Annotated in this window: 123 protein-coding genes and 3 pseudogenes (1 of these 126 running past the window's edge); 74 read left to right on the forward strand and 52 right to left on the reverse strand. The window is 40.6% G+C overall.

Features of this window, described 5'->3' with window-relative positions:
- Positions 1-48 precede the first annotated feature (48 nt).
- From ACRCA4_RS00005 to ACRCA4_RS00050, 10 genes and pseudogenes are all read left to right on the forward strand, one after another.
- A complete protein-coding gene (locus ACRCA4_RS00005) occupies positions 49-459 on the forward strand; it encodes a hypothetical protein (protein ID WP_166838093.1) in 411 nt (136 codons plus the stop codon).
- Between the two features lie 556 nt (positions 460-1,015).
- Positions 1,016-1,318 (forward strand): hypothetical protein, encoded by a 303-nt coding sequence (locus tag ACRCA4_RS00010; protein WP_433182350.1) that lies wholly within the window; start codon positions 1,016-1,018, stop codon positions 1,316-1,318.
- A gap of 112 nt (positions 1,319-1,430) precedes the next feature.
- A complete protein-coding gene (locus tag ACRCA4_RS00015) occupies positions 1,431-1,853 on the forward strand; it encodes a hypothetical protein (protein ID WP_433182352.1) in 423 nt (140 codons plus the stop codon).
- A 410-nt stretch (positions 1,854-2,263) separates the two neighbouring features.
- Positions 2,264-2,722, forward strand: a complete 459-nt coding sequence (locus tag ACRCA4_RS00020) for a DUF6174 domain-containing protein (protein ID WP_433182355.1) — start codon at positions 2,264-2,266, stop codon at positions 2,720-2,722.
- An 88-nt stretch (positions 2,723-2,810) separates the two neighbouring features.
- Positions 2,811-3,287: a hypothetical protein gene (locus ACRCA4_RS00025; RefSeq protein WP_433182358.1), complete on the forward strand. Its 477-nt coding sequence runs from the start codon at positions 2,811-2,813 to the stop codon at positions 3,285-3,287.
- A gap of 103 nt (positions 3,288-3,390) precedes the next feature.
- Positions 3,391-3,912, forward strand: coding sequence for a hypothetical protein (locus ACRCA4_RS00030; protein ID WP_433182361.1), 522 nt, complete (start codon positions 3,391-3,393; stop codon positions 3,910-3,912).
- 123 nt (positions 3,913-4,035) lie between these two features.
- On the forward strand, positions 4,036-4,359 hold the full coding sequence (locus ACRCA4_RS00035) for a hypothetical protein (protein ID WP_433182364.1): 324 nt from the start codon (positions 4,036-4,038) through the stop codon (positions 4,357-4,359).
- A 172-nt stretch (positions 4,360-4,531) separates the two neighbouring features.
- Entirely contained in the window at positions 4,532-4,831 is a 300-nt protein-coding gene (locus tag ACRCA4_RS00040) for a hypothetical protein (protein ID WP_433182367.1), read from the forward strand.
- Positions 4,832-4,946: 115 nt separating this feature from the next.
- Complete coding sequence (locus ACRCA4_RS00045; RefSeq protein WP_433182370.1) at positions 4,947-5,654, forward strand: polysaccharide deacetylase family protein; 708 nt, start codon at positions 4,947-4,949, stop codon at positions 5,652-5,654.
- A 232-nt stretch (positions 5,655-5,886) separates the two neighbouring features.
- Positions 5,887-6,300, forward strand: a pseudogene (locus ACRCA4_RS00050) (transposase); the annotation flags it as partial.
- A 106-nt stretch (positions 6,301-6,406) separates the two neighbouring features.
- On the opposite strand, the pseudogene ACRCA4_RS00055 reads toward ACRCA4_RS00050, so the two are convergent.
- Positions 6,407-6,894 (reverse strand): annotated as a pseudogene (locus ACRCA4_RS00055) (transposase); the annotation flags it as partial.
- A gap of 51 nt (positions 6,895-6,945) precedes the next feature.
- On the opposite strand from ACRCA4_RS00055, the gene ACRCA4_RS00060 reads away from it, so the two are divergent.
- The 4 genes from ACRCA4_RS00060 (at position 6,946) to ACRCA4_RS00075 (ending at position 8,724) form a co-directional block, all read left to right on the forward strand.
- On the forward strand, positions 6,946-7,140 hold the full coding sequence (locus ACRCA4_RS00060) for a L,D-transpeptidase family protein (RefSeq protein ID WP_433184375.1): 195 nt from the start codon (positions 6,946-6,948) through the stop codon (positions 7,138-7,140).
- A 169-nt stretch (positions 7,141-7,309) separates the two neighbouring features.
- Entirely contained in the window at positions 7,310-7,714 is a 405-nt protein-coding gene (locus ACRCA4_RS00065) for a DUF1761 domain-containing protein (RefSeq protein ID WP_433182373.1), read from the forward strand.
- Positions 7,715-7,823: 109 nt separating this feature from the next.
- Positions 7,824-8,135, forward strand: coding sequence for a DUF2798 domain-containing protein (locus ACRCA4_RS00070; RefSeq protein ID WP_433182375.1), 312 nt, complete (start codon positions 7,824-7,826; stop codon positions 8,133-8,135).
- 49 nt (positions 8,136-8,184) lie between these two features.
- Positions 8,185-8,724: a manganese efflux pump MntP gene (locus ACRCA4_RS00075; protein ID WP_433182378.1), complete on the forward strand. Its 540-nt coding sequence runs from the start codon at positions 8,185-8,187 to the stop codon at positions 8,722-8,724.
- A gap of 157 nt (positions 8,725-8,881) precedes the next feature.
- Here ACRCA4_RS00075 and ACRCA4_RS00080 read toward each other — a convergent pair whose 3' ends face one another.
- Positions 8,882-9,862, reverse strand: coding sequence for a BsuPI-related putative proteinase inhibitor (locus ACRCA4_RS00080; RefSeq protein ID WP_433182381.1), 981 nt, complete (start codon positions 9,860-9,862; stop codon positions 8,882-8,884).
- A gap of 663 nt (positions 9,863-10,525) precedes the next feature.
- On the opposite strand from ACRCA4_RS00080, the gene ACRCA4_RS00085 reads away from it, so the two are divergent.
- The 10 genes and pseudogenes from ACRCA4_RS00085 to ACRCA4_RS00130 all read left to right on the forward strand — a co-directional run bounded on the left by ACRCA4_RS00085 (position 10,526) and on the right by ACRCA4_RS00130 (position 16,863).
- Entirely contained in the window at positions 10,526-10,777 is a 252-nt protein-coding gene (locus ACRCA4_RS00085; protein WP_433182384.1) for an MliC family protein, read from the forward strand.
- Positions 10,758-10,967, forward strand: coding sequence for a GMC oxidoreductase (locus tag ACRCA4_RS00090; protein ID WP_433182387.1), 210 nt, complete (start codon positions 10,758-10,760; stop codon positions 10,965-10,967). The genes ACRCA4_RS00085 and ACRCA4_RS00090 overlap by 20 nt, the downstream gene beginning before the upstream one ends.
- 162 nt (positions 10,968-11,129) lie before the next feature.
- A complete protein-coding gene (locus ACRCA4_RS00095) occupies positions 11,130-11,336 on the forward strand; it encodes a cold-shock protein (protein WP_433182390.1) in 207 nt (68 codons plus the stop codon).
- A 98-nt stretch (positions 11,337-11,434) separates the two neighbouring features.
- The gene (locus ACRCA4_RS00100; protein WP_433182393.1) at positions 11,435-12,337 is read left to right on the forward strand and encodes a diguanylate cyclase; all 903 of its coding nucleotides are present in this window, start codon (positions 11,435-11,437) and stop codon (positions 12,335-12,337) included.
- Positions 12,338-12,789: 452 nt separating this feature from the next.
- Positions 12,790-12,978 carry a hypothetical protein gene (locus ACRCA4_RS00105; RefSeq protein ID WP_433182396.1) on the forward strand — a complete coding sequence of 63 codons (189 nt, stop codon included), beginning with the start codon at positions 12,790-12,792 and terminating at the stop codon, positions 12,976-12,978.
- A 184-nt stretch (positions 12,979-13,162) separates the two neighbouring features.
- On the forward strand, positions 13,163-13,618 hold the full coding sequence (locus ACRCA4_RS00110; protein ID WP_433182399.1) for a YbjN domain-containing protein: 456 nt from the start codon (positions 13,163-13,165) through the stop codon (positions 13,616-13,618).
- Between the two features lie 264 nt (positions 13,619-13,882).
- On the forward strand, positions 13,883-14,131 hold the full coding sequence (locus tag ACRCA4_RS00115; protein WP_433182402.1) for a hexameric tyrosine-coordinated heme protein: 249 nt from the start codon (positions 13,883-13,885) through the stop codon (positions 14,129-14,131).
- A 91-nt stretch (positions 14,132-14,222) separates the two neighbouring features.
- Positions 14,223-15,665 (forward strand): annotated as a pseudogene (locus ACRCA4_RS00120) (catalase); the annotation flags it as partial.
- Between the two features lie 332 nt (positions 15,666-15,997).
- On the forward strand, positions 15,998-16,357 hold the full coding sequence (locus tag ACRCA4_RS00125) for an NINE protein (RefSeq protein WP_433182404.1): 360 nt from the start codon (positions 15,998-16,000) through the stop codon (positions 16,355-16,357).
- A gap of 161 nt (positions 16,358-16,518) precedes the next feature.
- Entirely contained in the window at positions 16,519-16,863 is a 345-nt protein-coding gene (locus ACRCA4_RS00130) for a DUF805 domain-containing protein (protein ID WP_433182407.1), read from the forward strand.
- 91 nt (positions 16,864-16,954) lie between these two features.
- Here the strand turns inward: ACRCA4_RS00130 and ACRCA4_RS00135 are convergent, their stop codons facing one another.
- Entirely contained in the window at positions 16,955-17,908 is a 954-nt protein-coding gene (locus tag ACRCA4_RS00135; RefSeq protein ID WP_433182410.1) for a hypothetical protein, read from the reverse strand.
- Positions 17,909-17,921: 13 nt separating this feature from the next.
- On the reverse strand, positions 17,922-18,254 hold the full coding sequence (locus tag ACRCA4_RS00140) for a PadR family transcriptional regulator (protein WP_433182412.1): 333 nt from the start codon (positions 18,252-18,254) through the stop codon (positions 17,922-17,924).
- Between the two features lie 165 nt (positions 18,255-18,419).
- Here ACRCA4_RS00140 and ACRCA4_RS00145 point away from each other — a divergent pair, with 165 nt between their 5' ends.
- The 9 genes from ACRCA4_RS00145 to ACRCA4_RS00185 all read left to right on the forward strand — a co-directional run bounded on the left by ACRCA4_RS00145 (position 18,420) and on the right by ACRCA4_RS00185 (position 24,550).
- Positions 18,420-18,782, forward strand: coding sequence for a VOC family protein (locus tag ACRCA4_RS00145; RefSeq protein WP_433182415.1), 363 nt, complete (start codon positions 18,420-18,422; stop codon positions 18,780-18,782).
- Positions 18,783-18,903: 121 nt separating this feature from the next.
- Positions 18,904-19,350, forward strand: a complete 447-nt coding sequence (locus ACRCA4_RS00150) for a potassium channel family protein (protein ID WP_433182418.1) — start codon at positions 18,904-18,906, stop codon at positions 19,348-19,350.
- Between the two features lie 97 nt (positions 19,351-19,447).
- Positions 19,448-20,767 (forward strand): mechanosensitive ion channel family protein, encoded by a 1,320-nt coding sequence (locus ACRCA4_RS00155; protein WP_433182421.1) that lies wholly within the window; start codon positions 19,448-19,450, stop codon positions 20,765-20,767.
- Between the two features lie 171 nt (positions 20,768-20,938).
- Positions 20,939-21,370, forward strand: coding sequence for an MgtC/SapB family protein (locus ACRCA4_RS00160; protein ID WP_433182424.1), 432 nt, complete (start codon positions 20,939-20,941; stop codon positions 21,368-21,370).
- An 83-nt stretch (positions 21,371-21,453) separates the two neighbouring features.
- Positions 21,454-21,720: a DksA/TraR family C4-type zinc finger protein gene (locus ACRCA4_RS00165; RefSeq protein WP_433182426.1), complete on the forward strand. Its 267-nt coding sequence runs from the start codon at positions 21,454-21,456 to the stop codon at positions 21,718-21,720.
- Between the two features lie 62 nt (positions 21,721-21,782).
- Positions 21,783-21,998 carry a DUF2945 domain-containing protein gene (locus ACRCA4_RS00170; RefSeq protein WP_433182429.1) on the forward strand — a complete coding sequence of 72 codons (216 nt, stop codon included), beginning with the start codon at positions 21,783-21,785 and terminating at the stop codon, positions 21,996-21,998.
- A gap of 130 nt (positions 21,999-22,128) precedes the next feature.
- Complete coding sequence (locus tag ACRCA4_RS00175) at positions 22,129-22,374, forward strand: DUF6868 family protein (protein ID WP_433182432.1); 246 nt, start codon at positions 22,129-22,131, stop codon at positions 22,372-22,374.
- A 197-nt stretch (positions 22,375-22,571) separates the two neighbouring features.
- Positions 22,572-24,056, forward strand: a complete 1,485-nt coding sequence (locus ACRCA4_RS00180; RefSeq protein WP_433182435.1) for a phospholipase D family protein — start codon at positions 22,572-22,574, stop codon at positions 24,054-24,056.
- A gap of 20 nt (positions 24,057-24,076) precedes the next feature.
- Entirely contained in the window at positions 24,077-24,550 is a 474-nt protein-coding gene (locus ACRCA4_RS00185; RefSeq protein ID WP_433182438.1) for an NYN domain-containing protein, read from the forward strand.
- Between the two features lie 11 nt (positions 24,551-24,561).
- Here the strand turns inward: ACRCA4_RS00185 and ACRCA4_RS00190 are convergent, their stop codons facing one another.
- Positions 24,562-25,038, reverse strand: a complete 477-nt coding sequence (locus ACRCA4_RS00190) for a redoxin family protein (RefSeq protein ID WP_433182441.1) — start codon at positions 25,036-25,038, stop codon at positions 24,562-24,564.
- Positions 25,039-25,110: 72 nt separating this feature from the next.
- On the opposite strand from ACRCA4_RS00190, the gene ACRCA4_RS00195 reads away from it, so the two are divergent.
- On the forward strand, positions 25,111-25,518 hold the full coding sequence (locus ACRCA4_RS00195; protein WP_433182444.1) for a VOC family protein: 408 nt from the start codon (positions 25,111-25,113) through the stop codon (positions 25,516-25,518).
- Between the two features lie 71 nt (positions 25,519-25,589).
- Here ACRCA4_RS00195 and ACRCA4_RS00200 read toward each other — a convergent pair whose 3' ends face one another.
- Entirely contained in the window at positions 25,590-26,537 is a 948-nt protein-coding gene (locus ACRCA4_RS00200; RefSeq protein ID WP_433182447.1) for a hypothetical protein, read from the reverse strand.
- Positions 26,538-26,691: 154 nt separating this feature from the next.
- Here ACRCA4_RS00200 and ACRCA4_RS00205 point away from each other — a divergent pair, with 154 nt between their 5' ends.
- The gene (locus tag ACRCA4_RS00205; RefSeq protein WP_433182450.1) at positions 26,692-27,324 is read left to right on the forward strand and encodes a trimeric intracellular cation channel family protein; all 633 of its coding nucleotides are present in this window, start codon (positions 26,692-26,694) and stop codon (positions 27,322-27,324) included.
- 56 nt (positions 27,325-27,380) lie between these two features.
- On the opposite strand, the gene ACRCA4_RS00210 is transcribed toward ACRCA4_RS00205, so the two are convergent.
- Positions 27,381-28,337 (reverse strand): hypothetical protein, encoded by a 957-nt coding sequence (locus ACRCA4_RS00210; protein WP_433182452.1) that lies wholly within the window; start codon positions 28,335-28,337, stop codon positions 27,381-27,383.
- Positions 28,338-28,591: 254 nt separating this feature from the next.
- Between ACRCA4_RS00210 and ACRCA4_RS00215 the strand changes: the two genes are divergently transcribed.
- The 8 genes from ACRCA4_RS00215 to ACRCA4_RS00250 all read left to right on the forward strand — a co-directional run bounded on the left by ACRCA4_RS00215 (position 28,592) and on the right by ACRCA4_RS00250 (position 40,364).
- Entirely contained in the window at positions 28,592-32,263 is a 3,672-nt protein-coding gene (locus ACRCA4_RS00215) for an ATP-binding protein (RefSeq protein ID WP_433182455.1), read from the forward strand.
- Positions 32,263-32,883: a condensin complex protein MksE gene (locus ACRCA4_RS00220; protein ID WP_433182457.1), complete on the forward strand. Its 621-nt coding sequence runs from the start codon at positions 32,263-32,265 to the stop codon at positions 32,881-32,883. Before ACRCA4_RS00215 ends, ACRCA4_RS00220 begins: the two co-directional genes overlap by 1 nt.
- A complete protein-coding gene (locus ACRCA4_RS00225) occupies positions 32,880-34,151 on the forward strand; it encodes a hypothetical protein (RefSeq protein WP_433182460.1) in 1,272 nt (423 codons plus the stop codon). The genes ACRCA4_RS00220 and ACRCA4_RS00225 overlap by 4 nt, the downstream gene beginning before the upstream one ends.
- Positions 34,148-35,014 (forward strand): DUF7281 domain-containing protein, encoded by an 867-nt coding sequence (locus ACRCA4_RS00230; RefSeq protein ID WP_433182463.1) that lies wholly within the window; start codon positions 34,148-34,150, stop codon positions 35,012-35,014. Before ACRCA4_RS00225 ends, ACRCA4_RS00230 begins: the two co-directional genes overlap by 4 nt.
- A gap of 99 nt (positions 35,015-35,113) precedes the next feature.
- Complete coding sequence (locus ACRCA4_RS00235) at positions 35,114-35,746, forward strand: hypothetical protein (RefSeq protein WP_433182466.1); 633 nt, start codon at positions 35,114-35,116, stop codon at positions 35,744-35,746.
- Between the two features lie 171 nt (positions 35,747-35,917).
- Positions 35,918-36,106: a hypothetical protein gene (locus ACRCA4_RS00240; protein ID WP_433182469.1), complete on the forward strand. Its 189-nt coding sequence runs from the start codon at positions 35,918-35,920 to the stop codon at positions 36,104-36,106.
- A 172-nt stretch (positions 36,107-36,278) separates the two neighbouring features.
- Positions 36,279-38,336 carry a tetratricopeptide repeat-containing diguanylate cyclase gene (locus ACRCA4_RS00245; protein WP_433182471.1) on the forward strand — a complete coding sequence of 686 codons (2,058 nt, stop codon included), beginning with the start codon at positions 36,279-36,281 and terminating at the stop codon, positions 38,334-38,336.
- 36 nt (positions 38,337-38,372) lie between these two features.
- A complete protein-coding gene (locus ACRCA4_RS00250) occupies positions 38,373-40,364 on the forward strand; it encodes a diguanylate cyclase (RefSeq protein ID WP_433182474.1) in 1,992 nt (663 codons plus the stop codon).
- 64 nt (positions 40,365-40,428) lie between these two features.
- Here ACRCA4_RS00250 and ACRCA4_RS00255 read toward each other — a convergent pair whose 3' ends face one another.
- On the reverse strand, positions 40,429-41,178 hold the full coding sequence (locus tag ACRCA4_RS00255) for an endonuclease (protein ID WP_433182477.1): 750 nt from the start codon (positions 41,176-41,178) through the stop codon (positions 40,429-40,431).
- Between the two features lie 74 nt (positions 41,179-41,252).
- Positions 41,253-44,456 carry an SNF2-related protein gene (locus ACRCA4_RS00260; RefSeq protein WP_433182480.1) on the reverse strand — a complete coding sequence of 1,068 codons (3,204 nt, stop codon included), beginning with the start codon at positions 44,454-44,456 and terminating at the stop codon, positions 41,253-41,255.
- Between the two features lie 244 nt (positions 44,457-44,700).
- Here ACRCA4_RS00260 and ACRCA4_RS00265 point away from each other — a divergent pair, with 244 nt between their 5' ends.
- Positions 44,701-46,203: a YifB family Mg chelatase-like AAA ATPase gene (locus ACRCA4_RS00265; RefSeq protein ID WP_433184378.1), complete on the forward strand. Its 1,503-nt coding sequence runs from the start codon at positions 44,701-44,703 to the stop codon at positions 46,201-46,203.
- Between the two features lie 16 nt (positions 46,204-46,219).
- Here ACRCA4_RS00265 and pyrC read toward each other — a convergent pair whose 3' ends face one another.
- The gene (gene pyrC, locus ACRCA4_RS00270) at positions 46,220-47,251 is read right to left on the reverse strand and encodes a dihydroorotase (protein ID WP_433182483.1); all 1,032 of its coding nucleotides are present in this window, start codon (positions 47,249-47,251) and stop codon (positions 46,220-46,222) included.
- Positions 47,252-47,403: 152 nt separating this feature from the next.
- Here pyrC and ACRCA4_RS00275 point away from each other — a divergent pair, with 152 nt between their 5' ends.
- Positions 47,404-47,559, forward strand: coding sequence for a hypothetical protein (locus tag ACRCA4_RS00275; protein ID WP_433182486.1), 156 nt, complete (start codon positions 47,404-47,406; stop codon positions 47,557-47,559).
- On the opposite strand, the gene ACRCA4_RS00280 is transcribed toward ACRCA4_RS00275, so the two are convergent.
- From ACRCA4_RS00280 to ACRCA4_RS00365, 18 genes are all read right to left on the reverse strand, one after another.
- Positions 47,556-48,731 (reverse strand): multidrug effflux MFS transporter, encoded by a 1,176-nt coding sequence (locus tag ACRCA4_RS00280; protein WP_433182489.1) that lies wholly within the window; start codon positions 48,729-48,731, stop codon positions 47,556-47,558. The genes ACRCA4_RS00275 and ACRCA4_RS00280 overlap by 4 nt on opposite strands.
- Before the next feature lie 82 nt (positions 48,732-48,813).
- Complete coding sequence (locus ACRCA4_RS00285; protein WP_433182492.1) at positions 48,814-50,046, reverse strand: ATP-binding protein; 1,233 nt, start codon at positions 50,044-50,046, stop codon at positions 48,814-48,816.
- Between the two features lie 9 nt (positions 50,047-50,055).
- Complete coding sequence (locus ACRCA4_RS00290; protein ID WP_433182495.1) at positions 50,056-50,748, reverse strand: winged helix-turn-helix domain-containing protein; 693 nt, start codon at positions 50,746-50,748, stop codon at positions 50,056-50,058.
- On the reverse strand, positions 50,748-51,119 hold the full coding sequence (locus tag ACRCA4_RS00295) for a DUF3019 domain-containing protein (protein WP_433182498.1): 372 nt from the start codon (positions 51,117-51,119) through the stop codon (positions 50,748-50,750). Before ACRCA4_RS00295 ends, ACRCA4_RS00290 begins: the two co-directional genes overlap by 1 nt.
- The gene (locus ACRCA4_RS00300; RefSeq protein ID WP_433182501.1) at positions 51,119-51,976 is read right to left on the reverse strand and encodes a MipA/OmpV family protein; all 858 of its coding nucleotides are present in this window, start codon (positions 51,974-51,976) and stop codon (positions 51,119-51,121) included. Before ACRCA4_RS00300 ends, ACRCA4_RS00295 begins: the two co-directional genes overlap by 1 nt.
- A gap of 119 nt (positions 51,977-52,095) precedes the next feature.
- On the reverse strand, positions 52,096-52,821 hold the full coding sequence (locus ACRCA4_RS00305; protein ID WP_433182504.1) for a SulP family inorganic anion transporter: 726 nt from the start codon (positions 52,819-52,821) through the stop codon (positions 52,096-52,098).
- Positions 52,790-53,047 carry a SulP family inorganic anion transporter gene (locus tag ACRCA4_RS00310; protein WP_433182507.1) on the reverse strand — a complete coding sequence of 86 codons (258 nt, stop codon included), beginning with the start codon at positions 53,045-53,047 and terminating at the stop codon, positions 52,790-52,792. The genes ACRCA4_RS00305 and ACRCA4_RS00310 overlap by 32 nt, the downstream gene beginning before the upstream one ends.
- A gap of 8 nt (positions 53,048-53,055) precedes the next feature.
- Positions 53,056-54,282, reverse strand: coding sequence for a threonine/serine ThrE exporter family protein (locus tag ACRCA4_RS00315; RefSeq protein WP_433182510.1), 1,227 nt, complete (start codon positions 54,280-54,282; stop codon positions 53,056-53,058).
- A 200-nt stretch (positions 54,283-54,482) separates the two neighbouring features.
- On the reverse strand, positions 54,483-55,364 hold the full coding sequence (locus ACRCA4_RS00320; protein ID WP_433182513.1) for a hypothetical protein: 882 nt from the start codon (positions 55,362-55,364) through the stop codon (positions 54,483-54,485).
- Between the two features lie 86 nt (positions 55,365-55,450).
- Positions 55,451-56,212: a 3'-5' exonuclease gene (locus tag ACRCA4_RS00325; protein ID WP_433182516.1), complete on the reverse strand. Its 762-nt coding sequence runs from the start codon at positions 56,210-56,212 to the stop codon at positions 55,451-55,453.
- Between the two features lie 3 nt (positions 56,213-56,215).
- Complete coding sequence (locus ACRCA4_RS00330; protein ID WP_433182518.1) at positions 56,216-58,081, reverse strand: DUF294 nucleotidyltransferase-like domain-containing protein; 1,866 nt, start codon at positions 58,079-58,081, stop codon at positions 56,216-56,218.
- Between the two features lie 57 nt (positions 58,082-58,138).
- Positions 58,139-59,764 carry a BCCT family transporter gene (locus ACRCA4_RS00335; RefSeq protein ID WP_433182521.1) on the reverse strand — a complete coding sequence of 542 codons (1,626 nt, stop codon included), beginning with the start codon at positions 59,762-59,764 and terminating at the stop codon, positions 58,139-58,141.
- Positions 59,765-59,786: 22 nt separating this feature from the next.
- Positions 59,787-61,163 (reverse strand): porin, encoded by a 1,377-nt coding sequence (locus tag ACRCA4_RS00340; protein WP_433182524.1) that lies wholly within the window; start codon positions 61,161-61,163, stop codon positions 59,787-59,789.
- A gap of 168 nt (positions 61,164-61,331) precedes the next feature.
- A complete protein-coding gene (locus ACRCA4_RS00345; RefSeq protein WP_433182527.1) occupies positions 61,332-62,102 on the reverse strand; it encodes a TrmH family RNA methyltransferase in 771 nt (256 codons plus the stop codon).
- Positions 62,099-63,748: an amidohydrolase gene (locus ACRCA4_RS00350; protein ID WP_433182530.1), complete on the reverse strand. Its 1,650-nt coding sequence runs from the start codon at positions 63,746-63,748 to the stop codon at positions 62,099-62,101. Before ACRCA4_RS00350 ends, ACRCA4_RS00345 begins: the two co-directional genes overlap by 4 nt.
- Positions 63,749-63,820: 72 nt before the next feature.
- Positions 63,821-64,873 carry a M48 family metallopeptidase gene (locus tag ACRCA4_RS00355; protein ID WP_433182533.1) on the reverse strand — a complete coding sequence of 351 codons (1,053 nt, stop codon included), beginning with the start codon at positions 64,871-64,873 and terminating at the stop codon, positions 63,821-63,823.
- Positions 64,873-65,967, reverse strand: a complete 1,095-nt coding sequence (locus ACRCA4_RS00360; RefSeq protein ID WP_433182536.1) for a YjgN family protein — start codon at positions 65,965-65,967, stop codon at positions 64,873-64,875. Before ACRCA4_RS00360 ends, ACRCA4_RS00355 begins: the two co-directional genes overlap by 1 nt.
- A 149-nt stretch (positions 65,968-66,116) precedes the next feature.
- Positions 66,117-67,496: a class II fumarate hydratase gene (locus tag ACRCA4_RS00365; RefSeq protein WP_433182539.1), complete on the reverse strand. Its 1,380-nt coding sequence runs from the start codon at positions 67,494-67,496 to the stop codon at positions 66,117-66,119.
- A gap of 323 nt (positions 67,497-67,819) precedes the next feature.
- Here ACRCA4_RS00365 and ACRCA4_RS00370 point away from each other — a divergent pair, with 323 nt between their 5' ends.
- From ACRCA4_RS00370 to ACRCA4_RS00395, 6 genes are read left to right on the forward strand one after another with little or no spacing between them, the layout of a single operon-like run.
- The gene (locus ACRCA4_RS00370) at positions 67,820-70,615 is read left to right on the forward strand and encodes a monovalent cation/H+ antiporter subunit A (RefSeq protein ID WP_433182542.1); all 2,796 of its coding nucleotides are present in this window, start codon (positions 67,820-67,822) and stop codon (positions 70,613-70,615) included.
- Positions 70,615-70,959 (forward strand): Na+/H+ antiporter subunit C, encoded by a 345-nt coding sequence (locus ACRCA4_RS00375; protein ID WP_433182545.1) that lies wholly within the window; start codon positions 70,615-70,617, stop codon positions 70,957-70,959. The genes ACRCA4_RS00370 and ACRCA4_RS00375 overlap by 1 nt, the downstream gene beginning before the upstream one ends.
- A complete protein-coding gene (locus tag ACRCA4_RS00380) occupies positions 70,959-72,476 on the forward strand; it encodes a monovalent cation/H+ antiporter subunit D (RefSeq protein WP_433182548.1) in 1,518 nt (505 codons plus the stop codon). Before ACRCA4_RS00375 ends, ACRCA4_RS00380 begins: the two co-directional genes overlap by 1 nt.
- Entirely contained in the window at positions 72,476-73,000 is a 525-nt protein-coding gene (locus ACRCA4_RS00385) for a Na+/H+ antiporter subunit E (protein WP_433182551.1), read from the forward strand. The genes ACRCA4_RS00380 and ACRCA4_RS00385 overlap by 1 nt, the downstream gene beginning before the upstream one ends.
- Positions 72,994-73,263: a K+/H+ antiporter subunit F gene (locus ACRCA4_RS00390; protein ID WP_433182554.1), complete on the forward strand. Its 270-nt coding sequence runs from the start codon at positions 72,994-72,996 to the stop codon at positions 73,261-73,263. Before ACRCA4_RS00385 ends, ACRCA4_RS00390 begins: the two co-directional genes overlap by 7 nt.
- 8 nt (positions 73,264-73,271) lie before the next feature.
- On the forward strand, positions 73,272-73,670 hold the full coding sequence (locus ACRCA4_RS00395; RefSeq protein WP_433182556.1) for a Na+/H+ antiporter subunit G: 399 nt from the start codon (positions 73,272-73,274) through the stop codon (positions 73,668-73,670).
- 44 nt (positions 73,671-73,714) lie between these two features.
- Here ACRCA4_RS00395 and ACRCA4_RS00400 read toward each other — a convergent pair whose 3' ends face one another.
- From ACRCA4_RS00400 to ACRCA4_RS00450, 11 genes are all read right to left on the reverse strand, one after another.
- A complete protein-coding gene (locus tag ACRCA4_RS00400; RefSeq protein WP_433182559.1) occupies positions 73,715-73,984 on the reverse strand; it encodes an HPr family phosphocarrier protein in 270 nt (89 codons plus the stop codon).
- 6 nt (positions 73,985-73,990) lie between these two features.
- A complete protein-coding gene (gene rapZ, locus ACRCA4_RS00405; RefSeq protein ID WP_433184380.1) occupies positions 73,991-74,854 on the reverse strand; it encodes an RNase adapter RapZ in 864 nt (287 codons plus the stop codon).
- A 2-nt stretch (positions 74,855-74,856) separates the two neighbouring features.
- Positions 74,857-75,324, reverse strand: coding sequence for a PTS IIA-like nitrogen regulatory protein PtsN (gene ptsN, locus ACRCA4_RS00410; RefSeq protein ID WP_433182562.1), 468 nt, complete (start codon positions 75,322-75,324; stop codon positions 74,857-74,859).
- Between the two features lie 7 nt (positions 75,325-75,331).
- A complete protein-coding gene (gene hpf, locus ACRCA4_RS00415) occupies positions 75,332-75,619 on the reverse strand; it encodes a ribosome hibernation-promoting factor, HPF/YfiA family (protein WP_433182565.1) in 288 nt (95 codons plus the stop codon).
- A 23-nt stretch (positions 75,620-75,642) separates the two neighbouring features.
- The gene (locus ACRCA4_RS00420; RefSeq protein WP_433182568.1) at positions 75,643-77,124 is read right to left on the reverse strand and encodes an RNA polymerase factor sigma-54; all 1,482 of its coding nucleotides are present in this window, start codon (positions 77,122-77,124) and stop codon (positions 75,643-75,645) included.
- 83 nt (positions 77,125-77,207) lie between these two features.
- Positions 77,208-77,930, reverse strand: coding sequence for an LPS export ABC transporter ATP-binding protein (lptB, locus tag ACRCA4_RS00425; protein WP_433182571.1), 723 nt, complete (start codon positions 77,928-77,930; stop codon positions 77,208-77,210).
- Complete coding sequence (gene lptA / locus ACRCA4_RS00430; RefSeq protein ID WP_433182574.1) at positions 77,927-78,418, reverse strand: lipopolysaccharide transport periplasmic protein LptA; 492 nt, start codon at positions 78,416-78,418, stop codon at positions 77,927-77,929. The genes lptB and lptA overlap by 4 nt, the downstream gene beginning before the upstream one ends.
- A complete protein-coding gene (lptC, locus tag ACRCA4_RS00435) occupies positions 78,408-78,962 on the reverse strand; it encodes an LPS export ABC transporter periplasmic protein LptC (protein ID WP_433182577.1) in 555 nt (184 codons plus the stop codon). The genes lptA and lptC overlap by 11 nt, the downstream gene beginning before the upstream one ends.
- The gene (gene kdsC, locus ACRCA4_RS00440; protein ID WP_433182579.1) at positions 78,959-79,513 is read right to left on the reverse strand and encodes a 3-deoxy-manno-octulosonate-8-phosphatase KdsC; all 555 of its coding nucleotides are present in this window, start codon (positions 79,511-79,513) and stop codon (positions 78,959-78,961) included. Before kdsC ends, lptC begins: the two co-directional genes overlap by 4 nt.
- A gap of 1 nt (position 79,514) precedes the next feature.
- The gene (locus tag ACRCA4_RS00445; RefSeq protein WP_433182582.1) at positions 79,515-80,483 is read right to left on the reverse strand and encodes a KpsF/GutQ family sugar-phosphate isomerase; all 969 of its coding nucleotides are present in this window, start codon (positions 80,481-80,483) and stop codon (positions 79,515-79,517) included.
- A 10-nt stretch (positions 80,484-80,493) separates the two neighbouring features.
- Positions 80,494-81,468, reverse strand: coding sequence for a calcium/sodium antiporter (locus ACRCA4_RS00450; RefSeq protein ID WP_433182584.1), 975 nt, complete (start codon positions 81,466-81,468; stop codon positions 80,494-80,496).
- Positions 81,469-81,763: 295 nt separating this feature from the next.
- Here ACRCA4_RS00450 and ACRCA4_RS00455 point away from each other — a divergent pair, with 295 nt between their 5' ends.
- The 7 genes from ACRCA4_RS00455 to murA are packed head-to-tail and all read left to right on the forward strand — an operon-like array spanning position 81,764 to position 86,297.
- Positions 81,764-82,567: an ATP-binding cassette domain-containing protein gene (locus tag ACRCA4_RS00455; protein ID WP_433182587.1), complete on the forward strand. Its 804-nt coding sequence runs from the start codon at positions 81,764-81,766 to the stop codon at positions 82,565-82,567.
- Positions 82,564-83,346, forward strand: a complete 783-nt coding sequence (gene mlaE, locus ACRCA4_RS00460) for a lipid asymmetry maintenance ABC transporter permease subunit MlaE (protein WP_433182589.1) — start codon at positions 82,564-82,566, stop codon at positions 83,344-83,346. The genes ACRCA4_RS00455 and mlaE overlap by 4 nt, the downstream gene beginning before the upstream one ends.
- A 1-nt stretch (position 83,347) precedes the next feature.
- A complete protein-coding gene (mlaD, locus tag ACRCA4_RS00465) occupies positions 83,348-83,812 on the forward strand; it encodes an outer membrane lipid asymmetry maintenance protein MlaD (protein WP_433182592.1) in 465 nt (154 codons plus the stop codon).
- A gap of 2 nt (positions 83,813-83,814) precedes the next feature.
- Positions 83,815-84,474, forward strand: a complete 660-nt coding sequence (locus tag ACRCA4_RS00470; RefSeq protein ID WP_433182595.1) for an MlaC/ttg2D family ABC transporter substrate-binding protein — start codon at positions 83,815-83,817, stop codon at positions 84,472-84,474.
- Positions 84,471-84,764, forward strand: a complete 294-nt coding sequence (locus tag ACRCA4_RS00475; protein ID WP_433182598.1) for an STAS domain-containing protein — start codon at positions 84,471-84,473, stop codon at positions 84,762-84,764. The genes ACRCA4_RS00470 and ACRCA4_RS00475 overlap by 4 nt, the downstream gene beginning before the upstream one ends.
- A 9-nt stretch (positions 84,765-84,773) precedes the next feature.
- Complete coding sequence (locus tag ACRCA4_RS00480) at positions 84,774-85,031, forward strand: BolA family protein (protein ID WP_433182601.1); 258 nt, start codon at positions 84,774-84,776, stop codon at positions 85,029-85,031.
- 6 nt (positions 85,032-85,037) lie between these two features.
- Positions 85,038-86,297 (forward strand): UDP-N-acetylglucosamine 1-carboxyvinyltransferase, encoded by a 1,260-nt coding sequence (gene murA, locus ACRCA4_RS00485; RefSeq protein ID WP_433182603.1) that lies wholly within the window; start codon positions 85,038-85,040, stop codon positions 86,295-86,297.
- Between the two features lie 63 nt (positions 86,298-86,360).
- Here murA and ACRCA4_RS00490 read toward each other — a convergent pair whose 3' ends face one another.
- The 3 genes from ACRCA4_RS00490 to ACRCA4_RS00500 form a co-directional block, all read right to left on the reverse strand.
- On the reverse strand, positions 86,361-87,443 hold the full coding sequence (locus ACRCA4_RS00490) for a trypsin-like peptidase domain-containing protein (RefSeq protein ID WP_433182606.1): 1,083 nt from the start codon (positions 87,441-87,443) through the stop codon (positions 86,361-86,363).
- Positions 87,444-87,534: 91 nt separating this feature from the next.
- On the reverse strand, positions 87,535-88,887 hold the full coding sequence (locus ACRCA4_RS00495; protein WP_433182609.1) for a DegQ family serine endoprotease: 1,353 nt from the start codon (positions 88,885-88,887) through the stop codon (positions 87,535-87,537).
- 82 nt (positions 88,888-88,969) lie between these two features.
- Positions 88,970-89,416: a YhcB family protein gene (locus ACRCA4_RS00500; protein ID WP_433182612.1), complete on the reverse strand. Its 447-nt coding sequence runs from the start codon at positions 89,414-89,416 to the stop codon at positions 88,970-88,972.
- A 125-nt stretch (positions 89,417-89,541) separates the two neighbouring features.
- On the opposite strand from ACRCA4_RS00500, the gene zapE reads away from it, so the two are divergent.
- The 8 genes from zapE (at position 89,542) to ACRCA4_RS00540 (ending at position 95,648) form a co-directional block, all read left to right on the forward strand.
- Positions 89,542-90,633, forward strand: coding sequence for a cell division protein ZapE (gene zapE / locus ACRCA4_RS00505; protein ID WP_433182615.1), 1,092 nt, complete (start codon positions 89,542-89,544; stop codon positions 90,631-90,633).
- Between the two features lie 205 nt (positions 90,634-90,838).
- Positions 90,839-91,267: a 50S ribosomal protein L13 gene (rplM, locus tag ACRCA4_RS00510; RefSeq protein ID WP_433182618.1), complete on the forward strand. Its 429-nt coding sequence runs from the start codon at positions 90,839-90,841 to the stop codon at positions 91,265-91,267.
- Positions 91,268-91,279: 12 nt separating this feature from the next.
- Positions 91,280-91,672: a 30S ribosomal protein S9 gene (gene rpsI, locus ACRCA4_RS00515; protein WP_433182621.1), complete on the forward strand. Its 393-nt coding sequence runs from the start codon at positions 91,280-91,282 to the stop codon at positions 91,670-91,672.
- Between the two features lie 241 nt (positions 91,673-91,913).
- Positions 91,914-92,504 (forward strand): ubiquinol-cytochrome c reductase iron-sulfur subunit, encoded by a 591-nt coding sequence (petA, locus tag ACRCA4_RS00520; protein ID WP_433182624.1) that lies wholly within the window; start codon positions 91,914-91,916, stop codon positions 92,502-92,504.
- On the forward strand, positions 92,504-93,778 hold the full coding sequence (locus ACRCA4_RS00525) for a cytochrome b (protein ID WP_433182626.1): 1,275 nt from the start codon (positions 92,504-92,506) through the stop codon (positions 93,776-93,778). Before petA ends, ACRCA4_RS00525 begins: the two co-directional genes overlap by 1 nt.
- The gene (locus ACRCA4_RS00530; RefSeq protein ID WP_433182628.1) at positions 93,778-94,515 is read left to right on the forward strand and encodes a cytochrome c1; all 738 of its coding nucleotides are present in this window, start codon (positions 93,778-93,780) and stop codon (positions 94,513-94,515) included. Before ACRCA4_RS00525 ends, ACRCA4_RS00530 begins: the two co-directional genes overlap by 1 nt.
- A 75-nt stretch (positions 94,516-94,590) precedes the next feature.
- Positions 94,591-95,229: a stringent starvation protein SspA gene (sspA, locus tag ACRCA4_RS00535; RefSeq protein ID WP_433182631.1), complete on the forward strand. Its 639-nt coding sequence runs from the start codon at positions 94,591-94,593 to the stop codon at positions 95,227-95,229.
- Positions 95,229-95,648, forward strand: coding sequence for a ClpXP protease specificity-enhancing factor (locus ACRCA4_RS00540; protein ID WP_433182634.1), 420 nt, complete (start codon positions 95,229-95,231; stop codon positions 95,646-95,648). The genes sspA and ACRCA4_RS00540 overlap by 1 nt, the downstream gene beginning before the upstream one ends.
- Before the next feature lie 41 nt (positions 95,649-95,689).
- Here ACRCA4_RS00540 and ilvY read toward each other — a convergent pair whose 3' ends face one another.
- Entirely contained in the window at positions 95,690-96,577 is an 888-nt protein-coding gene (gene ilvY / locus ACRCA4_RS00545) for an HTH-type transcriptional activator IlvY (protein ID WP_433182637.1), read from the reverse strand.
- Between the two features lie 145 nt (positions 96,578-96,722).
- On the opposite strand from ilvY, the gene ilvC reads away from it, so the two are divergent.
- A complete protein-coding gene (gene ilvC, locus ACRCA4_RS00550; RefSeq protein ID WP_433182640.1) occupies positions 96,723-98,204 on the forward strand; it encodes a ketol-acid reductoisomerase in 1,482 nt (493 codons plus the stop codon).
- Positions 98,205-98,813: 609 nt separating this feature from the next.
- On the forward strand, positions 98,814-99,737 hold the full coding sequence (locus ACRCA4_RS00555) for a Dyp-type peroxidase (RefSeq protein ID WP_433182643.1): 924 nt from the start codon (positions 98,814-98,816) through the stop codon (positions 99,735-99,737).
- 6 nt (positions 99,738-99,743) lie between these two features.
- Here the strand turns inward: ACRCA4_RS00555 and argR are convergent, their stop codons facing one another.
- Complete coding sequence (argR, locus tag ACRCA4_RS00560) at positions 99,744-100,211, reverse strand: transcriptional regulator ArgR (protein ID WP_433182646.1); 468 nt, start codon at positions 100,209-100,211, stop codon at positions 99,744-99,746.
- 184 nt (positions 100,212-100,395) lie between these two features.
- Here argR and mdh point away from each other — a divergent pair, with 184 nt between their 5' ends.
- A complete protein-coding gene (gene mdh, locus ACRCA4_RS00565) occupies positions 100,396-101,334 on the forward strand; it encodes a malate dehydrogenase (protein ID WP_433182649.1) in 939 nt (312 codons plus the stop codon).
- Positions 101,335-101,399: 65 nt separating this feature from the next.
- On the opposite strand, the gene ispB is transcribed toward mdh, so the two are convergent.
- On the reverse strand, positions 101,400-102,371 hold the full coding sequence (gene ispB / locus ACRCA4_RS00570; RefSeq protein WP_433182652.1) for an octaprenyl diphosphate synthase: 972 nt from the start codon (positions 102,369-102,371) through the stop codon (positions 101,400-101,402).
- A 212-nt stretch (positions 102,372-102,583) separates the two neighbouring features.
- Between ispB and rplU the strand changes: the two genes are divergently transcribed.
- The 5 genes from rplU to ACRCA4_RS00595 all read left to right on the forward strand — a co-directional run bounded on the left by rplU (position 102,584) and on the right by ACRCA4_RS00595 (position 105,291).
- A complete protein-coding gene (gene rplU / locus ACRCA4_RS00575; protein WP_313910252.1) occupies positions 102,584-102,892 on the forward strand; it encodes a 50S ribosomal protein L21 in 309 nt (102 codons plus the stop codon).
- 15 nt (positions 102,893-102,907) lie between these two features.
- On the forward strand, positions 102,908-103,165 hold the full coding sequence (gene rpmA, locus ACRCA4_RS00580; protein ID WP_313910251.1) for a 50S ribosomal protein L27: 258 nt from the start codon (positions 102,908-102,910) through the stop codon (positions 103,163-103,165).
- Between the two features lie 154 nt (positions 103,166-103,319).
- Positions 103,320-104,483 carry an Obg family GTPase CgtA gene (cgtA, locus tag ACRCA4_RS00585; protein WP_433182656.1) on the forward strand — a complete coding sequence of 388 codons (1,164 nt, stop codon included), beginning with the start codon at positions 103,320-103,322 and terminating at the stop codon, positions 104,481-104,483.
- 9 nt (positions 104,484-104,492) lie between these two features.
- Positions 104,493-104,981, forward strand: coding sequence for a type 3 dihydrofolate reductase (folA, locus tag ACRCA4_RS00590; protein WP_433182659.1), 489 nt, complete (start codon positions 104,493-104,495; stop codon positions 104,979-104,981).
- Positions 104,982-104,997: 16 nt separating this feature from the next.
- Positions 104,998-105,291: a DUF3718 domain-containing protein gene (locus tag ACRCA4_RS00595; RefSeq protein ID WP_433182661.1), complete on the forward strand. Its 294-nt coding sequence runs from the start codon at positions 104,998-105,000 to the stop codon at positions 105,289-105,291.
- A gap of 57 nt (positions 105,292-105,348) precedes the next feature.
- On the opposite strand, the gene ACRCA4_RS00600 is transcribed toward ACRCA4_RS00595, so the two are convergent.
- The 7 genes from ACRCA4_RS00600 to lptD all read right to left on the reverse strand — a co-directional run.
- The gene (locus tag ACRCA4_RS00600) at positions 105,349-107,361 is read right to left on the reverse strand and encodes a HAMP domain-containing methyl-accepting chemotaxis protein (protein ID WP_433182664.1); all 2,013 of its coding nucleotides are present in this window, start codon (positions 107,359-107,361) and stop codon (positions 105,349-105,351) included.
- A 73-nt stretch (positions 107,362-107,434) separates the two neighbouring features.
- On the reverse strand, positions 107,435-108,241 hold the full coding sequence (locus ACRCA4_RS00605) for a symmetrical bis(5'-nucleosyl)-tetraphosphatase (RefSeq protein ID WP_433182666.1): 807 nt from the start codon (positions 108,239-108,241) through the stop codon (positions 107,435-107,437).
- Positions 108,241-108,618, reverse strand: coding sequence for a Co2+/Mg2+ efflux protein ApaG (apaG, locus tag ACRCA4_RS00610; RefSeq protein WP_433182669.1), 378 nt, complete (start codon positions 108,616-108,618; stop codon positions 108,241-108,243). The genes ACRCA4_RS00605 and apaG overlap by 1 nt, the downstream gene beginning before the upstream one ends.
- The gene (gene rsmA / locus ACRCA4_RS00615; RefSeq protein ID WP_433182672.1) at positions 108,615-109,427 is read right to left on the reverse strand and encodes a 16S rRNA (adenine(1518)-N(6)/adenine(1519)-N(6))-dimethyltransferase RsmA; all 813 of its coding nucleotides are present in this window, start codon (positions 109,425-109,427) and stop codon (positions 108,615-108,617) included. Before rsmA ends, apaG begins: the two co-directional genes overlap by 4 nt.
- Complete coding sequence (gene pdxA / locus ACRCA4_RS00620; RefSeq protein WP_433182675.1) at positions 109,420-110,415, reverse strand: 4-hydroxythreonine-4-phosphate dehydrogenase PdxA; 996 nt, start codon at positions 110,413-110,415, stop codon at positions 109,420-109,422. The genes rsmA and pdxA overlap by 8 nt, the downstream gene beginning before the upstream one ends.
- Positions 110,416-111,705 (reverse strand): peptidylprolyl isomerase SurA, encoded by a 1,290-nt coding sequence (gene surA, locus ACRCA4_RS00625; RefSeq protein WP_433182678.1) that lies wholly within the window; start codon positions 111,703-111,705, stop codon positions 110,416-110,418.
- Between the two features lie 11 nt (positions 111,706-111,716).
- Positions 111,717-113,603, reverse strand: the 3' portion of a protein-coding gene (gene lptD, locus ACRCA4_RS00630; RefSeq protein WP_433182681.1) for an LPS assembly protein LptD. Its footprint extends 375 nt past the window's final position; 1,887 of the gene's 2,262 nt are visible here — the last part of the coding sequence; its start codon lies off the right edge, out of view; the stop codon is at positions 111,717-111,719.

Raw genomic sequence — 113,603 nt, forward strand, 5'->3', positions numbered from 1 at the left:
GGCGTTTTTCCGCCCCTGTGCTTTGCGTTATGCAACCAGTGAGCACCGATGAAATATTGCAGTTTAGATAAACATGACAAGCTCTCTTTGAACTTAGACTCTAGCAAGTTTATAGGTATTTATTGTTGTTTCTTTATCTCACTTGCCTTCACTATTGACACACCAAGTGCCGAACGCTGGATTTTTACAGTTGTATTTGCGGTTTCATCGCTTTTAATGTTTTCCTGGGCAAATGAAGTGAAGTTGATGGTAAAGCGCTTGGTGGGTTACCGTTTTTACACACTTACAACATTTGCATTAGTTCCTATGGTTGCAGTGCCTTGGTTTTTTGAAATTCCATCTGGCATCACAATGACACTAACGCTTCTTGTAAGCCTAAATTGCTTAGTATGGCCTTTTGTTACCGTAAGTGAGTATGAGAAAAATTACACTGCAATATTTGGGTTAATGGATGCATAACAATCGCCATCAAAAACGCGCCCGTTGGGCGCTCGACTCGCAACACGTTGCTCGCGTTTGTGGCGGGCGTTATACGCCATAAAGGGAGCACCTTGGCAGAATTCACACTTATATTGATACCGAATTCGATAATGGCAATTCTGTATCTATCCGTAGATCGGTCCAAGAACCACGATAAACACTTTCTGGCTTTATTGCTTTTAGTTTTATGCCTATTGTTTGCTATTGGGTATTTTAGTTGGGAACCAGAACATGAGATTTCCCAAACTGGCAGTGGGCTTTTGTTCAGCTCAAGTGTTTGGTTCAGTGGCTTACTTATGGTTCTGACTGTTAAAAGTAAAAAACTAGGGGCGTGGGTGTTCCCTGTTTCTATCGCTCTTTCTGTTTGTTCTTTATTTTCGTGCTTTGCACTGCTACTGGTTACAGGTCAAATATGGGGCTTATAAAATGGCGTATAACAAATTGCTTAATTTCGTTCCGGCCACAAAAAGCGTGGCCTCCACTGGACTGCCTACGCTGCGCTGCGGCAGCCAATTAGCAAAGCGTTAAGGATACTATGGTCGAGTTTGAGCTAGAGAGTGGAGAACAGCTCCACGCAGAAGCCCCGGATTCTTTTTGGATTCCGCCATTGGATGCTAGACAGTCTCTTTCTTCTGGCGACATCGTAAAGCTTGTGTTCCGCATAGAAGAGGATGGTGAGGTCAACGTCGAAAGAATGTGGGTGGTTGTTAAGGAGGCAACCGCGAAGGGCTACGTTGGTATATTGGATAATGACCCGTACTGCACAGATCAAATCCAGGCAGGCTTGGAGCTAGAATTTGCTCCAAAGCACATCATCGATATCTATGCTGACGACTGACATCCTTAACAAGTCATTGCAGTTCGTTCCGGCCCTGGCGGGCCTCCACCGGACGCCCTTTTCTCCGCTTCGCTGCGTAAAGGTCGCCGCTGAATATTGGCGTTAGGCCACTATGAAACGAAGCTACGAGATATTAGATGGAATTTACCTCGTTCAAGATGGTTATGAACTAGATTTGCACAACAACTTCGATTTCGTCCGGCTGGAATACTCGCTGGTGGAGCGCAAACTATTGTTGTTGTGGAAGCGTTCGAACGGAAATTGGGTTAATTCTAATACTCCTAAAACTTTAACTATCGAGTTTACGGAAGTTAGCGAGTTTCGTTTTATGCCAAGAGATCCCGAGATTCCTTTTACCGAAGATGACTGTCTTGACTCTTTTGGATACTGGGTAGATGAAGACTGGGCAAATGGTGTTGTTTTGGTTGGTCCCACCCAGGAACCTGACCCCAAGTGGCTTACAGCAATAGCGTTTATGTCTGGTGCCGTGCTGGCCATTCAAGCGGAGAGTTCAAATGCGGCAATACTGGCCTAACAAGCGCCATCAAAACGCCGCTTCGCGGCTCGACTCGCAACACGTTGCTCGCGTTTGTGGCGGGCGTTAGCAGGTGCTCGGGTTTTAACGGTTTTAGTCAGTAATTTTATTCCGGTTTTGCTCACGTTTGGTTTTCTTAGCGGCAGCGCAAAAGGTTAAGTCCGCCAGTTTGTGGGTTTAGTGCAAATGGCAGTGGCGGTAGCGTTGTTCTTAGTGGCTTCGCTTAGCAGTTTTACAGGTTCCGGTTGGCTCGCCGTATCGCAGCTGGCTGGTGTAGTTTTTAATCAAAAGCAGCCGTGCCGTTATTTGGGTTTGCCAGTGCGGCAAGCCGCGCAAGTCCGGTTCAGGCTGCTAACAAGCAAAGCCAGCCGACGCGTACCGCGCAGCTGCTTTGAGCGTTAGAGCTCATTATGAATCTTTTCGATCAGCGTAATCCATTTGTAGCTCTGATTGTGTTGGGGAGCTTAATAATCCTGATTTATTCTTCTTGGGGGATATATGCTGTCTCTGAGAGAAGTAGGCAACTTGATCAATTTGAGCATTATCAGCCCTATTGGCAGTCTCTGAATCTTCAGAACTATGCTTACGTTATTGAAGAGGGTTGTATGTTTGCCTCAAAGACTTCAGCTACAGTCCGGGGTGGCGAACACAATTTTGTGCAGTTTGAGAATCAACATTTTGGTGGTAGTGCTACAATCGAGTATTTCTTTGATCAGGCAGCTCAGGCTATCAAGGAAGCACATCACTTGGAGTTAAGGTTCAACGGCGACTATGGATTTCCAGAAGTAATTCGCGTTGACTGGTCCAAAGATATTATTGATGACGAGTGTTTTTATCGGGTTACGAAATTCAAACAACATGAGCTCTAACAAACGCCATCAAAAACGCGCCCTATGGGCGCTCGACTCGCAACACGTTGCTCGCGTTTGTGGCGGGCGTTAGCCACATTGGATGATTATGAAGCTTCTGACAGTTCTTCTCTTTGTTTTTTTCTTTACCAGCAATGCTAATGCTTGCAGCCTCAATCAAGGTTACGAACCTTTCAGGATGTCGAGCTCATACCAAAGTACGTCTATACCAAAAATGACAAATGCGTCAGTTATATCTGTTGAGCGTGGCTTTGATGATGGAAATGGCGGCTCTTGCTCTGACGCTGGTATTATTAGAGTAAAAATTCACGACGAAAATCCAATAAATAGAACAGGATATAAATTTAGAGTTCTTGATAGCGAAATATTTTCTAATTTGTTTCCTTCAGAACCAGTTATTGCTTCGGCACTGAATCGCAGCGAAAATGAATTTGTCTTTGTTTGGTATGATCTTGGCGAAACTCACAACCAAGAGATGAAATTTACTTTAGAAATTACAGCTGTGTCTTATTTTGGCAATGAAAGTGAGCCGTTCCAATTGCTCATTCAACAGGCTTCAAAGTAAAGTGGCTAACAATCCGCGTCATTCAGGGCCTACGGCCCCTGCGACGCTCACAAGTTCGCGCGCATGCGCGGGGCGTTATATTTTTATCAAATTGGGGTGGTATATGAATAAGTGTACTTGGTTCCTTTTATTATTGTTGATTAGCGGTTGTGCAAGTATCACGGGATATCATTTTGAGCCTGAAAGCACAGAAGATGCTGAAAAATTAATTTCATATAAAGTTGATGAGTTCGACAATACAGCATGGTTAAAGAGTGAGGCTGTTGCTAATTTGGATCATGCCAGTGCAATTTATAACTTTAGAGCTTTTTTTGATGAACAAAAAAAATTAAAATTCATCCAGTTATACATAAATTTGAGGTTCTCTGATTGGTACTTTATAGATGATGCGCTAATGAAAAATGAAAATATTTCATTAACACAAATTGATCGTGATGTAGTAAGTGGCGGATATGTTCATGAAAATGTGGCAATCAACTTATCAAAAGATACTCTTGAGAGCTTAAGTATGGGTGACACTAAAATAAAGCTAAAAGGTCGTCGTGGTGATTACATATTTACTGTTAATAAAAATATGTCTGAGGCATTTTTAAATCAGCTTAGCTTGTACACACAAAAAATATAACAAGGCACTCAAACGGAAAAATTACAGTTTGCTGCGCTCGTGCCTCGCACATTTTAGCCTAACTGTATTTTTCCGCTTAGCTTAGCGTTATGCATCACCAAGGCTCAGAGTAATGGAATATTTATGAAGATCGAAATTAACGAAGAGAAGTATGATGAGCTCCAAGATGGCCTTATTGATTATCTTACGAAGCGAATAAAATCAATTCTCGAAGAAAAAGAGGTCGCTGAAGAATCGATATATGATATTACCGGCGACCTAGTTTTTGAAATCGCTGCAATAATTGATTCAAGCGCAATCATGGGTACAGAAGAAGATCCAATTCTCCCATTTTTGGCGTTTTCTAAAAGCGAGAGTGAACGAGATAGTTTAATTGCTGATGTTGGCGGTTCTAGCTTGCATGAAAAAGCTTACGGAACGGTCGAACAAATATTTGAAATCGAGTAAAAATGCATAACAAATGTATCAACTGGACTCCATTTCCGTCGCTTGTTTTTTGTGCTTGAATAGCACAAAAAGTCAATCAAATACAATTCGCCAGTTATACAGGCGTTAGCTGGTTGGTATACCTAACTTAGATCGGTATAAGTTTCAAATATGAATCCAAAGGAGTGAAAATATGCAGGAAAATATCATAAAATCTTCGGTTACGACAATTCAAAATGGTGTTGCACGAGCTGACGGAAAGCTTTATCTAACTGAAAATAATATTAATTTTGCCCCCTATAATAAGGAATTAGGGCTTGGTCCATATGAGCTGAAGCGAAGAGAAGTTTCAAAGGTAGAAAAGTGTTTGGGCAAGGGAGGAGGTATCTTTCCTGTAACATCAGACGCGATACAAATTACGCTTGTTGATGGCAGCGAGTATCAATTTATTTTGTCTAATCCAAAAGAGTGGTTAAGTCTGTTAAGTAATTAATCAGCTAACAAAGCGCTCAAACGGAAAAATTACAGTTGGCTAGCGCTTCGCGCAGTTAAGCCTAACTGTATTTTTCCGCTTAGCTTAGCGTTATGTGTTTCTGGGAGGTTGTGCGTTGAAAAAAGTTGCAGTGTTCTTTCTGGTACTTGTTGTATTAGCAGTAAGTCTTTGGAGTGTTAGTCGAGCCAGAAGTTTTCAGTTTTTTGGCAAAATCATTTCAAGAGTCGAAACAGCCGATAAAGTTGTCGCCTTAACATTTGATGATGGGCCATGGAATCCTAAGTACACTCAGAGCGTAATAAATACTCTTGGCTCACTAAATGTGAAAGCAACCTTCTTCCTAAACGGTCGCGGAATTGAAAGTAACACTGACTCAGCTCAAGCTCTGGTATCAGCAGGACATCAGATTGGAAATCATACATATTCTCATAATCGGATGATGTTCAAAGGCTTGAGTGAGGTTAAGAGGGAAATTGATAGTACAAACGAGCTAATTCGTTCCATCGGTTTTGAGGGTGATATTTACTTTCGGCCACCATATGGCAAAAAGCTGATTGTGTTACCGTACTACTTGGAGCAACAAGGTATTGTAAGTGTGACATGGGATGTTGAGCCTGAGTCATATGATGGTATAAACGAAAGTAGCTCTGCTATTGCAGAGTATGTCATAGGCAATACTAAACCTGGCTCAATAGTGCTGCTGCATGTTTTGGGAGGTAACAACAAGAAGGCCAGGGATTCTTTGCCACTTATTATCAACGGGTTACGTTCTAAAGGCTTTAAGTTTGTTACGGTTGCTGAGCTTCTGAGTGGAAACACATAACAAACGCATCAAGTCGTTCGCAGGCTCACTGGGACACCAAAACTACGCGGCGATTAGTTTGGTGCTTCGCCCAAGTTTAACCAATCACTGCTTAAGTTTTGCTGCCCCTTATGCGGGCGTTGAGGCTGTAGAAAAACCCTAAAGTAGTTCAAAAAACAGCCATTATTTACTTCCCACCGATCATGGTTTGTGAGCAAATAGGTATTATCAATTAGGCATAGGAGCCTTGGTGATGCCGCGATTTAAACCACTTAATTATCAGCAAAGTTCTATGGTGGTCATTAACTACTTAGACCAACTGCAAGCTGGCACTTTTGAACATGCCATCCATCATTTAATTTAATCTAAACTCGATTTGTCGGTGTTTTACCCTAAGTATCAAAATGATGTAACAGGCCGTCCGGCGTATGATCCTGCTGTCTTATTAAAGATAATTTTGTTTGCGTACTCCAAAGGGATCACCTCCAGCCGTGAAATTCAGTGGTGTTGCGAAACCAATGTCATTTTTAAAGCGCTTAGTTGCGATTCAGTACCACACTTCACCACCATAGCTGCCTTTGTGAGTAACCGCAGAAAAGAGATAGAAAAGGTCTTCGAACAAGTGCTGTTGATATGCCATACCCAAGGGTTATTGGGCAATGAATTGGTAATCCCCCCATATTTAATGGAGGTTAGTTGTAGAACTTCTGCTTCGTAATTGTTTTAATCGTTGTATTGGCGTTATGCCACCTAGCCCCATATTAGGGCGCTCATTTCACATTCCGTAAGTACAAAAAGCATAAACCAAAGCCCCAATTACATTGATTTTGAGTTAGGCCTAACAGCAGCTCGGCTATTTTTAAATTATCGCTCGCGAGTGTTGCTTTATAGCGATAACAGGTCTCACTAATCTTAAATGTGCGACAGGCTAAGGCTATACTCATGATATTATTTTCAACGACTTCTTGGGCCATACGTTTGCGCTCAGAAGCCTTTACCACTTTTTCGCCATGGCTTCCTGAATGACTTCTGCTTTAAGGCGCTCTTCGGCATACATTTTTTTCAAGCGACGGTTTTCATCTTCAAGCTCTTTCATCCGAGCCATCAGTGATGCATCCATACCGCCATATTTAGCGCGCCATTTATAAAAGGTGGAGTTGCCCATGCCGTGCTCACGGCAAAGCTCAGGGATTGGTACACCACTTTCGGCTTGCTTTAAAATGTTGAGTATTTGACTGTCTGTAAAATGTGCTTTTTTCATCATTTCCTCCTAGGGATACAATAAGAGAAAATTCTACGTTTAACACCTATTATTTATTGGGGGGATTACCGTGTTTCTCCCGGTGGTTTTATTATGGTTCATGGGCAGCGTAATTGGCTAGGTTGGCTTGCTCCAGTTACACAGCGCTTTAATTGGACCAACGGGTGTATTGCACTAACAAACTCTGAAATGGATGAATTTATGGAGTTGGTAAATGTGGGAACAAAAATTCAAATCGAATGGTAGGCATTGAACAAGTATTGGGTTAGAGCTAGCTGAAATTAACAAATAGACATAACAAGTGTCTTAAAATCGGCTTGTGTTACTATTTATTTGGGCTTGTTGCTGGGAAGGCGCGACGTTTTTAAAGCTAACTGTCAGCATTGGCATAATATTTATTTAAGGCGGGCTATTTATGGATATTTCAACATTAAACTTTTTAGCGATTTTTGTTTCAGCGTTATCAAGCTTTGTTCTTGGCGGTTTGTGGTATTCACCTTTGCTGTTTGGTAAAACCTGGATGGCAGAAACCGGTATCACAGAAGAGACTGCAAAAAATAAAAATATGGTTAACGTTTTTGGTTTGGCTTTTATCGCAAGTTTAATTATTGCTTTTAATTTAGCCATGTTTTTAGGCAGCGCTAGTACCCTAGGAACAGGCGCTTTCTACGGCTTTTTGGCTGGCTTTGGCTGGGTTGCTATGTCTTTTGCCATAAATGATCTATTTGAGCAAAGATCTTTTAAATTGTTAGCAATTAATGCTGGTTATCACACTGTTGGGTTTACATTAATGGGAGCCATCTTAGGGGCTTGGCATTAATATAATCCAGGTTATACAGTACAGTTGTACTTATGGCGGTGATAGGGATCAGAGGCTTCAATCGCAAATTATGCGGGCAATGCTTACTCACTATAGTTAAGTGCCACTCATGCTGATTCCAAATGACTATAAAAAACGTTATATTAGCGGCCTAAGTTGTACGCCACTATATGAGTTTTTAATGATTTCAGCTAAACATCACAAGCTAGTATTTTCATTTTTCATGTCATTACTTATGTCATGCATTATGTCTTTTGTTATAAGTGTTTTTAACGTTGGTTTAGTGTCGAACATAATCGCTATTTGGCTTCAGGCATGGAGCTTCGCTTTTATCGTTGCCTTTCCAACGATTATTATTGTTTCCCCTGTAGTTCATAAGCTTGTTGCACTTGTTTTGCGAGAAGAAAGTCATTCTCAATAACTAATGAGCATGATGGCATTGAACTTAAGCTATTTAACAGAGATGAGTAATGATTGAAGTTTTAATTTTAGCGGTGGCGCTAAGTATGGATGCTTTTGCAGTCTCTATTGGTCTTGGTTCTAAGCATCAGCAAAAAACAAAGACGCTTGCGTTTAAAGCTGCACTATATTTTGGCGCATTTCAGGCTTTAATGCCTTTAATTGGCTTTTTTGGTGGAAAAGGGGTTTTCGGTTGGATAGAGGGGTATGCGCATTGGGTTGCCTTTTTTCTTCTACTGCTGATTGGTGGCAAAATGATTTATGAGTCAACTTCTGATGCGATAGAAGATGATATAACGCAGATCACCCACAGAGTGTTACTTATTTTAGCTATAGCAACCAGTATAGATGCGATGGCGGCAGGATTTACCCTAACACTTATAGAGATAAACCCCTATTTGGCTTGTTTTATTATAGGACTGACAACTTTTATCTTTAGCTGGGTAGGGGTGTTGGTCGGCGCTAAAAGTGGCACTTTGTTAGAAAGCAAAGCTGAACTATTAGGTGGCATTATACTTATCTTAATTGGCTTTAAAGTATTACTATTTTAATGGGCTATGGTTGCCTTACACCGCTCTATATCGGCTATTTAAAGCTAGTAATAAAGCTTAAATTTTGCCAGGTTAAAGTAACGAGTTTTATGGCTATAAACATAAAAGCCGTAAAGCTATGAACTTTACGGCTAGGTAAGCTCTACTAGTATACGATTTAGTAGTGAGTCATTTTCCGATCAATATGAATTGGAAACTGAATTGATAAAGGTTGATGGTTAAAGCTGCTAGCTTGCTGTTTTTCACTGCCTGTTAGGGTTAATTTAACAGAGTAAGTGCCAACATCCAGTAAACCACTCGGTATTTCTTGCAATAGCAATTTAGTGCCAAATGTATGCTCTGCTCCTGCAGGGATAACAATGGTTGTTATACGTTGTAAAAATCTTTTATTTTCCGCCCATGAATAGATCATTTGATTTGTATTATCAAATATTTCGATATTAAATGTTTGACTAGTTTGGAAATTTAATGAGTAATCACTATCAGAGTTGTTCTTGATAGTCATAAAGGTATTTAAACTAGCCTGCTCGTCTAATATCACTTTGTTTCTAGGGTAATTCATAGAAACACTAATACCAGTTGCTTTATTGTTATAACTAATACCACCAATATTGGCAGACTCAAGCTGGAAGGTCTGTGGGCCGGCTATAGTAGAGTGACTATAACTTACTACACCAAAGCCAGGGGCGAAGTAGGCAACAGTTAAGCCTGCATCGGCACAAGGGCCAGAAAATGAAACTTCGACAACATTATTAAGTACACCAAAGTTGCTAGTAAAAGATAAATTTTTATTGGTAACTTTTGACTTTGTAGTACAAGTGTCAAAACTTATATTGGCTTCAGTACCAATAGCAGCATTTAAATCGACAAATTTATAATTTATATCTTTAGATTCATTATAAAGCCAAATCTGATTACTGTTACCAGTCCAAACCCACTGATTGTTATTACCTAGAAAGTCTGAATACTTCTTCCAGTTATTATTGTTGCTAGCAACAACTCTTGATTCCGTTTTTGATGTGTTTTGTGCATAAGTTGAAACGTCATTAACGTTATGAACAAGATAATCATTGGCTGCCGCTGTGCCGGTAAATAGTCCTAAGGTTAAAATTATAGCTGATGAAGTAAAGGCTTTCATTTGAGTTCTCCATATAAAGTAACGAGCTTGGTTAACAACTGAGGCCATTAAAGAACATAATTATTACATAAATATTATGGCTATAAATAAAAATGGGCTTTTGTTAACTTTTTGATAAATCGGCGGCAGGTTACTAAAATAGGTACAAGCTATCAAATGAAAAAAAGTAATAGTAGACATTAATATTATTAATGTATTGTATCATTTATATTTACTTATGGTAGCTGTAAGGTTTTGTCAATATGGTAGTTGTATATTCAATCTGCTTGGTTTTTGATCTGATTTAACATTGTTGATTGATTATTAAGCTTCTTGTGATGATTTAGTTTGTTGTTTAGACAATTTGCTTTGCAAATCTATTTTATGTTGTTACATATTTTTTAGAATATTGATTTTGTTTGCTTAAGTAGTGATCAATGCTTTTTATTGTTGCTTAAATAATCATCATAAATTGCTTGGTTATTGTTTTATTACTTATTGTCAGGTTTGGACGGTGAAAAGCATTTTTTATTAAAAAATTATATTTATATTAATTTTGACCAAAATATATTGGTTAATTTGCTTTGTTCATCTTAGGTTAGCTTCTAATTTTATAGGATCTACTCTATATAGTATTAGCTTATGCAGCTAATACCTTGGTTTATAGCAAAACTGGAGATGCAAATGAAAATTACCCTACCTTTACTAGTTGTTTCAGCGTTCTTGATGACAGCTTGTGATAGTACTGTATTAGATAAACAGAAACCTCAAGCCGTGACCGATAAAGCACAACATTACCAGTGTGAGAGTGGTGAAGTTATCTTGGCTTCTTATATTTCTACTGATGAAGCTAGCCTTGTATATAAGGATACAACTTATAAGATGACTATTGAGACCTCTGCTAGTGGTGCGCGTTATGTATCACACCGCTGGTAGTTGTAAAATGGGCGATGACGAGATGGCTGTTGTGGATGCTGATCTTAAGGTGCATGGTGTTAAAGGATTACGTGTCATTGATGCGTCTATTATGCCAACAATTACCGGTAGTAATATTCATGCCCCCACGGTAATGATTGCAGAAAAAGGTGCAGCCAAAATACTACAGTATTGGCAGGGTGCTAAATAATAATTAAAAACAGTAGTATAGGAATTTGAGTAAATAGTTTTTGTAGCTAAAACTGGTTAAATGATTCAAAGTCAGCTTTAATTAGTAATGACGGTTTTATATTCGAATGGGTGAATTCGTCTGTAATTTTTTATTTTTTCACCAATAAATGTGAGTAAAGTAATGGCTAAAGGTACAGTTAAGTGGTTCAACGCGGAAAAAGGTTTTGGTTTTATTACACCTGAAGACGGCGGTAAAGATTTGTTTGTTCATCATTCAGAGATCCAAGCTGGTGGTGGTTATGCTACGTTAAACGATGGCCAAGCGGTTGAGTTTGAAGTTGGCGAGGGGCAAAAAGGCCCTTGCGCTAATAAAGTGGTTGCAGTGTAAGCGGTTAATTAAATAAAAATAGGGCAGCTTAACTGCCCTATTTTTTTGTTTTGGGTTTTGTGTAAAACCGCACTTTAAAATTATATATTGAGTAAATTATGGTTAGTATCGAGAACATGGCTTCTGTACTTAGGGCATTACCTGATCCGGCATTTATCTTCTCTAGTAGTGGTAAATATCTAGCCGTTTTTGGTGGAAGTGATACTCGTTATTACCATGATGGCAATGGTTTAGTTGGTTCATATATTAGCGATATCGTTAAAATTGAGAAAGCTAACTGGTTTTTACAGCAAATTAAGCAAGCACTTAGTTCTGGAAATTTGCTAATTATTGAATATGAGCTTAGCAATAAAGATGTCAAAGGGCTCCCTGACGAAGGACCTGATAAACCTATTTGGTTTGAAGGACGCGTTCAAGCGTTAGATTTCTTAATTGATGGCGAGCCTGTGGTGCTTTGGGTTGCCAGCAATATTACTCAACGCCATCAGTTAGAAATTAAGCTTAGGCAGTTAAGCGACACTGATCAGCTTACAGGGTTGTATAATAGAAGAAAGTTAGAAAGTGAGCTGATGCTGCATTATGAAACGTTTAAACGGCATGCATCACCAATGGCCATTTTAATTTTAGATCTGGATAACTTAAAACTGGTTAACGACACTTATGGTCATCAAGTTGGCGATAAAATGATTTTAGCTGCAGCTAATGCCTGCCAACAACAACTGCGAAAAACAGATATAGCTTGTCGTTTTGGTGGCGATGAGTTTGTTATTGTTTTACCTAACACTGATTTACAAGATACCGTTTACTTTGCTAATAGATTGCGGCAAAGCTTTAATCAAGCATTAAGTCCATTCTTCCTCGAAGATGCAGCTGTATCTGTTAGCATTGGTGCAGCCAGTATGGTGGCGTCAGACCGTTCTTATGAAGACACGCTAAGACGAGCAGACAATGCCTTATATGCAGCAAAGCGACAAGGTAAGAACTGTGTTGTTTCAGCTTGAATAAGGCCGATACAATTAGCCGATCTTTATTGTTGCAGGGGCTTTTGTAGCTTGGCTATTTTAATGACAATATAGCGTAAAGGCCATCGCAGCAGTAGATGGCCATTCAGTACTTATTGGCCTAAAACATTCGCCACATTTTTTTTGGCTGCTTTTGCTGCTTTTTTCTCTTTCGCTGTTAACAGCGGTTGTTTTTTTGCGCTTTTCTTACTGTCTTGTCCTTTACTCATGGCTATATCCTCTTGAGGTAATCTGATAGATTAAAAGTGAATTTAAACGAGCCTATAAACAGCAGTGGCGTACAGGGTTAAACTGTCACGCTATCCGCACAGACTTAGTATGGTCTTAAGATTAGCTAATAGATAGGGCTGGCGCAGAATAGTTATTTTATAATGTGATTAATTTAGGTACAGCTGAATAGAAGTAAAAAAAGTACTAACTAAGGATTAAACATGACAGCAAAACAGCAGCAAACCCTGGATACAAAAAAACATACTGGTGTTGATCAACAGGCGGAAGACCCTTTAGCCGCAATTAAATTAATGCGATTACAGCAGCTAGCAGTGTGTAAATTAAAAACTGCCGCTGAAATGCAAGCTATGCAAGAGAAAAAACAAGCCTTTAAAGAGCAAAAAAACTAAGGTATCACAAGAGCGGTTATTATTAATTAAAATAGAAAAAAGTTGAATTAATCACTTAGGTTAGTTTTAAGTTATAAGTTAGGTCAGATGGTTTAGCTTTGTAGAAAAATTAAATTAAATAAGCCTAGTTATTCAAGCTCAAATAGCAGGTAGAAATTATAAAAAGAGCTAAATGGAGAGACTGATGAAAAAAGTTTTAAATATACTGTTATTAAATTTTTGCTTGTTGTTTTTTTTCTATACGGCGGACGCCGAAGCATTAACTGAAAGATTTTCAAGCTCTGAAATTATCGAGCTGTTTAAAAGTGAAGGTTATAGTGCAGTTGATAAAGTGGATGATAACATTATTCAAATTAAAGTAGATGGCCTAGCATATTATTTAATTATTAAAGATGATGGTGATTTACAAGCATATTACGGTATTGGTGATGCTGTTGTTACCTACCAAGATATCAATGAGTGGAATGCCAATAAAAGATTATCTCGAGCTTATATTGACTCTGATCACGACCCGGTGATTGAAGCTGATTTAATGGCTAATGGTGGCTTAACCAACGACAATGTCACTGAGTTTTTTAGTGTGTTTCAGATTTCTGTTAGAGCCTTTATAGACTTTGTTAATGAGAATGATAAAAGCTAATCAGTTAGATTTTTAGTCTTAAAGCCATTGAAATATAGGCATCACAGTGTCTATGCTTCGATGGTCTTGCCAACTTCCTTGTTCATTTCTACCTACAATAGCCGTTATTTAACGAATAAATCTGCAGATTCGTGCTTTTAAGCATAATTTGATGTTAACCCTTGTCTGAAATTTGGCCATTGCCTGAATTAGTGGTCTATGATTATTGCAAGGTTTGTATCATGTTGATGAATAAAAAACTTAGCGTTACTTGGAGGCTATACCATGACAGATATATGGTTAGAAACATTGATTACTAATACCCCTCAACAAGGATTTGAGTTAGCAATAACGTTGAGTCGGCGGGGCGTGAAATATACTCAGCCCGATGCTGAAACGTTAAAAGCACTTCGTCCTGAATATGCTAACTCTGCAGACGGACTTACCGCTGCATCGCAGGTTATAGCGACAAACTTTCAAACCGTTGCCGCAGCTAATAATTATTGGTGGAAAAGCCAATTTTGCGTTTTATAAAAATGTATAACATCTTTTTTAAGGATGTATGTCATTGATAAACTTAAGGACAGTTCAATGGATGATAAAACTAAAAAACTAAAAAACTAAAAAACTAACAACAACAAATGGCTGCCCAGTAGCTGATAATCAAAACTCTATGACAGCAGGGCCACGTGGCCCTTTGCTTATGCAAGACTTTTGGTTTTTGGAAAAACTGGCCCACTTTGATAGAGAAGTAATTCCAGAGCGACGGATGCATGCGAAAGGTTCTGGCGCATTTGGTACTTTTACTGTTACTCATGACATAACAAAATATACTAAAGCCAAGCTGTTTTCTGAGATAGGCAAAAAAACCGAGATGTTTGCTCGATTCTCAACGGTTGCTGGTGAGCGAGGCGCTGCCGATGCCGAGCGCGACATTCGTGGCTTTGCCTTAAAGTTTTATACCGAAGAAGGCAACTGGGACATGGTGGGTAACAATACCCCCGTGTTTTTTATGCGCGATCCTTTAAAGTTTCCCGATCTTAACCATGTAGTGAAGCGAGACCCTCGTACTAATATGCATAATGCGCAAAGTAACTGGGATTTTTGGACCTTACTACCTGAAGCCTTGCACCAAGTGACAATTCTAATGAGTGATCGCGACTTACCGAGTTCATACCGTCATATGCATGGGTTTGGTAGCCATACCTTTAGCTTTATTAATGCCGATAATGAGCGGTTCTGGGTTAAGTTTCATTTTAAATGTCAGCAGGGCATTAAAAACTTATCCAATAGTGAAGCGCAAGCTATTATTGGTAAAGATAGGGAAAGTCATCAGCGTGATTTATATGAAGCAATTGAACGGGGCGACTTTCCCCGTTGGGATTTAAAAGTACAAATTATGCCAGAGCAAGATGCTGCGCATTATCGTTTTCATCCTTTTGATTTAACGAAAGTTTGGCCTCATGGTGATTATCCATTAATTGATGTTGGTACTTTTGAGCTAAATAAAAACCCAGAAAATTATTTTGCCGAAGTGGAACAAGCCGCTTTTAATCCAGCAAGCATAGTGCCTGGGATCGGCTTTTCGCCAGATAAAATGTTGCAAGGGCGTCTGTTTTCGTATGGTGATACCCAGCGCTATCGCTTGGGGGTAAATCATAGCCAAATTCCGGTGAATAAGCCGCGCTGTCCTGTGTCTAGTTACCATCGCGATGGTGCTATGAGAGTTGATGGTAATTATGGCAGTGCAAAAGGTTATGAGCCTAATAGCATGGGGCTATGGCAAGAATGCCCTGCAGCGAAAGAGCCGCCATTAGAATTATCGGGAGCTGCTTATAATTGGGACTTTAGAGAAGACGATACAGATTATTATACGCAGCCAGGAAATTTATTTCGTTTGATGACAAACGAGCAACAGCAAGTATTGTTTGCCAATACGGCTGCTGAGCTGGCTAATGTTGATGATACGGTAAGAAAGCGGCATATTCGTAATTGTTTAAAAGCCGATCCTGCATATGGCGCAGGAGTAGCTAAAGCCTTGGGTATAGCACTAGCCGATGTTGAGTAATTAAAAACAACACTTCAGTAGCGAGTTATTGGGGTTAAGATAAAGGCAGTAAGCCGTAATGTTATTCAACGTTATGGCTTACTGCCTTTTTCATTACGTTGATTTTAATGTAACTTATATCTTGTCATCTTAATTCAGTAGCTTGTTCATTTTGCATTAGCTTTTATGGTTATACCTATGGTGAAAATAAGTTACTGTTCAATAAAGATATATTGCATAAGTTTACATTAATCATTAAGGGTTAATTTTCTTTGCCATAGGTGGCTTTGGTTAGCTGTTCAATTTATCTTGGAATAGTAATTAATATAAAAATAATAAAGGAAGTACGATTAATGAATGACGATATAGCATCTCGCAAAAAAGTAGCTGGTGAGAAGTATTGTAGTGATTGTGGTCAGGTGATTAGTGAAAAAGCCGAAATTTGTCCTAAATGTGGGGTAAGGCAAACGGCAGCACCTTCAGCATTTGGTACTACAGCACCTAATGGCAAAAATAAATTAACAGCCGCACTGTTGGCTTTCTTTTTAGGTGCCTTTGGTGCGCATAAGTTTTATCTGGGGCAAATTGGTTTTGGTATCCTGTACCTTTTATTCTTCTGGACATTAATTCCTTCAATAATTGCTTTTATCGAGTTTATTATTTTACTGACGATGAGTGATGAAGTGTTTAATGCGCGCTTTGGTAATACTTAAGCCATTTTAATTAATGATAATATTTTATTGATAGTTGAGCTTAATTTATGAGCTATTGGAAAATATTTGGTGTGTTTACAGTAAATAGTTTATAAAATGACGTTGTCGTGTTTTATTAATTCGACAACAAAAAATTGATTTTAAATTAGGAAAGTTAAAGAATGGAACACTTTATAGGTGCGTTTAAAAAGTTTGCAGATTTTACTGGTCGTGCTCGTAGAACTGAGTATTGGATGTTTGTACTAATTTCTATGATCATTTCAGTAGTTCTTTCTGTAGTGTTAGGCTTTGTTGGCTTAGAAGCACTTTCATTGTTATATAGCCTTGCAGTAATTATTCCTAGCATCAGTATTGCTACAAGAAGATTGCATGATACTGGCCGTTCTGGCTGGTGGCAGTTAATTGCGTTAATTCCAATTATTGGTTTTATTGTACTCATTGTTTTCTTGGCACAAGATAGCCATGATGCAAATGAATATGGTCCTAACCCGAAAGCGACAATCTAAATATAATTAATTATAAATTGTCTACTTTGCTGACTGCGGTGATATAAAGATATTATCGCAGTCAGCTTACTCAACTTAAACAAACCTATCTTTAAACCATCTTGCGTAACCGGTATAGGTCTCGAACCAGCTCCCAAGCAGGAAATAAGGCAATAATCAGTAGCGTTATCAAAGCACTATTTTCTATATGAACCCGGCTAAAAATACCCTGCAATTGCTGGCCATTGATTTGTATTAACGGTGATATAGTGGCCAGATAGATACAAATAACAGTGAATAACGCATTTAAAACGACATTCACTTTTAGCATTAATCGATTCCATAACCGCTGACGTAGTTGCCATAATGAAAAAATAACACCGGCGATAATGATTGGTGTGCTCCACTGTAATATTGAAGCTGCATAGTCACTTAGAGTAATAATAGTATTAGTAGCTTGTTCGTTAGGCATAATAAATGGATACCAAACGACCATTATAATGAACAAATAAGTCGCTAAATCAGTAAAAATAGTTTGCAGCGAAATATGCTGCCAACTCGCACCGGCTTCTGGCAGTTTTTCGGGCTGCCAGTCAGCAGAATAATTTGATTTAATATTAGGTTGCTGCCTAGTTTTTAACCAAAAGGCTAAAGTAATGGCGGTAAAAGCAAAACATGCTTGTTCAATAAAGCCACTGGCGACGCCATGCAAATAACTAAAAATTCCCATAGTAGAGTGACTAAGCCAGGTTGCTGTCATATTAAAGGTTTCTAAGACAAATAAGATCCCTAATACCATAAAAACGGTGTTTTTATACACAGGCATGTAGGCTAGGTTAATCAGTGGCTGTTGCGGTGAAAATTGCTGCGCCACAACTCGTGGATGGCCCAGCTGCTTTAATACAGCAGCAATAGTTTCTTGGCTTACATCACCATGCTGTTCATGCAAGGCGTCAAGTTGATCCATAATATTGGCTGTTAACTCACGGCCTATATCCTGGCGTATAGTTTCGGGTAGCTCGCGTTGTACTGCGGCGATATAGCGTTTAACTAAATCTAGTTCCATTTTATGCTCCTGTTTATTCTTTAATTAAGACTTTAGCAATGGCACCATTTAATTGTTGCCATTCCGTTGTTAACTGATTCAGTAACTCTGTGCCTAAGGCCGATAACTGGTAATAGCGGCGCTCACGGCCGTCAGTTTTATGCCATTCACTATCTAACAACTCTTGATCGGCTAAACGACGAATTAACGGATATAAAGTGCCTTCATCAATATCAATGCCATCTTGTTGTAATTGCTTTCTTAATGAGTAACCGTAATGTGGCTGTTTTAGAGACGCGAGTACCGCTAACACTAATACGCCTCGGCGCAACTCTAAGCGCATTTTTTCTAACTGAGCCGTGGTCATTTTTTCCTCAATATAATATGCTGTGTGCTGCACAGTATCATACTAGGCGGTACACAGTAGTTTGGCAAGAGAAAATTTAAAAGAGCTAACTTTGTTAACTATGGTTAGAAGGGTAATTAGCATCTATGCTAAGAACGAATAACGGCTAAGGTAAAGGAGACAAGCATGAATCAAGATGGCAAGCTAAATTATGTTGAATTTGCTGCAAAAGACTTAGTGGCGACTAAATTGTTTTTTTCAGCTGTATTTGGTTGGCAGTTTGTAGATTATGGACCGGACTATATGGCTTTTTCTAATCAAGGTTTAGATGGCGGCTTTTTTAAGGCCAATGCGTGTAGTAAAACCGCAACAGGAGGAGCGCTATTGGTGTTTTATAGTGCGGATATTGAGGCGACTTTACGCCAAGTAGAAAGTAATGGCGGGGAGGTGATTAAACCCATTTTTGCCTTTCCTGGTGGGGTGCGGTTTCACTTTTTAGAGCCAAGTGGCAACGAGTTTGCGGTGTGGTCAGAAGAAATACAACATTAGTGATGATAATATTGTTTGTACTGTTTGCTTATATCACACTGTCAAAAAATTACGCCAATAACTGGCCGACTTAGCCTAAGCATGATAAAACTTGGCGAGCGCGAAAGGTGGAACAACCTGCATGTTAAAAGTGTTTGTTATAAATAGTTTAGTCGTTGCTATCTGTGTCATGTTGCACTATGAGTTCTTACATAGGGTCACAGTGCACATACCTAAAATGACAATAAATCATCGAACTCGAATTGTGCTGGCGGTATTTAGCTCGTTAGTTGCCCATGCCGTAGAAGTTTGGGTTTTTGCAATCGCTTATTATTTTATGCACCAAGCCGAAGGCTGGGGTCAATTAAGCGGCAATTTTAGTGGCAGTTTAATGGATTGCGCTTATTTTTCATTCACTGTTTTTAGCACATTAGGCTTTGGCGATATAGTACCTAGTGGTGACTTACGATACTTGACGGGTATTGAATCTCTGACGGGCTTGGTGTTGGTTACGTGGACGGCGTCATTTCTATTTCTAGAAATGCAGCGGTTTTGGGGCTTCAGTCATGAAAATAAACCAAGCAATTAGTTCAATAAGCGTTGTCATTATTTCATAAAATAATGTCGGGTATTTAGATTAATTAAAATTAACGTTTCAAGTATTTAGCTTAAGGAGAGCCGATAACGTGGATGGTTTAAGAGGTAAGTTTCAACAGTTTTTGATGACGTGGTTAGAGAAGTTTGCACCAGAGCAAGCTGAGTTAGCTTTAGATGGAATTATTCTAGTTTGGTTAGCCTTATTTACTATTTTTGTTCATTACTTTTTACATGGCTTGGTTTTTGGTTTTGTTACTAAAATGCTTAACAAGGCTAAAGGCAATTGGCAGGACTTGTTACTTACCCATAAGTTATTTCAACGTATTGCTTTTGTTATTCAGGCGATAGTGCTGCAAGTGCAAGCAGGCTTATGGTTTGCTGAAGATGGCTCTATCTTAAAAGTTATTACCGTTGTTACGGATCAGTGGATTCTGTTATTTAGTTTATTGATCTTCTTTTCTTTCTTAGATTTTTTAGAAAAGCTGGCTTATAGCAAAATTAAAGAAATGCGCTTTCCACTAAGGGGCGTATTACAAACCGCTAAATTGATTTCGAGTATTTTTGTTGCAGTGTTGGCTGTGTCTTTATTAATGGGGAAATCACCACTTATTTTACTGAGTGGTTTAGGTGCTTTATCTGCCGTACTAATGTTGATATTTAAAGATCCTATTTTAGGCTTAGTGGCGGGTATTCAGCTGTCAGCAAATGAAATGCTGTCGGTTGGAGACTGGCTAGAAATGCCTAAATATGGCGCAGATGGTGACGTGATTGATATTGGCTTAACTACGGTAAAGGTGCGCAACTGGGATAAAACCATCACCAGTATTCCAACTTATGCTTTAATTTCTGATTCATTTAAAAACTGGCGAGGCATGTCAGAGTCAGGCGGTCGGCGCATTAAACGTAGCTTGTTGATTGATACTAGCAGTATTCGCTTTTTAGATGAGGCTATGATTCAGCGCTTAAGAAAAGCCGAGTTATTAGGGGGCTATTTAGAAGAAAAAACTAAAATAATCGAGCAAGAAAATAGTAAAAAACAGCTAGATATGTCGTTAACTATTAATGGTCGCAGGCTGACTAATATTGGTACCTTTAGACGTTATTTATTATCTTTTTTAGAATCGCACCCTAATATTCACCAGCATATGACCTTATTGGTGCGACAACTAAGCCCAACTACAGATGGTTTACCAATAGAGATTTATGCATTTACTAATACCACCAAGTGGAATGAGTATGAAGATATTCAGGCCGATATTTTTGACCATGTTTTTGCTATTTTAACTGAGTTTGATTTGCGAGTGCATGAGTCTCCTACAGGGCATGATATTAGAGTGTTACGAGCAGCTACCGAGCCTAATAAAGCACCCGCAATGCAAAGTAGTGCTAGTGCTGAACTAACAGAGTAAAGCTGCCCTTGAGAATAAGCAAAAAACCGCCTTTAGGCGGTTTTTTGCTTAAATTTTTAGCTAAGCATTTATATTTAGGGCTTATTTCTGCCGTTATACTATATTTTTATTATTCGGCTTAGGGTTATTAATTTACCCTTGTAATTGTAACTAATACAGCGCGGTTTATAGATGGAATTATTTAATATAGATATAGAACAAGTGGTAAAAAACATTGTGCAGCTATTTATTGCCTTGTTGCTGCCTTTTTTAACTGCATGGGAGCGGGAGTCTAGCAGCCGCTCTGCGGGGTTACGTACCTTTCCGTTAGTGTCTATGGCTGCTTGCACTTTTACTATTTTAGCCATGTCAGCATTTGATAATCCTGATGCACAAGGCAAGATTATCGCTGGTATTGTGACTGGAATAGGTTTTATTGGTGGTGGGGCTATTATAAAAGGTTCATCACAAGTGAGTGGTACTTCTACAGCTGCTGCCATCTGGTCAACCGGGGCTGTTGGTATCGCGGTAGGTTTAGAGCGGATAGAAATTGCTATAGCGTTAAGCGTGATGACTTTTGTTACTTTAAAAATTATTGGCAAAGTAAAAAATAAAATTGTTTAGTGCACTGCCATTAATCAAAGTTAACTCATCTCAACTATACTGTATAACTGAATCTACTTTTATAGCCTGATTAGGAGTTAAGCATGGCTGGCGGTTGGAGCCGAGATGGCGCGACTCAAGAGCAGATAGACGCGAGCATTGAAGATGCAGTGCAGCAAGCAAGAAGCCAATTAACACAGGGCGATAGCCTAAAACATTGCGAAGAGTGCGACAGGGTTATTCCTAAGGCTCGGCGTGAAGCTATTGCTGGCGTGCGGCTATGCGTGCAATGTCAGCAGCAATTAGAAAACAGCAAGAAGGTTGCGGGTGGTATAAATCGTCGAGGCAGTAAGGATAGTCAATTAAGATAAAAACGTAAGTAACTAAAATTATCATGTTAGATAAAGGCTAACTTAATAAGGAGGTGCTAACAATGACAAAGAAATTTAAAGTGGGCGATCATGTCAGTTGGAATTCAGAAGCGGGTCATGTCAGTGGTACTATTTGTAAAGTACATACTAGTGATTTTGACTATAAAGGTTATACCCATCATGCTTCATCGGACGAGCCGCAATATGAGATTAAAAGCGATAAAACAGAACATATTGCTGCTCATAAAGGAAGTGCATTAAAAAAGATTAAATCATAGTTGACTTTAACAATACTGACTATGCTTAATTGACCCTTGTTAAGAATGCTTGTTATTGCATTTGAGTCAGGGTGGGGCGTTATTATGTGGCAGTTACAGGCTTTCTAAATCAATATTTATAAGGATTACTATGGATAATCTTGTTTTACTAACTCAGTTTTTTGGTTGGTGCCTTACGATTAACGCTAGTCTACTTTTTTTCTCAACTTTAATGCTGATACTGTTTAATTCTCCTATTAGAAGTATCCATGCCAGAGTATTTATGTTGCCAAAAACAGATCTTAATATTAATTATTTTAAGTATTTAGCTTATTACAAAATCGCCATTTTGATGTTTAATTTAGCACCTTATATTAGTCTTAAAATTATCATTTAAGTCAATTATAACTGGGTTTTACAGTAATTTATTTAAGAGAGCGCCATTTTAATAGAAACTTTTCCGTAATCTCGCAAAGACAAAAGCAGAGCTATAATGTCAATTAAAGTAAAAAACTTATTTATAGGGCAATCATGTATAAGCTTAAAGCGACAGTTTGCTATTACTGCGAGTTTTTTTTTACGATTTTTATTTATATGTCTTTAACTGGCTGTCAAGCACCGGCTCCACCAATCTGGGAGTCATCTACAGCACTTGATATAAGCGAAGCAAATCAAACTAAACTGGGTTTGGCTATAGCGGCCAGATCTGCAGAAAATTCAGAATTTTCAGGTGTTTATACGCTAGGTGATTCGCGAAATGCTTTTGCTAGTCGTATTTTACTCACTGAGTCGGCAGAAAAATCTTTAGATATTCAATATTACATTTGGCGTAAAGATATTACGGGAACTTTGTTATTAAATGCATTGCTAGATGCTGCAAACAGAGGAGTGCGAGTAAGGCTATTATTAGATGATATGAATGATAATGAGCTAGAGCCATTATTACTGGCATTAAATAGCCACAATAATGCTCAGATACGCTTATTTAATCCTTTTACTTTTAGACGCTTACGCATTATTGATTATATAACGTCTTTTTCCCGAGTTAATCGGCGTATGCACAATAAGTCTTTTACGGTAGATAATACGGTGACTATTGTTGGGGGCAGAAATATTGGTGATGAATATTTTGGTGCTAGTGATGATTTAATGTTCACCGATGTTGATGTATTAGCAATTGGCCCTATAGTTGCAGAAGTTTCAGCTGATTTTGATCGCTACTGGGCTAGCGAATCTGCCTATCCGTTACATGAAGTTGTGGCAGTAGAGGCAGCCGATAGTCAGTTGTTAATTGATGCTGCAGAACAAGTTAGAACGAGTGATAAGGCTGTTAATTTCTTTGAAGCATTAGAAAATAACACGTCTATTAATGCCTTAATGCAGCAAGATTTATCTATGATCTGGGCACCAACTTATCTTATTAGTGATGATCCGGCTAAAGGAGTGGCTAAAAGCGAGCCTGAGGCATCAGTTAGTGCGCGACTTAGCAAAGTAATAGGAACCACGGATTCACGTTTAACTATAGTTTCTGCTTACTTTGTACCAACAAAAGCCGGTACAGATGCATTAGTTAATTTAGCTAATTCGGGTGTGGAGATAACAGTATTAACTAATTCACTTGAAGCCACTGATGTTGCAGCGGTCCATGCTGGGTATGCCCGTTATCGTAAGCAGCTTATTAGGGCCGGTGTACAGTTATTTGAAATGCGTGCGGGAGAAAAAAATACCAATATGGTCATGTTTGGTAGCTCTGCAGCTAGTTTGCATGCCAAAACCTTTGCTATAGACGGAAAACGAGTCTTTATTGGTTCATTTAACTTTGATCCAAGATCAGCTAATTTAAATACAGAATTAGGTTTTGTTATAGAAAGCACGGATTTAGCAACTAAGATGGAAGCCTCTTTTGCTACAGCACCTGAACATGCTTATCATGTCAGAATAACGGAGCAAGGTGATTTGTATTGGCTAGAGCAAGTGAATGGTGTACAAGTACGCTATGATTCAGAGCCGAACACTTCATGGTGGAAGCGTTTGGGGGTCAAGATACTAGCCTTGTTTCCAATAGAATGGTTGTTATAAATCAAAATGCAGAGTGATAAATGACAAAAATAGCTGTGTTAGTGGATGTGCAGAATGTGTATTACACCACCCGCGATGCTTATGGTAAACGTTTTGACTATAACGCATTTTGGCAGCGGCTTAATCAAAGCGGTACTGTGATCCAAGCAACAGCCTATGCTGTCGATCGAGGTGATGAAAAGCAGCGACAATTTCAAAATATTCTTCGGGCTATTGGTTTTGAAATAAAACTGAAACCCTTTATTCAGCGTGCTGACGGCTCGGCTAAAGGTGACTGGGATGTAGGTATTACAATTGATGCCTTAGATTATGCTGAGCAAGCCGATATTATTGTGCTGGTATCGGGTGATGGTGACTTTGATTTGTTAGCTAAAAAAATACAACAAAAAGGCAAAGCTGTTTATGTGTATGGCGTGCCTGGCCTTACGGCTTTGTCTTTAATGAATGCTGCCACTGAGTTTATTCCTATCGAGCAAAACCTATTATTACAGTAAGCTTAGTTAACTTACTCTGTTAATAGCCGCCCAACAAGACTACCTAGCTGCAAATCGTGTAAATGACCAAAATGGTTTAGCCGGATCCTTCCTTGTTTGTCAATTAATACTATGCTGGGTGTACCTTTAAGTTCAAGCTTACGCATGGTTACTGGAATATCATTGTTGCTAGAGGGTTGATCAGCCGCGATAGCAAATTTTAATTTATATTCGTGGATAAAAACCTGTAAAGCGTCTACGGTCATAACGTGATGGTGCTCAAACACGGTATGTAAGCCAATTATTTGTAATTGTGATCGTGGGTGTAGGGCTTGTAGTGTATTAGCCTGGGGTAGGCTATGTGACACACAGCTGGGGCATAGCATTTGAAAGGCTGAAATTACGATGACTTTGCCACGTAATTTGTAAAGGCTCAAAGCTTCTGCTGTATTAAACCAAGCGCAAGTCTCTAATTCAGATGCTAAGCTAAAACTGATGGGCTGGGACATTTTAACTCCTGCTTAAGTAGCAGTGATAATGTATAGCGCTATTAATATTAGTTTAAAGGCTAGATTTTCGCTATGTTAAAAATAATTGGTATTGATCATGTGGTTTTTCGCACAACTAAGCTAGATGCCATGTTGCATTTCTATTGCGATGTCTTAGGTTGCAAAATAGAGCGGGATAAACGTTCTGACAATGGCCTAGTGCAACTACGTGCCGGCACCGCTTTAATCGATCTTGTTATGGTTGATAGTGATTTAGGGCGCTTAGGTGGTAGGCCACCTAAGCAAGATGGTCGTAATGTTGATCATGTCTGTTTACAGCTGGAAGCTATTGCACAAGATAGGTTAACCCAGTATTTAGATTCTCATCAAATTAACTATTCTAATTTCGCCTTGCGCTATGGTGCGGTTGGGCTAACGGAATCTATTTATATAGAAGATCCCGAGCAGAATGTTATTGAGCTAAAACCGGTATTGGCATAATGGCCGTGATTAAAAAAGCCATGCTAACAACTGTCAGCATGGCTTTATTAGATTAAACTTAAAAACTAAATTTAGTTAGCGGTTAAGTTTAAATTAGCAAATTGAATAAAGTCTTCTGGTGAATTTACTTTATCTTTTAAATCGCCATTTTCAACACTAGAAAACTTTAATGGCTCGGCAAAAGAAAAGCTTAATGCTAATTTTTCAGGATTATTAATAAACTTAATTAAATTCTCTTTAATTGCAGCCGGTACTTGTTCAGCACTAGATACGCCAATTAACGCCATGCCTTGCATTGTTTCAAAGTCTGCGCCTTGACCGCTTTCAGCAGAGATTTTAGCTAAACGTTGTAAAAAACCATTATTTGCTAACACAATTTCACCATTGCTTAGCGCGCCAGTGATTAACTGTTTTAACATTTGCTCTGGGTAATCTTCGCTAGTTGTTAACGCTTGCTGTTGTTCAGTTGGCATGGCCGTAACATCTTTAGCGTATTGCCAAAACTGTTGCATATTAGCAAGTGAAAAATTATAGCTTAAGCTAAACTCATCATTGATATGAGTAGCCTGACTAAATTGTAATGAGCCATCGTTTTTGTAAGCATAGCTATAATCACCATGGATTTCTAAGCTTTGAACAAAAGCACTTAAGTTAGGTGGCAGCATTTGTAACGCTGCTGGGGCGGCTTTTAAACCGGTAAGAGTCATTTCCCCTTTATCAGCTAATTGCTTAGGTTTAATGCCGGTTGCAGTAATTTCGCTAACTGTAGCAACATTACCAAAATCACCAATACTAACGGCTAGATCTTGAATACTGTAACTAGAAGTGAGAACATTAGCAGAAACATCCTTATAACTTAGCGCAATTAGTGGCATTTCACCCTTTGCCGCTAATTCAATATAGCTTTGATTGGCTAAAACAATCTGTTCTTTAATGGCTTCTTCAGCTTTTTGGTTGGCAAAGTAAAAACCACCAGCGGCTGCAGCCACGACAACCAATGCTATTACTGACTTTTTCATGCTAATCCTTTACGTGATTGATGTTAATAAACAAAAAAATGTTAACATAAAAGCCTATTTTAACAAAGTGAGTATTATTTGTTTTTAGTTAAACAACTAAGGTTATTGCACTTATAATCCGCCCAATTCGGCGATAGCCAGCTTAAGGTAATGTATGGAACTCTATTTTCACTGGTTTGATTTATTTGGTATTGCCGTTTTTGCCGTTACGGGTACTTTAGCTGCATGGCGTAATCAAATGGATGGCTTTGCGGTTATTGTACTTGCGAGTGTAACTGCTATTGGCGGTGGCACAGTACGTGATTTATTGTTAGGCGCTCCAGTTATTTGGATTAATGATAATAGTTATTTTTATGCTATTTTTATTGCTGCTATAGGCACTATTTTATTACTGCGTAAACGGCTAACTGTGCCGCATAACACCTTACAAATAGCAGATGCTTTTGGGTTGGCTGTGTTTGTTATTACTGGTACCCAAAAATCGTTAGACTATGGCACTTCGGTTATGGTAGCTATTTTACTTGGCACTATGAGTGGCGTTTGCGGTGGCATGATCCGAGATGTCTTATGCCGAGAAATTCCTATGGTTTTTAGAGGCGAATTATATGCTATTACTTGTATTCTTGCCGGTATACTTTATACAGGATTATTAGCCTTAGGTGTTGAGCAATTACAAGCCATGGTCATAGGTATGTTTAGTTTATTATTGTTTAGAACAGCGGCGATAAAGTGGCATATTACTATTCCAGTCTTTGGCAAGGCTGCTAATGATTTTGGTGAGCCTTAAATATGAATACGACATAAAAACCAGCTTTAGCTGGTTTTTATGTCGCTAGCTATAACTTAAACTTTTTGTTTGTTTTTGCGGCCTAATCTAAAACCTAAGCCTGCTAAGCCTAATGAAAATAAGGCAATAGAAGCTGGCGCAGGAATGCCCGTTGGATCAGGATCTATCGCTGGTGGTAAACCCACGTTAGCAAAGCCCCAGCCGTAAGTTGCGTCGCCATCATCATCATAAGTATAAGAATAGGCTTCAATACCCACTGAACCAAAAGCACTTAATAAACTTGATGTTGAGAAAGCCGCGCCAATATAGGTATCAAAGCTTACTGATTCGCCTGCAAGTAAGTTACCAAACCCTAGAATAAAGTAAGCACCTAAGTCGCCGGTGACATTAGTACCATTAGTATTAGCAGCAACACCACCATAAGAGCCTCTTAGGCTCATTGGGTTTGGAGCTGCGAAGGGATTAAATGAGGTGTGCAATACATTACCACCAGGTCCTGATGCTGTACCGCCATAAATAGTTGTAAAGTCATCACCGAAGTGGCCAGGCCCCACATCCCAATCTAGCGTGCGCGCATAACGAACATCTGCTACATCAGCGCCAGAGGTGTTAAAAATAGATACATTAACACCAAATAAACTGCCGCCTGCAGCAGATGAATAGGTATGAACTATCGTTAAACCACTATTTAATACAACAGTTGAAACTGCATCAGCAGGGCCTGTAGTAGTGAAGTTAGATGACGCAAAACCAGAGCTGCTGTTGCCATAAGTATAGCTGCCAACACCGTCAGATGCAGCGCCCCAACCTTCACATAAACAACCAGGCATAATGGCATCACCAGGACCGCCTGTTAACGCTATACCTACACCTGAAAAACCTAGGCCGCCGTTATCTTGAACGCCCATTGTAATGGAGCCGGTATCTAAAACTAAGCCTGCATTTGCTGCACCAGCTAAGCTTAGTAGCCCTACAGCAAAACTCGTTAATACAATGTTTTTATTAATTTTCATGACACTATCCTTGATTCTATTAGTCAAAACCAAGCATAAACATGCATATAAAGTGCCATTAATAATTATCTATTATAAACAGAACTTTAGTTTTCATATGGCAAAGAAAAGGTCAGAAGTTGTAAAGTGTATTGACGATTTTAATCTAGATTAGGCACTGGCGTTTCAGGTCATTACGTGGATAATAACGATCACTATTTTCGTTGTTACTGCATTGATTTTTTATTATTTCTGCGCGGCCGATAGGATTCGCTATGTCACAATTATTACGTATTATTCTTATTCATACTCATTTACCGGGTATTGTTGAACTGCAGTTAGATCAACATACTAATATTTGCGGAACTAATGCCTCGGGTAAAACAACCTTGCAAAGGTTAGTGCCGGTTTTTTATGGCGAACAACCCAACCGAGTGGTACCAAAAACTCGTAAAAAGTTCGACCAGTTTTATTTACCCTTTTCCAATAGTTATATTATCTATGAGTATCAACGAGAAGATGGTCAAGTATGCCAAGTCGTATTAACGCGTAAAAGCGATGGTGGGGTTGAATACCGCTTTGTCGGTTCGGCTTATCAGAGCGAGCATTACTTGCAGCATTCGGCACAAGGTGTAAAAGCATATAGCTATGCTGAATGGGCCAGCACAATGCGTGCTTTGCCTGATATTCAAGTGTCGCATAAAATTGCCGCAACTAGCGAATACCGTAGCATTATTCAAAATGATTCGACTTCGTTACGTGGCAATAATAGTGACAGTGTTAAGTTGCGCCGTTTAGCGGCTAGCTTTAGCTTAGTTGGCAGTGGCCATAAGCTGCGCCATATTGAAAAGCTGGTTAGTGCTGTGCATGCGAAAGAAGGTAAAATGGATACACTGAAGTCGATGCTGGCTGCCATTTTTGAAGAAGATGGCGTTACCCTGCCGACGACTAAAATGAAAAACACCAAAGCCCGCGAGTGGATCTTGCAAATGCGCCAATCGATGCGGGTTGATAGTTTACAGCAGCATTTTGAACAGTTACAGCTGCTAGCAAGACAGTTAGATGGCGCTGAAGCGACATTAGCGGCCTTGCAGCCTTTATTGCTACAAGATGAGCAGCAGCAAAAAACGGATAAAGCCGATGCAGAGCAACAAGTTAACAGCTTAAAAGGCCAACTTAGCAGCCATAAACAGCAGTTTTCAGAGCAGCAAATGGCGTTAAATAGCCAACTAAGTAAAGCTGAAGCCGATTTAACTGAAACCACAGCTCGCTTAGATCAACTACAAAACCAATATGAAGCTTATGAAAATCGAGATTTAAACCAGTTGCAGCAGGATACCGATGCGTTACCGCTTTGGCGAGAAAGCTTGCAAGAGCTAGTAGAGCAATATCAACTGATGGTAGAGCTGCACGGCGATTTAGAGCGTCAACTAGAGCAACGTAAAGCTAAACTCGCTGAAGCCTTTACCCGTTTAAGTGAGCAACAGCGGGTAAAAGCTAAACAATTACAACAGCAAAAAGATCACAGCAGACAACAGCAAGATGATGCTTTGTCTGCTTTAGAGCAAGCATTTCAGCAGCGGCTGCAACAACAGCAACAACAGTTTTCAGAGCAATTAACCCAAGCTAGCAGTGCTATAGCGGTGTTACAAAGTCAACTAACGACTTCAGCGTTAACCGAGGCTGAGCATGAAGAGCGGCAAGAGGCTGGGTTACGATTAGAACAAGCCCAGCAACAAGCACAACTACAAGCGCGTCAAGTTCAGCAAATTCAACAGCAATTACAAAAGGTAAGAGCGCAGCGAGATCAAGCGGATAGTCAGTTACAACAAGCACGAAAGCAATTACATAGCGCAGAGCATTATTTGCAGCAATTGCATCGACAATTAACCCCTGAACAAGGCAGTTTACGACATTTTTTACGCTTGCATTATAGTGGTTGGGAGCAAAGCCTGGGTAAGGTGATAGAGCCAGCCTTGCTAGAGCGACATGATCTACAGCCTAATTTAGCCGCGGACGCTACAGCCAATAGCTTATTTGGCTTGCAATTAGATCTAACCGCTATTGATACCCCTGAGCATGCACAAGATGAAGAAGCAATTGGTCATAGCATTCAAAGTGCAGAGCATAAGCTTAGCCAAGCGACTTCGCATAAACAACAAGCTGAAAAGCAGCTGCAATTACAGCATGAGCAGGCCGAGTTAGTTCAGGCACAGCTAGAACAAGCACAGTGGCAGTATACGCAATTTGAACAAAATATTGAGTATGCCAGTGATGCCAGCAAACGCTTAGAGGCAGCGCAACGAGAGTTAATAAAACAGCGCCAAGCCAAAGTGCGCACTCAGCTGAGCCAACAACAAGAGCAGCTAGCGCAATTAAAGCAGCAGCAACAGCAGGATAGTAAAGCCTTAACCGATGATCATCAGGCACAAAAAATAGAGTTAAAGGCCGACTGGCAAACTGAACTACACGTATTTGATCAGCAATTAGAGCAGCTAGAACAGCAGTTATCAGATAAACGAGAAGCTAATAAACAGCAGATTAAAGAACTGCAACAAGCTTTTAATGACGAGTTATCGAGTAAAGGTATAGATCCTCGTCGTTTAACTGACTTAAAGCAGCGACAAGAGCAATTAAAAACTAAGATTAAACATGTAGAAAGTCGGCAAGACGAGCTGGCGCAATGGTTACGCTTTATGCAGCTAGACTGGCAACAGTTACGGCCTCAGTTATTAGAAAAAGAAACAAACTTAAAGCAACAGCAGCGGCAGTTACAGCAACAGTTAAGTCAATTAAAAGTGCAGTTTAGTGAGCGTCAGCAACAGCTAGAAGAGCAAAAACAGCAGTGGCAAGACAAGATGCAACAAGCTGAACAAGCACTGCAGCAGCTTAGGGTGAGTTTAGCTAAATTTGCTGAGTTAGATTTAACTAGCATAGCACCGGCTAACCTGACTTCAGCCATTGATTTAATCGAGCGTTTAGCGCGTAGCAATGAAGCGTTAGCCCAGCGTAGCTTAGTAGAGCAGCAGTTAACGACGCAACTAGAACAATTCGAAGCCATTTTAAGCAAAGATGCTGGAACCGAGTTTTTAGATCGGCTAGAGCATGAAAAGCGTCAGTTACCCGAGCGGGCAGGCAAACGGCAACAGTTGCCAATCTTGGCTGATTTACTGCGTATTCTACAAGATCAACGCCAGCAGCTATTAGAAATGGGCGAAAACATTGGCGGAGATCTAAAAAGTTTCTTCACGGTATTTAGTGATATTAATCGACGTATTGCTATGCAAAGCCGGCGCTTAAGTGCGGCAGTCGCTGATGATTTAGTGCTTGAGGGGATTAGTCGCTCAGAAGTAAGAATTTTGTCTACCATAGACGAACTAGGTTTTTGGCAGCCCTTAAAGCATTTTGCCAAGCTGTATGATGACTGGACTAGCTCGGGCAAAGCCTTACCTTCTGAAGATTACTTAAATGCTTTAGCCGATGTAGTTGAATTATTGCGTGCTGATGAACAATACAGCATAGAGTCATTATTGCGCTTAGAGCTGCACTTAAGTGAAGGTGGCTCTGAACTGGTGATTAAAAGTGATAGGCAACTATTGGAGTCATCCAGTCATGGTATGGCTTACCTTATTTTATGTAAGTACTTACTGGCCTTTACTCGCTTATTACGTGGCGAGGCTAAGGTAGCGATTCATTGGCCTATCGATGAAATAGGTACCTTGGCTTATCATAATGTTGAGAAGTTATTTACTGCCTGTAGTGCTAATAACATTATTATTGTTGGTGCCTTTCCTAACCCTGAATCTGACGTATTAATGCTATTTAAGCATCGCTATTTAATTGAGCCTAGTCAGCAAGATCCAACTAAGAGACAGTTAAAACGTATTCAACCTAAAGTCAGCAGGCTAAGCGAGCGCTTAGCGCAGCGGCAACAGGAGGTTAGCTAATGATCCAGCATGGTGCATTATTAGAGCGCTTATTATCCGGTGATTTTATTTGCCAAATTACCGACAGTGATGCTTATCGTCATTTAAGCAATGAGCAAACCCAAGAAGAAATGAATCATTATTTACGGCCATTAAATCGGCGTTTAGTCAGTAATGATGACAATAGCGTTTATTTTTTGGCATATCACGAACTGAATACCACAGCGCGTGAGCATTTAAGTAACCAATTTAGTCAAACAATTCAGTCACTTTTGCCTTTATTAGAATGGCTACAGTTAGTGCAAGAAACCTTAGGTCGTGATAGCGCAATTACCGCGGGCGATACGATTAAGTTGCAAGAGTTTATTTTGCGCACTGAAGATAACCAAAGTTTGCGCCATCGTTTGCAACAATTGGCTGCGGATCGCTTTTTTAATAGCCAAAGTGAGGCCTTAGATAGTCAAATTAAGCTAATCTTTCGCCGCTTAAAAGAGCATGGTTACTTACTGCAACCTCATGCTGACAGACAGTATTATATTGTGACAGCTAAAATTGACTATTTAATTGATGTTATTCGCTTTATTCGTGATGAGGAGCATCTGCCTGTAGAAGATACACCAACGCAGGAGCCATTAATTTGAGTAGCATAACGGTGAGCAATCAGGCCAGTATTAACTCTAATTTATTTAACTCTAATTTATTTAGTATAGGCGCCGAGCGTTTAGCTTTATTAGGCAAGCACCATAAAGTATTAATGCAAGGTTATCTTGCCGGTTATGTGGATGAAACAGCCTTTAGCGAAATTGCACTGAAAAAGCTAATTGCTGCTCGCATTCTATGGCGGCCTGATGAACAGCAACCACTAGCTTTAAGGCCCTTAGTAAGTGAGCTGATAGCCAGTATGGTGGCAGATGAAAACCGCCGGCAAATTAATGCAGATGTTGCCCAAAAGCTAGAACAAATACGTAATAGGGTGCAAGCTTATCGCGATGCGCAATTTAAAGGTGATTACAGCGTTGCTGAGTTGCAGTTACAGCGCTTAACCGAGCAAGTGCACGACTTAAGCGGTCAGTTTGAAGAGGCCATTGATAGTTTATGGCACCGCTTAAATAGCGATTTTGGTTTTGTAAGTAGTTTGGATGATAAAATTCGAGAAAATGAACGAGCGCAAAAGCAGTTACGTCGGCTGCTAGATGGTTTGGGGCTGCTAGACTTTAACGAGCTAATAGAGCTTGCAGAGGGGAATAATCAGCTACGTAAGTTGTTGGTTAGTCAATTACAGAATCAGCTAAGTTCTCACCACAGTAGTTTGCTTGAAGTACAAAAGCGCTTATTAGCCTTATTAGCCAAATTTCGCCAACAGCAAGCGCGGTCTATGCTAATTGCTAACATGGCGGCCTTTTTACGCCAGCATCCGAAATATCAGCCAGCAGACTATGCTAATCGCTCTGAAGTGCCATCGTTATTTAATCAAGCCGCCGCTATTATACCGCAAGCAGCTGTTGCGTTAGACCGAGCCAGTGAGCGTCAGGTATTAGCCGAATTAGTGCGTCAGCTGCCAAGGCCAAGTTTACATCAGACATTAGAGCAGCAAAGCGCCAGTGCTAGCATACAGCCAGATGATGAAGCCATTATTGCTAGGCAGCAGGCTTTAAAGCTGGATGTTGAAAACTTTTATCTTAGGGTTATTGATGAAGCCAGTAGCTTAAGTGCGTTAGATTATTTGCTAGAAAAAGAATTAGCCTGGGACAGCGAGATGTGGCTGTATCAAATAATCGCAGAATACCAAGCCTTACCAATAGAAGAAAAGCAGATGTTTCTAATTAAACGAGAGGAAACAGCCCAAAGTGCAGTCAACAATCTTCTGTTGATACAAGATGTTAAAATAGGCTTACAAATAGCGTTATGAGTTACCCTGCACTTAAAGGCCAAGCTTTAACTTGGTTAAGAGGCTTGCAAAAAAAGATAGCTATTACAGGTCAAGTGAAAGTGTCAACTCGAGCTAAGGTTGCGCAGCAAGTTATTGCTTGGTGTATAGAGCAGGATATTATTAGCTCAAATAGTTTAAATATACCCGAAGTAGTATTTAATAATAGGCTGTTAGATGATATTGCTAAGGTACAACAGCAATTAGAACAAGTTGATTTTAGGCAATTTTTGTCTGATAAAACCCGCTTAGAGAGTGCGAATTTAAGTAATCAAGAAATTAAAACTGTAGGGAAAAAACCACGAGAACTTAGAGTTTTAGTTCGTTTAACCGCTTTACATCGTTTATCTAATGTACCGATACAAATTGCTGATATTGATTGGCAGCAACTTAATTTATCTGACTTTAGTACACTTATAGTTGTAGAAAATCTAGATTGTTTTTATCAGTTAGAGCAGTTTGAGATTGCATTAAACTTGAGTCATTGTTTAGTAATTTATCGTGGCGATACTTTGTATAGTAAAGGGGCTAAAGCATTACAAGCAGCTTGGTTAGCTACAAACAAAACAATGATTTACTTTGGCGATTTTGATGCTAAAGGGGTTAGTATCGCTTTGCATGAGCATTACTCTACGATACTGTTACCTAGCTTTAATTTAATCAAGCAGCATGCGGCTTCGGCGATGCTGCCTGATACACAGTTACCTTTTATTGCAAAGATTCAACAGTATAAAGTCAGCAGTGCTTTTCAGCCTTATTTGCAGTTGTTATGTCAGCAGTTAAAAAGCTTACGCCAGCAGAGAATGCAAAACCTGCCTTTGGTTGCCATTTTTTTACGAGGGTGATTGCTTTATTGACATCATTTTATGCTAAATATATACAATCAATAAGCTTATAGGTTATGTTCAAATGTAAATATTAATTTGCGTAGTAACTGGAGGCTTATGTTAATAAGACATCGTTTTATTTATGCCTTGATATTATTCAGTAGCATAGTCTGCCAAGTAGTTGCAGATGAAGCTGATGTTGATCCAGAGTTAGAGCAGCAGCTCGATCATTATATTGAACTAACCCAAACAGATTTCAATGCTGGGCTTGAGCTTATTGAGCAATTAACAGCAAGTTCCTTAAACATTAGCGCCTTACAAAGCCGGGCGAGGTTACTGGGCTATTTAGTTACTAATACCTATCATGCAGAAGATTTTGAGCAAAGTGAGCAATTACTGCAGCAATTATTACAAATTGCTGAGTTAACTGATGATCCTAATACGCTAAGCGAGATTTACGCCACTGAGTTAGAATTATTATTGTTCGATTTAAAGCTAGATCAAGCCATTATTAAGCTTGAAAGGCTCGAGTCAAAATTAGCCCAAGCTACAGAACCGCGTATTTTATATTTTAGCCACAATGTTATTGGCCGAGTGTATAAGACGGATGGCCAATATTCTGAGGCATTGCAACACTTTATAAAAGCACTAGATGCTTTAGAACTAACCGACGATAAAAACAGCCCTGTAAGGTTACGTCGACAAGCTTTTTTAAATTTTAATATCGCAACGGCTCATGCCGAGCTTTAGATAATATTTCCATATCCCAAGTAAGGCCTTTTATTCAGCGTATTTTAAAAGCTGTGGCTGAGCCTTGCTATACAGTTTGAGCAGCATCTGATTGATGTTAGCGTTAGCGGTGGCTTTATTCATTTACCCTTTGCTAAGGTTAGCGAGCAGCAATTAAATTGGGAAAAAGTGATGCAAATTGCTGATATGGCATTATATTTAAGTAAAACAAATGGTCGGAATCAGGTTTATCTGGTAAATGACTTAAAAGTACCCTACGAGCAAGCGGAGTCTTTACTTTATAGTGATTTAGGTAGGGCAATAGAGCAAGAATTAGTGGAGATAACGATAGAATACGGCCCCGGTGGTCGCGTTAATTAAGTTGTTATTGTTACCGTTAAGGTAAGCATTTTTTGTTAGTAAATGCTCACTTACGTTGTTTAATAAAATCTACATTTTAGTCTATACATTTTTTAACTTCTAAAAGGTGTGCAATTTATAACCTTTTAGGTTAAGTTTAGCTAACACTATAAAATCCTTCAGGAAAGAGCCTATGTGGATAAAGCATTTTTTAGTATCGCTGTTTATGCTGTTATTGAGTTGCTTGGCATTTCAAGTACTAGCGGAACAGACTGATATTGATCAACAGCTTGAATCACAATTAGACCAATACCTTGAATTATTAGCAACAGATAGAGAAGCTTCGATAGTAATGCTTAATAAGCTTGCTGAAACTAATAGTGACATTCCTGCCTTGCAAAGCCGTGCCAGATTACTTAGTTATTTAACAACTAACACCTATTTTTCTGATAATACTGAACAGAGCGCTGAATTATTACAGCAATTATTAGATATTGCTAAACGAACAGAAAACCCTAATGCCTTAACTGAAATTTATGCGACTGAACTAGAAATGTTGCTTTATCAAGGAAAATTGGACGACGCTATTATTAAGTCTGATTTACTTAAAACGGAATTAGAGCAAGCTACTGATGTACGGATTAAATTCTATGCTCATAATGTTTTAGGCCGTATTTATAAAGAGGACGGTCAATATAGCGAGGCTTTAGATCATTTTATTCAAGCTTTAGATGCGATTGATAAAACTGATAATACTTTAAAAGTACGCCGCCGTTTTTTCTTAAATTTCAACATTGCCCACTTACATCTTGAACTTAAAAACTGGCCTCAAGCTAGACAAATTACCGAACAACTAATCTCGGATGCAAAAAAATATCAATTTAGTAATACTTTAGCTGAGTTGTATTTATTACTGGGTTATATCGCTGCCGAAGAGAAAAAGATGGATGAGGCTATCACACTTTATCGGCTAGGTTTAGATGAAGCGATAAAGGTGGATTGGGAGCAACTTGCGTTAACCTTTGAAAATAATATAGGCGCCATTTATATTGAGTTAGAGCAATATTCTGCTGCCAAAAAAGTGTTACAAGACGCGTTAAAACGAGCTGAAATTTTAGACGATACCTACTCTGTACATTTATTAAGACTAAACTTAGGCTATATACGTGTTATGGATGGTGAACAACAAGCTGGTATAGAGCAAATGTTAGCTAGCTTAGATTACTTCGAGAATAGTACTAAAAAATCTGACTATGAACCTAGGCTTGAATGGTTAGCTAAGGCCTATGCAGCCGCAGAGTTATATAAAGAACAAGCAGAAACCTTATTAAAGCAAATGAAGCTGCAGGAAGAGATTCGCTCGGCCGATAGAGAGGCGCGCTTAAATGAGCTACAAAACCGTTATGATAATAAATCAAAAGCGCAAAAAATTATTATTTTAGAGCAAGAGAACTCACTCAAAGCACAGTTATTAAAAAATCAGGAGTTACAGCAAAAGCTCACCTTTATGTTTGTGTTACTTATGCTGTTTGCTGCAGTAGGCATGTATCTTTTATATTGTAAGGTGCGCGAGTCAAATAAAAAGTTAACTGAGACAAATAAACAGCTCGCGATCCAATCGCTTCGTGATCCCTTAACCGGTTTATATAATCGTAGAGCCTTAGTTGAGCATATGCAGGGGCGGCAAGAGAAACGTCGGCAAACTGATGCCGTCACTAAGCTAACAGGCTTGTTAATGTTGGACATTGATTTTTTTAAACGAATTAATGATAACTATGGCCATAACGCAGGTGACGCTGTATTAATTGAAATGGCTAAGCGTTTACAAGCTAGTTGTCGTGATAATGATCTTGTGGTGCGTTGGGGCGGAGAAGAAATATTATTATTACTAGATAATATTTCGTTGCAACAGGTAACGGGGTTTATTCAGCGGATATTAAAAACGATTGCTCAGACACCAGTGCAGTTTGAGCAGCATAGTATTGATGTGACAGCAAGTGGTGGTTTTATTCATTTACCCTTTGCAGGTGTTAACGAAGAGAAGTTGGATTGGGAGAAGGTATTGCAGATAGTCGATATGGCATTGTATTTAAGTAAGGTCAATGGCCGTAACCAAGTGTGTATGGTTAATAATTTAAATGTCAGTTTTGAGCAAGCAGAAGCCTTGCTTTATACCGATTTATCGACCGCAATTAAGGATGGAGTGGTTGATGTAGAAGCCGTTATCGGATTAGGTGGCAGTGTGCACTAGTTTTGTTTCACACAAGAAAATTACTTAGGGGAATAAATGCAAATAAAGTTCTATCTTAAAATAATTGCCCTAAGCTTTTTCATTATATTACCGACAAGAGCTTGGTCTAGTGACAATATTACAATCTCAGCGTTAGAAAGCCTGCCTCCATTACCAGAGAAGTTTGCTGGTTTGTCTTATGAGCAAAGAATTAATTGGTTAAAAATGCAAAGAGAGAAGTCGACTGATGACGTTGAAATTTACCGTTTAACGCGTGAAATGGCTTTTCAGCATGATTACAATAATAATAATGAACTGGTTAACAAAATTTGTCAGGAATTAATACCCATAAAGCCAGATTTATCCTATCGCTTAAAATGCTTAACATCATTAAAAGATAATGATGAAGCTAAATTAGTTCCTTTACTAGAGCTACAAAAAGAGGCTATAGAAGATAATAATCTTGCCGTCGCAGCAGAGGCCTTAAGTATTATTGCCTGGGTGCAATCTAGCACTGGCGATTTAGAGCAAGCCTTTAGTAGTTATGAAATGGCATTACCTTTAGCCGAAATAGTTAATGTTTATTTACTAAACGATATAACACTGAATTTAGCTACCCTTTATATTGTGCATGGTGATAACGAATATGTTACCAAAGGCATAAAACTAATGCTTGAGGCCATTAAACGGCTTAAGTTAATGCAGCAAGAGGATGACACTGCTACATCCTATGTGCAACAAACGCTAGCAAAAGTTTACTTTAATCTTGGGATTGCTAAAACATTTCATCAGCCTGACTATGCAGAAGCGTTAAAATGGTTTCAGTTGGTTGACCCTGAAATTACTATTTTAAGACAGTCTATCTTAGTGTTTTCAAGTTTAGCTTATGCCGAACTTGCACAGTCTGAGCTTGCAAAAGAACAATTAAAATTGTCATTTACAGCACCTGTGAGTGATTTGTTTAATTCAGATTATTTACTGTGTTATCAACAGCTAATTCAAATTAAATTAGCGCTATCTTATGACATTGATCGCTGTGAATCTTTAAGTGAATCAACCCCGTTGGAAGTGCAACACGATTTATTTCAAAGAATGATTGATTCAAATTACGAACCGCTAAGTTTATTAGGGCTTAAACGCTTTTATGCGCTTTATCTTGATCGTTTAAAGCCTTTGCTAAAACAAAACTCGGCTAAGTCAGCTTCTCGTGCCGAGTTAAGCCGATTGCAGCAAGAGTCTAGATTAAAAGGCGAGTTAATAGAAAAAGAAAAAGCATTAACCGCGGCCGAGCAAGGCAAGATAGCAAGTCAGAAGCAATTAACTATCGCTGTTGCGGCGGGATTTTTGCTTCTTATTTTGCTGGTGCTGTTGCAATTACGGCAAAAACAAAAATTAGCTGATCAGTTCGCGCGCATGAGCTTATTCGACAGCCTAACAGGCTTACATAATAGGCACTATCTTGAGCAGAATATTCAGCGCGAGATAAATTTTGTCAAGCGCTCTAAGGATGGCAATAAATATAACCCTATTGCTATTTATTTGTTTGATATTGACCACTTTAAAAAAGTAAATGATACCTATGGCCATGATGTGGGTGATAAGGTATTAAAAGAGTTCGCGCGTCGAGTTAATCAGTCTATCCGTGAAACTGACTTGTTTATTCGTTGGGGCGGCGAAGAGTTTTTATTAGTGGCCAGGCTATTTGATACCGAGGATTACCATCAAATAGCCCAGCGGATTTGTCATGCCATTAATCAAAGTGAATTTGCTATTGAGCAAGGGCTTAGCCTTAGGGTGACTTGCACTATAGGTGGTGTTATTTACCCTAACTCGCCAAAACAGCGGCTAGATATCCAGTGGCCAGATTTAATTAAGTTAGCAGATAATGCGCTTTATATGGGCAAGCGGCAGCAGCGTAACTGCTGGGTGTGTATTGATGAAATTTTGCAGCCGCAATCGTTTCCTTTGGTTATAAACCAAGAATTAGAAGCTTCAATTAAGCAGCAGCTAGTTGTGGTTAATCATTCAATAACTAACACAACTAGCTAAACGAGACTTAGAATAATGCTTAGTGCTTGGCAATTAAATAAACTATGGCACTAAGCTTTTTGTTTTAATCTGCGCTTATATTCAAACCATAACCTTGTGGGCGGTAACCAAGATGCCATTCACGAATACCGCTAACAAAGGGGTTATCGTGGCCCATTTCTTTGCTGATTTGCTGGTTAAGTGTTTGTTCTTCTTGATCGGCAGGATCTTGACGATGCCAAGCTAAAAATAGCTGTTGCTGTTGTCGCGATAGCTTGAGGTTATATTTGTCGGCCATATAAAAATAAATCCGTGCTATATCACCTCTAATTGCTGGTGCAGGCTCAACGCTGCGCTGTTTAAAGTCGACCTTAATAGGGCATGCACCGTGCTGTGGGGTAGTAGAGGGTAACACTGCGAATTGATAATTACTGCGATCGCCATTAACTTCACCTATAGCCGGTTTTAAGTTATATAAATCAGCTTCCATTTTTTTAAATACAGCATCTGTTTTAATACAGTTCTTACGGCCGCCTTCCTGCCAGCATTGGCGTTGATGGCCAAAGTGATGCGCAGGCATAACATGTTCCCATTCAATGCGATTGGCACGATTTGCATTTTTACGCACGCTATAATCGCAGGCTGCTAAGTCAGGTAAGCCTTTTTTACCTTGCCATTTAATGGGGCAGTCACAATAAAAGCTGTTACTTTGTGGGGCATAAATAGCCTGTGCGATAACTTTGGCTTGTCGAAAGCTGGTCGGCTCTGCTGCAAGTGGTAAGTGGTTCAAGCACAACATAAGCAGTGCTATAACTGAGGCAATTTTATATTTCATTCACTACTACCTATAACAACTTCTTACATCAGTGAAACGGCGAAATTTTAATGTTGGACTATAAATAACGGTTATTAATCAGTGCTGAATAAAGCCAATAAATCATCAGCTTTGCCTTGCCAAGGCTGTCCTTTACCGCCGGCAAACATTTGATCGGCCAGCTGTTGTTTATGCTGCTGCAATTGTTGAACTTTTTGCTCAACAGTATTGCTGGCAATCAGTTTATAAACAAACACAGATTTATCTTGGCCAATACGGTGCGCGCGGTCTGTGGCTTGTGCTTCAGCTGCGGGGTTCCACCAAGGATCGTAGTGAATTACGGTGTCGGCGGCGGTTAAGTTTAAGCCGGTGCCGCCGGCTTTTAAGCTAATTAAAAATACCCGAGTATCACCTTGTTGGAAGGCATCTATTTGCTGTTGTCTATGCTTAGTTTGGCCTGTTAACTTGCTATAGCTAATGCCTAGGGCTTTTAACTCATCTTCAATCAGAGTTAACATACTAGAAAACTGACTAAACAGTAAAATATTGCGGCCTTCTTCTAGCATTTCTGGCAGGGTATCCCGCAGCCATTGTAATTTTGCATTGTTTTTAACCGAGCGAGCATGTTCAACTGGTACTAAACGGGCATCACAGCACACCTGGCGTAGCTTAAGTAAGGCGTCTAGGTATTGAATTTGGCTAGCGGCTACGCCTTTTTCAAGAAACAACTCGCGTATTTTTGTTTCCATGACTAAGCGAATGCTTTCATATAAATTGCGCTGATCAGCCTCTAAGTCAAGTAGTTGAATTATTTCTGTTTTCTCGGGCAGTTCAGCGGCAACTTGCGCTTTAGTACGGCGTAAAATAAAGGGGGCTATGCGCTGTTTTAAAGCATGAGCTCGTTCTGTATCGCCGTTCTTCTCAATTGGTTTGCGGTAAACCTGATTAAAGTGAGTGTCGTTACCTAATAAGCCGGGTAAAACAAAATCAAAAATCGACTTTAATTCCCCTAAATGGTTTTCTAATGGGGTACCTGTTAAAGCTAATTTAAATTCAGCTTTTAATAATCGAACGGCTTTAGCGGCTTGGCTGCCGGCATTTTTAATATGCTGAGCCTCATCAAGTATTACCGTAGAGAGTGGCTGCTGCTGATAATACTTATGATCGCGGACAACTAAAGGATAAGTTGTCACTAAAACATCATAATCGGCTAATTGATTAAATAAAGCCTGACGTTTATTACCATGAATTTGTAGCACCTTTAATTGCGGAGTAAAGCGGGCCGCTTCATTAAGCCAATTCCCCAATACACTGGTAGGGCAGATAATAAGAGCGGGGTGTTTCAATTCACCTTGTTGCTTTTGTAATAACAGTAAGCTAAGAGTCTGTAGGGTTTTACCTAAGCCCATATCATCAGCCAAAATACCGCCTAAGCCATACTGGCGTAGAAACTCTAACCAGTTTAAGCCTTGGTGCTGATAGTCACGTAACTCAGCTTGTAGGCCTTGTGGGGCTGCGCAGACATCAATACCACTAAAATTATGTAGTAGCTGGCTTAGTTTTTGGGCTCTTTGAGCATTAAGAAACTTTAAATCCTTGCCAATTTCTTCAGGCAGTAAAGCGGCTTTAAAGGCAGGCAGTTCAAGACTAAAGGCCGGTTTAGCAGGATTAAGTAGTTGTAAAATAGTGTCTATAAACGGCTGAATTAGCTCAGGGGCTAAGGCTAATTTACCTTGAGGTAATGACAGCCATATAGGCTTATTGGCCTCGGGTAGGCCATGTTGGCGTAACCATTGGCTAATTAAAGGCAATAACGGGACTTGTTGGCCATCTATATCAACATGAACTGCCAGTGAAAAACCGCCACCTTGGCTATCTTCAACTTGTAAATAGGGGGCCTGAGCTAATATATCTAAATTAAAGTCTTCGTCACGTTGGATTTGCCAGCCCTGTTGTTCTAATTGTGGCAAGGCGTCTAAAAGTGGCTGCCATAACATGGGGTTGTCTGGCCCTGTGCCAGGATTAAAGCAGCCCTGCTTTTGCCAAGGAGCTGTTGTAATATCAACTTGTTGTAAATCTAGCTCGATTAATTGTTCTAAGGCATTCACTTCAGAGTTACGGCTACGTTTGATAAAAACGGTATCTTCGCCATCAAACTGCTCTGTTTGTGGCTCTGTTAAACTTAGCGGCAATAGATAACCGGCATAATTAAACTGCAATATGGCCATCGGCTCACGTCGTTGCTTTGGCTGCAGTGCTAACATTTTTAATTGCAGTACTGGCTTAGGAGCACTAGTAATTTGTTTTACGCCCGAGGCATTCGGTACGGGTAAGGCTTGTTTTTTAAATAACTGCTGTAACCTACCTATACTGGAAGCTAAGGCTTGCTGTGGAATAACCGGCATCTTCTTTAGTAAACGAAGTTGTTGGCTAGTTAACTCAGTACCTAGTTCGCCTAAGGTGTAGGTGTTAGTATTTAAATAACAAGGTGGCTCGGTATAGACTAGCTCTAGCTTAGTTTCTTCATCATCACCACACCAACTTAGCTGCTGTCCGCCCTCTGTGCTTTGCCAGCGAAACTGCATTTGTTGCTTAGCGCCCCAGCGCACGGTATGGCGAGCTTCACTAAAAAAACAGCGGCCAGTCTCTAACAGCTGTTGTAGTAATAAATATCCCCACTCGCCTTCTAGTATGGGTAAGTCATGCTGACTTTGCGCGCGAAAGTAGGAGAGTAGGCGATAATCTTGCTTATCAATCCATGCTGGCATAGTTGGGCTTACTAAGTCATATTTACCAATTGCCGTACCTTTAGTGTAACCGCCTTTTTTACTTACTCTCACTCGTCTTGGGTTCAGTTGTAAACCCGCTTGCCCATAGGAAAATAAATATAAAATGGTGTCTTTATCTTCAGTTTTAGGTTTAAGAGTTTTTTCAACTTGATCAAACCAGCTATCTAGAGCAAGAAAAGGTTGTTGTTTGATTTGTAATTTGTAGTGCTGATAGTCGCGTTGTAATTTAAGCAGCACAGCAAGCACATGCTTACAGTTGGCACCAACAGGGCAAGTGCATCTATTTTGCAACTGCCAGTAGCCATTTTTTTGCGACAGACTAATGTATTGACGGTAAGGCGCGAAAGCCGCTCCCCACACTTGTGCAGTAATATCGGATAAATCGTCGTTATGCTCTAGTTTTAATACTTTACCCGCTTGCAGGTAAGCTTGAGCGCGATGAAACGTTGCCGTATCAAACCATTGTTGTAGTTGTTCTTGATTAAATGGCGAAGCAGATAAATCCGTCATAGTACCTAATAATTAACCCTAAAGGCGTTATGCTACCGTAGTTTGGCAAGAAGCCAAAGTTATAGCCAAAGATATAGTTAAAATCATCAGAGAAATAGTGATTATCATCTTTAGTATTGCAACAGCTTAACCGGCGTATTTCAATAGGGTTAAAGCTAAGTACTGGCAGTAACAGAGCTTGCTATATGATATTTTTGTGCTAAAAGTTAATTTAATGTTTATTAAGGTTATTCAAGGACAGCGGATGTCATTAGCGGTGGTATATAGTCGAGCACGTTATGGGTTAGATGCGCCTTTAGTCACAGTAGAAGTGCATATTAGTAATGGTTTACCGGCATTTCAATTAGTTGGTTTACCTGAAACCTCAGTTAAAGAATCAAGGGATAGAGTGCGCAGTGCTATGGTGAATAGTGGCTTTGCATTTCCTGATCGTAAAATTACGGTTAATTTAGCGCCGGCAGACTTACCCAAAGAAGGCGGTCGTTTTGACTTACCTATCGCACTAGGCATTATTGTTGCCAGTGGCCAGTTAGCAGAAAAAAGTCTGTTAGGTTTTGAATTCTGTGGTGAGTTAGCGTTATCCGGTGAGATCCGGCCTATTTTAGGCGAAATTCCTGTAGCCATAGCCTGCCGAGAAGCTAAACGCGCGATAGTGCTGCCAATGTTAAATGCTCAACAAGCTCAGCAAGTCACTAATGTTGCCGTGCATGGTGCAGATCACCTACTGCAAGTGCATAGTTTTTTGTTGGCGCAGCAAGCCTTGCCGGCTATTCCAGCCTTGCCGGTTGCCCAAACCGAGCAACAGGCCGATTTAGCCGATGTTAAAGGCCAAGCGCATGCTAAACGGGTATTGGAGATAACCGCTGCGGGTGAGCATAATCTATTGATGTTAGGCCCTGCAGGTACCGGGAAATCTATGCTAGCTCAGCGCCTGCCTAGCATAATGCCGCCCTTGACTGAGCCGGAGGCATTAGCGACTGCGGCTATTTACTCTATTGCAGGCTTAACGCGTAACTTAACTGATTGGCAGCAGCGTCCTTTTCGAAGCCCGCACCATACTAGCTCTGCTGTGGCTTTAGTAGGAGGCGGGTCAGTGCCTAGGCCGGGCGAAATTTCATTAGCTCATCATGGCATTTTATTTTTAGATGAATTGCCTGAATTCCCGCGAAAAGTATTAGATGTGCTTCGAGAGCCGTTAGAAACCAGCAAAGTGCATATTAGCCGCGCGGCAAGACAAGCTGAATTTCCGGCGCAATTTCAATTAGTGGCTGCTTTAAATCCAAGCCCTACCGGTCATCATGAAGATGGCCGCTCTTCACCAGAGCAAGTAATGCGCTACTTAAACCGTTTATCAGGACCTTTTATTGATCGTATAGAATTGCAAATTGAAGTGCCTTTGCTCCCCAAAGGTATGTTAAGCCAAGAGTGCCACGAGGAAAGTAGTGCTAGCGTGCGCGAAAGAGTATTAGCGGCAAGAGATATTCAAATACAGCGCCAAGGCAAAGCCAATGCGAGATTAAATGGCCGAGAAATAGCTAAATATTGCCCGTTAAGCCAAGCCGATGCGAGTTTTTTAGAGGATACTATTCATCGCTTTAAGCTGTCTGCCCGTACTTATCATAAGGTAATAAAAGTGGCGCGCACTATAGCTGATTTACAGTTACAAACCGATATTAGCAAAGCCCATATTATGGAAGCACTCAGCTACCGCGCGTTGGAGCGGCTGCTGAGTTATTTAAAAAGCTAACTTTTAAGGCCAATAGTTACACTAGCTTCCAGTCTAAAGTTTTACCGGCGAAGAAAGGCACTATGGGCTTACCGTTTGGTAAGATAATTTGATCTGGCACTTGCCATTCTTTTCTTTCTAAGGTCACTGTGCTGGTGTTGCGGGGTAAACCGTAAAAATCAGCGCCATAATGGCTGGCAAAACCTTCTAGGTTTTCTAAGCAGCCTAAATCATCAAATACTTGGGCGTATAGCTCAATAGCACTATGGGCGCTATAACAACCGGCACAGCCGCAAGCAGATTCTTTAGCGTGCTGGGCATGAGGGGCTGAGTCTGTGCCTAAGAAAAATTTAGTATTAGCTGAAGCTACCGCTGCCCGTAAGGCTTCTTGGTGGGTGCGCCGCTTTAAAACCGGTAAACAATAGTTATGGGGTCTTACACCACCGACTAATAAGTCATTACGGTTTAATAGCAAATGCTGTGGTGTAATAGTCGCGGCAATATTGGCTGGCGCTTCTGTAACAAAGCTTACCGCATCAGCGGTAGTGATATGCTCAAATACCACTTTTAAGCTAGGCAGCTTAGCGACAATATGCTGTAAATAACGGTCAATAAATAGTTTTTCTCGATCAAAGATATCGATATCATGATCGGTTACTTCACCATGTACTAGTAATAACATACCCGCTTCAGCCATGGCCTCAAATACCGGGTAGAGACTTTCTAAGGCACTGACGGCATCTGATGAATTAGTTGTCGCACCTGCAGGGTATAACTTGGCTGCGACAACGCCAGCAGCTTTGGCTTGTTTAATGTCGTCTTTAGTTGTTTTGTCTGTTAAAAACAAAGTAAGCAAAGGCTCAAAGGTGCTGCCTTGTGGCCTAGCCGCTAAGATACGTTGCCGATAAGCATTAGCCATATCGGCATTAATGACCGGAGGCACTAGGTTTGGCATTACAATAGCGCGAGCAAACTGGCGGGCAGTTGCGGGTACAGTTTCGTGCAGCATATCATCATCACGAAAATGTAAATGCCAATCATCTGGGGTAAGAATGGTCAAACGGGTCATAGCAAACTCCTACAAGCGGTGGGCAAAATAGCTGCTGTATTCTAACAACTTCAGATCAATCCTGCATTGCTTAAATCCGCTTTAGGTTGCAGCTGAAACTTGCTAGACTTGACGGCTATTTTTAATTGGCATAATTCGCAATTGGAGCCCTTATGTCTGAATTAGATTTTGACCTCGACCACTTAGATTTTGATACTGCAGAACAAAACGTGCAGCAACAGCAAGAGGAAATAACTCGTGCTGCTGCAGCTGAGGCGCTACAGCAGAACGAGGATGATGATTGTATTGGCGGTGCCTGTAAAATTTAAGCTTGCTGCTGCACGGGGATTTTATGCCACAACTGGCTAACCGCAATAAGTAAAACGCCTGTTAGCATAAGTAATGAAAAGGGTAAGGCGGTGGCATTGTAAAGCCAGGCGAGTAAGGGGCCAGCTAAGGCGCCACTACCAAAGCGTAAGGTGCCAATGACCGCTGTTGCCGTACCGCTATTGTCAGGAAACTCCATAATAATCATGGCATCGGCATTAGTTGCAATAAGGCTTAAACTTGCCATTAACGGCGCGATACTTAGCACGGTATAAATTAAAGGGTATTGCCAAAAGTTAAATAAAGTTAAGGCACTGGCGCTAATTAAAGCTAAGCCTAAACCTAACCTGAGCATTCGCTGTGGCCCTAGTCGAGTGACTATGCGGCTATTAATAAAGTTAGCTAACATTAACATGGCAACATTAAAGCCAAATAATAAACTAAATTGCTGTTCGTTAACGTGAAAATATTCAATGTAAACAAAGGGCACAGCAGTTAAAAAACAAAAGAATGAAAAAGAAGCAAACATAGATGTTGCTATGTTAGGTCTAGCTGTTTTTTTAGCGAATACAATTTTATACCCAGATAACAACTGTGGCTTTTGGCTTGTTTGTTGTGGCTTGCCCTCAGGCAGGTAGCGCCAACTTAGGGTGACAATAAGTAAGCCATAAATAGCCAAGACGATAAAGATCACTTGCCAGCTACTTAACCATAAAATGCCACTGCCAATGGCTGGCGCTATCAGTGGTGCTAGCATCATAATCATAGATACGTAAGACATGCCTTTTGCTGTGTTTTTCTGGTAGATATCGCGAACAATGCCAGGAACTACCACTGTGGCAGCCGCGCCAAATAAGGCTTGTAGGGCGCGCCAGAATAAAAACCATTCGATACTTTGCATAAAGCTTAAAATGACACTTGCAACAATAAAGCCTGATAAGCCAATTAAGGCTAAAGGCCTGCGGCCAAACCGATCGGCAAGCGGACCACAGATCAGCATGCTTAGGCCATAAGCGGCTAAAAAAATACTTAACGATTGCTGTACCATGCCAATAGAGGTATGCAGTTGTTCGGCCATTATGGGCATAGCAGGAAGATACATATCAATGGCTAATGGCGTTGTTGCAACAATGGCGGCCAATAAGATAATTAGCCAAGCAGGTGTTTTTGTCATTGGGTACAGCTCCTAGAAACAGGGGACGCTATGATAAAGACTTTCGCTGTATAGTGCTAATAAACTGCTATTAAGGCTTAAGTTATTCTGGCTTATAGTGAATTAAGGTTAAGGTGAAACAGGCACCACCCAAAACAGAGTCGCTAATGCTAATTTTTCCTTTATGCCACTGCATTATACGCTTAACTATAGCTAAACCTAAACCAAAGCCTCCACCTTGTTTATTCCTACTGCTTTCCTGGCGATAAAAGGGCTCTAATACTTGCTTATGTAGTGCGTTTGGAATTCCTGGGCCATCGTCTTCTACAATAATTTGCCAACCATGTTCAATAGGAAGTAAAGATAGGCTGATGGTTTGTTTAGCATATCGCTTAGCATTGACAATAATATTTTGAATAGCTCGCTCTAAATAATGACCGTCGCCGTAAATTATAGCATCATCCGTTAATTGCATACTGATGGCGGCACCTGGTAAGGGGCTTAGCTTCTCTTGTAAATTTGTTAGCAGCTCAGTTAAATTAATATGTTGGTTATTCAGCGGCGACTCTGCTGTTTCTAAGCGAGCATAATCTAAAATCTCATCGACTAACTGTTGCAGTTCTCGCACATCTTGCAGCATCATTTGTCTATCTTGTTCTGGAAGTTGATAAGCCATTTCTAAGGCAAAATTTAAGCGTGCGATGGGCGTGCGTAATTCATGTGATACCGCTTGAGTCATTTCTTGCTGTAGGTTAAGCAAGTTATGAATTTGCGTTGTTAATTGCTGGACACTTTGGCTAATAGGAGCCATTACACTGTGATTAGGTAAGGTTAAGTTAGGCGTAGTGTGCTTATTAAAATTCTGCAAACCTTGCTGTAAGTGACGAATGTCTCGCGCTATCGGCCATAGCCAAAAAGCTAAAGAAATAGCCAGAAGAACAAAAAATAATAAATTAAACCAAGTGGTTGCACTATTGTTTTCAGTTAGCGGTAGTGGGCCAATAACCCATAACTGCTGTTGATGTTGTTGTAAATAGTAAAAATAAACAGCGTCTGCTTGAAATAACTTTATAACTTGGCCTTGCTGTAGTTGAGTCAGCTCTTCTGGTTGCCAGCTGATACTCTTTGTCTCTATAGGCGCGATGGTAAGATCAATTAATTCTGGCCATTGCTTGCTGGGTTGGTTTAGGCTGTGAACCAGCTGTTTTTCATAACTTGCTAGCCAAACGGGTAATTGATTAGGCTGCCATTGTTGCCATAATTGCTCTACAGCCCAACCGCTACCGAGCAAAACTAAAAAGATAAAGCCATAGAAGTGCCAGAATAAACGCTGCATATTAGGTGACTACTGCCATGCATCTGCAACAAATAAGTATCCTTTACCCCATACGGTCTTAATTCGAAAAGGAGTTTCGGCATTGTCGCCAAGTTTACGTCGCAAGTGAGATACGCGTACATCGACGGTACGATCTAAACCATCATATTCACGGCCAATAATTTGTTGGTGGATTGCTTCGCGCTTTAAGGTTTGTCCAGCATGCTGGGCAAGCATCCATAATAAATCAAATTCATAACTAGTAAGCTCTATTCTTTGTTGATCTAACCAAGCTTCACGAGCGGCTTGCTTTAATTGCAGCTGACCAAACTGAAGCTCTTTTTGCGCCGACTGATTACCGACATGACCTCGACGAAGTAAGGCATTAATACGTGCGACTAACACGCGAGGCTCTACCGGTTTAATTACATAATCGTCGGCACCAAGCTCTAAACCAAGAACTTGATCAATATCGCTTTGTTTTGCAGTTAAAATAAGTATTGGCCCTTTATACCAAGGTCGTAATTGCTTACAGACAGCAAAACCATCTAAACCAGGAAGCATTAAGTCAAGCACAATGACATCAGGTTGAAACTGTCGGCAATGCTCTGCAACAGCATCGCCCCTTGCTTGGCATTGAACATCAAAACCATTTTGGATTAAAAAGCTCTGAACTAAGGAGGCGAGCCGATTATCATCTTCAACTAGCAAAATTTTGGTCATTAAAATAGGCTCCAAGGTCCATTTAGCCGCCTGCGCTTAACTGGCTGGCGACTAAGTACTTTTAGTTTAGTTTGAAGAATAAAGGTGTTAGCTTCTGTTTTTAAAAAAAGAGTTTCATTAGCCCATGGAATGGCCTGTTGCCAGCTTCCTGAACTTGCAGAAGACCAACAGTGTAAGTTTTGTTTAGCTAAAACTATACACAGAGACTGTTGATTCTGGCTGTGCCATTGTACAGAAAGAGGCGATTGACATGGTTGGTCAATACGCTCTGTAATACAGGTACTAGGACTAACCTGCCAGCATACGCCTGCATTGCATTGCTCTGCTTCAGAAGCTACGGCTAACGCCATTACTAATAAAAAACCTTGCATCAAAGTAGCCGGTAATTAATACCAAAGAACCAGGTCGTTATATGATCAGAACGAATTAGAGGACTTTGAGTCATGGCTGTATCCAAATATAAATAACGCAATAATCCGACAAGTGTAGTGCGTTCTGATAAGGAATGTCGCCACTGCAGACTAATTTCAGGTTGCCAGCTGGCTTTAGCTTGGTATTGCTGGGTTTGATAAGTATCTTCATGGCTAATACCATAATAGGTATTAATTAATTTAGCGCTTTTCCAATAAAGTCGGCCAGTTAGTTGCCAGGTGCCTGAAAAATGCTGCCAGCTTTTAGCTAGGCTAGCGCTAGCATGCTGGCCATGATAGCTACTACTAATATCTTGCCATATTACTGCTTGAGCCTGCCAGCTTTGTTTAAACCAATCGGCTTGAAGTCCTGCATCAAAAGCAGTTGGTCTTTTACTCACTTGTTGAATAGTAACAGGCTCCATCTCAGGCTGTTTAGCCACAGTATAATTTGGATAAGATGGCATTGGCAGTCCTATACCTAAAGTTGTGTAGTTACTGCTGAACCACTTTTTAAAATAGCCTTTTTCAGGGTTCAGTTGGCTAACTAGGCTTAATTGCCATTCGGGGGTTAACGGTAATGTCGCGCCTAGTTTTCCGTTATCGAAAAACCAATTGTCGCCGTAATAATAAAAATCGGGCAGTAAGACCAAAGGCAACTCAGGACCACCGTATAATGGGTTTGAGCGTTGACCATAGCCTAAGCTTAGGCTGAACATATAATGCGAATTATCAGCACAATTATCGTGATCACAAGCACTTTCTGCCCTAGGACTTAAACTGATAATAGATAGCAGTAACAAAATAAAGTAGCGCAAGAGTCACCTTAATTAATCATAATCACATTGTTAGCTTAGCAATATTAATAGTTACTTTTAAGCTGAACTTACAATATTTAACAAAGAAGTGTTCAATATTTAACTCGTGCTAGATACATCTAACGCATTTTTTGATCAAGAGAGTCTATGGCTTCACTTAAGGTTGAATAAAAACTTAATACGCCGGGTTCAGGTTGAACTTTGGCCCTTGCTAAGGTTTTTAATGGTTGAAAGGCTAAGTCGGCAATAAGCAGCTTGGTATTATCAGCTCGGCACTGGGTAATAAACTTATTTAAAGCGGCTAAGCCACCGGCATCTAATAAAGGCATGCCATCCATATATAAAATAATGCCCTTGCTATTGGCACTTATTTGAGCAATATCAGCAAAAACACGGTCTGCCGCTGCAAAAAATAATGGCCCACTAATTTTTAACGCTAGCCAGCCTTCAGGTAAAGCAGTCGAAATATGTTTTTTATGTTGGCTGATGTCGGTTACTTTAGTCATAGCCGCAATTTGTTTCATAAAGAGTAATGCGGCTAAAACAATCCCTGCTGTAATAGCAATAACCATGTCAAACAGTACGGTTAAAGAAAAGCAGCAAATAAACACCCAGATATCACTGTAAGGTGCCGTTTTAAATAATTGCAATGCCTTAGGGGCTTCACTCATATTCCAAGCCACCATTAATAACAAGGCAGCTAAGGCAGCCATAGGTAGATATGAAAGCACTGGTGCCAATATAACTAGGGCGAGAAGCAGTACTATGGCATGCACCATGCTGGCGATAGGGGATTGAGCACCTGCTTTAAAGTTAGCAGCAGAGCGAGCTAAAGCGTGAGCCACCAGTTAAGGCGATAATAAAGCCAGCAATAATGGCCGTATATAAACCGTATTGAGGGGCTACGCCACTGGCAATAGCTAAAGCCATGGCTAATGGAATAGCAATAATACCAACAGTAATGCCTGCAAGAATATCTTTAAGCAGCTTCTGCTTGTTATAACCTTCAGCAAACGTTTCACGTAGGGCATGACCTAAGCGTAAAGAACGTAAATAACTACGATTAGACATACTAACTCCTACAAGCTTTTGCGCGGAGGTAATGCTACATTAGCAAAGATAATTCCAGCCACTAAAGCCATAAAAATTAAGAAGGTTTGTTGGCCAATACCGGTAGAGACGACAAATTCTTGACCAGAAATAAGGCTATTTAAGCCTATATAGGTTTTACTGCCTGGCACTAATACGATTAAACCATGGGTTGCTACAATAGCTGCTGGCGCATTGGCCAGTCGAGTAAAAATATTACTATAAATACCAACCGCGAAGGCCCCTAAAAAAGCCCCTAAAGTGTAATCAAATAAGTCAGCGCCGGTTATGCTAACGCCATAAGCAATAAAGCCGGATGCTAATGACCATAAGGTGTACTTGCCTCTACTTTTAAATAACACCATTAACGAGCAACCCAAAATGCCTATAGCTAGCCATGCCATTACATGTGGTATTGGTGCGGGTTTAATAAAGTCGACCTGGCCAAATAAATAAAAGCCAATTTCTATGCCGATAAAAGCACCAAAATACAACTTAAATAACAGCATTAAGGCATCCATTACCCTAGCGTTGCCGGATACAAGATGCCTAGCAGCAAGTTCCGCAAACCCAAGGGTTAACGCTAGGCCGGGTATAAACACAATAATGGCAGATAAAACCACTAAACGAATATTAATACCAGGGTCGATATAGCGACTAATAGCACAAGCGGCAATAGCGGCAGCCATTGCAACTAAGGGCTCAAGCATATGGGCAATACGAATAGATCGCTCAGCCCAAACCATAAACAAGTAAACCATTAATGAGAGCAAAGCTGACCATAACACATCATTCCAGCTGGTCGCCATTAACATAGCAAAGGCGCCACCTGATAAGGCCATAGCAAAAGCAGTCGCGATATGACCGTATGAACTAGGGCGATCATGAATAATATCTAGCATTGCATCGGCTTGCTGGATGCTGATCTCACCGCGCAATAGTTGTTCAACTAAATCATCCGAGCGTGAGAGAGAGCCTAAGTCCATGCCGCCAGGGTCAACGCGTTCGGCATGGGTGTATTCTTGTTCATGGCCTTCACTCCAAATAACAAAGGTCATTGCCGTTGGAGAAATAATAAAGGAGCCTTTTAGCTTCAAGTGTTGGGTTAACTCATTTAAGTGAGCTTCAAGACGATATGCAGGTGTGCCATACTTGTGCAGCATTTTGCCAAGTTTGACAATAAATTTACGTTTTTGAATAAATTCAGCGTTATCCAATAGTCTTTCTCAGCTGCAATGTCGAAAATGATGCTGCTATACGTATTAGTAAAGCAACAGGCAATATAACGAACGAGTTCAAAGTTACATTTATTATACTACTTTTATGTTATTAATGTAGCTAAGCTACGGATGTAAATCGAGATTTTATAAACTAAATAATCAACAAGTTTAACGTAAAGGCCTCTTTATGCTGTAGCCTAGGATGTGACGGCTAAGCTATTTAGCTTAGGTTTCAATGTAAACCAACGGCCTAAGTGCCACAGCAACCACAGTGATAATAGCGGAAATACTAGGGTTTGTAAGGTGTAAACAACGATGAGCTGCACTAGGTTTTCTACCATATCATCGGTAAAGTTTTTTACAGCGCTAAACACTTCATTGGCAGTATTCGCACTCGATTTAAGCCAGCTTAAAGCGCCGCTATCTTCTGCAGGCATGGCCGGTTCAATGCTCAGTGTTGCTGTAGAGCCTGATAGAGCAGCCTGCGCTGCAACGCGCTGTGGCTCTAAAACCCAGTTTGACAAGGCTGCAACGCTAAAGGCGGCAACGGGAATGCCTATCCGGATGATTAGCAGCAAAGCAATAAAGGCACGCAGCAAAAATAGCCCACTTTGTTGCCAAGCTTTTGGGCCAAGTAACAAGGCTAATGCCGTGACGATAATGCCACTGCCAAACAGAGGTAAAGCGGCAACTTTGCCAAACTCTAATAAAAATAGTTGGATGCCAACAGACGTCATAGCGACCACCATCAAATCGGAGTAGCGCACTGCCATATCTTGCAAAGGCTTTAGTAACTGACCGGGTTTCACGCTAGCGACACCTACGCCAACTTCTGCCTCTGACACAAAAGCAATACCGCGATCAATTAAGCGGGCGGTTGCGAATGAGGCACTGCTTAACATTAGGCTTTGTTTTAACGCTGAATGCGCTTGATTGTCTAGTGGAGCAAGTAAGGGATTAATTAAACGTTGTTGTAACAAGCCACTATAAATGGCAGTGCTAAATAAGGCTAATACTAATAAGAGTAACAGCAAACGCTGGCCTGGGGTTTTAGCAACACGTTTTAACAACAGTTTCATTTTGCTCTCCAGCATACTTATTTAGAGATCAGTACAAGTGATAGTATTCACTAAGAAAAGCAACAGTGAAAGCACTATTGGTTAATTTAGCACCAAAGTTGCTCTATAGGAGTGTCGGGTGAAAACCGAGCTGCTATTTGCGCCTGCAGTAACTCGGCACAGGCAATAGCGTCAGTGACAGCATGATGCGGCCGATAAGCTGGTAAATTATAACGGCTTCGGCTATCTGCTAATCTAATAGAAGTTTGTTTCTTTGGTTTTATCGGATGCCAACTACGCCACCACTTTTTTTGTTTTTTACGGTGTAAGCGGGCTTCAAGCTCCATAGTATCAATAACAGGGAAAGCAATGCTTTCTGCTAATCTATCTTGTAATGCCGCTTGTAAAAATGGCCGCTCAATGCCGCGATAATGAACAACAATAACCTTACCGGCAAGGTAAGGCAGTAGTTGCGGTAAAATATCTATAATATCGGGTGCTTGAGTAATATCAGAATGGGTTATGCCATGCAGGGTAATAGACCCTTCGTCTAAAGCAAATTTAGGCTTAATTAGCCATTGTCTAGCTTGCGAGCTAGCAATGTGAGTTAAGGTCATAGGCACTAAGCCAATACTCACAATGCCAGCGTTGGCAGGATCTAAGCCGGTCGTTTCAAAATCAAGAGCAAGCAAAGGTACCTGGCTAATAGGGGTATTTGCTAAGACCATGCCAGCTTGATAGAACTGCTTTAATAATGGATGCTTTACTGCAGAGGCTTGTTGTTGATAATACTGTTGCCAGTCAGTAATGCCGCTATCTAGCTTAGACACTTGCTGAATTGCTTTTTTTTCAGGTCCTAGATATAGCATAGCTTAGGCCCTAAAGTGATATTTAAGAAACTTTTGCGCATTACTTAATACTGAAAAGGCAGCTTTTAAATGCTTTCGTTCAAATTCAGATAAATGCTCAGGCATTATGTTATTGTCAACCGTTTCTCCGGTTTGCATGGCTAAAGCTTGCTGTTTAATGCGAGCCATGGCAATAACTTCATAGGCATCACGTAAATCTTCACCTCGGCCCTTAGGTAATATATTGGCGGCAATAATATCGTTTAGTCGTTCAAAAGAATTGGTTGCATCAGAGCCAATAGCTAAAGCATGCACTCGAATAAGATCAACCATAGGCGCTGTACCGCGGCGCTTAATATTTAAGCTGTTATTTTGTCGGCCATCATTTTCCATAACAAAGTCTTGAAAAAAGCCAAGCGGTGGCGTGCGTTGCAAAGCATTACGAGTCATGCAGGCTAAAAAGTGCTGATTGTTTTTTGCTTGCTTTAATATTAATTGGTTTAATTGATCGGCCCAGCGTGTTTGGCCGGCTACCGGATCTAAATCAAAGAAAATAGAGCTATGCAGTAAGCGCTCTGCGGTAGGTGTGTTTATCCAGTCGGTAAAATAGTGTTGCCAGACTTTAAGCGGTTGCCGCCATTGCTTATTTGTTGCCATGATACCACCTGTACAATAGGTGTAACCACACAGCGCTAAACCATCACAGACAATATTCGCCAGCTTTAAAAAATAGTCGTCATGCAGCTTAGGGTCAAAGCTATTATCTAAAATTAATGCATTATCTTGATCAGTGACAATCAGCTGTTCATCTCTAGCCATAGAGCCAAGGGCTAAAAAGCAATAAGGTATTGGCGGAGGGCCTAGTTCTTGTTCGGCCAGTTCAATTAGTCGTTGCTTAAAGCTGCGACCAATAGCGGCCATAGCACTGCCAATCATTTGCGAGTTAGCATCTTCGTTAGCCATTCTAACAAAACAGGCCTCTACATCAGGCACTAAGGTGCTTAACTCGGCAACACTTTGTTGTCGAAAAATACTGCTAACAACGAATAAACTGTTTTGTGATTCATAACGAATAATATCGGAGAGGGCAACAATACCTACGGGTTTGTGTTTATTTAAAATGGGTAGGTGATGAATGTTATAGCGCAGCATTAGCATCATAGCCTCAAAGATATATTGCTGATGCTCAATTGTAACTAACTCGGTCGACATGATATCGCTAACAGGAATTTCCGATTTTTGCCCTGGTGCGACTAAACGAGATCGTATATCACGATCGGTCATAATACCGGCTAGGGTGCCTGCTCGCTCTGGCTGTTTATCATCGTATAAAATAAGCAGGCAAGATACACCTTGTTCTGTCATCAGCTGCGCGGCTTGCCAAACACTAGCTGAGTCCACTATGGACACAGGCTCGCGTCTAATTAGCGTTTTAACTTGGGCGCTTAATAAGTCTGTTTCAGCCTTTTTAATGGTTTTAGCTGATTTTTGCCGCTCGGTGTCACCAACTTCTATATAGTCTGCAAAAAAATCATTGCTATCGAATATTTTTTGAAAGACCTGATCTGGAATTAAATAAATAAGGCTATCTTCAACTGCGGTTGCTGGGAATCGGGCTTTATTACCGCGTAGTAAGCCTTGTTCACCGAAAAGACCGCCTTCAGTTAAGCGATTATATAAATCACCATTTCGACGAAAGGTTTCTACTACTCCACTACGAATTAAATGCAAGGCGCTAAGTGGCTGATTAAAAGTTAAAATTTCGCTGCCAGCTTGAAAGTAGGCAATATCAATACTTAAGGCTATCTCAAGTAGCTCTTGCTCAGGGAGCTCCTGAAACGGTGAATGCCGCTTCAGGAACTCCAATATTTCAATTTGCTCAATTTCCATAGTATTTAATCAACTATTTTTAATCAGCACTTAGGCTATGCCTTAATTAGGCCTGGACTAGCGAGGCTCTGACATCAGTCCTTTTACTACCGCGACACTTGCTGTAAGTAATACTATGGTAAAAGGTAGTCCAGTTGAAACCGCCATTGCTTGCAGTGACACTAAGCCACCCCCTAGCATTAACGCAATAGCTACTAGGCCCTCAAAAGTACACCAAAACACGCGTTGTGGTGTGGGGGCATCAACTTTACCGCCAGCGGCAATGGTATCTATAACTAACGAGCCAGAGTCAGACGAGGTGATAAAAAACACCACAACTAAAATAATAGCGATAAAAGAGGAGATTTGAGAGAACGGTAATGCATCTAACATAGCAAATAGCTGTAAAGGCAATTCCGCAGATACCGCAGCATCATAACCATCTTTCACCACTTGGCTAATAGCTGTGCCACCGAAAACTGTCATCCACAATACACAAGCAAGAGTAGGAATAACCAGTACTGATATTAAAAACTCACGAACAGTTCTGCCACGTGAAACGCGAGCAATAAACATACCTACAAACGGTGACCAGCTTATCCACCAAGCCCAGTAAAATGCAGTCCAACCTTGGCTATAATTAGCATCTTCACGGCCAAAAGGATTCGCTAAAGCGGGTAAATGTTGAAAGTAAGCGCCTAAATTAGAAAAGAAGCCAGTGGCAATGGCCAAAGATGGGCCAACAATAATAACGAAAAGTAATAATAGTGCTGCTAGCACCATATTAATTTCAGATAAACGCTTAACGCCTGCTTCTAATCCAGCTACTACAGAAATTAACGCGATAGCCGTAATACCAATGACTAATAAAATTTGCACGCTAATGCCTTCTGGAACACCAAATAGATGGTGTAAACCGGCTCCGGCTTGGGCAGCACCAAACCCTAGTGAGGTAGCTAAACCAAACAGTGTGGCAAATACCGCTAGAATATCGATTATATGACCAGGCCAGCCCCAAACTCGCTCGCCTAGCAGCGGGTAAAATACCGAACGCATGGTTAAAGGTAAGCCTTTATTAAACGAAAATAAGGCTAAGCCTAATGCTAAAATTGCATAAATTGCCCAAGGGTGTAGCCCCCAGTGGTATATCGTGGCTGCCATACCTAAACTCGTTGCAGCTGCTGGATCTCCCGCAGCTCCACCAAGTGGCGCCCAGTCGGTACGAACGCCGTCGGTAACACTTACACCGCCCAGTGAACTGCTAAAGTGAGATAGCGGTTCTGATACGCCGTAGAACATTAAACCAATGCCCATACCCGCAGCAAATAGCATAGAGAACCAACCTAAATAGCCAAAATCAGGTTTTGCCTCTGTGCCGCCTAATCGCACTCGACCTAAAGGCGAGACTATGAGCACTAAACAAAGCACAACAAAAATATTAGCGGCAGACATAAAGAACCAGCTTAAGTTGCTAGTAAGCCAATTACGCATACTACTAAAGATTGGTTCAGCTTGGGTTTGAAAAATAACCGTTAGTGCAACAAATAATATGATGGCTAAACCGGAAATTAAAAACACCCGGTTATGAATATCTAAGCCAAAGGGGCCCACTTTTACTAATATATTGTCTTGCCCGACTTGATAATCGGTATCAATGGGGGTGACTTCACCATCTGGAATCATCGGATCTTTTTTGGTTGTCATTGTTGAATCCTTACACCATTAATTAGAAGTAATAGCCAATATTGATATTAAATCTACGCTCTGTTTCATTGCTATCACCCGAGGCACTGCCGCCAACAAAGGGTTGATTTTTAGCGTGGACTAAATCGAAGTAGGTAAACAGGCCACCTGCAGCGACTGAAAACCCAGTAACATTCATCATAGTATCTCGAGTATTGTCTGACTTATCATGCACTAAACCGTAGTTGTTATAAAACTGTAGGCCAGTTACAGGACCCCATTCAACCGGTAAGCTGTAGGCTAAATTAAAGGTGCTGGTTTTGGCTTTAGCTGCCATGCTGTCATAAAAAGCATAAGAGCCTACCGCCATACGAACAGCATTGTTTATATCGTAGTCGTATTCGCCATGCTGTAGTTGCAGGTTCCAGCGCTGAAAGTGGCTATTTAAGTGCAAGGCCCAGGCATGATAATTGCCGACACGATCGATACCGTTATGTAAACCACCGGCTAAGGCTGAAAGGCCAACTTCGGTTTTAAAGTCATTGTGATGTTGAAAATGATAAGCAAAACGGCCGGAAAAAGTATTATATTCACCAATAGGCTGGGCTGGGTTGTCATAGATGCCATCTGCTGTTCTATAGCCAACAACGTCATAAGAATAACGATCAGCACGGCTGCTAACATAGCCATCAACGCCACCTAGCTCGTCGTTTTTAAAGAAGCCTAAATCAAGCTGCCAATTGTCGGTGAGCTTACGCTTAAACAAAATGCCTAAATCATGATCATCTTCTAAGCCAATATAGTAATTGGTACTAAAGAAGTAGTTATGTGAATTATAAGGCCAGTTACCAAAAGGGACTTGAGTAATACCGGCTTGAACTTGCCATTCTTGATTGAAATCATAGCCAACATAGGCATATTTTACGGCGGTCATATAGTCAAAAAAACGAATTTCAGCATTAAGAAAAACGTCACCTACAGTGCCATTTAGGTTTAAGCGGAAAATATCAAAATCAAAATCACCACCGCGGTTTTTATTACCGTCACTATAAGAAGTATGGCTGTAGTTGGTACGCACCGCACCTCCTAGTGCTATACCATCTTGTTTTTCTTGCGGTGCTTTGGTCGTTGTTTCTATAACCAGAATATTGCTGTCATCAGTACTAGAGTGCTGTTCGATCATTCGCTCAATATCGGCAGTTTCGCTAGCTGAGCCGGTTGACTCTAGCTTAATTACTTTAACGTTTTTTTCTGATTGTGACTTGGGTTGCTCAAGCTTTTTTTCAAGCATTTCAACTTGCTTCTTAAGAAGCTCGAGTTGTTGTTTTAATTCAGTTAAGTCTTGATCGTGAGGTTGTTGCGCAAAAGCAGAACTGCAGAGTAAACCAATGGTGAGGGCTAAACTAGATCGAATAAACATAAGTTCCCTTTGCCTATGATGGTAGCTAAATGTCTATATACTATAGCAAAAATTAACAAAGTGCCCAACTTGCCCGTGATAACAAATAAAATAAGGCACTACTTATGACAATGAAGTCTAGTAGCGCCTGATATTATAGAATGCATGTGAGTTGGTTAGACTAAGTGTTTAAACTTGATTAGGCTGGCTGATTCGACATAAATTATCGCAAATTATAGCCGTCGCAATACCGACATTCAGTGATTCAGCTGAACCATAAGCGGGGATAGTGATTTTTTTTGTAATATACTGGCCTACTTCAGGGCTAATACCATTGGCTTCGTTACCCATAACAATAAAGCCCCCAGCTTGGCTTAGCGCTAAATTGTGAATAGACTCTCCCCCTAAATAAGCTCCATAAATAGGCTGCACAGGGCGTTGCTGTTGCTTAGCAAATAACTCTGTTAAGTCTTGATAGTATAAGTTGACCCTTAAAAAAGAGCCTTTGGCTGCGGCTATTACCTTAGGGTTATAGCTATCGGCGGTATCGCCAGAGCAGATAATATGCTTAATGCCATACCAGTCAGCGATACGGATAATGCTACCTAAATTTCCTGGGTCATTAATCGTATCAAGCACTAGCACCCATTCAGGTTGAGTGAGAGTAAAAGCGGGGCGCTCTGGTATTGCAACTACGGCTAAGGCGGCATCATTAGTTGAAAAGGTACCTACTTTAACTAATTCGTCAGCAGTGCATTGTTCAACTAAGGGTAACGAGGCAACGGCTTTAGCGTGTTGTTGTAAAAAGCGTTCAGTGGCAAATAAGGCTTTTACTTGCCAAGTAGAGGCTAATAGCTCAAGCACGGCTTTTTCACCTTCAACAATAAAACATTGTTCAAGTTTACGTTGTTTTTTTTGCTGTAAGCCGCGAATTAACTTACTCCACTTTTGGCTTATCATTTTGCAAATACCTGTTTACCATTAACATAGGTTTGTTCTACTTCTACTTGCCACAGCTGTTGAGCGGGGATCTGGAAGATATCACGATCAATAATAATAAAATCTGCCCAGCTACCTGGGGCTAAGGTACCCATGCTGTTTTCTTGAAAAGCACCATAGGCGGCATCAACAGTAAAAGAACGCAGAGCTTCGGTTAAGGTTAATTTTTGCTCTGGTAACCAGCCGCCTTCGGGTTGGTTATCATGACTTTGTCGGGTTACAGAGGCATGAATGCCATGAAAGGCATTTGCTAGCTCTACTGGGTAATCAGAGCCGCCGACGATAATAGTGCCTTGATCAATAAAACTGCGCCAAGCATAGGCTCCACGTAAACGGGCCACGCCTAAGCGATCGCCTGCCATATTTTTATCTGAAGTGGCATGAACTGCCTGCATCGCAGGCAGAACATGTAATTGGGCAAACCGAGGAATATCTTTGGGGGCAACAATTTGGGCGTGCTCAATTCGGTGACGGCTTGGCTGGCGCTTTTTTTCTGGCACTAGCTTTTCAAAACGGTCTAATACTAAGCGGTTTGCTCGGTCTCCTATGGCATGGACATTGGTTTGAAATCCGGCATTAATTGTTTGCTGCATAATGTGGCTTAATTGATCTGGCTGCGTAACCAATAAACCACTTTGTTCTGGTTGATCACTATAAGGTTTTATTAATGCTGCACCACGGCTGCCAAGCGCACCGTCGCCATAGATTTTTACTGAGCGAATATCTAAAAAGTCTGTAGGATCATCAATAATACCGGCTTCAAGCCATTGCGGCAACTGAGGGGCGTTAGCCGATAACATAGGGTAAATTCGCATAGGCAAAGCTTGTTCAGCCGCTAATTGCTGGTAAAGCTTGACGGTATCGGTATTAACACCAGCATCATGAGTACTGGTAATCCCTAAAGCTAATAAATGATCAAAGGCAGCTTTTAATGCATGACGCTTCTGGGCATCAGTGTTATTGGGAATATGTTGCTCAACTAAGCTCATGGCGTTATCAATTAAAACGCCAGTAGGGTTTCCTTTGCTGTCGCGAATAATTTCACCACCGGCAGGATCTAGAGTCTCTTTTGTTATACCCGCTATGGCTAAGGCTTTACTGTTTGCCCAACCCGCATGACCGTCAACACGTCTTAACCAAACGGGTTTATCGGCTACGGCTTCATCTAACAGGGCGCTGGTTGGAAATTGTTTTTCTGGCCATAATACTTGGTTCCAGCCACGGCCTCTAATCCAGCTTAAATCAGGATTGGCGGCAGCAAATTTTGCCACTCGTTGCACCGCAGCTTGCTCACTTTGACTACCACGTAATTCAGTCATTGATAAATTGAAGCCTAAGCCTAAGACATGGCCATGCCCATCTATTAAGCCCGGGAGTACCGTTTTGCCTTGGCCTTTTAATGTTTTAGCCTCTGGATATTGTTGTAATAGGCTGTTATCGCCACGGGCCAATACTTTGCCGGTACTATCGTCAAACACCATGACATTAAATTGTTGTAACTGACGCTTAGCGTCAAAGCCGTAGCCTTTGATATCTGTTAGGGCTACCGGTGCGGCAATCAGGCCGGTAGAGAGTAAGGCACAAGCAAAAGTTGCGATACGAAACATAAATGAAGATCCTAGAGACATTTCGTTTAACTATAACAACAAAACACAGCAAGAGGAATTAGCCAATTAAGGCTAATTGATTACGGCTTTATGCTGCTTGGCCTGTTCAATACGCTCTTTGCTACCAGGATGAGTGCTGAGGTACTTAAGTAACTTAGTCGAGTTATCATCAAGCTCCCCCTGGGCCTTAAGGAGGGCTGACATGGCATCGGCAAAGGCGAGTGGGGATTTACCTAACTTAGTTAGCTGGTTTAATGCAAATTGATCGGCTTCTCGCTCCATATCGCGCGAAAAGGCATTTTGTAAAAGTGCCGAGCCTGAGCCAAGCAATAAGTCAGCTAATCCATCAGGGTTACCAAATAAGATACTAAGTACTAAAGTTGAACCAAGAGATTGCGCAGCCATTCGCACACTATGCTCAGCTTCAACATGGCCAATTTCATGTAAAAGCACAGCTAAGATTGCATCAGGGTTATCTTTTAACAGTAACGCTAGCTGATCAGTAATCAGAACCGTGCCATCTGGTAATGCCAAAGCATTAGGGCCAAAAAAATCTGATTTATAGAGATGCAATTGATAGCGATTATGACGAAGTTCAAGTTGTTGTATCGCCATTTGCCAGTGATAGTTAATATTGGCCTTTTGCGCTGCATCAAGTTCTGTTGGCTGTAAGGCGGTTTGTTTTAGCGCATAAAGCGTCTGCTGCCCCATTTGTTGCTTGACGTTACTTGGTACTAAAGGCACAGCAGCACTGGCAACAATAGGCATTAAATCGACAATAATCCACCAGAGTAACAGCGGGGATAAAATAATGGCACTAACTATTGCTAGCTTATGACGCTCAAGTTTTTCAATAACACTGGCGCGGCCAGACAGTGCTGGCCAACGAAACTGAGGATCATTGGGGGTAAATAACGCGCCATCACCTAGTCGTAACTCAACAGCTAATCCTGGTAATACCATGCCATAACGGTAATTTTCAGGCGTACTTTCGGCTAAGGTATCGCCAGTTTCAGCACATTGGATCAAAATTTGGCCGGCAGCTGTTTGCATGGCAACAGCAGCGTATAAACGACTGCTACCGGCAGCTTGATATTGGCCTAAAATAGGCTGATAGTCAGACATTAGGCTATTGAAATATCAATATCGAACAAGCCTACGGCCTCTTCAGCAAAAGCCTGGCTTTCACTTTGTTGTTCGTCAACTAAGTAATCGGCTTGTGGATAAATAGTTAATGAAGTTACAGACGCTAAATAGGCCGCTTTACGCACTTTAGCCCAAGGATAAGCTAAGCCTAGGCTGAAAATAATGGCTAATAGATTAGTGATGATAAGCATTAAGTACGGCATAACTTTCATTTTAGATTGGAAGCTTGCAATACCAGGCAATGTTGTACGCTCGAATAGATAATTACGTACATATACATGGTAAATAGCGCCACTTAAAGCAAAGCCAAGGAAGTATATCACCATGATAGAACCTGTAATCAATAATGCCCAAACTTCAGCGTTACCGCTGCTACCTATATCACTCATGCCTATGATGCCTGCAGTGATTGCTGCAATAATTACTAAGGCGAAGATCAGGCCGAAAATAGCTGCCATAGCGATTAAAGCTGCAACGTAATAAGGCCCTGGCTCAGTATTAACTTGCATTTTTTGACCACCAAAACTGATGTTACTGCAAATATATTGATCTATTTTCTTTAGCGCCCAAGGCAAAGCTAAATATAGCGATAAAACAGAAAAGGCGGGTAATAAAATAAAATAAGTAAAAGCCCCTAAATAGTTACCATGAAAAGCAAAACGGACATTACGATAACGGCTCATACGCATATTAAACTTTAAACTTAGAACAATAAGTAAAGGTGATACTAGGGTGAATAAAACTGCCAGTATGATTGCCGCAACCGGCGATAGTGAAGAGGCAATAAAAAATAAAGCAAAAACGATTACTGCTATAATACGACCTTTTAATATTTGTATTGGCGAGGCTAAGTAATGAAAAGATTGTTGCTCAATTTTGGTGTGGCCATAAAAATACTGACGAGTTCTTACTGTTGCCCAAGCACTATAAATACCTAATGTAATAATACTAAGTAATAGGTTAACAATCCAAATACCAAAGAACTCACCTGCCTTACCACTAAATGTAATATTCGCTGATCTGCCTGCGGCTAAACTTTGACTATTCTGTTCAGAACTTTGTGTACTTTCCATTGAACTGCTTCCTTATTTTTTGCTTTAATTATTCTGATATAAAATAAAGAAGCGATTATAACGACAAAGAGTTAATAATTAACAATATTTTTTGAATTGTTGCATCAGAAAATCTATTTGTAGAATATCTTGTTAATGGTGAGCACTAATTACTTGATATTATCTCCTTTACATAAGTTTGCTGGATTTAGGAGTTGCTCTAATTCTGCTTTACTGTAATCGGTTAATTCAATTGCGACGTCTAACACCGGCCTTTTTTCTTGATAGGCTTTTTTTGCAATTTTGGCAGCTTGGCTATAACCAATTAGGGGGTTAAGAGCTGTGACTAAGATAGGGTTTAATGCTAACGCTTCACTGATATGGGCTTGGTTAACAGCGAAGCTATCTATGGCTTGGGTAGCTAGTGCATTACAGGCGTTGCTGAGAAGTTCAATACTTTGTAGTAAGTTATAGGCAATAACAGGTAACATTACATTTAGTTCAAAATTACCTGATTGGCCGCCAAGGGTGATGGTGCTGTCGTTACCTATTACTTGGGCGCAGATCATAGCCGTGGCTTCTGGAATTACTGGGTTAACTTTGCCTGGCATAATTGATGAGCCTGGTTGTAAAGCTGTCAATTCAATTTCGGCCATGCCAGCTAGTGGGCCTGAATTCATCCAGCGTAAATCATTACTTATTTTCATTAGACTAACGGCTAAGGTTTTTAAACTACCAGAGCAAGCTACCGCACTATCTTGCGAGCCAATAGCAGCAAAAAAGTTATCTGCCGGGCGAAATTGTTGTTTTGTTAGTAAGTTAAGTTTTTGACAAAAAATAGCGGCAAAGTCATGATGAGCATTAATTCCCGTGCCAACGGCAGTGCCACCTTGGGCCAGGCCTAACAATTGCTGTAATTGTTGCTCTAGTTGTTGTTGATTATGTTGCAGCTGACTAGACCAACCTGTTAAGACTTGTTCGAAGCTGACTGGCATCGCATCCATTAGATGGGTACGACCTGTTTTAACAATATGGCCAACTGCAGCAATTTTCTTTGCTAAACTTTGTTGAAGGCGCTCTATTGCCGGTAACAGTTGTTGCTCAATGGCGAGCACTGCGCTGACATGAATAGCGGTAGGAATAGTGTCATTACTACTTTGACCTAAATTGATATGATCATTCGGATGAATGGTTTCACCTAGTGCTTGACTGGCTAAAGTGGCAAGCACTTCGTTAACATTCATATTAGTGCTAGTGCCAGAGCCTGTCTGAAATATATCGATAGGGTATTGCTGCAAATCAATATCGGCTAATTGTTGTTCAGCCGCTTGGCAGATTGCTTGGCAAATTCTATTATCAAGTAAGTTAAGCTGATTATTAGCTTGTGCGGCGGCGGTTTTAATTTGCAATAAGGCAGCAATAAAACGTTTAGGAAATACTAAGTTGCTAAAAGAGAAGTTTTGCACCGCGCGCTGTGTTTGGGCTTGGTATAAAGCGTTAATAGGAACTTGTAACTCTCCCATGCTGTCTTGTTCTATTCTTGTTTTCATTTTAGCTCCAATAGGTTCTATGCAGTTTTAGATAAATAAACATGATTAGAGCATAGCAAAGTTAATAAGGTTTAGGGTGGCATAAAAGGGAGGATTGTCTCGTTAAACACGCGGTAGACTGAGACTAACAACAGCGGTAAATGCTGCTGATTTATAGACTTTTCACTAAGATAACGGTATATATAACGCCACAATGGCAGCAGTTATTTTTTATCTGTGACACATAAGATTAAGTCGCCACAAGTGGCAAGCTGCGGTTTAGTGCCGCCCACAATATATAACTTTTTTTCATTCGCTAATCGCTATAAGGACACGCTGTAACTATGACACTGCTATGGATCTTGTTGTTGCCAATGCTTGGCACCTTAGTACCAGTATTAAGTGCTAAAACCAGTCGTAGTGTCTGTGCGCTATTAACGGCTATTGCTCCTGCTATCGCCCTGACGATATTGCTCTCTTTTACCAGTAGCATTTTTAGCGGCGAGGTTTTACGGTTTGATTTAGAATGGGTACCGTTACTTGGTTTAGATATTGTTATTCGCCTTGATGGTTTAGCCTATTTATTTAGTTTATTAATTCTTGGTATTGGTTTACTGATTATTTTATATGCGCGCTATTACTTATCAAAGCTAGACTCTATGCCGCGCTTTTACGCTTATTTAATTCTCTTTATGACAGCCATGTTAGGCATAGTGCTGTCAGGTAATATCTTGCAATTGTGGTTATTCTGGGAGCTAACCAGTATTAGTTCATTTTTATTAATTAGTTTCTGGTGGCATCAAACTGAAGCGCGTCAAGGGGCGCGGATGGCATTAACGGTAACAGGAGCGGGTGGATTAGCATTATTAGCGGCTTTTATCTTAATTGGCCAAACAGTAGGTAGTTATGATTTAGATACCGTGCTTGCCAGTAAGGATATTATTTTACAAAACCCGTTATATCCGCTGATGTTAGTGCTGTTTCTTATTGGTTGCTTTACGAAGTCAGCGCAATTTCCGTTTCACTTTTGGTTACCTAACGCCATGGCCGCACCAACGCCGGTAAGTGCTTACTTGCATTCAGCGACTATGGTTAAAGCCGGTATTTTTTTATTAGCTCGTTTTTATCCGGTGATGTCTGGCACAGAATTATGGTTTGTGATTGTTAGCTTAACGGGATTAATAACTTTATTAATTGGTGCCTACCTTGCTTTATTTAAGCATGATTTAAAAGGCTTGTTAGCTTATTCGACTATTAGCCATCTTGGTTTAATTACCATGTTATTTGGTATTGGCTCAGATTTAGCGGCAATAGCGGGTATTTTTCATATTATTAATCATGCCACTTTTAAGGCTTCGTTATTTATGGCCGCCGGTATTATTGACCATGAAGCCGGATCGCGTGATATGCGTAAACTTAATGGCCTTTGGCAGTTTATGCCGATAACCGCGACCTTAGCCATGGTCGCGGCTGCTGCAATGGCGGGGGTGCCATTACTTAATGGTTTCTTGTCTAAAGAGATGTTTTTCACCGAAACCTTGCACCAGCATTTGTTGGGGTCTTTATCATGGGTTATTCCTGTATTAGCCACTGTAGCCGGTGTGTTTTCAGTAGCTTATTCAATGCGTTTTATCCATGATGTGTTTTTTAATGGTCAACCTAAAGGCTTAACAAAAACACCAAAAGAACCGCCTCGCTATATGCGGATCCCGGTAGAAGTATTAGTGGCTTTATGTATTTTAGTCGGTATTTTTCCTGCCTATTTTGTTCAAGATATTTTAAATTCAGCCGCTGTTTCGGTGCTTGGTGGCCCTGTGCCTGAATACAGTATCGCGATTTGGCATGGTTTTAATGTTCCGCTATTGATGAGTGCTCTAGCCTTGATAGGCGGGGCTGTGATCTATGTGAACCGCAAGCATTTATTTGATTTTCAACATATGCTGCCTGGTATAGATGTACTACAAAGCTTTGAAACTTATATCGCTAAATTTATCAATGGCTGTCATAGCGTGTACGGCTGGTTTGATAATGGCTCTATGCAGCGTTATATGAAGCTATTGTTGCTCTGTTTTATTGTCTTAGCTGGTTTACCGCTAATAAAATTAGATACGCTATGGGGGGGGCGTCCTGAGCTTCCGGTAGATGCTGTAGATATGGCGGGTGTTGCTTTATTATTAATAGGAGCTTTTGCTACTACTATATTACACCGCTCGCGTTTAATTGCTTTATTGATGATCTCGGTGGTAGGTCTAATTGTTTCTATTGCCTTTATGCGTTTTTCTGCTCCGGATTTAGCGTTAACGCAGTTATCGGTTGAGGTAGTGACGATTATATTATTAATGCTAGCGCTATTCTTTTTACCGCATAAAACACCAAAGCAATCTAGTGCGCGACGTGTATTGTCTGATGTTGGTATTGCCAGTATGGTTGGTGTGATTGTGGGCAGTTTAAGTTATGCTTTAATGACTCGTCCTTTTACTACTATTTCTGACTTTTTTATTGCCAATGCTAAAACCGGTGGCGGTGGTACTAATGTGGTTAACGTTATTTTAGTCGATTTCCGTGGTTTTGATACCTTAGGTGAAATTACCGTTTTAGGTATTGCTGCACTAGGCATATTTAAACTGCTAACACGTATTCCTCTCTTTAAACCAAGTAGTGATGGAGAAGGGCGTCCATGGAGTACCGAGCGTCATTCGTTACTGTTAGCGACAGTGTCACAAAGTTTATTACCCTTAGCCTTAATGGTGTCAGTGTTTATCTTCTTTAGAGGCCACAACTTACCAGGCGGTGGCTTTATTGCTGGCTTAGTAACAGCGGTGGCCATTATTTTGCAGTATATTGCACACGGTGTCGATTGGGTTAAAGCCCGCGTGGATGTTGACTTCCAGCGTGTTATTGCGGTGGGGTTAACTATTGCTCTAGTAACGGGTATGGGCAGTATATTGTTTGATAGGCCTTTCTTAACCTCTTGGTTTGATCATTATCATATCCCATTGTTAGGCGATATCGAGCTAGCGAGTGCCATAGCGTTTGATTTAGGGGTATATATCACAGTGGTAGGGGCAACGTTATTAATTCTAGCTAACCTAGGTAAAATGACGACCAGCCATCGGCCCGTTCATAAGGAGTCCATTTAATGGAAACACTGGTTGCCATTTGTATTGGCTTTTTAACAAGTTGCGGCGTTTTTTTAATGCTCAGAGGTAGAACCTTTCCCGTGATGATGGGCTTAACAATGCTATCTTATGCCGTTAATCTATTTATATTTTCATCTGGACGGCTGACGTTACGAGGTGCCGCAGTTTTAGGTAACTCTGATCATTATGCTGATCCATTACCGCAAGCCTTAGTGTTAACCGCGATTGTAATAGGTTTTGCGATGACGGCTTTTTTAGTGATTTTAGCGATTAGAGCTAGAGCGGACCTTGGTAATGACCATGTTGATGGTAAATTACCCGAAACAGGGAAGGGACAGCGCTAATGTGGCATTTAATTGTTTTACCCGTTATTTTGCCAATGTTAACTGCGTTATTGATTATTCTACCGCCTTTGCATCGTAAACCAGCTCGACGTCGCTGGGTTAGTATGGCCTCGGCCGTTATTCAGCTTGTGATTGCAGTGGTGTTACTTTTAAAAGTGCAGCAGCACGGCATATTGCATTATGCAGTGGGCAATTGGCAGGCACCTTTTGGTATTGTGTTAGTTGCCGATACGTTATCGGTAATGATGGTGTGTGTAACCAGCTTTTTAGCCGTTGGCGCTATTGTTTACGGGAGTGCGGGTGAGGATGAAAAAGGCTCTTTTTTCCATCCGTTATTCCAGTTTTTAGTGATGGGTATTAATGGGGCATTTTTAACAGGTGATCTGTTTAATATGTTCGTATTTTTTGAGGTATTGCTAATTGCCTCCTATGCCCTATTAGTGCATGCCGGCGGTAAAAATAAAACCAAGGCCGCTTTACATTATGTTGCTTTAAATTTAACCGGCTCGGCGGTTTTTCTTATTGCGCTAGCTGTGCTGTATGGCACCTTAGGGACATTAAATATTGCTGATATGATGGGCAAGGTAGCCAATGTAGCCCCTGAAGATATTATGTTGGTTAAAGCTGGTGGCTTAATGCTGATGATTGTATTTGCATTAAAAGCGGCAATTTTACCCTTACATTTTTGGTTGCCAGCGACTTACTCTTCGGCTTCTCCTGCTGTGGCAGCTATGTTTGCGGTTATGACTAAAATAGGCGTTTATGGTTTATTACGAGTGTATAGCACTATTTTTGGTGAACATGCGGGGGCTTTATCAGGCATAGCCTCAGCTTGGTTGTGGCCAATAGGCCTAGTGACTATAGTAATTGGTGCTATAGGGGTTATTTCAAGCCAAGACTTTCGTAAAGTGGTTGCTCACTTAGTGCTTATTTCTGTTGGTACTTTAGTGGCCTTAGTGGCAGTACAAACTGAATTATCAGCTAGTGCCGTGGTGTTTTACACTGTGCATTCAACCTTGGTCTGTGCTGCTTTATTTTTAATAGCCGACTTAGTGGCGAATCAAAGAGGTAAGGCGGCTGATCGCTTAGTGCCCGGACGTCGCATTGCTCAGCCAGTTTTGTTAGGTGCGATGTTTTTAGTTGCGGTTTTGAGTGTGACAGGTATTCCGCCATTTTCAGGTTTTGTTGGTAAACTAATGATTTTACAAGCAGTAACTGAACCTGTTCAGAAGGCATTGCTATGGGGTGTTGCGCTTAGCTGCACCTTGATTGTTATTATTGGTTTGTCGCGTGCTGGCACTATGTTGTTTTGGCGAGTCAGTGGCTCTGAATCTGACGCTGAACATGCTAAACCGCTGCAAGTTGTTGCAGTGCTCTGGTTATTGCTGGCCAGTGTTTTATTAGTGGTATTCGCAGGGCCAATGACTAAGCTTAGCCAAAGTAGTGCAACTCAGCTGTACGAGGTGAGCGAGTTAACCCAGCGGATATTGAATAAACCAAACTTAGGAGTTAAATAATGCACAATCGCTTACTGCCTTCTCCTTTTACTAGTTTGGTTTTATTTACGGTTTGGTTACTACTTAATCAGAGTTTGGCGCCTATCCATTTATTTTTTGCTGTTATTTTAGCGGTAGTATTACCTTTAATAACCACTAAGTTTCGTGATAAGCAGCCGCGAATTAAAAAGCCACTGCTCGTTGCTCGCTATATGTTACGGGTATTAGGAGATATAGTGGCGGCTAACCTAGAGGTTGCCGTTATTATTTTAGGCCCAAGGCACAAGTTAAAGCCGGCCTTTGTTCGGGTGCCTATTGATATTCATCATAGTTTGCCTTTAACCATCTTAGCCAATACGGTATCGATGACTCCAGGGACAGTGAGTGCGGATATTTACCCACATGATGACTCTATTGATAGTAGCCAGCCATTACCGCAACGGTGGTTGTTGATCCATGTGCTTAACTTATCCGATGAAGCAAAGTTGATTGAATCCATTAAGCAGCGCTATGAGGCGCCATTAAAGGAAATTTTTCAATGTTAGATAACGTTATTTTAATTGTTTTTGCCATGATCAGTGTGGCGTTATTATTAAATCTTTGGTGCTTATTACGTGGCCCTAGCTTGCCAGATCGACTGTTAGCACTAGATACTATGTATATTAATAGCATTGCACTAATTTCGTTGTACGGCTTGTTAATGCGCTCTTGGCTTTATTTTGAGGCAGCAGTATTGTTAGCCATGCTGGGCTTTGTTAGTACTGTGGCTATTTGTAAGTTTTTGCTACGTGGCGATATCATAGAATAGGAGCCGATATGGAACAGTTTTTAGAGTGGGTAGTGGCTTTTTTTCTTTTGCTTGGTGGTAGCTTTGTTTTAATTGGCTCAATTGGTTTAACCCGAATGCCAGATTTTTTTATGCGCTTACATGGCCCCACAAAAGCGACCACCGTAGGCATGGGCGGCATTCTTTTAGGTGCGATATTTTTCTTTAGCAGTCATGGTTCTTATAGTGCTCATGAATTATTGATCACGATATTTTTGCTGATCACAGCACCGATTAGTGCTCATATGCTAATAAAGGCAGCAATTCACCTTGAATTAAAGCCTATTGATAAAACGACAGGTTTAGAAAATATAGGTGATAATGCCGTAATAGAAAAACCGCTAGATAAAGCAGTGGAAAAATCATCAGCCACCAACGGTGACCAGTAATAATAAAACAATAAAACTAAACAGCACGCTTGCTATTAGCGGCTCTAGGCTTCGTCAAAGCCATTGTTAATTAAATTTACAACGGCAGCTAATGCTTGCTCAGCGTCTTCACCGTCAGTTGCTACTTGTACTGTTTTGCCTTTGCTACTCGCTAGCATTAACAATGCTAAAACACTGCTGGCATCAGCAACTTGCTGCTCTTGAATTAACTCTATTTTAGCGGAAAACTGCTGACATAATTGCGCGAGTTTAGTCGCAGCTCGGGCATGTAAGCCAAGCTGATTAACAATAGTGACATCTTGCTTGCATTGCATCGAGGATTAGCTTTGACGCTGATGGTGTCGGACTAGTTCGCGATGACGTAGTTGAACATCATCTCGATGGCTGCGATAGCTAGCTGCTAAGCATTCAGCTATATACACTGAACGGTGTTGCCCTCCAGTACAGCCAATCGCCACAGTTAAATAGCTACGATTATTACGCTCTAAGTGAGGTAGCCAGCTACTAATGAAACTATTAATCTGCCAAATATATTTAGCAACAACGGGTTGAGAAGCTAGATAGTCTTTTACTGGTTGATCAAGTCCTGTTAGAGGTTTTAAGTCCGGCTCCCAATGTGGGTTAGGTAAGAATCTGGCGTCGAATACATAGTCGGCATCTTTAGGAATGCCATATTTAAAACCAAAAGATTCAAATAGTATAACTAAGCGACCGGTTTTTTGGCCTAATATGCGCTCCCGTAACTGCTCTGCTAGTTGATGTACATTCAGCTCTGTGGTGTCGATATATAAGTCTGCGCTGCTTGCTACAGGATCAAGCAACTGCTGTTCACGCAAAATAGCTTCATCTAATGACATGGCCTTATGTGAAAGCGGGTGCATACGTCGAGTTTCGCTAAAACGGCGAATTAAGGTGCTATGATCAGCATCTAAATATAATATGTGTAAATCAACTTTACGCGGTAAATAAGATAAAATTTCGGTTAAGTCATCTGGGTTTTCTGGCAGGTTGCGCACGTCAATACTGACGGCAACTCGCTCATATTGTCCCATAACCGTTGTTGCCAGTGTCGGCAGTAAGTTAACCGGAATATTGTCAACGCAGTAATATCCTAAGTCTTCCATTACCCGTAAAGCTACCGACTTACCTGATCCAGAACGGCCACTAACAACAAGTAACTTCATCATTATGAGTTAACCTCGCAATGCTCCATTAGGAGCTGATAAAGTTGTTGATTAGTTTCGGCGGCACGAATTTTTTTGGTTAATTCTTTCTGGCTGAGTAATTTAGCGATACTAGACAACGTACTTAAATGAGATTGACATTGATCTTCTGGAATTAAAATGGCACAAAAAATATCAACCGGCTGATTGTCTATAGCGTCAAAAGCGATCGCTTCTTTACTAACAACAAAGACTAAAATAGGCTTGACCACGTTGCTTAGTTTGCCATGGGGGATGGCGATACCACCACCTATACCTGTAGAGCCTAACTTTTCTCGCGCCATTAGTGCTTCTAAAATACTGTACTCGGTGACTTCAGGTAATTGCTGCTGCGCTAGCTCAGCAATATATTCTAAAATACGCTTTTTACTATTAAAAAGAACTGCACTTTTAGTGCAGTTCTCCGTGAGCATGGTGGTTAAATTTATCATAGATGCTTTAGTGTCGAGTTAACTTTTCTTTGTGTTTAATAACTTGTCGATCAAGTTTATCGATTAGCTGGTCAATGGCTGCATACATATTTTCATCATCAGCGACGGCGAATACTTCAGCACCACTTAAGTTAATCTTAGCTTCTGCTATTTGTTTTATTTTTTCGACAGTTAAAACAACATTTACGTTAGTAATATGCTCAAAATGCCGTGCTAATTTTGCGAACTTAGTGTCTACGTACTCTTTTAATGCAGTTGTGATTTCAACATGACGACCAGTAAGATTGATTTGCATAGGCTATTCCTTCTTTTAATTACTTATATTAAGGTCTTGCGCTGGTTTGACGGTGGAATATATAAAGACTCACGATACTTGGCTATAGTTCGCCTTGCAACGTTTATCCCTTGTTCTAGTAATATTTCGGCCATTTTGCTGTCACTTAGCGGTTTAGCCGGATTTTCCGCCGCCACTAATTTTTTAATAAAGGCACGAATAGCAGTGGATGAACATTCGCCGCCACTATCTGTACTCACATGACTAGAGAAAAAGAACTTAAGTTCAAATATTCCTCTTGGCGTATGCATGTACTTTTGGGTTGTTACTCTTGAAATAGTTGACTCATGCATGCCAACCATTTCTGCCACATCATTTAATACCATGGGTTTCATGGCTTCTTCGCCATGTTCAAAAAACGCCTGTTGCTGCTGCACTATACAGTTGGACACCTTTAACAGCGTTTCGTTTCTACTTTCTAAACTTTTTATAAACCATTTTGCTTCTTGTAAATGAGAACGAATAAATTGGCTGTCGTTGCTATTTTTTGCCGTTCTCGACATAGCCGCATAGTGTTGATTAACTCGTATTTTCGGCATAGTCTCAGTGTTTAACTCAACCTGCCAACGGCCTTTAACTTTTTTTACACTAACATCTGGAATAACATATTGTTGCTCCTGCCTAATCACATCAGCACCAGGGCGAGGATTTAAGCTTTGTATCAATTGCATAACTTGTTTTAGCTCATCTTCTTTGAGTCTAGTCACTCTCATCAAAGAACGGAAGTCCCGATTAGCTAAATAATCAGAATGTTCTAATAAAATCGACTGGGCTTGGGCTAAAAAGGCTGTTTCTTGCGGAAATTGACGTAATTGGACTAATAAGCATTCTTGAATTGTGCGGGCGCCAACGCCAATAGGATCAAATAGTTGGATCCGCTTTATCACCGCTTCTACTTCATCAGCTTCAACATCAGGTAAGTCTAGTGATTGCAGTATTTCTTCACAGCTAATAGTCAATAGGCCAGTTTCATCTATTGCTTCAATAATCACTTCTGCAATAATTAAATCGACTTGAGAAAAGGGCGTTAATTGCATTTGCCAACGTAAATAATCTTGCAGACTTTGGCTTGTCTCTCCTTGATATGCGGTATCGTCATCACTGTTGCTACTGCTTCCAGAACTAACCGGTGTTGCACTAACGAGGTCGTCCCAGTCATTATCTAATGGCAGATCTTCTTGAATATTATTGTCGGTTAATGCTTCACTGGCGTCAGTTTCGCTGATATCTGTTTTTGAGTCATTCTCGGGTGTTGAGTCATCTGTTTTTTGACTATTTTGTTGTAATGATTCTTCCTTTTGTGAAGTGTAGTCGTCTTCAGCTTCTAGTAAAGGATTGGCATCAAGCGCTTCTTGAATCTCTTGCTGTAATTCAATAGTAGACAGTTGCAATAAGCGAATAGCTTGCTGCAACTGGGGTGTCATGGTCAGCTGTTGTCCTAAGCGAAGTTGCAAAGATGGCTTCATGTACTTCTACTGTTCTCCTGAAACACAAATGACTAACGGATTAGCTTTATATAAAGCTACTATACCTAAATTATATATTTAAACTATAGTCTGAATTGCTCGCCTAGGTATACATCTCTTACTTTTTGGTCTGCTAATACTTGTTGTGGTGCACCTGACGCGATTAATTCGCCATGACTTACTATATAAGCCACTTCACACACATCCAGTGTTTCGCGTACATTATGATCGGTAATTAATACGCCAATCCCTCGCTGGCCTAGATGTTGAATAATTTTCTTTATATCTAATACAGATATAGGATCAACGCCTGCAAAAGGTTCGTCTAAAAGTATAAATGCAGGCTCAGCGGCTAAGGCTCTTGCTATTTCAACACGGCGGCGTTCACCACCGGATAAACTCATGCCTAAGCTATGTTTAATATGGCCGATATGAAACTCTTCTAATAAGTTATCGGCTATTTCTTCACGTTCTGCACGGCTAAGTGATTTACGTGTTTGTAAAATTGCCATTAAGTTATCGTACACACTAAGCTTGCGAAATATAGAGCTTTCTTGCGGTAAGTAACCAATACCTTTTCGCGCTCTAGCATGAATAGGTTCAAAGGTCATATCTTGATCATTCAGGGTAATGCTGCCCTTATCAGAAGGCACTAGGCCAACGATCATATAGAATGTTGTTGTTTTACCGGCACCATTAGGGCCAAGCAAACCAACTATTTGGCCAGCATTAACTTCTAAACTAACGTCTTTAACAACTTGTCTGCCTTTGTAACTCTTAGCCAAATGCGCTGCCACTAATTTCATGGGTTATCATTTCCCTCAGGTGTAAAAATGGTTGTAACACGCTTGGTCTTATTACTATCTGCACTTAATTGTTGTTTTTCAACGTTATAACGAATAATAGATGCTTTTACTATGCTGCCACTTTGGGCTAGTTCGGCGTCGCCACTGAGGGTTAAGGTACGACTAGAAGGCTCATAACGCATTTGATTCGCTTTAGCGGTGACTAACTTACCGCCTTCCATCATTTGGGAATAATGTACTGGCCGTCCACTGGCAATATAGATTTCTTTGCCTTTACCCGCACTGGCATTGATTTCTAATTGATCGGCTTTCATCTTCATTGAGCCTTGGCTAATAATGACATTATTATGGTAAGTCAGTACATTTTCTTTGATCGAAGATAAGTTATCTGCATCAATCTGAATTTGTTGCTTATAATCTGGCTCGGCAGCATTAGTACTTAATGCCACTAATAGTAAAGCTGTTGCCGATAAATAATTAGCCTTCATTTTGGTATACCGTTTTATTATGTTGCAGTAAATGTAAGGTCTTTTGGGTTAAGTCTGCCTGAATACCCACACCTTCAATATAGAAACCTTTGCCCTGAACACGTACCGCTTGGTTGTTTTGTAAACGGTTATCAGGAAATAACATTTCTAGTGTATCTGTTTCTATACGCTCTATCAGTTCATTTTGTAATAAACTTTCTATTATAACGTCTTGCTCAAGGATCATTCTATCTTCAGGATACCAAGTGGCCATTTTACTCTGTGCTGTCCAACTTTCTTGGCCTTGATCGTTGTAAAGAGTGTAAAAGGGTTGCTCGAATTGAGTAAAGCCCAGTTGCTCAAAATGATCTAAACGTTCAGCCGTAACTGAATCGGTTTTATAGCCTTGATCATTATAAAGCGTTCGTTTTATATCATTAGCAATATAGTCAGGGCGTAATTCTTGATCTGTCGTTAATAGCGTATCGCTATCGTCTGGTTGGAACCAAAGATAACCTGCAGTAACAACTAGTATAGTTACAAACAAAATAAAGAGTTTTCTCATGTACTGCTACCGTCAAATAGAAGAAACTGCTGTTGACTAATTAATAATAAGTCACATAGCTCTCTAACAGCACCAAAGCCGCCGTTTAAGCTAGTACTATAGTGAGCATGTAAACGTAAATAAGGATGAGCATCAGCAACGGCTACGGCTAAGCCGCAGTGTTGCATAACTTGCCAGTCTGCTAAATCATCTCCTATGTAGGCAATTTGATCTAGGTTAAGTTGCAATTTTTGTTGTAACTCTTTAAATGCAGCCTGTTTATTTTCTTGGCCTTGATAAATATAAGGAATAGTTAAAGACGTCATTCTTTGTTGTACAATGGTCGATGTGCGGCCTGTTATAACGGCGACTTCAACTCCAGCTGCACGTAGAGCTTTAATACCGTAACCATCTCGGGTATGAAAGGCTTTAAGTTCTTCGTTGTTATTACCTAAATAAATGCGACCATCTGAGAAGACGCCATCTACATCACAAATGAGTAGCCTGATTTGGCTAGCACGCTTGATAACCTCATCGCTGGTCGCTTGGTATAATTGAGCAAATAAAGACATGTTATAACACCCCAGCCCGTAATAAATCGTGCATATTCATGGCGCCAACAGGCCGGTTAGTGTTATCTACAACAATAAGACCATTGATTTTCTTTTGTTGTAGAATTTGTAAGGCTTCAGCCGCTAACATTTGGTTGTTAGCGGTAATGCAGTGCCGAGTCATTACATCACTGATTAAAGCGCTATGAATATCTAAACGCTGATCTAAAATACGGCGTAAATCACCATCAGTAAAAATACCTGCTAACACGCCGTCGGCATCGACAATGGCTGTCATTCCTAAGCCTTTTTTAGATATTTCCAGTAGAGCATCCTTGATGGTGGCGTCCATATTAACAATGGGCACTTGGCTATCTTTGTGCATAACATCATCTAGGCGCAGTAATAGTTTGCGGCCTAAACTGCCTCCCGGATGAGATAAGGCAAAATCGTCGGCTGAAAAACCACGAGCATCTAATAAGGTCATAGCTAAAGCATCGCCCATTACTAAGGTGGCGGTGGTGCTTGATGTTGGCGCTAAACCTAAAGGGCAAGCTTCTTTTGCAACGGTGACACATAAATGGGCATCAGCTAACTTAGCTAAGGTTGACTCCGGGTTGCCGGTTATAGCGATAAGTTTAATACCAAGGCGTTTGATTACCGGAATAATTGTTAATACTTCCGCCGTTTCACCTGAGTTAGAAATTGCAATAACAACATCATCAGCAGATAGCATGCCTAAGTCACCATGGCTAGCTTCGCCTGGGTGAATAGAAAAAGAGGGGGTACCTGTAGAAGCTAATGTTGCGGCAATTTTATTGGCGATATGACCTGATTTGCCCATTCCTGATACAATGGTTTTACCCTTGCTTTGCATAATAAGTTCACAGGCATAATTAAAGTCGTCGTTAATATATTGTGCTAACTGCTCTACAGCAGCAGCTTCAATAGCAATAACTTCTTTGGCGCGGATACGAAAATCTGTGCTCATGGTTCTCTCTTTAGGCAAAGGATGAAAATAAAAAATATAGATAACCAATAAAGGCGATTAAAAGCAATATACCTTCAATTTTTCTTAAGCGAGGGCGCCGACTAGGTCTTAAAGACAGCAAAAGTAACGCGATGGTTGCAGCAATCATAATATAGCTATCTTGATTGCCAGCTTGGGGGTCAATGGCGCCTGGTGCAATGATGGCGGTGATGCCAAGTACGGCAAACATATTAATGATATTTGAGCCAATAATATTGCCTAAGGCTAAATCTATTTCACCTTTAATTATGCCGACAATACTGGTTGCTAACTCAGGTAAGCTAGTACTTAATGCGACAATGGATAAACCAATAATCAAATCGCTAACGCCAATATAGCGGGCAATATAAACAGCGCCATGAACTAATAGTTGAGATGCAGCAAGTAATAATAACATACCAACAACAAACCAAAACAAGGCTTGGCTCAGTGAAATGTCAGGTGTTTCATCTGTTGTAATATCCTGTAGTACAGGATCATCTTGCTGCACTGCACCTGCAGAATAAATCATAAACAGAATAAAAAGGAAAAAAGCCCCTAGCAGTATCACGCCTTCAACTCTACTAAGATGATGGTCAGCTAAAAAGTAGTAAGCTAAAAAAGTTGCAACTAATAGTAGGGGGTATTCGCGCTTAATCGTAAGCGAGGTAACACGTACCGGTTTTATTAAGGCGGCGAGACCAATAATTAATAATATATTGGTGATATTAGAACCAAGGGCATTACCAACAGCAGTGCTTAAATGACCTTTATAGGCTGCAATTGAAGATACCAACATCTCTGGCATTGAAGTGCCAAGGGCAACAATCGTTAGGCCTATTAGCATGGGGGATATACGGGTATAGCGGGCAACCGAAGCCGCGCCCAATATTAAGCGATCAGCGCTCCAAACCAGAAGCACTAAGCCAACAAATACCACAATAATCGCGACAAGCAAGGGTGACAATTGTTAGTTCCTCTGCAGTGATAGCCAATCTTTAGTATTTTCCAGCTTATTGAGCTGAAATGCAAAAAAAAGCGCTTATTTCGTTAAATGTTAGCATTACTATACAATTTGTAACGCATTTTATTAACGACTTTATATTGCAACCAGTTTACAATGTCATATGAGTTGACGGTTTATTGCAAACATACACTGTTGTATGTATATTGCGAAGCAATTTTATGCATGTAGTATAATAAAGTAATACTGTGTTCAGATTGAAACGGTATAAATACTGTTCGTTATACGGAGAAATAACTTGTCGGATACGATAATAGATATTCAACATTTGCATTTTAGTCGTGGCGATAGAGAAATATATCGCGATTTAAATATGCAATTTACTCGTGGTAAAGTAACTGCCATTATGGGGCCGAGCGGTATTGGTAAAACAACCTTACTAAGGTTGATAGGCGGCCAGTTAAAACCAAGCCAAGGTCGTATACTGTTTGATGGTCAAGATATTCCTACACTCTCTCGCTCTGAGCTTTATCAGACCCGTAAAAAAATGAGCATGCTATTTCAAAGCGGTGCATTATTTAGTGATATGTCTGTGTTTGATAATATCGCTTTTCCTATTCGCGAACATACCTCTTTAAATGAAGAATTGATCCGCTTAATTGTGCTAATGAAGTTAGAGGCGGTTGGCTTAAGAGGTGCGCGTGATTTAATGCCTGCTGAATTATCTGGCGGTATGGCAAGGCGCGCAGCCTTAGCAAGAGCAATAGCGCTTGATCCACAACTTGTTCTGTATGACGAGCCGTTTGCTGGCCAAGATCCTATTTCAATGGGCGTCATCGTCCGTTTAATAAAATCGTTGAATAATGCATTAGGTCTAACTTCAGTCGTGGTATCACATGATGTAACTGAAGTGATGGATATTGCCGATTATGTTTATGTAATCGCAGAAAAAACAGTAGTTGGGCATGGCACGCCTGAGCAGCTTCTTCAGCATTCATCTGCTTTAGTTCAACAGTTTTTAAAAGGTGAAGCTGATGGCCCCGTTCCTTTTCACTTTGATGCTGCACCTTATGAGGATGAGCTAATGGAGTTGACGAAGTGATTGTAAATAAAGTTCAGCAGCTGGGCCGCTCAGCTATATCAACCATAGCTGGTTTTGGTAAAGCGGGGACTATGCTGTTTTCTGCGCTTATTGGTAAGCCAGATTTCCGCCGTAATTTTCCGTTACTGTTGCGTCAGCTTTATGTTGTTGGGGTGTTGTCGTTACTGATTATCGTTGTATCAGGCTTATTTATCGGTATGGTCTTAGCCTTGCAAGGCTATACTGTCCTTGTGAAGTTTGGTGCAGAACAAATGCTAGGCCCCTTGGTCGCATTAAGTTTATTGCGTGAGCTTGGGCCTGTTGTAACAGCGTTATTATTTGCTGGCCGAGCCGGTAGTGCGCTAACGGCAGAGATTGGCTTAATGAAGGCCACTGAGCAATTATCAAGTTTAGAAATGATGGCGGTTGATCCGCTGCGTCGGGTTATTGCCCCTCGTTTTTGGGCCGGCGTGATTAGTATGCCGTTATTAGCATTAATTTTTAATGCAGTCGGTATTTTGGGTGGCCACTTAGTGGGCGTTGATTGGTTAGGTGTAGATGGCGGTGGTTATTGGTCAGCTATGCAAGCAAATGTTGATTTATATCAAGATATTCTAAATGGTGTAATTAAAAGTTTTGTATTTGCAATTATTGTTGTTTGGATTGCCTTACACAAAGGTTATGACGCTATTCCTACTTCTGAAGGAATTAGCCGAGCCACAACTGAAACAGTCGTAACAGCATCTTTAACCGTGCTGGCTTTCGATTTTATTTTAACTGCAATTATGTTTGGTGGATAAGATGACCGCGCGGAAAATTGAACTCTTGGTTGGCAGCTTTATTATATTAGCTATAGCCGCTTTTTTTATGTTGGCTTTAAAGGTGGCTAATACTGGCGTGGGTGGAGGTACAGATACCTACTTATTACACGCTAGATTTGATAATATTGGCGGCTTAAAAGTAAGGTCGCCGGTTAAGGTTGGTGGTGTCGTTGTCGGCAGGGTAACCGCTATAAATTTAGACACTAGTCGTTATACTCCGGTTGTGACGTTAGCCATCAATAGCGATTATAGCAATTTCCCAGAAACCAGCTCCCTGGCAATCTTAACTTCTGGCTTACTTGGAGAGCAGTATCTTGGTTTACAACCAGGCTTTATTGATGAAACGGTTGAAATTCTAGCTAATGGTGACTATATCGAGGATACAAAGTCAGCCATAGTACTTGAAGAGTTAATCGGCCAATTTTTATTTAATCGTGGAAGCTAATTATGAAATTACCCAGCTTAATATTAAGCTTATTTATTAGTTGTACTACTTTACTTTTTTCTGTTCAGGCAGAACAGGCTGAAGTGGCGACTTATACTGATCCTTTTAAAATGATTGAAGTTGTTGCAGATAATACCTTTAGTCGTATAGCAAAAGATCAGGAGAAAATAGCAGCTGATCCTGATTACTTACGTGTTGTCGTACATGAAGAGCTTATACCCTATATTGATAGTCGGTATGCTGCTTTACGCGTTATAGGTAATACGGTTGATCTTAGAAATACACCACGCGAAGATCTAATCGCTTTTGTTGAAGCTTTCCAGGAGTATATGGTAGCAACCTATGCAGGCGTATTTACCCAGTATACAGATCAAAAAGTCATGATAGAGCCCGCTTCTGATATTGGTAATCAGAAAATCATCAGTATTAAAACTCGAGTAATCGATCCGGGTAAGCCTGATATTAATATTGAATTTAAACTTCGCCGTAATAAGAACAGTGAAAATTGGTTAGTTTTTGATATGGTTGCGGAAGGTATTTCATTATTAGACAGTAAGCGAGCTGAATTGGGCAATATTATTCGCCAGCAAGGCTTACAAAGTGTAACTAGCCTTTTAATAGAAAAATCTAAGGCTCCTATTCAAAAGGCTGAAGATAAGTGACACTAAAGATAACAGCGGTTGGGCACTGTTTTCGTTTTGAAGGCGCTTTAAACCGTGATACGTTAATGTTGCATTCACCCTTCGCGCTGTTAAATACAGTTACTGATAAGGTGCAGTTTGATTTTACTGCCTTAAGTACTATTGATACGGCTGGATTAGCATGGTTATTACAGCAACTTGCGAAAGCAAAAAGTAGTAAGCTACAAATAGAGTTGTGTAATGTCCCTCAGCAGCTGTTATCATTGGCAGATGTAAGTGCAGTAAGGGCATTATTGCCAATTGTTGAGTAAGGTTAAAATTTGGATATTAAACAATTAGAACAGTTATTATTAGAGCAGTTAGCATTAGCAGAAGTCTATGTTAAGGCAGAGGGAACCAACTATAATGTGATTGCTGTTGGTAATTGTTTTGCCGATATTAGTCGAGTAAAACAGCAGCAAATGGTTTATGCACCCTTAATGGATAGTATCGCTGATGGCAGTATTCACGCTGTTAGCATCAAGACCTTTACGCCAGAGCAATGGCGTAGAGAAAAACTTCTTAACCCGCCAGCGTAGTATTATATGCAACAATTTCTTGTTACAGGTGGCCAACCCTTACAGGGTAATGTGACCATCTCAGGCGCAAAAAATGCCGCCTTACCTATTCTTTTTGCGAGTCTATTGTCGCCTGCGACGAGTACTATTCGTAATGTACCTAAATTAAAAGATATTCAAACAACCATAGAGCTACTGCAACTATTTGGTGCAAAGGTTAGTTTTACCGATAATGTTGTAACCGTTGAAGGCGCTGATGTTAATAACCAGTATGCTCCTTATGAGTTGGTTAAAACCATGCGGGCTTCTATATTAGCTTTAGGTCCATTATTAAGCCGTTTTGGTAAAGCTGAAGTTTCACTACCTGGAGGCTGCGCTATTGGCGCTAGACCTGTTAATTTACATATTGATGGCCTGCGTAAAATGGGCGCCAATATCGTTGTAGAAAACGGCTATATCAAGGCAAGCTCAAGCCGATTAAAAGGCGCAAATATCATTATGGATATGGTCAGTGTGACTGGCACAGAAAACTTGATGATGGCAGCAGTGCTTGCTGATGGGATTACCACTATTGATAATGCTGCGCGAGAGCCAGAGATTGTCGATCTTGCTATGTTTTTAAATAGTATGGGAGCTAAGATCAGTGGGGCAGGTACCGACACTATTACAATTGAAGGTATAGAGTCATTGCATTCTGCCGAGCACAGCGTGCTACCAGATAGAATTGAGACTGGTACCTTCTTAGTCGCAGCCGTTGTAACAGGCGGTGATGTTACGTGTCGTCATGCTGATCCTGCTGAGCTTGAGGTTGTGTTAGAAAAGCTGCGTGAAGCGGGTGCAGAAATAACAACAGGACCAGATTGGATCCGTGCAAATATGACGGGTAGGCAGCTTAAATCAGTTGATGTTAAAACTGTACCTCATCCGGGCTTCCCAACCGATATGCAAGCTCAGTTTACTGTGCTTAATGTTGTGGCTCATGGTGTAGGAATGGTAACCGAGACTATTTTTGAAAACCGTTTTATGCATGTTCCTGAGTTACAACGTATGGGAGCTAAAATTCGCTTAGAAGGTAATACAGCGGTATGCGAACATAGTGAAAAGCTGCTGGCAGCCCAAGTTATGGCCACAGACTTACGCGCTTCAGCAAGCTTAGTGATTGCCGGTTTAGTAGCGGAAGGTACAACAGTTGTTGACCGGATCTACCACATAGACCGTGGTTATGAGAAAATAGAGTTTAAACTTCAAGGCCTAGGCGCAAAAATAGAGCGTGTTAACGCCAGTTAAGTTTTACGATTCTAATTGCTAATCTGAAAAACGGCTTGCTTTGTGCGGGCCGTTTTTTTTGATTTATAATACTTCACGCGCCACTGCGGTTAACTCTAAACGTTGTGTATTACGCTCTACTGTTAGGGCTAATTTAGTATTGGGTGGTGTTTCTGCAATTAAATTTAATGCACCTTGCACATTTTTAAAGCCTTGACCATCAATAGCTAAAATAATATCGCCTATTTGTAAACCTGCCTCTGCCGCAGGCCCATTAGCATTAACAGCTGTAATTCTAATACCATAAAGCAGTTGGCCCGAAGATGTTAAGCGCTCACCTGAAGCGTTAAGAACAGCATCCCCAGACACCCCGAGGAAACTTCGGGTAACACGGCCATGCTTGATGATTTTCTTCATTACATTTAAAGCCAGCTTATAAGGTACCGCTAAAAAAATGCCTTGGACATCATGGTTTTCAAGCTGGTAAGCAGCAGCATTAATGCCAACTAAAGTACCATTAGTATTGACTAAGGCACCGCCAGAGTTACCACGATTAATAGCTGCATCCATACGCATAAAATCTAAATAACTCCCTTGTGAGCTTAAACCATTATTGCCATTTGCACTGATAATACCTTGAGTAATGGTTTGGCCTAAATTAAGCGGATTACCAATAGCCAGTACAACATCGCCTACTTGAGACTCAAGATCAGGATCTTGAGGTATAACTGGTAAATTATCCTCTTGCACATAAAGGACGGCTAAATCGGTGAGTTTATCATGGCCAATTAATACAGCCTCTAACCAGCGACCATCTTGCAAAGCTACTTCAATATAATCGGCACCATACACAACATGGTAGTTGGTTAGGATATAGCCTTTAGCGCTCATTAAGACGCCAGAGCCTAGCTCTTGCCGCTCAATAGTACGAGGTCTAAGTGCTCTTGGGTCAACTAAGGTGCTGCGAGTATAGACATTAACTACGGCAGGGGCGGCACGGCGAACGGCATGATTGTAGCTAATAGGCGATGGCAGTACTTCGTTATTATTCTGTTGAAGTGCTGGTAAAGAAACGTTTTTAAGTGCTGGAAGCAGCCATAACAAAATAAAGGCTAATGCTAAGCCATAAGCAACACTTTTAAATAAAAACAAGATGAGTTTACGCACAACAGCCTAAAGTAATACTTAATCATGCGCTTAGCATAGCATTAAATTAATCTGGACAGTAGCGGTTAACTACTGCCCAGCATTAGCTAAGTTAGCGAATTAATACATAAAGGTTAGTTTTGCCGCGCTGAATATTAAGTGCTGCAATACCGTTACGGTTTTCTAATGCCTTACGTAAATCATTGACACTGTTAATTGCCTTACGATTGACACCAATAATAATGTCATCTGCCTGTAGGCCAATTTGTGCAGCGGCAGAGTTAGGCTCGACGCTATCAATGACTACGCCTTTATCTGAGCTTGATAAAGAGGCGCCTTGCAGCATCGGGTGCATTTCATTAGCAGAAACAGTTGCTTCATTCTGGCCGCCAAGGGTTACCGAAATAGTGCGCTCTTTGCCGTCTCGCAATATTCCCAGCCTAGCTTTTTTACCTGCACCAAGTGTAGCAACTTTAGCTCTTAGCTCATTAAAGTTACTAATGCGATTATCATTCATGCTGATAATCACATCGCCTGACTTTAAGCCTGCTTTGGCCGCTGGGCTATCTGGGATAACTTCATTAACCCAAGCGCCTTTACTGACATTTAAATTCATAGCTTCTGTTAAGTCTGCGGTAACGTCACCACCGCGAATACCTAAACTGCCAGGTCGTACTTCTCCGTATTCAATAATTTGGTCAACTAAACTTTTCATCATATTAGTTGGGATAGCGAAACCAATACCAATATTGCCACCATTAGGGCCTAGAATGGCAGTATTAATACCAATAAGTTCACCACGAAGGTTCAATAAAGCACCACCAGAGTTACCGCTATTAATGGCTGCATCAGTTTGAATAAAGTCTTCTAAACCTTCAATACCTAAGCCACCTCGACCTAAAGCGCTGATTATTCCTGATGTCACGGTTTGTTCCAAACCAAAAGGGTTACCCACTGCTATAGCAAAGTCGCCGACACGTATTTGATCTGAGTTAGCCAAGGGTACTTGGACTAAGTTATCTGCTTCAATTTGTAGTAGAGCAATATCACTTTGGCTATCTGTGCCTAATTTTTTAGCTTTAAAAGTACGGCCATCTTTTAAGCGGATTTGAATGTTATCTGCATCTTGAATAACATGGTTATTAGTGACGATATAGCCTTTGTCGGCATTTATAATGACGCCTGAGCCTAGGCCTTTGAAAGGCTGTTCCTGGCGAAGTTCATTTGGACCGCGCTGGCCAAAAAAATAACGAAATGCTTCAGGTAAACGTTGGCGAACTTCGCGGCTACCTTCAACTGAGATATGGACAATAGCGGGGGTTGCTTGTTCTAACATAGGCGCTAAAGTGGGCATTTCATCTTTAGCGGCTGAAAAAAATGGGATTTTAGCATCGGCTGGTAAAGGGTTAGCCAACATCAAGCCCGCAATAATGGCGGTACTAATTAATGACAATTTCTTATTCATAGCGCAAAAGTCTCCAATTAAAGTTCGCGGTTAAGAACCGCGAACTGTTAAAAAAGTTCCGTTAGGCTAGATAAAACTGGTGTTATTTTGACTTTTCAGCAGAAGCTTGTTTGATTAAGCCGCTGCTTTGGCCAGAGTAATCACGAGGTTGCTGAGCCATTTTGGAATAAACACGACGTTTTTCATCAATTTGGTCTATAGATTGACGAATATGGGTAGCAACTTCACTTGATAGATAGTTTAGATCAGTATCTGGCTTTTCTGATGCTTGCTCTACTAACTGCATTTTCGATTCAGCAATATGCCGTGCAATACGGCCATAGTTATCTTGTAGCTGCCCCATCAATTGATTAGTGGTTTCTAAATGCGAAGAAACATCCTGCCGATATTGGTGAAGTTGATTTTTACTTAACTGCAGCTCCTGTTGCAGTTTATCGTGATTAAATTGCCTTAATGTATAAAAGCGACTAATAAATGCGCCAATAACTAAGCCTATGCTTGCAGCAATGGCAATAACAACAAAGTCCATAATAACTCCAGAAAAGTAATTTCTTTTACTTAGTGTAACCCAACTTCTTATCCCTAGTGGTAAGGCATGTTACAATTGAAATCTGAATTTAGGGTTAAAACCATTAGCTTTCAAGCAAGATTTCAATGACACCAATAGAAAAGTATCAACAAGACTTAACACGAGACGATTTTCAATACGATGCCTCTCAAGAATATGCCGTTAAGCAACTGCAACGTTTATATGATGATTATTGCAATAGTCGCCTAGATACACCTTCTTGGTGGCAGCGGTTTATTAGTAAATCAAAACCCAGTGAGCCATTACTTGGCCTATATTTTTGGGGCGGTGTTGGCCGCGGTAAAACCTATTTAGTAGATACATTCTACCAAAGTCTACCGACTAAACGTAAGTTACGCATTCATTTTCATCGATTTATGCACAGAGTGCATCAAGAATTGAAAAATTATGCCGGTCAAAGTGATCCTTTAGAAAAAGTGGCAGATACTTTTAAACAAGAAGCCGACATTCTGTGTTTTGATGAGTTTTTTGTTTCAGATATCACGGATGCGATGATCTTAGGGACTTTACTGCAGGCGCTATTTGCCCGTGGTATTACCTTAGTTGCCACTTCTAATATTGAACCTGATGGTTTGTATCGCAATGGTTTGCAGCGAGCTCGTTTTTTGCCTGCTATAGCACTAATTAATAAGCACACACAAATTGTTAATGTTGATAGCGGCATTGACTATCGCTTACGTACCTTAGAGCAAGCTAATATCTATCACTATCCAGCTAATCAGCAGGCAGAAGCAAATTTAAAACAGTATTTTTTAGCCTTATCAACCGAGCCGCAACGATATCAGGTGCAAGTTGATGTTGCTAACCGTCAATTGCAAGCCAAAGCTGAAGCCGATGGTGTAATTTGGTTCAATTTCTCTGAACTTTGTGAAACAGCGAGAAGTCAGTATGACTATATGGAACTAAGCCGTTGTTATCATACGGTGTTAGTGTCGAATGTGAAGCAGATGGGCCGACAGAATGACGATGTAGCTAGACGCTTTATTGCTATGGTAGACGAGTTTTACGAACGACAAGTAAAACTTATAATGTCTGCCGAGTTGGCGTTAGAGAGCTTATATCAAGATGGTATCTTAAATTTTGAATTTAAGCGTTGTATTAGCCGGCTACAAGAGATGCAATCGCACGAATATTTAGCAAAACAGCATTTAGCATAAAAAAATAGCATTAATATAGAAAATTTATGCTAAGAATGCTGATTTTTAAAATTGGTTAATATATAATCCGCGCCCGGCCTACGTTACAGCCTTGTACTGCCGTTAGCCCGGTAGTGATGTACTCGAAGGGGTACGCTTACGATACAGAATGCAATAGCCCTGCACTGTATCAGGTGTAACTATGTTTATATTTGGATAGAGTTAAATGAAAACTTTTACTGCAAAACCAGAAAGCGTAACTCGCGACTGGTATATAGTTGACGCGACAAACAAAACGCTGGGTCGTATCTCAACTGAAATCGCTGCCCGTTTACGTGGTAAGCATAAACCAGAATACACACCGCACGTTGATACTGGTGATTACATCATCGTTATTAATGCTGAGAAAGTGGCTGTAACTGGTAATAAAGCATTAAACAAAATGTACTACTCGCACTCTGGGTTTCCAGGTGGCATCAAGGAAATCAGTTTCGAGAAATTGATCGCGAAAAAACCTGAAATGGTATTGGAACTTGCTATCAAAGGCATGTTACCAAAAGGTCCATTAGGCCGCGCTATGTTCCGTAAGTTAAAAGTTTACGCCGGTCCAGAGCATCAACATGCTGCTCAGCAACCGCAAGTATTAGATATTTAATCGGAGCATATCATGGCACAGAATCAATATTACGGAACTGGTCGTCGTAAAAGCTCAACGGCCCGTGTATTTATCAAAGCAGGTTCAGGTAAAATCACTATCAACCAGCGCGCATTAACTGAATATTTCGGTCGCGAAACGGCATGTATGATCGTTAAGCAACCGTTAGAGTTAGTTGATATGCTTGAAAAGTTTGACCTTTACATCACTGTTAAAGGTGGTGGTATCAGCGGTCAAGCAGGCGCTATCCGTCACGGTATTACCCGTGCATTGATGGAATTTGATGAAACATTACGTCCAGCCTTACGTAAAGCTGGCTTCGTTACACGTGATGCTCGTCAAGTTGAGCGTAAGAAAGTGGGTCTACGTAAAGCACGTAAGCGTCCACAATTCTCAAAACGTTAATCGTTTTTGCAGAATTCAAAAACCCGGCTTTATTTGCCGGGTTTTTTTATCAAAAAAACTGCTGTTAGTCTGCAAAAACAAAGTGAAATCAACTATTATGTAAGGCTAAGCAGTGAGATAATTCCGATTCAGGCTGCCTTAATCCTTGTGTAAAGCAAGGCTTTTCATTATGATCAGCAATATTTTTTAAACTTATAGAAATGCTTAAATAGTTTTTAAGCGTTAACCTGGAGATGAGTGGATGAGCAATGCGCCCGTAGATCAAGGTCGCCGTCGCTTCCTGACCATTGCAACCTCAGTGGTAGGGGGTGTTGGAGCTGTCGGTGTTGCCGTACCCTTTATTGCGTCTTGGAACCCCAGTGAGCGAGCTAAACAAGCTGGTGCTGCCGTGACAGCTGATATTAGCAAGCTGGAAGTAGGTCAACTAATTCGTGTAGAGTGGCGAGGTAAACCAGTATGGGTTGTTAAGCGCAGCCCCGAGTTATTAGAGCAACTGCCTAGTATAAACAATCAATTAGCAGATCCTGAATCAGAAGTTGATCAGCAGCCTGCTTATGCCCAGAATATTCATCGCTCTAAAAAACCAGAAATCTTTGTTGCCGTTGGTATTTGTACTCATTTAGGCTGCTCACCAACTTATATTCCAACTGAGTTCTCAGCTCATGTTCAAGGTGTAAATGCCGGCTTTTTCTGTCCTTGCCATGGCTCAACATATGACTTGGCTGGCCGTGTTTTCTCCGGTGTTCCAGCACCGAAAAACCTTCAAGTACCACCTTATATGTTCCTCGATGATAATACGTTATTAATTGGTGAAGATGAGGGGAGCGTCTAATGTTTAAAAATATCATGGAGTGGATTGAGTACCGTATGCCGTTCATGGAAAAAATGAACTTGCACGTTACCCAGTACCCTGCACCAAAAAACTTTAACTTTTGGTACTTTTTTGGCTCGTTAGCTATGTTGATTTTAGTTAACCAAATCCTGACTGGCGTTTGGCTAACAATGAACTATGTACCAACAGCTGATGGTGCTTTTAAATCTATAGAATACATCATGAGAGATGTTGATTATGGCTGGTTGCTTCGTTACATGCATTCAACCGGTGCTTCAGCATTCTTTATCGTTGTTTATCTACATATGCTTCGCGGCATGATGTATGGCTCATATCAAAAACCACGTGAATTACTGTGGATTTTCGGTATGTTAATTTTCTTAGTATTAATGGCTGAAGCCTTTATGGGCTATATGCTTCCTTGGGGCCAAATGTCTTTCTGGGGTGCGCAAGTTATTATCTCAATATTCGGGGTTATTCCTGGGATAGGTGAAGATTTAACTTTATGGATCCGGGGTGACTATGTTATCTCAGGAGCAACCTTAAACCGCTTCTTTGCGCTACATGTTATCGCGTTACCTTTAGTTTTAGTCATTCTCGTGTTTTTACACTTAATGGCTTTACATGAAGTGGGTTCAAATAACCCTGACGGTATTGAAATTAAACGTGAAAACGACGGCAGTGTTAAACAAACTGAAGCTGATAAAAAATTTACTTTCCACCAATATTACACTAAAGGTGGTAAAAAAATTATCGTTGATGCTATCCCATTCCATCCGTATTACACGGTAAAAGATTTAGTCGGTGTTGCTGGGTTCTTAATTCTATTTGCCTGGGTAATTTTCTTTGTACCAGAAGGCGGTGGATTCTTCCTTGAGCCACCAAACTTTGAAGCAGCAAACCCGATGAAAACGCCTGAGCATATTGCACCGGTTTGGTACTTTACGCCCTTCTATGCGATTTTACGTGCCGTACCTGATCAATTATTAGGCGCCGTATTTATGTTCCTTGCTATTATTGCGTTAGCACTTTTACCTTGGATAGATCGTGGTAAGGTTCGTTCAATGCGTTACCGTTGTGGCTTGCACAAGGTTAACCTAGTTATCTTCTGTGTTAGTTTTGTAGCGTTAGGTGTATTAGGTGTGTTACCCGCTACGCCAACCTATACAATATTGGCTCGTATCTTCTCATTAAGTTATTTTGGTTTCTTTATTTTACTTTGGTTCTACAGTAAAAATGAGCGTACTAAACCGTTACCAGAGAGGATTGGCTGATGATTAAAACCTTATTATCTGTAATAGCATTATTTGCCTCATCAGCAGCGCTTGCAGCTAGTGGCTCAGTGCACTTAGATAAAGCGCCGATTGATTTAAGTGATACAGAGTCTTTACAACGTGGTGCTAGAACATTCCAAAACTATTGTTTAGGTTGTCACCAAATGCAGTATCAACGTTATGCTCGCACTTTTCGTGACTTAGATATTCCTGAAGATGTTGGTATGGAAAATCTAATGTTTACCGGTGAAAAAGTAGGTGACCATATAACAAATACAATGTTACCTAAAGATGCTGAAAAATGGTTTGGTGCTGCGCCACCAGATTTAACTAACGTGGCTCGTGTTCGTGGTCCAGATTGGTTATATACCTATTTACGCAGCTTTTATGCTGATCCAAGCCGTCCGTTCGGTGTAAATAATACGGTATTTCCTTTAGTAGGTATGCCGCATGTTTTACAGAGCTTACAAGGAATGCCATATAAAGCCTATGAAACGCGTTTAGTTGATGGTGAAGAAAAGCAAGTCTATGTTGGTTTGAAAACCGATGGCACTGGCGAGTTAAATAGCGAAGAATATGACCAAACTATTGCAGATCTGGTAAACTATATGGAATATGTAGGAGAACCCACTAAATTAGAGTCACAAGCGCTCGGTATTAAGGTGTTGGTTTTCCTATTTATCTTCTTCATCTTTGCTTATTTGTTGAAGAAAGAATATTGGAAAGATGTACATTAACTAGTTATTGCAATTAGTTTATGTGAATAGGGGCCTTGTGCCCCTTTGCCGTTTATTTATTTTACTGGAGGATACATGGCGATCACTGCCAATAAACGCCCTGTGATGACACTTTTTTCGTCGGCTGATGATATGTACAGCCATCAGGTGCGTATTGTGTTAGCTGAAAAAGGCGTCACCGTTGATATTCTTCAGGTAGCTGCTGACAATCTACCAGAAGATTTATACGAGGTTAATCCCTACGGTAGCTTACCCACTTTATTAGATCGTGAGTTAGCATTATATGAAGCTAGTATTATTATGGAATATTTGGATGAGCGTTTTCCACATCCACCATTAATGCCAGTTTATCCCGTTGCACGTGGCCAAGCCCGTTTAATGATGCACCGGATCCAAAAAGATTGGTATCAACAAGCGTTCAAAATTTTAAATAATGATGAACATGCTGATATTGCTCGGCAAGAACTAAGAGAAGGGTTGTTATCTATAGCTCCTTTATTTAATGAAGCGCCATTTTTTATGAGCGAAGAGTTTAGCTTAGTTGACTGCTATATGGCTGCGCTACTATGGCGTTTACCACTATTAGGCATTGATCTAACAGGCCCTGGTAGCAAAGAGCTAAAAATCTATATGACACGTTTATTTGAACGTGATGCGTTTCAAGCTTCTTTAACTGAAGTTGAGCGTGAAATCCGTCGAGGTATGAAGCTGTAATGAAAATGACTGCAAATCGCCCTTATTTGTTAAGAGCGTTTTATGAATGGATAGTCGATAATGACTGTACACCTTATTTGGTTGTAGATGCGGTTGCAGCGGGGGTTAAAGTACCGGTGCAGTTTATTCAAAACGGCCAAATTGTGTTGAATGTTTTGCCTTCTGCCATTGCTAATATGCAACTAGGTAATGATGCGATAACTTTTAATGCGCGATTTGGTGGTCAACCGTTTTCAATATATATTCCAACACAAGCTGTGCTAGCGATATACGCCAAAGAGAATGGTGCAGGTACAGTATTTACGCTTGAAGAAGAAGAGGATGAGGCTGAGATATTTAGCAACAACCTTGAAGATGACAGCACACCACCAGAGCCACCTAAGCCGAAAAAAGGCTCTCATCTTAGAGTAGTTAAATAAGTAAGCTTTGTTGAGTTGCACTCAGCAAAGCTTAGATTCAGTTATTCATTTTTAGCAATAGCGACTTGCCAAAAGGCTTGAATAAGCGGCTCATTGAGCCGCTTTGCTAGCATACAGACCCCTAAATCAAATTGCTCAAATTCGTAGTCGATGGCTATTTTTTTTACTCTATCTCGCACTGGGCTATGTTGAATAACTGGTTGAGCAGCCAAGGAAATTGCCCCTCCTAATGCTACCATTGAAACCATGGCTTCATGGCCATCGACTTTAGCTATCACTTTAGCTTTAATGCCGGCATGATTTAACCACGCATCTAAGCGCTGCCTTGCTGGGCCATGTTCGGGTAATATCATTGGGATATCTTGCCAAGGTATAGGGTTTTGATTTAATAAGTCGTTAACCCGACATGGTATTGTTGGCGCTATTAAATAAACAGGTAGCTTGGCAATACTGCGAAAGGCCAGATTCGCTGGTAATACAGTAGGCTGTGCTGCTAAGGCAATATCTACTTCACCGTTTTTTACTTTTTCAATTGCCGAAGCGGCATCACCCGTAGTTAATTTGATATCCGCTTTGGGGCATAACAAGCGAAAGCGGTCCAAGATTGCCGGTAAATGACTGTAGCTAGCGGTCACAGTACAGAATATTTTAATTTCACCTGTTAACTCTATACGAGAAAGTTGTAGATCAAGCTGTAGTTGATGCCACTCTTCTAGCCAGCGGTGAACAAATAGTTGAAACCTGCGGCCTGCATCGGTTAATTGTACTGAACGTTTATCCCTGTAAAACAGCTTGCAGCCTAGCTCTTGTTCTAATCGTTGAATAATGCGAGTAAGAGTTGGGGCGCTGACATACATTTGTACACTGGTTTTACTAAAGCTTAGGCTTGATGCTAAGTGCTGAAATAGTTGGGCGCTTCGTAGATCCATTTGTATTTCATAATATGCAATACTTACTTGTTAATATATCACTTCACGCAATTTTACGCATCCTGTAGCATCAAAATCATTCTATGAAAGGCTTATAGGTAAAGCCGCTAGCGACTTATTTTAGAGTATGAATACTGAGGGCAATATGAGTAACTATTTTAATACCTTAACCTTGCGACAACAGTTGCAGCAATTAGCTCAGTGTCGCTTTATGCAACCTGAAGAATTTAATGCCGGCTGTGAATTGTTAAAAAATTGGAATATTGTGATTGTTGGCTGTGGTGCCCAAGGCTTAAATCAAGGCTTAAATATGCGTGATTCGGGCCTGACGATTAGTTTTGCTTTGCGTGATGAGGCTATTAGCCAAAAGCGAGATTCTTATGTAAGAGCCACTGAAAATAACTTTAAGGTAGGCAATTATACTCAGTTGATCCCTACTGCTGATCTCGTTTTAAACTTAACACCTGATAAGCAGCATAGCGCTGTGGTTGATGCCATTATGCCTTTAATGAAGCAAGGTGCGGTGCTGTCTTACTCGCATGGGTTTAATATTGTCGAAGAAGGTAAACACATTCGTGATGATATCACAGTGATAATGGTCGCACCTAAATGTCCAGGTACTGAGGTAAGAGAAGAGTACAAGCGTGGTTTTGGTGTGCCAACTTTAATCGCAGTTCACCCAGAAAATGATCCTAAGGGGCAAGGCCTAGCAGTAGCTAAAGCCTACGCTGCCGCAACAGGTGGAGATAGGGCTGGCGTGCTGCATTCGTCGTTTATTGCTGAAGTAAAGTCTGACTTAATGGGTGAGCAAACCATTTTATGTGGCATGTTGCAAACGGGCGCGATTCTGGCATTCGACAAAATGGTAGCCGATGGCGTTGATGCAGGCTATGCCGCGAAACTGATCCAATATGGCTGGGAGACAGTAACAGAAGCGCTTAAACATGGCGGTATTACGAATATGATGGATAGGTTAAGTAATCCGGCAAAAATTAAAGCCTATCAGCTATCAGAGCAGTTAAAACAAAGATTGCGGCCGCTTTTTGAAAAACATATGGATAATATTATCAGTGGTGACTTTTCGCGCACTATGATGGCCGACTGGGCGAATAATGATAAAGATTTACTGACTTGGCGAGAGCAGACGCGTCAAAGTGGTTTTGAGCAGGCACCGGTTTCAGACGCAAAAATTACTGAGCAAAGCTATTTTGATCAGGGGCTCTTGCTGGTTGCTATGGTTAAAGCAGGAGTAGAGTTAGCCTTTGATACTATGGTTGATGCCGGGATAGTTGCTGAATCAGCTTATTATGAGTCTTTGCATGAAGCGCCGCTTATTGCTAATACCATAGCGCGTAAACGCTTATATGAAATGAATGTGGTGATATCAGATACTGCAGAATATGGTAATTATTTATTTTCTCATGCCGCAGTGCCTTTATTAAAAGATCTTATCAATGACTTGAGCCCAGACTATATTGGCTGTTCAAACCAAGAAGACAGTGGCGTAGATAATTTACAAATAATCGGAGTAAATGAAGCTATAAGGCAACATCCGGTTGAAAAAGTGGGCAAAACTTTACGTGGTTATATGAAAGAAATGAAAAGTATAATTGAGTTGGCAGAATAAAAAGTATTTGGTTTTTGCTAGGTGATGTCAAAGGCACAGGGGAAGGTGAGCTGCACACTACGCGCTCACCTAAGGCCTGTTCTGCATCCATTGCGTGACTTTCCTTAGTCTATCATCCTTGTCTCCATCCTGGAGTGTCTTTAAGGCTTCCTGCCTGTCCTTCTTTTCCTTAAACATTGTTATCCTAACAATGTGCACTATCCAAGTGTGTCCTGTGCTTCCTGCAATTATTCAACTTTCCATATTGAATAGTTTCGCTCTCCATGAGCATGTCCTAGTTTCTATCCTTGTGCTATCCTAGCGGTTACAGCGTCCTGCTGTGACTTAACATCTTGTTAAGTTGTCAATCAATCGACATGTATAGTATGCACTATTCTGACTATAAAATGGGGCTACTTTTATCGATACTGATACGGTAATATTATTGTAACAATCCAATTAAACATATTATTGTTTTTAAATACAATAAGATAAGTTAATGTGAATAATTGTTACCACAACGTAATTAGGTTAAGGCGCACCTTTTTGTGAGAGATTTCTCACAACAAGCAAGGGCGAAAGTACTATTGTTGACATCGTTATATATTTGCCACTTTAAAAAGGATAGAAATGGCTCGCGAACAATTGGGGATTTGTACCGAAGCTAACTTACATGGCAGTTACTTGCTATTAAATGCATTAGAAGGCCATGAGCGACAGATCCGGCATAAGTTAGCACGTGTTCCAGCGCTGATTGAGCGTTTGTCTGATCATTTTTCCGAAGCCATGTTAACCAGTGTTATTGCCATCGGTAGTAATTTTTGGGATAGTTTATACCCTGATTCACGGCCTATAGGCTTGGCACCATTCCCTAGCTTACAACATACCGATATAGAGCTTGCTGAGGCACCTATCGATTTGTTTATTCAAGTTCGATCGGATAGACAAGATGTTAATTACATAGCTTGTCAGCAACTATTACAGCTTTTAGAAAGCCATGTTGAAATTCAGGATACATGGCAAGGGTTTAGATATTTAGATGGTCGTAACTTAACAGGCTTTGTCGATGTGCCTAACCCTCCAAAGGGGCGCTTAAAGCGGCAGGTTGCATTAGTTGATCAACAACAGCAGCCCTTATTTGCCGCTGGTAGCTATGTGTTTGTACAACAAGTTATTTTTGATTTGAAAATATGGCAACACCTGACGCTGGCTGAGCAAGAGCAGGTAATGGGTATTGATAAGGTAACAGGAAAAGTTCTAGCAGATGAACGGCAGATAGAAGTCAGTCATTGGGCATTAACAGAACAAACCGACACTAATAGTCTTGTATTACGGCAAAATATGCCGTTTGCACAGTTAAAGCAGCAAGGTAATATAGAGGTCAGTTATGCTGCTTGTGCAGAAGTGTTAGTGAATGCATTAACACGACGTTTAGGTGGTAATGCGGCAGGGGCAAGCGATCAACTTTTAGATTATAGTCAGTTTGCGTGTAGCGCCGCATTTTTTGCCCCATCAATTAGTTTCTTAGAGTTGGCGATTAATCATCAGCTATAGCTTAGCTTATACCTTTTCAAATAAGTCGGTTATATTTTGCAGAGTAAAATTTATATTTTTCACACTTTGCGGGGCAATAAAAATAGTATCATCGCCGGCGATAGTGCCAAGTACTCCTTCAGCTTTGCCGATGGAGTCTAATAAGCGGGCAATAAGCTGTGCTGCGCCTGGACTGGTGCGAACAATGATCATGACATCGTTATGTTCTATATCAAGCACCAGTTGCCTTAATGGGCTACGCGTTGTTGGTACACTTAATTCAGCGGGTAAGGTGTAGACCATTTCTTCTTTAGCATTTCGTGTGCGTACTGCACCATACTTGTTCAACATGCGAGAAATTTTTGACTGACTAATGTTGTCAAAACCTTCTTTTTTTAATGCATCAACAATATCGCTTTGTGAGCCGTAGCCTTCAGTTTTAAGCACCGCTTTAAAAGCTTGGATCAAGGCCTCCTGTTTAGCTTGCTTTGTCATACAGTTTGATTACTCCTATAGTAAGCCAGCATAGTAATTAAATTGGCGTAATAAAAAACTTTGTTGGCTAAAGTACACTAAATTTAGGTAAAATGCTTAGACTTTAGGCTGATGTCAATTGTAATTTTTGCGCGGCTTCAGTATTGTTGACGCGTTTTCATAGAACCCTTACTTGGAGAGAATCATGAAAGTTGCCGTTTTAGGTGCCGCCGGTGGTATAGGTCAGGCATTATCTTTGCTATTAAAATTAGACTTACCTGCGGGTACAGATTTGGCATTATATGATCTGGCTCCTGTTACACCCGGTGTGGCAGTAGATTTAAGCCATATACCCACAGCTGTAACTGTAACAGGCTATGGTAAAGAAGATTTAAACAAGGCATTAAAAGATGCTGATATCGTGATGATCCCTGCTGGTATGCCTCGTAAGCCAGGTATGGACCGTTCAGATTTATTTAATATTAATGCGGGTGTAGTTAAAACCTTAGCGGAAGCCATTGTTGAGCAATGTCCAAAAGCGTTAGTAGGTATTATTACTAATCCAGTAAATACCACTGTTGCTATTGCTGCTGATGTATTTAAAAAAGCCGGTACTTACGATCCGCGCCGTCTATTTGGTGTAACTACGCTTGATGTTATTCGTGCTGAAACCTTTATTGGTCAATTAAAAGGTAAAAACCCAACAGAAGTTCAGGTACCAGTAATTGGTGGTCATAGTGGTACGACTATTCTGCCTCTTCTATCTCAAGTTGCAGGCGTAAGTTTCACTGATGAAGAAGTGAGCTCTCTAACTCACCGTATCCAAAATGCGGGTACTGAAGTGGTAGAAGCTAAAGCCGGTGGTGGATCAGCTACTTTATCTATGGGACAAGCAGCTGCGCGTTTTTGCTTATCATTAATGAAAGGCTTACAAGGGGAAGCGGTTACAGAATACGCTTATGTTGAAGGTGAAGGCGAGCATGCTCGTTTCTTTGCTCAACCATTAGTGTTAGGTAAAAATGGTGTAGAAAAACTATTGCCTATCGGTGAGTTAAGTGCATTTGAACAAAAAGCGATGAACGATATGTTACCTACATTACAAGGTGATATTACGCTTGGCGAAGATTTTGTAAAAAATAACTAATCTAGTTAGATTAAGCTTGTAATAAAAAGGCGCTTCAGCGCCTTTTTTATTGCATAAATTAAAACCTAATGGTTTCGTGATACCGCTATATCGGCTAAAGCCAGTAAAGCAGTTTTATATTCAGAGTCAGGAATATCAGCAAGGGCTTGCTGCGCTTTCATTGCTTCTTGCTCTGCCACTTTTCTGGTGTATTCAAAAGCTTTTGTTTCGTTTAAAGCTGTCATTATTTCATCAAAGTGGGTTAAACCATTGCCTTCTGTGATAGCGGCTTTTATTAAACTCTGTTGTTCAGCTGTGCCGTGCTGTAAAGCGTAGATTAAAGGTAAAGTGGGTTTACCTTCAGCTAAGTCATCGCCAAGGTTCTTGCCTAGTTCAGCAGCGTCAGCTTGATAATCTAGTACATCATCAATAAGCTGAAATGCGGTGCCTAAGTGCATACCGTAGCGTTGCATACTAAGTTCAATATGCTTAGGTTGATCTGCTATTACTGCAGCAAGTTGGGTTGCAGCTTCAAATAATTTAGCGGTTTTACAGTATATAACCTGCATATAGCTTTGTTCGGTGGTGTCTGGATCGTTAATATTCATTAACTGTAACACTTCGCCTTCAGCAATAATATTAGTGGCATCAGCTAATATATGCATGACACGCATATTATTAATTTCTACCATCATCTGGAATGAGCGACTATATAAAAAGTCACCTACTAAGACGCTGGCTTGATTGCCAAACAAGGCATTAGCGGTTTGCTTGCCCCGGCGCAAAGTCGATTCATCAACAACATCATCATGTAACAGTGTTGAGGTATGAATAAATTCAATAATAGCTGCAATAGAGAGGTGTTTCTCTCCTTGGTAGCCTAAAGCTCTTGCAGCTAATACTGCTAAAAGTGGCCGTAATCTTTTGCCCCCACTATTAACAATATAAATGCCTAATTGATTAATTAACGCAACGTCGGAATTTAATTGTGAAAAAATATGCCGGTTCACTGCTGCCATATCGGAGGCAGTAAGTTGCTGGATCTGTTGAAGAGACATAAAAAACAACTGCTTAAACCCAAGAATGGCGACAATTCTACACTATTGCTTGCAGAGCCCCAACGTAAAAGTCGATCCTTTTAATGACTAAGTGATCTTTTTTTTATTTCTACTTGCGGCGCTAGAGGAAATTGCGTACAATTCGCGCCCTGTGAATTGAATTAACACGCCCCCTTTAATATGGCTATGGCGTGCTTTGTACGGAGTTAACTATGTACGCGGTTTTCCAAAGTGGCGGTAAACAGCACCGTGTGACGGAAGGTCAAACTCTACGTCTAGAAAAACTAGACTTAGAAACCGGCGCAACAATCGAATTTACACCTTTGATGATCGCCAATGGCGAAGAAATCAACATCGGTGCACCTTTATTAGAAGGTAGTAAAGTGGTAGCGGAAGTGGTCAATCATGGCCGTGGCGATAAAATTAAAATCGTTAAATTCCGCCGTCGTAAGCATTCACGTAATCAGATGGGCCATCGTCAGTGGTTCACTGAAGTGAAAATCACCAGCATCAGCGCGTAACAGGAGTATCGACACATGGCAAGTAAGAAAGGTGTAGGTAGCACTCGTAACGGTCGCGATTCAGAAGCTAAACGCTTAGGTGTTAAGCGTTTTGGTGGTGAGTCGGTTTTAGCTGGTAGCATCATCGTGCGTCAACGCGGAACTAAGTTCCACGCTGGTTCTAACGTTGGTATCGGTAAAGATCACACTTTATTCGCTTTAACTGAAGGTAAAGTGAAGTTTGAAGTGAAAGGCGAGCACAACCGTAGATTCGTCAGCATTGTAAGCGAATAAGCTTATCGCTGTGAAAAAACCCCGCCTTGTGCGGGGTTTTTTATTAAAAAAACATCTTCAGCTAGGTTATTTTCATTTTTAGCCTAAGCTAAGTTATACTTATAGTTCAGCTAGTATTTAGCAACTCATTAACCTCGTTAAGCAGGAAACTCCCATGAAATTTGTAGATGAAGCGATAATCCGTGTTGAAGCCGGTAATGGCGGTAACGGTATTATTAGTTTTTTACGTGAAAAGTTTATTTCAAAGGGTGGCCCCAATGGTGGCGACGGCGGCGATGGTGGTGATGTTTACATCCAAGCAGATGAAAACCTAAATACGCTAGTTGATTATCAATTTGAAAAATTTCATCGTGCAGAAAGCGGTGAAAAGGGCGGTAGTACAAACTGTACCGGTAAACGTGGTGCAGATCTGACTCTAAAAGTCCCAGTTGGTACTCGTGCGGTTGATATTGATACTGATGAAATTATTGGTGATTTAACTGTGCACGGCCAAAAGTTACGTGTGGCTAAAGGTGGTTGGCATGGCTTGGGCAATACCCGATTTGCCAGTAGCACGAATCGTGCGCCCCGTAAAAAAACTAATGGTACTCCAGGCGAAATCCGTAACTTACGCTTAGAGTTGCTTTTATTAGCAGATGTTGGCCTGCTTGGTTTACCGAATGCGGGTAAATCCACACTTATTCGTTCTGTATCAGCTGCTAAACCAAAAGTGGCAGATTATCCTTTTACAACTTTAGTGCCTAATTTAGGTGTTGTTAGAGTTGAATCACATCGTTCATTTGTTATAGCTGACATTCCTGGTTTAATCGAAGGTGCCGCAGATGGTGCAGGTTTAGGGATCCAGTTTTTAAAGCATTTAGAGCGTTGTAGTTTATTATTGCATGTCATTGATGTATTACCTGCTGATGGCTCTGATCCTGCTGAAAATGCTGTAACGATAGTACAAGAATTAGCTAAGTACAGCGCTAAATTAGCGAATAAACCGCGTTGGTTAGTATTCAATAAGCTTGATTTGGTTTTAGATGAAGAATTAGACGAAATTGTAGAAAAAGTGGTCGCTGCACTAGACTGGCAAGGACCAATTTGCAAGATTGCAGCAGCTAGTCGTACTAATACTCAGCGCTTAGCTGCTGATATTTATGATTATATCGAGTCGATGCCAGAAGAAGAATCTGCAGAGCAGGTTGCTGATCCTGTTAACTTTAAATGGGATGATGAAGAGTCACATCAGCAACAAGCGGCAAGTTTTGCTGACGATGACGACGATGATGATTTTGATGATGATGACTATGACGTTGAAGTGATTTACCAGCGTTAAGGTTTAACAATGAAAGTATCTATGATAGCTGCTATGGCAGATAACCGCGTTATTGGTTTAAATAATAAAATGCCATGGCATATGCCTATTGATTTGAAGCATTTTAAACAAATTACTTTAGGTAAACCTGTGGTGATGGGTCGAAAAACATTTGAATCAATAGGTAGGCCTTTACCAGGGCGGCGCAATGTTATTATTAGCCGACAAACTCCAGCAGACACTAAAGGTGCAGATTGGGTTAGTAGTTTAGAACAAGCATTTAGCTTGCTCAGTGCTGCAGAGGAAGTGATGATTATTGGCGGTGGCCAAATTTACCAGCAAGCTTTACCTTTTGCCAATCGTTTGTATTTAACTCAGATTGACTTAAAGACCCAAGGTGATGCGTTTTTTCCTGATTATCAAGCTGAATCTGCTTGGGATATTATTAGCCAAGAAGAGTTTATTGCCGATCAGAACAACCCGTATAACTGCTGTTTTATTACACTAGAGCGTCAATAACCAATAATTTGCTAATTTGCCACTACAACAGCTTATTGTTAATATTGTTCCTGCAGATGATAAAAATAGGCTGCGAAAAGTATTAAGTGATCAACGTTTACGGCTGCGTAATGTTTATGAGGGAATTTTATGCAATGGTGATAGTTTGATCCGTTTTTCGTTTATCAATAATGCAGAAAGTGCAGGTGAATTTATTATCAAACAGCTACCATCATCATTAGTTGCTGACTCAGGCGATATAGCTTGGGCTGAAGCTAACGGTTATGCCGGCTCTGCTTTACTGGAAGTATTAAAAGAACGTGCGCAGTAATTGTAATTAAAATAAAAAAATCCGCTAATAAGCGGATTTTTTTATTTTCGATTAAAGTTAAACTTTAAATTTTGCTACTGATAAGCGTAGCTCTTCAGCTAAACGTGCCACTTCATGGCTAGACTCTGACGTTTGCTCTGCTCCTGAAGCTGTTTCTTCGGCAATAGAGACGATAGATTCTAATAGTTGACTTATTTCATGTGACACTTGGTTTTGCTCTTTAGCGGCATCTGAAATTTGTTCGCTACGATCATGAGCTGAGTGTACAGCTGCTGTGATTGATTCTAAAGCAGTATTAGCAATTTCTGTTTTACTTACACAATGCTCTGCTTGTTTTTTGCCTTTCTCCATTGCTTCTACTGCAGCGTGGGCACCGGTCTGCAATACTTGGATCATAGCTTGTATTTCTTGTGTAGAAGCTTGTGTTTTACTGGCTAGTGAGCGAACTTCATCAGCTACCACTGCAAAGCCCCGGCCGTGCTCTCCCGCTCGAGCGGCTTCTATTGCCGCGTTTAAGGCCAGTAAATTAGTTTGATCAGCTATACTTCGGATTACATCTAGAATACTGCCGATAGAGGCGCTGTCTTTATGTAATTTATTGATAACTTGTGAGGCTTGCTCTACTTCAACAGAAAGCTGTAAAATAGTTGACTTATTTTCTAAAGAAATTCCTTTTACGCGCTCCGTTTCATTATCAGCATTTTTTATTACCTTAACCGCATCATGCGCGCTTTGCAAAACACCTTGGGCAGTGCTGCTCATTTCAGTCGTTGCTGTAGCAGCTTGAGTCACTTGTGATTTTTGCTCACGTATTGCTTGCGTTGTTTGCACTGTAATCGTTGATGTTTGTTCTGAAGCAGCGGCAAGTTGAGTTGAGCGTGAAATAATACCTTGAATCAACTGCTGTAAATTAGAGATTACTTTATTACAGTTAGTGGCTAAAGTACCAAACTCATCTTGCGAGCTATCATCTAGCTTTTGGGTTAAATCGCCTGAAGCGACTACACCTAAAATATGATTAACCTTAGCCAGTGGGTTAGAAATACTGCGCAAAGTAACTGTAGCAATTAAGATTGAAAATAAAATAGACAATAAGACCACAACGAAAATGGTGACAATAGCGCTAGATACGCTTTGCTCTGTTGCCTGCTGAATGTTTTCAGAAACCGTTCTCGCCTGGTTTAATAATAAGTCTAGATTCTGCATAGCAATGATCGTTTTGTCATCTGCTTGCGCTAAAAGTTGAGTAGCTTTCTCAGTATTAGCTAAAAGCTGACTTTTAAGCTGTGGAATACCTTTTTGGCTATTAAGTAAACCATCAATATTTTTAATTACTTCAGCAATGTCATCAATCAAACTAACTTTGCCCGCAGTTTCAGATTTCATTGTTTCAAACTGCTTATTAATATCGTTAAATCGGAAGTTGATTTCATTACTCAGCGTAACAGCTGTAGTAGTTGAGGTTGTACGATTTAGCTCTACAACATTGCTAATTAAGGTATTAATACTCGTTTCAATAGATGTCGCGGCTGTATATGCGTTAGGGAAGCGGTTTTCTACATCTTTAACATCGGTGAAGTCTAAGATTAACATGGCTAGATTATCTGCGTTATCTTCTAAAACGGACATTTTCTGGGCGATGCTTGTATTGGTTTGTAGGCTTACTTTTAGAGTAGAAAATAATTGCGTTGCGATAGGCATATAAGCTTCATAAACTTTGTGTGCGCTATCTGCGGCTGCTTGCAGTTGCGTATTCCCTGCAACGGCGCCAACTAAAGTGGTATAGCTTTTATCATAGGCTTGTTTTTGTTCATTAAACTGATTATTAAAAACAGTCAAATCAGTAAGACTAGTACTATGATAAGCAGATTGATTTAGTTTACTCATAAGAACAAAGCCACTTTTCATGATTGCGCTTTGCTCTAGTGCGGGAATAGAGACCTGATTAACTTCATTAGTTGATTGGCTTATCCTATTTAAACTGAGGTAAGAGGTTACTCCTATGATAAGCAGTAATGCTGCGGTGATTGCAAAACCGCCTATTACTCTTAGTGCTACAGTTAACTTCATAATAACTCCCAATAAATGAACAACAGCTCATTCCGTTAACGACATAAACTTGTTCTATATTGTAAATATACAGCTATTGTTCAGTTGCTGCCACACTATATCTTGTTTGACTCTCAATACAGTAAGCAGTCAAAGCGTTACCCCAGACACAACCTGTATCAAGGGCATGAATATCTTTTATAGGACTATACCCATTTAAAGCTGCCCAGTGGCCAAAAAAGAGTTGGGGTAGCTTTTTTTCTCGTTTAAATTCATACCAAGGTATTAAATCAGGGTGGTTATTAGGATGTCCCTTATGTTTAAGTTCTAAGGCGCCTGATGGCGAACAAAAGCGCATTCTGGTGCAAGCATTAATTATATACCGCCAACGTTGCTCTTGGTTTTTTGCATCAACCAAGCGAGCCGGTTTATTGCCATACATATTTTGGAGCAAATATAAGGGGTTTTGCTGTAATTGTAGCTGTACCTCTTGCGATAGAACCAAGGCGTCAGCGAGCAGACAATCAGGCGCTATGCCCGCATGGACCATCATGGCATTACGATACTCGCATAGATGTATTAAAGGCTGATGACGCAGCCAGTACACTAATTGGTCTAGGTTTTTCGCTTGTAATAATTGGTCCAGTTTATCTTTGGATTTAACCTCACTGACGCCGTAATAGCAGGCAATAAAATGTAAGTCGTGGTTGCCTAACACAACTTGTGCCTTATCGCCAAGATTATAGATAAAATTTAAACACTCTAATGAATGTGGGCCACGGGCTATCAGATCACCGCAAAACCATAGGCTGTCATGTTTTTCTGAAAAATTAATATGTTGCAATAAGCGTTGTAAGGGCTCAAAACAACCTTGTAAATCACCAATAACGTAAGTGGCCATTAATTTAAAATATTAGGCATAGCAAGACGAAATAGTGGAATAGCGGCTGTTACTGCTTCTTTATTCGCTGTAATCATCTCATAGTGGCCCTGCATAGTGCCTACGGGGGTTTCTAATACTGCGCCACTAGTATAACGATAGCTGCTACCTGGGGCTAACTCAGGTTGTTCGCCAACAACACCATCGCCACTAACCTCGGTTTCTTTACCATTAGCGTCTGTTATTAACCAATAACGACGTAACAGCTTTAAGGTGTCACTAGTTAGATTACGAATGGTAATGGTATAAGCAAAAACATAGCGTTCGGCTGCAGGATCAGATTGTGCTGCAATATAGAACGTTTCAACTTCAACCGGGACGTTATAATGCGAACTCATTGTGTTTGCTCCTGCTGATGAAGCCATTGTGCTATTTTTACAAAATCTGCAACTGCTAATTGTTCTGGGCGTAAGCCGGGGTTTAAGCCTAATTGTTCTAAGTCTGCTGCAGTTGAAATATTGCTAAAGCAGTTACGTAAAGTTTTACGTCGTTGATTAAAGGCTTCCAAACAAACTCGATTAAGCACTTCAGCGGGTACATTAGGTCGCTCTGCTATGGGCTTAGGGATTAGTCGAACAACCGCCGAATCCACTTTGGGGGCAGGTTTAAATGCACCTGGGCCTACTTCTACCACTGGCATTGCATGGCAAAAAAACTGCGTCATGACACTTAGTCGGCCAAAGGCTTTGCTCCCATGACGGGCACTCATGCGCATAACCACTTCTTTTTGCAGCATAAAGTGCATATTTTCAATTTGGTCAGCATACTGAAATAAATGAAATAGTAAGGGAGTTGAAATGTTATAAGGTAAATTACCAAATACTTTCATTTTTTTATCTGCAGGCACTAGGTTAGCAAAATCAAACTTCATTGCATCGGCTTGATGGATTGTTAACTTACTCGCTAAGGTTGGGTGCTGCTGTAAGCGTTCGGCTAAATCACGGTCAAGTTCTATAACTGTTAGGTGGCCGGCGGTTTCAGCCACGGGTTCAGTTAATGCGCCTAATCCTGGCCCTATTTCAACAAGAAAATCGCTAGGTTTTGGTGCTATGGCTTTGACTATGCGATCAATAACCTGAGGATCGTGCAGGAAGTTTTGGCCAAAGCGTTTACGGGCTCTATGGCCCTGGTGTACATTATCAGTCATGAGTTAAATTCGTTTTAGTGGCCAAGTGAATGGCTTGATGGACAGCATGGAATAAACTGCCGGTATCGGCTTTGCCTGTAGCAGCTAAATCAAGAGCAGTACCATGATCAACTGAAGTGCGGATTAATGGTAAGCCTAAGCTGATGTTTACCGATTTACCAAAGCCCATAAATTTAAGTACGGGCAGGCCTTGGTCATGATACATGGCGAGTACGGCATCAGCATTATCTAAATATTTGGGTTGGAATAAAGTATCTGCAGGTAGTGGCCCAATTAAGTTCATGCCTTCTGCGCGTAATTCATTTAAAGCTGGGATCATGATATCGATTTCTTCACGGCCTAAATGGCCACCTTCCCCAGCATGAGGGTTTAATCCACAAACATAAATTTTTGGCGCACTAATCGCAAACTTATGTTTTAAATCGTGATGTAAAATACGAGTAACATTAATTAATCGATCACGTGTTATGGCTTTAGCTACATAGGCTAAAGGAATATGAGTCGTAGCTAAAGCAACTCTAAGTCCTTCGGTTGCCAGCATCATAACAACATGAGCTGAATTTGATAAGTGTGCGAAAAATTCAGTATGGCCGCTAAAAGGAATACCTGATTTATTAATTATACCTTTATGAACAGGGCCGGTGACAATGGCACTAAACTCACCATTAATGGCCGCTTCTCCGGCATAAGTTAGGGTATTTACTACATACTGACCATTTGCTGAATTGAGCTCTCCGGCTATTACTGGCTCTTCTAAAGCAAAGTTCGCAATTGTTAAGCTACCGGCAGCCTGTGGTGTCGCAGCTACCGTTTTATCATAAGCTATTAAACGCAGAGGCAGTTTGAGCTGCTCAGCGCGTTGTTGTAATAACTCGGCATTAGCACATACAACTAGCTGTACTGGCCAGCTTTGTTGTGCTAGTGCTATCACTAAATCTGGGCCAATTCCTGCTGGCTCACCCGGTGTAATACCGATCCGTAATGTCATTTAGTCCTCCGACATTACTTCAATGTGGGCATCACTGCGTAATTCGCGTAAGAAGCTAGCCGATTCTTCAGCAAAACGACGGTTAAACAACATTCGATAAATACGCTCATTTTTTTTATCGGCTGTAGCATCAACAGTACGTTTATCTATAACTTGAGCTATATGCCAACCATGCTCGGTACGAAATGGTTCACTAATCTCATTGGGCTGCAATCGCTTTAATGTGTCGCGAAAAGCTGGCACAAAGATAGTAGGCTCGCTCCAGCCTAAATCGCCGCCATTTAATTTTGAGCCAGGATCTTCAGAATGTTCTTTTGCTAACTCGGCAAAATCGGCTTCACCGGCACGAACTTTTCTTGCAAACTCGGCTAACATAGAACGAGCTCTATCTTCACTAAGAATAATTGAAGGTTTAATTAAAATATGACGAGATTTTATTTCCTCTATTTCAGCCACATTTTCACCACGAATATCAAAAATAGTGAGGACATGAAAACCTGCACCTGAACGTAATGGGCCAATAATGTCTGTTTTCTTTCTACCGCGAATAGCTTCTGAAAATAAAGTTGGCATTTCATTAATATTCATCCAACCTAAATCACCACCTTCTAAAGCTTTACTGCCAGATGATGAGGCAATGGCAATACGTTTAAAGTCACTGCCGCTTCGTAAAAGTTCCAAAACTTTATCAGTTCGTTCTTTTGCTGCTTTTATATCATCACTCGTTGCTTGATTTGGAATAGAAATTAAAATATGGCCAATATTGTATTGCTCATTTACAGCACCTTGCTCTTCCATGATTTTCATCAAGGTTTCAACTTCTTTAGGACTGATGTAAATTCGGCGCTGAACATTGGCACGAACAACTTCACCGGTAATCATTTCTTCGCGTAAGCGTTGACGGAACGCTTCATAATTACCTTCATCTTTAGTGACTTTTTGTCTAAAGGCGTCGAAAGATAAGCCTTCATCTTGGGCAATATTTTGAATAGTGGCATCTAATTGAGCGTCACTAATTTGCAGGCCCATGCGCTGTGCAAGTTGTAGTTGCAGGTTGGTCATAATTAGTCTTTCTAGCGCTTGAGTATGAAGCGCAGTATCAGATGGTAAAGTTTGCCCTTGAGCGGCTGCATTACGTTTTACTCTATCAATTATTTCTGTAACTTCACTTTGTAATACTACTCCGTTATCAACGATAGCAGCAATGCGATCAATTTCGCGTTCTTGTGCGTTCATGCTTACACTGGCGAAGCACAATAAGGCTGTGCCAATAATTTTAGATAACTTCATATAATCCTACATCAATTAGTGAGTAAATATGGTCTGCGATAACTAAATATGCCATTAGATAACATATCGCTGACACCAAAGCCGGCATTATCGCCAAAGCCTTTAAGTACAAATTGTAAACCGATACTGCTATCGAGCTTACTGGTCTGAGTGAAATTACCTATAGGTAATTCTAAATCGGTAATAATTTGCCGTTTTGCTATTAGACGAACGGCCCAGCAGCAAGACTCGTATTGCAAGCCAAAACTGGCATCTATCATACGATGATTTGTGACATCACGATAGTAACTCGCAACAAGCTGGACGTTCTCATTAATAGGGGTTGTGCCTAAAACGCCTAACTGCTGGATCTCGAGTCCTGAGACAGCACGGCTATATCTATGGTTCAATTGAAATAAACTTTTGTCACTGGCGCGGTAATCTAAAGAGGCATTACTCTTAATTAACTTTTCGCTATCGATATCATACTGTAAAGCAGTGCTAAAATACCATTTACGGTACCAATGCCAAATTAACTCAGAGGCTAACATAGACTCGGTTGAATTAAGTTCATCTTCATTTTCTGTTGTAATTGTAGGCTGCTCAAGAAAGAATATTTGGCCTAAACTAAATCTGAATAACTCATTATCTGCATTGTCATAAAGACGTGAAGTCCAACCGACGGTGAGTTGATTTGCTTGGTTAATACGGTCTAAACCTGAATAGCGGTTTTCTCTAAATAAGCCATAATAGTCATCTTGTAAGCGCGTAGTATCATATAACCCGATATCAGTTTGATTGCGGTATGGGATATAAAGATATTGTATTTGAGGCTCAAATGTTTGTAATGCAGGCTGACCAAACCAATCATATTCACGCTCTAAGTTAAGCCGGCTATGCAAACGGAATTTAGGTACGGTGCGATTTATACTGCTACGGATATCATGAACACCTTCAGCAGCCGTCTGTTGGTAATAGCTATATAGCAAACTTGCTTGGGCAGTAATTTCTAACGCCGGAGTGATAAAAGGCATTACTAATGTTGGCTCTAAGTGTAAACGATCTGCGCGAGTGATATTAGCAGTGTCATTAATAAAGTGGGCATACTGAGCTTGCCAAGCAAAGTTTAGATTAGGCAGCACGGTAATAGGATCAGCAGACTTTAATTGTAATTCTGGTAAGGCGCTATATGCGGAGTTATAGTTACCTAAAATTTCAAAACCTTGAACTTTAAGTTGCGAGTGAACATTTTCACCATAATAACTAATAGCCGCTTCACGTAGTAATTGGGTGTCACTTTGGTTCGCATAATCTGAGCCTAAATCATTTAAATAAGCATCATCACTAACATCAGTGACATCAATATAGGCTCGAATTTTAGGGGTGAAATCACTTAAGTGGCTAATATGACCCAAGTAACGCGGGCCAAAATCATCTGCTTTCTCATTGTCATCATGTAAATATTCTAATTGAATATTGCCACTATCTTGGCTGGTTAAGTAGCGAAAGTGCGATTTTAGTTGTAAACCACGCTTGCTCATATAACGCGGAGTCAGGGTTAAATCATAATTAGGTGCAAGGTTAAAATAATAAGGTATTTCTAGTTCTAAACCTACCTTTTGTGAGCTGCCTATTTTGGGTAGTAATACACCCGAGCGGCGCTGATCATTTACTGGGAAAGTAAGATAAGGTAAATAAAAGATGGGTATATCGCTAATCTTAAAAACGGCATGATGAGCTTCGCCCCAACCGGCATCAGACTCTATGTTAATTTCTTTGGCATGTAATGCCCAGCTATTATCCTCAGTGGGACAAGTGGTAAAAAGGGCACTTTGTAAGGTTAATTTTTGTTTGCTGGCTTGCAACTGTTGGGCATAACCTCGGCCTGCTTGGCTAATAAATTGATACTGGGCATCGTC

This window comes from Rheinheimera sp. WS51 (assembly GCF_050936095.1).
Classification (GTDB): Bacteria; Pseudomonadota; Gammaproteobacteria; order Enterobacterales; family Alteromonadaceae; genus Alishewanella.

Excerpts from the sequence above, each read along its gene's own strand:
- ACRCA4_RS00540 (WP_433182634.1), top strand. The coding sequence starts at position 95,229 with ATGAAAATGACTGCAAATCGCCCTTATTTGTTAAGAGCGTTTTATGAA.
- ACRCA4_RS00255 (WP_433182477.1), bottom strand. The coding sequence starts at position 41,178 with ATGAAATATAAAATTGCCTCAGTTATAGCACTGCTTATGTTGTGCTTG.
- ACRCA4_RS00020 (WP_433182355.1), top strand. The coding sequence starts at position 2,264 with ATGAATCTTTTCGATCAGCGTAATCCATTTGTAGCTCTGATTGTGTTG.
- ACRCA4_RS00445 (WP_433182582.1), bottom strand. The coding sequence starts at position 80,483 with ATGAGCACAGATTTTCGTATCCGCGCCAAAGAAGTTATTGCTATTGAA.
- ACRCA4_RS00285 (WP_433182492.1), bottom strand. The coding sequence starts at position 50,046 with ATGCAGCGTTTATTCTGGCACTTCTATGGCTTTATCTTTTTAGTTTTG.
- ACRCA4_RS00105 (WP_433182396.1), top strand. The coding sequence starts at position 12,790 with ATGACAGCAAAACAGCAGCAAACCCTGGATACAAAAAAACATACTGGT.
- ACRCA4_RS00140 (WP_433182412.1), bottom strand. The coding sequence starts at position 18,254 with ATGACCACGGCTCAGTTAGAAAAAATGCGCTTAGAGTTGCGCCGAGGC.
- rpmA (WP_313910251.1), top strand. The coding sequence starts at position 102,908 with ATGGCAAGTAAGAAAGGTGTAGGTAGCACTCGTAACGGTCGCGATTCA.
- ACRCA4_RS00355 (WP_433182533.1), bottom strand. The coding sequence starts at position 64,873 with ATGTCTGACTATCAGCCTATTTTAGGCCAATATCAAGCTGCCGGTAGC.
- ACRCA4_RS00400 (WP_433182559.1), bottom strand. The coding sequence starts at position 73,984 with ATGCAATGCAAGCAAGATGTCACTATTGTTAATCAGCTTGGCTTACAT.
- ACRCA4_RS00600 (WP_433182664.1), bottom strand. The coding sequence starts at position 107,361 with ATGAAGTTAACTGTAGCACTAAGAGTAATAGGCGGTTTTGCAATCACC.
- ACRCA4_RS00470 (WP_433182595.1), top strand. The coding sequence starts at position 83,815 with ATGAAATTACCCAGCTTAATATTAAGCTTATTTATTAGTTGTACTACT.
- ilvY (WP_433182637.1), bottom strand. The coding sequence starts at position 96,577 with ATGGATCTACGAAGCGCCCAACTATTTCAGCACTTAGCATCAAGCCTA.
- ACRCA4_RS00280 (WP_433182489.1), bottom strand. The coding sequence starts at position 48,731 with ATGACAAAAACACCTGCTTGGCTAATTATCTTATTGGCCGCCATTGTT.
- lptC (WP_433182577.1), bottom strand. The coding sequence starts at position 78,962 with ATGAGAAAACTCTTTATTTTGTTTGTAACTATACTAGTTGTTACTGCA.
- ACRCA4_RS00525 (WP_433182626.1), top strand. The coding sequence starts at position 92,504 with ATGTTTAAAAATATCATGGAGTGGATTGAGTACCGTATGCCGTTCATG.
- ACRCA4_RS00290 (WP_433182495.1), bottom strand. The coding sequence starts at position 50,748 with ATGACCAAAATTTTGCTAGTTGAAGATGATAATCGGCTCGCCTCCTTA.
- pyrC (WP_433182483.1), bottom strand. The coding sequence starts at position 47,251 with ATGACCCGTTTGACCATTCTTACCCCAGATGATTGGCATTTACATTTT.
- apaG (WP_433182669.1), bottom strand. The coding sequence starts at position 108,618 with ATGAGTTCGCATTATAACGTCCCGGTTGAAGTTGAAACGTTCTATATT.
- ACRCA4_RS00025 (WP_433182358.1), top strand. The coding sequence starts at position 2,811 with ATGAAGCTTCTGACAGTTCTTCTCTTTGTTTTTTTCTTTACCAGCAAT.
- lptB (WP_433182571.1), bottom strand. The coding sequence starts at position 77,930 with ATGAAATTAGTGGCAGCGCATTTGGCTAAGAGTTACAAAGGCAGACAA.
- ACRCA4_RS00385 (WP_433182551.1), top strand. The coding sequence starts at position 72,476 with ATGCACAATCGCTTACTGCCTTCTCCTTTTACTAGTTTGGTTTTATTT.
- ACRCA4_RS00170 (WP_433182429.1), top strand. The coding sequence starts at position 21,783 with ATGACAAAGAAATTTAAAGTGGGCGATCATGTCAGTTGGAATTCAGAA.
- ACRCA4_RS00395 (WP_433182556.1), top strand. The coding sequence starts at position 73,272 with ATGGAACAGTTTTTAGAGTGGGTAGTGGCTTTTTTTCTTTTGCTTGGT.
- ACRCA4_RS00165 (WP_433182426.1), top strand. The coding sequence starts at position 21,454 with ATGGCTGGCGGTTGGAGCCGAGATGGCGCGACTCAAGAGCAGATAGAC.
- ACRCA4_RS00115 (WP_433182402.1), top strand. The coding sequence starts at position 13,883 with ATGACAGATATATGGTTAGAAACATTGATTACTAATACCCCTCAACAA.
- ACRCA4_RS00370 (WP_433182542.1), top strand. The coding sequence starts at position 67,820 with ATGACACTGCTATGGATCTTGTTGTTGCCAATGCTTGGCACCTTAGTA.
- ACRCA4_RS00010 (WP_433182350.1), top strand. The coding sequence starts at position 1,016 with ATGGTCGAGTTTGAGCTAGAGAGTGGAGAACAGCTCCACGCAGAAGCC.
- ACRCA4_RS00375 (WP_433182545.1), top strand. The coding sequence starts at position 70,615 with ATGGAAACACTGGTTGCCATTTGTATTGGCTTTTTAACAAGTTGCGGC.
- ACRCA4_RS00185 (WP_433182438.1), top strand. The coding sequence starts at position 24,077 with ATGACAAAAATAGCTGTGTTAGTGGATGTGCAGAATGTGTATTACACC.
- ACRCA4_RS00015 (WP_433182352.1), top strand. The coding sequence starts at position 1,431 with ATGAAACGAAGCTACGAGATATTAGATGGAATTTACCTCGTTCAAGAT.
- mdh (WP_433182649.1), top strand. The coding sequence starts at position 100,396 with ATGAAAGTTGCCGTTTTAGGTGCCGCCGGTGGTATAGGTCAGGCATTA.
- ACRCA4_RS00380 (WP_433182548.1), top strand. The coding sequence starts at position 70,959 with ATGTGGCATTTAATTGTTTTACCCGTTATTTTGCCAATGTTAACTGCG.
- rapZ (WP_433184380.1), bottom strand. The coding sequence starts at position 74,854 with ATGAAGTTACTTGTTGTTAGTGGCCGTTCTGGATCAGGTAAGTCGGTA.
- ACRCA4_RS00135 (WP_433182410.1), bottom strand. The coding sequence starts at position 17,908 with ATGGAACTAGATTTAGTTAAACGCTATATCGCCGCAGTACAACGCGAG.
- ACRCA4_RS00125 (WP_433182404.1), top strand. The coding sequence starts at position 15,998 with ATGAATGACGATATAGCATCTCGCAAAAAAGTAGCTGGTGAGAAGTAT.
- murA (WP_433182603.1), top strand. The coding sequence starts at position 85,038 with ATGCAACAATTTCTTGTTACAGGTGGCCAACCCTTACAGGGTAATGTG.
- ACRCA4_RS00340 (WP_433182524.1), bottom strand. The coding sequence starts at position 61,163 with ATGTTTATTCGATCTAGTTTAGCCCTCACCATTGGTTTACTCTGCAGT.
- ilvC (WP_433182640.1), top strand. The coding sequence starts at position 96,723 with ATGAGTAACTATTTTAATACCTTAACCTTGCGACAACAGTTGCAGCAA.
- ACRCA4_RS00530 (WP_433182628.1), top strand. The coding sequence starts at position 93,778 with ATGATTAAAACCTTATTATCTGTAATAGCATTATTTGCCTCATCAGCA.
- ACRCA4_RS00495 (WP_433182609.1), bottom strand. The coding sequence starts at position 88,887 with ATGAATAAGAAATTGTCATTAATTAGTACCGCCATTATTGCGGGCTTG.
- pdxA (WP_433182675.1), bottom strand. The coding sequence starts at position 110,415 with ATGACATTACGGATCGGTATTACACCGGGTGAGCCAGCAGGAATTGGC.
- ACRCA4_RS00335 (WP_433182521.1), bottom strand. The coding sequence starts at position 59,764 with ATGACAACCAAAAAAGATCCGATGATTCCAGATGGTGAAGTCACCCCC.
- hpf (WP_433182565.1), bottom strand. The coding sequence starts at position 75,619 with ATGCAAATCAATCTTACTGGTCGTCATGTTGAAATCACAACTGCATTA.
- folA (WP_433182659.1), top strand. The coding sequence starts at position 104,493 with ATGAAAGTATCTATGATAGCTGCTATGGCAGATAACCGCGTTATTGGT.
- ACRCA4_RS00330 (WP_433182518.1), bottom strand. The coding sequence starts at position 58,081 with ATGGAAATTGAGCAAATTGAAATATTGGAGTTCCTGAAGCGGCATTCA.
- ACRCA4_RS00215 (WP_433182455.1), top strand. The coding sequence starts at position 28,592 with ATGTCACAATTATTACGTATTATTCTTATTCATACTCATTTACCGGGT.
- ACRCA4_RS00100 (WP_433182393.1), top strand. The coding sequence starts at position 11,435 with ATGGTTAGTATCGAGAACATGGCTTCTGTACTTAGGGCATTACCTGAT.
- ACRCA4_RS00275 (WP_433182486.1), top strand. The coding sequence starts at position 47,404 with ATGTCTGAATTAGATTTTGACCTCGACCACTTAGATTTTGATACTGCA.
- ACRCA4_RS00180 (WP_433182435.1), top strand. The coding sequence starts at position 22,572 with ATGTCTTTAACTGGCTGTCAAGCACCGGCTCCACCAATCTGGGAGTCA.
- ACRCA4_RS00110 (WP_433182399.1), top strand. The coding sequence starts at position 13,163 with ATGAAAAAAGTTTTAAATATACTGTTATTAAATTTTTGCTTGTTGTTT.
- rplM (WP_433182618.1), top strand. The coding sequence starts at position 90,839 with ATGAAAACTTTTACTGCAAAACCAGAAAGCGTAACTCGCGACTGGTAT.
- ACRCA4_RS00205 (WP_433182450.1), top strand. The coding sequence starts at position 26,692 with ATGGAACTCTATTTTCACTGGTTTGATTTATTTGGTATTGCCGTTTTT.
- surA (WP_433182678.1), bottom strand. The coding sequence starts at position 111,705 with ATGAAGTTATCTAAAATTATTGGCACAGCCTTATTGTGCTTCGCCAGT.
- ACRCA4_RS00070 (WP_433182375.1), top strand. The coding sequence starts at position 7,824 with ATGCTGATTCCAAATGACTATAAAAAACGTTATATTAGCGGCCTAAGT.
- ACRCA4_RS00085 (WP_433182384.1), top strand. The coding sequence starts at position 10,526 with ATGAAAATTACCCTACCTTTACTAGTTGTTTCAGCGTTCTTGATGACA.
- ACRCA4_RS00065 (WP_433182373.1), top strand. The coding sequence starts at position 7,310 with ATGGATATTTCAACATTAAACTTTTTAGCGATTTTTGTTTCAGCGTTA.
- ptsN (WP_433182562.1), bottom strand. The coding sequence starts at position 75,324 with ATGATAAATTTAACCACCATGCTCACGGAGAACTGCACTAAAAGTGCA.
- ACRCA4_RS00350 (WP_433182530.1), bottom strand. The coding sequence starts at position 63,748 with ATGTTTCGTATCGCAACTTTTGCTTGTGCCTTACTCTCTACCGGCCTG.
- ACRCA4_RS00365 (WP_433182539.1), bottom strand. The coding sequence starts at position 67,496 with ATGAAAACAAGAATAGAACAAGACAGCATGGGAGAGTTACAAGTTCCT.
- ACRCA4_RS00295 (WP_433182498.1), bottom strand. The coding sequence starts at position 51,119 with ATGCAAGGTTTTTTATTAGTAATGGCGTTAGCCGTAGCTTCTGAAGCA.
- kdsC (WP_433182579.1), bottom strand. The coding sequence starts at position 79,513 with ATGTCTTTATTTGCTCAATTATACCAAGCGACCAGCGATGAGGTTATC.
- ACRCA4_RS00220 (WP_433182457.1), top strand. The coding sequence starts at position 32,263 with ATGATCCAGCATGGTGCATTATTAGAGCGCTTATTATCCGGTGATTTT.
- ACRCA4_RS00260 (WP_433182480.1), bottom strand. The coding sequence starts at position 44,456 with ATGACGGATTTATCTGCTTCGCCATTTAATCAAGAACAACTACAACAA.
- ACRCA4_RS00195 (WP_433182444.1), top strand. The coding sequence starts at position 25,111 with ATGTTAAAAATAATTGGTATTGATCATGTGGTTTTTCGCACAACTAAG.
- ACRCA4_RS00250 (WP_433182474.1), top strand. The coding sequence starts at position 38,373 with ATGCAAATAAAGTTCTATCTTAAAATAATTGCCCTAAGCTTTTTCATT.
- ACRCA4_RS00345 (WP_433182527.1), bottom strand. The coding sequence starts at position 62,102 with ATGATAAGCCAAAAGTGGAGTAAGTTAATTCGCGGCTTACAGCAAAAA.
- ACRCA4_RS00390 (WP_433182554.1), top strand. The coding sequence starts at position 72,994 with ATGTTAGATAACGTTATTTTAATTGTTTTTGCCATGATCAGTGTGGCG.
- ACRCA4_RS00210 (WP_433182452.1), bottom strand. The coding sequence starts at position 28,337 with ATGAAAATTAATAAAAACATTGTATTAACGAGTTTTGCTGTAGGGCTA.
- ACRCA4_RS00245 (WP_433182471.1), top strand. The coding sequence starts at position 36,279 with ATGTGGATAAAGCATTTTTTAGTATCGCTGTTTATGCTGTTATTGAGT.
- ACRCA4_RS00200 (WP_433182447.1), bottom strand. The coding sequence starts at position 26,537 with ATGAAAAAGTCAGTAATAGCATTGGTTGTCGTGGCTGCAGCCGCTGGT.
- ACRCA4_RS00095 (WP_433182390.1), top strand. The coding sequence starts at position 11,130 with ATGGCTAAAGGTACAGTTAAGTGGTTCAACGCGGAAAAAGGTTTTGGT.
- ACRCA4_RS00230 (WP_433182463.1), top strand. The coding sequence starts at position 34,148 with ATGAGTTACCCTGCACTTAAAGGCCAAGCTTTAACTTGGTTAAGAGGC.
- sspA (WP_433182631.1), top strand. The coding sequence starts at position 94,591 with ATGGCGATCACTGCCAATAAACGCCCTGTGATGACACTTTTTTCGTCG.
- ACRCA4_RS00005 (WP_166838093.1), top strand. The coding sequence starts at position 49 with ATGAAATATTGCAGTTTAGATAAACATGACAAGCTCTCTTTGAACTTA.
- ACRCA4_RS00235 (WP_433182466.1), top strand. The coding sequence starts at position 35,114 with ATGTTAATAAGACATCGTTTTATTTATGCCTTGATATTATTCAGTAGC.
- ACRCA4_RS00080 (WP_433182381.1), bottom strand. The coding sequence starts at position 9,862 with ATGAAAGCCTTTACTTCATCAGCTATAATTTTAACCTTAGGACTATTT.
- ACRCA4_RS00130 (WP_433182407.1), top strand. The coding sequence starts at position 16,519 with ATGGAACACTTTATAGGTGCGTTTAAAAAGTTTGCAGATTTTACTGGT.
- ACRCA4_RS00265 (WP_433184378.1), top strand. The coding sequence starts at position 44,701 with ATGTCATTAGCGGTGGTATATAGTCGAGCACGTTATGGGTTAGATGCG.
- petA (WP_433182624.1), top strand. The coding sequence starts at position 91,914 with ATGAGCAATGCGCCCGTAGATCAAGGTCGCCGTCGCTTCCTGACCATT.
- ACRCA4_RS00035 (WP_433182364.1), top strand. The coding sequence starts at position 4,036 with ATGAAGATCGAAATTAACGAAGAGAAGTATGATGAGCTCCAAGATGGC.
- lptA (WP_433182574.1), bottom strand. The coding sequence starts at position 78,418 with ATGAAGGCTAATTATTTATCGGCAACAGCTTTACTATTAGTGGCATTA.
- ACRCA4_RS00150 (WP_433182418.1), top strand. The coding sequence starts at position 18,904 with ATGTTAAAAGTGTTTGTTATAAATAGTTTAGTCGTTGCTATCTGTGTC.
- ACRCA4_RS00040 (WP_433182367.1), top strand. The coding sequence starts at position 4,532 with ATGCAGGAAAATATCATAAAATCTTCGGTTACGACAATTCAAAATGGT.
- cgtA (WP_433182656.1), top strand. The coding sequence starts at position 103,320 with ATGAAATTTGTAGATGAAGCGATAATCCGTGTTGAAGCCGGTAATGGC.
- ACRCA4_RS00075 (WP_433182378.1), top strand. The coding sequence starts at position 8,185 with ATGATTGAAGTTTTAATTTTAGCGGTGGCGCTAAGTATGGATGCTTTT.
- ACRCA4_RS00500 (WP_433182612.1), bottom strand. The coding sequence starts at position 89,416 with ATGGACTTTGTTGTTATTGCCATTGCTGCAAGCATAGGCTTAGTTATT.
- ACRCA4_RS00145 (WP_433182415.1), top strand. The coding sequence starts at position 18,420 with ATGAATCAAGATGGCAAGCTAAATTATGTTGAATTTGCTGCAAAAGAC.
- ACRCA4_RS00240 (WP_433182469.1), top strand. The coding sequence starts at position 35,918 with ATGCAAATTGCTGATATGGCATTATATTTAAGTAAAACAAATGGTCGG.
- ACRCA4_RS00310 (WP_433182507.1), bottom strand. The coding sequence starts at position 53,047 with ATGTCTAATCGTAGTTATTTACGTTCTTTACGCTTAGGTCATGCCCTA.
- ACRCA4_RS00090 (WP_433182387.1), top strand. The coding sequence starts at position 10,758 with ATGTATCACACCGCTGGTAGTTGTAAAATGGGCGATGACGAGATGGCT.
- rpsI (WP_433182621.1), top strand. The coding sequence starts at position 91,280 with ATGGCACAGAATCAATATTACGGAACTGGTCGTCGTAAAAGCTCAACG.
- rplU (WP_313910252.1), top strand. The coding sequence starts at position 102,584 with ATGTACGCGGTTTTCCAAAGTGGCGGTAAACAGCACCGTGTGACGGAA.
- ACRCA4_RS00175 (WP_433182432.1), top strand. The coding sequence starts at position 22,129 with ATGGATAATCTTGTTTTACTAACTCAGTTTTTTGGTTGGTGCCTTACG.
- ACRCA4_RS00160 (WP_433182424.1), top strand. The coding sequence starts at position 20,939 with ATGGAATTATTTAATATAGATATAGAACAAGTGGTAAAAAACATTGTG.
- ACRCA4_RS00555 (WP_433182643.1), top strand. The coding sequence starts at position 98,814 with ATGGCTCGCGAACAATTGGGGATTTGTACCGAAGCTAACTTACATGGC.
- argR (WP_433182646.1), bottom strand. The coding sequence starts at position 100,211 with ATGACAAAGCAAGCTAAACAGGAGGCCTTGATCCAAGCTTTTAAAGCG.
- ACRCA4_RS00360 (WP_433182536.1), bottom strand. The coding sequence starts at position 65,967 with ATGGAAAGTACACAAAGTTCTGAACAGAATAGTCAAAGTTTAGCCGCA.
- ACRCA4_RS00030 (WP_433182361.1), top strand. The coding sequence starts at position 3,391 with ATGAATAAGTGTACTTGGTTCCTTTTATTATTGTTGATTAGCGGTTGT.
- rsmA (WP_433182672.1), bottom strand. The coding sequence starts at position 109,427 with ATGACTGATAATGTACACCAGGGCCATAGAGCCCGTAAACGCTTTGGC.
- zapE (WP_433182615.1), top strand. The coding sequence starts at position 89,542 with ATGACACCAATAGAAAAGTATCAACAAGACTTAACACGAGACGATTTT.
- mlaD (WP_433182592.1), top strand. The coding sequence starts at position 83,348 with ATGACCGCGCGGAAAATTGAACTCTTGGTTGGCAGCTTTATTATATTA.
- ACRCA4_RS00320 (WP_433182513.1), bottom strand. The coding sequence starts at position 55,364 with ATGAAACTGTTGTTAAAACGTGTTGCTAAAACCCCAGGCCAGCGTTTG.
- ACRCA4_RS00420 (WP_433182568.1), bottom strand. The coding sequence starts at position 77,124 with ATGAAGCCATCTTTGCAACTTCGCTTAGGACAACAGCTGACCATGACA.
- ACRCA4_RS00325 (WP_433182516.1), bottom strand. The coding sequence starts at position 56,212 with ATGCTATATCTAGGACCTGAAAAAAAAGCAATTCAGCAAGTGTCTAAG.
- ispB (WP_433182652.1), bottom strand. The coding sequence starts at position 102,371 with ATGTCTCTTCAACAGATCCAGCAACTTACTGCCTCCGATATGGCAGCA.
- ACRCA4_RS00605 (WP_433182666.1), bottom strand. The coding sequence starts at position 108,241 with ATGGCCACTTACGTTATTGGTGATTTACAAGGTTGTTTTGAGCCCTTA.
- ACRCA4_RS00190 (WP_433182441.1), bottom strand. The coding sequence starts at position 25,038 with ATGTCCCAGCCCATCAGTTTTAGCTTAGCATCTGAATTAGAGACTTGC.